Raw genomic sequence first — 103,043 nt, forward strand, 5'->3', positions numbered from 1 at the left:
CGGTGGGACGCCGGGGTCAGCGCCCCGAAGTCCACGGCCATCCGCTGGAGGTTGCGGGTGGCGCGCAGCACCTCCAGCGCGGCCTTGAGCGGATCGTCGATGTTGCCCGCCCGGGCGTGCGCGAGGTCGTCGCCCACCACCCGGCGCAGCGCCTGCTCGAATGCGGCCGGGCTCTCGAACGCCCGCCCCCGGAAGGGGTCCGCGTGGTCGCGGAGGTCGAGAAGGGCGTGCCCGGCGAGCCCCGCCTCCGCCAGCGCCGCCGGGACCACCTTTCCGGGGTCCTCCGCCGCCGGTGCGGCCCCGCGTATGTGCGCGAGGAACGCCCGGGCCCGTTCGGGTCCGTGTTCCGTGCCGAGCAGTGTGTGGAAGTAGGCGACGTTCACCTCGGCGTCGATCCAGGGCTGTACGTCCTTCGCGAAGTCGCATCTGCCGCGGCTGCGCAGGCTCCGTATCCGGTCCTCGGTGAACAGCACCGGGTCGTAGGTGCGTACCCCGAGCCGCTGGTGCACCCCGCGCACCCGGATGGGGACGCCGGTACGCGACCCCGCCACGATGCGGCGGGGCTCTGCCCCACTCGCCCGGTACCGCAGTACGCCGCCCGGATCCCGGACGAAACTGCCCCCGCGTCCGAGCGTCAGCGAGGCGAGGACGTCGTAGAACGACAGCCCCATCCCGAGCACGCCGACCGTGCTCGCCGCGGCGATGCCGCCGAAGTCCAGCTCCGCGGCCGGTCTCGGGCGCAGGAACGGGAAGTCCGCACGTATCGGCGTTCCCCCGTCGAGCGGGCCGAGGGGAGCGCCGTCCTCCTGGTCGGGGTGTCCCGTGGCGAAGACGACACGGTCGGCGGTGTACTCCCCGCCGGCCCGCAGGGCGAGAACGTAGCCGCCGTGCGCATCCTCCGTGACCGCCTGGACCTCGTCGCGCACCGGAACCACCGTCACGGTGTCCGGGGCGTTGCGCAGGACCGCGGCGAACACATACCTGAGGTACTCACCGTAGGCGCGGCGCGGTGCGTACACGGCGTCCCCGACGGGCACCCCCGCGGTGTGGCCCGAGGCCCGGTACCACTCCGCGAAGGCCGGCCCGTGGCCCGGCCGGACGGGACCGCCGTCGGCCGGACCGGAGAACATGGTGAGTTCATCGGTGGAGTTGTCCATCAGCAGGATGTCCGGCTGGTCGGTGCGCCATGTGCGTCCGCAGCCCACCTCGACACCGTCGATGGCGTACACCGTCACCGGAGCGGAGTAACGCCGCTCGACGATCCTGGTCACGAGTCGTTCGATGACCGACACCCCGCGGGGCCCGGTTCCGACAACCGCCACCGTGAACCCGTTCGACATCTCTTCGCCTTCCCTACCTCTGCGTTGTGGGGACCGGGTGTCCGGTGCGCAGCACGCGTGCCAGCGAGAAGCTCAGCAGCAGACAGCCGAGCAGCGCAGCGGTCAGGCACGCCTCCGCGATGCCGAAGGCGGTGCCGTAGGCGCGGGCCCCGGTGCCGTCGCCGAGCGCGGCGAACAGCACGGGGCCGAATCCGGCCACTCCCAGGGCCGATCCGATCTGCATCGCGGAGATCACCAGGCTGGAGATCTGGCCGGCCCGGTGGGTCTCGACGCCCATCATGAGCACACGGGTCAGCGACGACAGGACGAGCCCGTGCCCGATGCCGGCCACCACCAGCCCGGCGATCAGGGCCGGGCCCGGCCGGGCCGTCGTCAGCAGTGCCGCCACCTGGAGCGCGAAGCCCGCCGAGATCACCGCGAAGCCGATCGGCACGGTGCGTTCACCCGCCAGTACGACGAGCCTCGGCACGATCAGCGGGCCGATGATGAAGCCCGCGGAGAACGGCAGGAACAGCAGCGCGGCGGCCGACGCACTCAGCCCCAGACCGTCCTGCGTGTAGATCCCGAAGCCCATGAAGAACAGGCTGTCGGTGTAGAACCAGAACGCCAGCAGCAGCCCGCGCCAGACCGCCGGACGACGGATCAGGTCGATGTCGACCAGCGGCCGGACCGTGGTGCGTCGGCGTTGGAAGCGTACGAACCACCACGCCAGCACCGCAGCGGCGACCAGAGAGGCGAACGCCCACGGCGGCCAGTGCAGCGAGCGCCCCACGGACAGCGGGACGAGCACCAACGCGATGAGCACGCACAGGACGGCCGCGCCGGCGACATCGAGGGCGCCGGTGCGGTCGCCGGCGTTCTCCCGCATCCATGCCCGTGCGCCCACCAGCGCGAGCAGCCCGACCGGCACGTTGATCCAGAAGATCGCCCGCCACCCGAGCCCGAACACATCGGCCTGGAGCAGCAGTCCGCCGCCCACCTGCCCGATGATCGCGCCCAGGCCGAACACGAAGCCGTAGGCCGCGATCACGGGCGTCTGGCGCCGCTGCGGGAGCACGGCCCGGAAGGTCGCCAGGACCTGCGGCGAGAGCATCGACGCGGCGAGGCCCTGGAGGAACCGCCCCGCGATGAGGAAGGGGATGCTCCCCGCCAGGCCGCACAGGGCCGAAGCGACCACGAAGCCCGTCAGCCCCGTCAGGAACAGGCGTTTGCGGCCGAACCGGTCGCCCAGCCGTCCGCCGGGGATCAGCCCGACGGCGTACGCGGTGGCGTAGGCGGAGATGACGAACGGGAGCTGTCCGCCGCCCGCCGACAGGTCCGCCCGGATGTCGGGCAGCGCCAGATTGACGACGAAGTAGTCGATCGGGGCGAGGATCGCCCCCGTCAGCAGCGGCCCGACCGCGAGGACGTCCCGGCGGCTGTCCGCCTCGGAAGACCGGCCGGTGGTGAGGGAGTCAAGCACGCGTGTGTTCCGTCCAGTGTGCGGTGAGGTACGCCTCGCACTCGCCCCGGGACGCCGGGCCGAACACGTTCTCCCAGCCCTCCGGCACCTCGAACGCGGCGGGCCAGAGCGAGTGTTGGCGTCGGTCGTTGCGCACAACGGTGAACCGGGCGGAAGCGTCGTCGAACGGGTTCGCCACGAGAAGACCTCCTACTCCGTGGGGTGCGCTACGAGGTGAGCGTGCATGATCTCGGCGAGGGCAGCGGCGGATTCCGGCCGCAGCATCTCGTGGTGGGCGGAGTCCAGATGCGCGGTGGCCGGCGCCACCCCCGTGAGCCGGTGCCATGCCCGGGCGTCCGCGCCCGGGTCGGCGGTCTCCCGGGAGGAGACGTAGGTGACGGCCAGGGGGGCCGGAAGAGGACGGTAACGCTCGGCCATGACCTCGTGGATACGGGCCATCGGCTCCGGCGCGGGCTCCGCGACGGCGTCACCCGCCGCGTCGAGCGCCTCGTACAGCCCCGGCGGCCACGCCGGTACGTCACCGTCGAAGGGAGCGATGTCGAGCACGGTGAGGGACTGCACCCGTCGCCCGCTCCCGGTCAGCAGCCGGGCGGTCTCGTAGGCCACCAATCCGCCGAAGGACCAGCCCACCAGGTGGTACGGCCCCTCGGGCCGACGGGACAGGATCTCGCGGACGTGTCCGGTGGCGATGTCCTCCACGCTCCCGGGCGTCCGGTCGCCCGACAGCAACGGCGATTGGAAGGCGAAGACCGCGCCCTCCTCACCCAGGGCGTCGGCCAGATTGGCGTAGTGCCAGCCCATGCCCTCCTTCGGGTAGAAGCACAGCACCGGGCACGGGGCTCCGGGACGGAACTCCAGCACGCGGTCCGGCACCTGCGAAGACCCGGCCGCGCCGCTGCGGTCCGCGATGCCGGCGAGCATGCCCCGGACCGTGCGTCCCGCGAAGACGTCGGCCGGGGTGCACGCGTAGCCGTGCCGCCCCGCCAGCGCGCACAGGCGCACCGCCGAGATGCTGTTCCCGCCGGCGGCGAAGAAGTCGTCGGTCACCCCGATCCCGGCGCCGCCGAGCACCTCGGACACCAGGCCGGTCAGCACCGCCTCGTCCGTGGTGACGGGCAGATCGCGCCCGGCGCCGGCGACCCTGGCGAGTGGCAGGGCCGCCCGGTCCACCTTGCCGCTGGGGGTGAGGGGGAGCCGGTCCAGGAACACCACCGCGGCCGGCACCAGGTATTCCGGCAGCGTCGCCCGCAGCGACGTCCTGAGTGCGGACTCCGTCAACCGTTCGTCAGCGGGCACGACGTAGGCCACCAGGGCCCGGTCACCGGCCGAGGCCACCTTGACCGCGACCTCGGCGGCCTCGACCCCGTCGTGGGCGACCAGGCGCGCCCGGACCTCGCCCAACTCGATGCGGTGGCCCCGCAGTTTCACCTGGTCGTCGTTGCGGCCGAGGAAGCACAGGCTGCCCCCGGGGGTCCACTTCACCAGGTCACCGGTGCGGTACAGTCGCTCCCCGGGAGCGCCGTGGGGGTTGGCGACGAAGCGCGACGCGGTCAGGTCCGGCCGGTTGCGGTATCCCCGGGCCAGCCCCGCGCCGGCGAGGTACAGCTCCCCGGCCGTCCCGGGCGGGACCGGACGGAGGCGCTGGTCCAGCACATGAAGCTGCGTACCGGGGACCGGACGGCCGAGCTCCACCGCCCCCTCGGGGCTCAGGCGGTGCGCCGTGGACCACACGGTGTCCTCGGTCGGCCCGTAGACGTTCCACGCGGTCTCACCGATCCCGGCCAGGTGAACCGCGAGGTCCTCCGGGAGAGCCTCGCCGCCGCACAGCACCGTCGTGCCCGCCGGCAGGACGCACCCGTACTCGCGCAGCAGCTGCCACATGGTCGGAGTGCCCTGGACGAAGGTGGGACGCCACCGCTCGATCTCCGCGCCGAGCACGTCCGGGGTACCGGCCACACCGGAGGGCAGCATCACCACCCGCGCGCCGTGCAGCAGCGGCAGCAGGATTTCCAGCCCGGAGATGTCGAAGGCGGACGACGTGGTCGCGAGGAAGCTGTCGTCCTCCCCGATCCCCAGCAGCCCGCCCATACCGGACAGAAACTGCGCCAGCGACCGGTGCGTGATCTCCACGCCCTTGGGCGCCCCCGTCGACCCCGAGGTGTGGATCACATACGCCAAGGAGTCCGGGCCGGGGCCGTCCGGCACGCCGCCGTCCGGACCGGGCCCGTCCGCCGCACCGCGGGGGACCGCCGGCCGCGCGACGGACTCCGGAAGCCCGTCGTGCCCGGTGTCGGCCAGGACCAGCACGGGTTCCGCAAGGCCCACGAGGTGCGCGATCCGGCCCGGCGGGTGGGCGGGGTCGAGCGGCAGGTACGCCGCGCCCACCGACATCACGCCGAGCATGCTCGCGACCAGGTCGGACGACCGCTCCAGCAGCAGCCCCACCAGGTCACCCGGCCGGACCCCGGAGCCCACGAGGCCGGCGCCGACCGCGGACGCCCGCTCCAGCAGCTGTCCGTACGTCACCGACTCGGCGCCCGTGGCGACGGCGGTCCGCTCCGGCGCCGCGAGCGCTTGGCGACGGAACGTCTCGTACACCGTCTCCCGCACGTCCTCGGCCGGGGCGGAGCTGCCGAGCGCGCGGTAGGTCTCCCTCTCACCCGGCAGCAGGACGTCGCAGTCGAACACCCCCCTCCCGGGAGCGCCCAGCAGCGCTTCCAGCACGAGAAGGAACCGGTCACCCACGCTCCGCACGGTGTCCGCATCGAACAGCGCGACCGGGTACTCGACGCTGGCGGTGATCTCCTCGCCGTCCTCCCCGCGCCCCGGCGTGAAGTCGAAGGCCAGGTCGAACCGGGCCCCGCCGGAGCCCACCGGTACCCAGGCGGCCTCCGCCCCCGGCAGCGCCAGCCGTTCCGCCTCGACGTCCTGAAAGGTGGACAGCACCTGGTACACGGGGTGATGGCTCAGCGAACGATCCGGGTTCAGCGCGTTGACCACCGCATCGAACGGGAGGTCCTGGTGCTGGTACGCCCGCAGGCTCAGGTCGGTCACCCGCGCGAGCAGCTCCGTGAACGTCGGGTTGCCTCCCAGGTCCATACGGAGCACGACGGTGTTCGCGAAACTGCCGATCGCCTGCTGAAGGGCGGGATCGTCACGCCCGGAGACGGCGGTCCCGATGGGCACGTCGGTGACGCCGCTCAACCGTGACAACAGCACACCGAGTGCGGTCTGCACGACCATGAACACGGTGCAGTTCTGCTCCCGGGCCACGCGCCGGATGCGCCGCACCACCGACTTGCCGATCGTGAAGCGGTGCCGGGCGCCGCGTCCGTCGAACACCGGCGGGCGGGGCCGGTCGGTGGGCAGCGGCAGCAGCGGTGCCAGCCCGGACAGCTGCTCGCGCCAGTACCGCGTCTGCTCCGTGCGCAGCGCCGTCGGCCGCTCCTCGGACCCCAAGAGCTCGTCCTGCCAGCGCAGATAGTCGGCGAACCGCGGTCCCGAGGCCGGGGCGGAGGCGCAGGCCGGGTCGGCGTAGCATTCCGCGAGCCGGTCGAGGAACGGCCTGATCGACCACCCGTCCACGGCGATGTGGTGGAACACCAGCAGCACGCGGACGCGGTCACCGCCGTGCCGGAGCACCACGAGACGTGCCGGACACTCGCGGTCCAGCCGGAACGGCCGGGCAGCGAGTCGCGCGGTGACGTCCGGCTCTCCGGGAGGTACCACGACCTCCTCCACGGCGTCGCCGGCCACCTCCGCGGACAGCACCTCCTGGGCCGGCGTCCCGTCCTCCTCGCAGACGAATCGGCTGCGCAGCACCGACACCTCGGACACCACACGGTTGAACGCCCGCGCCAGCCGACCGGTGTCCACCTCGCCCACGAGGTCGAAGCAGACCGGGACGTTGTACGCCGACGAGGGGCCCATGACGCGCTCGTTGAACCACAGGTCCCGCTGTGCGGCGGACAACCGGTGGCGCGCCGGTCCGGCGCCGGGCTCCGCCGTCGGGACGAGACGCGGCCTGGCCCGCGGCGCAGCACGCAGCAGCCGTGCCACCTCCGCTATCGGACGCGGTTCGATCAGGGACCTGACGGAGACGTCCACGTCGAGTTCTGCCCGCAGCCGGTTGACCACCCGCGCGGCCGACAGGGAATCGCCGCCCGCGTCAAGAAACGTTTCCCCGGCCGATACGCCCGGGAGACCGAGAACCTCGGCGATGATGCCCACCAGCGCCGCCTCGTCCCCGCTCGAAGCCGGTCCGCCCGCCCCGCCCGGGGCACGGTGCCGCTCGGCCAGGGCACGCTTGTCCAGCTTCCCGTTCGCCGTCAGCGGGAAGTCGTCGACGACCACCACCGACGACGGCACCATGTGGGCGGGGAGCCGCCGGCGGAGCCAGCTGCGGACGGCACCGCCGTACCGGCGCCGGGCCGGCCCCGACCGCATGGGCTCGCCGGCCAGGCGCTCCCCGCCGGCCGCAGCAGGTCCGTCGCTCCCGCGCCACTTCCGGCCGGGCGGGCACAGCACGAGATCGAACCGGTCCGGCTCCGCGCCCCACGTCGCGGTCGCCTCGTAGCCGCAGAGCGCCCCCGCCGCGCACAGCTCGGCCGGGTCGAACCCGGCACCGGGCCCGGTGTGCGCCGGAGGCCAGGTGGGCGCGTCGCCGTCCAGGGCGGACAGCCAGGAGACGCTGCGCGAGGTGCGCGGATTCGGCACCCCCAGCACACGCACCACGCCGCGCGGCGTGTCCTCGAGCAGTGTCCGCAGCTCCGCGGCGTCCCGGCAGTCGGTACCCCAGCGGACAACGGTGCCGGTGTCCTCGAAGCGGGTGCCGGGCCCGTTGCGGTGCATCACGACGTCGTAGCGGTACCTGCTCAACTCGTTCGCGCTGCTCTCGGCCTTCAGCCGGACCTCGACCGCCGCGACGTCGTGCGCGGAACCCGTCAGCCGCGTGAAGAAGCGCGGGTCCACCAGGAGTTCGCTGTCCCGGTCCATCTCGTCGGCGATCAGCTCCCGCGCCTCGCCCGGGGACAGCGTGTTCTCGCCGTGGCGCAGGCCGATGGTTTCCGCCGCGAAGTGGCGGTGCAGCGCCAGGTTCCGCACGTCACCGACGAACAGGCGCCCGCCGGGCACCAGCCTCCGCAGCGCTCCCGCCAGCACCCGTTCCAAGTAGCCGGCGCTCGGGAAGTACTGCACGACGGAGTTGATGACGACGACGTCGAACGCGTTCTCCGGCAGGCCGGAGAAGTCGTGCGCCGGCCGGCACAGCAGCCGCGTCGCGGCACCCGGCTCCCCGCCCTCCGCGGAGAACCGTTCCCGGAGGTGCGCGACGGACGACTCCGAAAGGTCCGTACCCCAGTACTCGGTGCACTTCGGGGCGATCTCGGTGAGGAGCAGGCCGCTCCCCACACCGATCTCCAGTACCCGCTCCGGGTCGAGGGCCAGGACGCGGGCGACGGTGTTCGCCTGCCACTCGCGCATCTCCTCGATCGGAATGGGCTGCTGGTCCCAGCTCCGGTTCCACCCCGTGAAGGAGGCGGACGTGTCCGACGCATCGAGGGCGGCGTACGTTTCCTGGTACACGCTCCGCCACTCGGCGACCCGCTCGGCCTCGTCCACCAGGGGCGCCGTCCCGTCCGAGGGGCCCGGGGCGGGTTCGGCGAGCGACACATAGGCGACCAGCGACGCGGTGCCGCCGGAGAGGTCCTGCCGTACCACCGCGGCCCGGTCCACGCCCGGATGGCCGGCCAACGCCTTCTCGATCTCACCGGGTTCGATCCGGAACCCGCGAACCTTGATCTGGTCGTCGGACCGGCCGACGTACGCCAGCTCCCCGTCCGGCAGCAGCCGCGCCAGGTCGCCCGAGCGGTACATGCGCTCCCCGCTGCGGAAGGGACAGGCGACGAAACGGGCGGCAGTCAGCGCGGGCTTGTTCAGGTACCCGAGAGCCACGCCCTCGCCGGAGACGTACATCTCACCGACCTCACCGGGACCGACGGGGGTGAGCGTCTCGTCCAGCAGGTGCACGGTCAGATGCGGCAGCCCCGATCCGATGACGCTGCCCGGCGCCGCGTCGATCTCCTCGTCCAGGACCCGGCGCAGCGTGGTGTGCACGGTGGTCTCGGTGATCCCGTACATGTTGACGAACTCCGGCGCGGAGCCGACGCCGTCCCGCCAGGTCCGCAGCCGCCCGAAGTCCAGCGGCTCACCGCCGAAGATGACATACCGCAGCGCCATGCCCTCCGCGGCTGACGGCTGTGCCGCCGCTGTCTCGCTGAGCAGGTAGAACGCCGACGGCGTCTGGTTGAGCACGGTGACGCGCTCGCGGCGCAGCAGGTGCAGGAAGTCGGCCGGGGCGCTGCCGATGGCGTAGGGCACCACGACGACTCGCCCGCCGGTCAGCAACGGCCCCCAGATCTCCCAGACCGAGAAGTCGAAACACTGCGAATGGAAGAACGTCCACACGTCGTCCGGCCCGAAACCGAAGGCGTCGTTCGTGCTGCCCACCAGCGCGGTGACGCTGGAGTGAGCCACCGCCACGCCCTTGGGCTCCCCCGTCGAGCCGGAGGTGTAGATGACATAGGCCGCCTCGTCGGTGGTGAACCCGCTCTCGTCCGGCACGGATCCCTGGGCGCCGGCGACGAGTTCGCCGTACGGCACGGTGGACGGTGCGCCGTCCAGGAGGGGCGGCGGGTCGTCCTGGACCACGACACATACGGGACGCGCGTCGTCGAGGAAGTACCGCAGGCGCTCCTCGGGGTAGGCCGTGTCCATCGGCAGATAGGTGGCACCGCTCCTCAGCACCCCCAGCATGCAGACGATCAGGTCGGCGCTTTTCCGCAGTGCCAGCCCCACGACGTGGCCTCGGCCCACTCCGCGGTAGCGCAGAGCACGTGCGACGGCATCGGCCCGGCCGGCTAACTCGCCGTAGGTGAGCCTTCTCCGGCCGTCGATGACCGCTAGGGATTCTGGTTGCGCCTCGGCGACTTCCGCGAACAGCTCGTCGATCCTTTTCCGGAATTTCGACATGCGACATCACCGCTTTCCGCTCTTGAGCCCGTATTCAGCCGGCAGCCGTGTACGGCCCGGGGGAGTTACTGGTCGTTCGCCGTCGTGGCGAAGGCGCGCTCGCATCGTTCGCGGGAAACCACAGGTGTGCAGTGACTTTCGGGAGAGGTCACGGGGAGGGGCGTGGCAGGGGCAGGGGCGCCGGTGAGGGGAAATCCGGTCACCGGTAACGGTGCTGCTCCGGATTCACCATGGTAACGATAAGCGCCCCGCGTAACGGGCTGCCGGCGTCCGCTATGTCGCGAATCCCGTGGGTTTTTCATAGGGGTGACGTGGGCTAATTTCCTTCGCTCCGGGCGCCGCGGTGCTCTGTACGGAGCGGCCGTTTCCTGTGCGGCAAAATGGCGATTTAGGTAGTTTCACTTTCGGCTGCCGGGCGGAATCAGGCCACGGCCCGGCGGTGACGCGACTGCGGGATGCGGCCCGGCTCGGCCAATTCCTGATGGATCTGATGGAGAGGAGGCATGGTCTGCCCCCGTGCCCGTCCGAGGGTTCCCGTGCGCCGTCGGGGGCGCCGAGACGAGGGAGAGGGGCTCGACGGCGTGACGGCAGGGGCGCCGCAGGGACGGCGACCACGCCCAGGCGTCCTCCAGCACCCCATGCAAGCAGGGGTGTTGCCGGCAGCAGCGGGGTCATGACGCCGTCAACAACGTCCCGACCCGACCCGCACCATCTGGCGGTCACTCTCCGATGAAGCTCACTGTCTCTGCCATGTCCGCCCGCCCGGTACGCAGAGGGGGAACACCCTCCTTCTCGAATCCGACGGCGACACCGCAGAACAGTGTGCGTCCGTCACCGGCTCCGACTGTCTGCGCGACAGTCTCGCGATACATCGTCCACATCATCTGCGGGCAGCTGTGCAGCCCTTCCGCCCGTAGCAGCAGCATGACCGTCTGCAGGTACATCCCTGCGTCTCCCCACTGCGCGGGGCCCATCGCACGGTCGAGGTAGCAGAACAGGACGACTGGTGCCCCGAACGCCTCCGAGTTCAAGGCGGCGATCTTTCTGGGCCTCTCAGGATCGTCGCGCGCGATTCCCAGCGCCGTGTAACGCTGGGCGGCCGCGGCGGAGAAACGGTCCAGATACGGCGAGGCCAATTCGGCTGGGTACATCGGGTACTCCCGCTCGTCACCCGGATCTCCAGCCAGTGCCCTTGCCCCGGCACGCTTCTTCAATTCGGCCAAGGGCTCGCCGGTGACGACGTACACATGCCACGGCTGGAGGTTCCCGCTGGACGGAGCTCGTGTCGCTGCGGCCAGCACGCGTTCGAGTATCTCCCTGGGTACGGACTCATCGCTGAACGCCCGCACAGCCCGGCGAGTATCCACGGCCTCATACACATCCACGTCTTCTCGCCCTCCCGCTCAAGGCCCACTTTTCGGGGATCATTCCGCGAGCCTGCCTCCAACCCGTCAAGAACCCGCGCTATGTGGCTGGTTCTCCTCGGGCCGCGGCACGGAGAACAGGCGCAGTTCCGGTGTGGCCGTCGCCGCTGCCACCACGGCGCCGATACACAGAAGACTGCCGGTGACGAGAGCTGCCGCGCCCGATGCTGCCTGGGCCGCGAGCTCTCCTGCGTAGTTCTGAGGGAAGCGGTATCGGCTGAGGGGACGTTAGTCCTGGTCAGCGGGGTGGTGCAAGGGGGCGGGGAGTGGTGGGTGGTGCTGCATGACCGGTCCGGCGTTCATGAGCCTTCCGCCCGTCGACGCCGCCCGTGACCATCTGGTGAGGCGCGCTCCGGGACAGTGGCGGGTGGTTGGACGTCGCCTCCTTTGGGGCTACGGGCTGTTGCCCTGAGCATGACGAGTCTTGCTGAGCAGATGGTGCCCGAAGAGTGGTGGGAGCTGTTCCGGCGGGTGGTGCCGGAGAAGGTGCTCAGACGCCCGCAGGGCGGCGGGCGTCGGCGAACTGGGGACCGCGAGTGCTTGGTGGCCGCGATCATCTCCGTCGCCACCTCGGGCTGCTCCTGGCAGCAGTTGCAGGAGCGGCAGCGAGGAGCACGGCGGCACCAACATCCGGGAGGCGACGCAGCATGTTCCAGAGGAGGGGCGGTCGGTGCCGCTATGTGTTGCTCCATCCGGCTGTGCGGGAGTACGCGTCGAGCAGGTCCACCACGAAGACGAGGGTTGAGCCTGCTGGGATCAATGGTGAGGGTGACTGTTTGCCGTAGCCGAGGCGTGGGGGGACGATGATCTCGCGTCGGCCGCCGACCTTCATGCCTCTCATTCCCCGGTCCATGCCCTTGATGGCCTTGCCGCCGCCCAGGGTGAACTTGAACGGTTCGTCCCGGTTCCAGGAGGCGTCGAACTCCTTCCCGGACTCGTATGTCACTCCGACGTAGTGAGCCCTGACCGCCATGCCCGGTTTCACCTCGGCCCCGTCCCCGACGATCAGGTCCTGGATGGTCAGTTCGGTGGGGGCGTCGCCCTCCGGAACGTTGACCTCGGGCTTCGTCGGTTCACTCACTGCAGCCTCGTCACTCTCCGTCGGAAGCCCTCGCACGGGCCGACCGGACACATGGACCTTCCAGGCTACCGAGAATGCCGATTCCCGGGACGCCTCCGTTCGAGCGGAGGCGTCCCGCGAGCAACGGATGGGGTCTGTGGCGGATGGTTCCCGCCTACGGGGCCTTGGACGTCGCCGGCGCAAAGCACATGCTGGGACACAGGGCGCGACACGACGCGGAACACGGGGACACAGCGGATCGGCGAGGCCGGCCGTGGCCACGAGGGCGGTCGACGAGATCGACGGCATCCCTGGCACGAAGCTCCCCGATGGAACCCCGCCCAAAGCCACCGCCGGGCGTCGCTGTGGCCCGGGCCCTCTGGCGAAGGCGCAGCGCCATGACCAAGAGGCACCAGGGGCGGTCACCGCAGCGCGGAGTCGAAGCCCACGCAAACGTGTCCTCCCAGGGCGTGCAGGTCAGCCTCCCGCCCATTGCCGGCACCTGTGCCGGATCCGGTGATCCGCCGGTCACTGATCGATCGTCGGCGCGCCGCTCACCCGGTGGGCCGGCCTGAGCGCACGCCGTCCGCACCGGGTCCGAAGCCGTGGGCGTGGGCCCAGGCGACGGCCTCCGCGCGGTTGTGGATCCGGAGCTTGGCGAACAGGTGGTTGACGTGGGTCTTGACGGTGGCCTCGCCCACCAGCAGGCGTCGGCCGATCGCGCGGTTCGACAACCCTTGGGCGAGCAGCCGCAGTACGTCGGACTCGCGCGGGGTCAGCAGGTCGTGCGACGGTTCGGCCTGCCGCTGTTCGGTCGTGTGGTCGGCGCCGCGCAGGGCGGCGGCCAGCAGCCGTTCCTGGACGATCGGGTCCAAGGTGGTGTGCCGGGCGAGTGCGGCCTCGATCGCGCGGACGATCTCGGTCTTGCCAGAGTCCTTGGTCAGGTAGGCGCGGGCGCCGGCCTGCAGGGCGTCCAGAATCAGCTGATCGTCCGCTATGGTCGTCAGCACCACGACGGCCACGTCCGGGTGCGCCGCCACGATCCGGCGGGTGGCCTCCACGCCGCCCATCCCCGGCATGCTCAGGTCCATCAGCACCGCGTCCGGGTGCGTTTCGGCGACCTTGGAGATGGCCTCCTCGCCGTTCGCGCCCCCGGCGACGACGTCGATGCCGGGCATCATGTCCAGCAGGGTCATCAAGCCTTCGCGGATCACCGCCTGGTCGTCGACGACCACCACCCGGGTACTCATGCGGGCACCTCTGCTTGCACGCGCCACCCCTCCGGGGTGGGGCCGGCCGTCAGGTCGCCACCGATCAGCAGCAGCCGCTCACGCATGCCGGCCAGACCGTAGCCGCCGTCCATCCCCGCCACTCGGGGCCGTGGGGCGGCCTCGCCGACTCCGGAGCCGGCGGGCCCGGACAGCACGGTGAGCCTCACCTGGTCCTGTTCGTATTCCAAAGTGACGGTCAACTCCCGTCCGTGGGCGTGCTTGGCGGCGTTCGCCAGGGACTCCTGGGCGACTCTCAACAACGCCAGCCCGACCTCTGGTTCGAGCGTGCGCGGGGTGCCGACCGGTGTGAAGATCGCGGGCGCGCCGGAGGCGGTGCGGTGGTCGTGGACCAGCGCGGTGAGAGCCTCCGGCAGGGGCGGGGTGTCCGCACGCAGGACCGCGATCGCGCGGCGGGTTTCGGTCAGTCCGTCGACGGCGATCCGGCGGGCGTTGTGGACCCGCTCGACCGCCTCTCCGGTGCGCGGCGGATCCGCGGTGAGCAGCGAGTCGGTCACGTCCAGCTGGACCGCCAGGGCGCCCAGCGACTGCGCCAGGACGTCGTGGATCTCCCGGGCGATCCGGGTCCGCTCGGCCAGCGCCGCGGCCCGCTGCTTCTCCTCTTGCGCGCGCCGGGTCTGCCGCAACAGTTCCTCGGCCTGCGCGTGCTGAGTCCCGATGCTGCGCCGGGTCGCGCCGGCGAGCTGACAAGCCAGCAGGGCGGCGATCCAGGCGGCGACCTCCGCCCATGCCTGGCCGGGGAAACCGGCCACGATCCCGCCGATCGCCAGCGCCAGGACACCAGCCGCCAGCACGGCCGCGCCGGCCAGCGTGGGCAGGACCGCCCCGGACGACACCATCGCCATCCCGACGATCGCCGTGGCCAGCATCGCCTTGGGTTCGAGGGTGATCAGGAGATTTCCGCTGATCATGGTGGCGCCCAGGATCGACGCTGCCCATGCCTCGGGCACCGGAGATCCCGCCCGGAGGCCGGCCACGCACCACAGCGCCCAGGCGCCGCTCATCAGCGCCACCAGCACGCAGGTGGTGGCGGACCAGACGAGCCCGTCCGAGAACGGCAGGCCGACCAGCACCAGAACCAGCCCGAGCACCCGGGGGAGCAGGTGCTGCCAGAGGTCGGGACGCAGCAGGATCGGTCGCGGTGGCACGGGGGGTGCCGACGGCGGCTTGCCTTCTGTGATCACAGCCATGATTTCAGCTTGGCACACACCTTTTCCCCGCAGTTCGGATCGGGGTCCGCCGGAGGGTGGAGCAGGGTGGAGGAGGGTGGAGGTATCCGCGCTCCACCCTCCTGGGCTCCTCGGCCGACGCCCGGGCCGTGGCACAGGTCTGACGCTGTGTGGACACGAATCCCCTTCACCTACGGGCGGAAGCCATGTCCACTTTGCAGAGCGCTCTCCTCATCAACGTCGTCGTGCTGCTCACGACCCTCCACGCCGACCTCGGCACCAAGGCGGTGAGCCGCGGACGCCTGCTCCGCCCGCTGATCGTCGCGGTGATCATCGTCCCCGTGTTCGTCCACACCTTCTTCGACACCGGGATCGGCCTGGCCGTCGAAATCTGCGGCCTCGCGGCCGGCGTGCTGTTCGGGCTGCTCGCGGTCAGCCAGGTCCAGGTCTTCCGGGAGCAGGACGGCCGGGTCGTCGCCCGGGCCGGCCGCAGCTACGCGGCGCTGTGGATCGGCCTGGTTGTCGTCCGCTCGGTGTTTTCCATCGGCGCCACCTATTGGTACAGCTCCGAGCTGGGCCGCTTCTTCTTCCGGCACGGTGCCCTGCCCCAGGACATCGCCTCGATCGTCACCAACGGGCTGGTGCTCATGGCGATCGCCGCGCTGCTCACCCGCTCGGGAGCGCTGATGGTGCGCGCCTCCGGGCAGCGCCGCGCCTCGGCCTGAACCGGGGCGCGGAGGGCGCAGCATGACTCGCGCGGCCTGCAGCCCTCCGTTCGACCCCCCCCGCCCGCCGCCGGTACCGCACCGCGGCCGGCGCGGCGTCATCCGGACAGGCATCCGCACGGTAGGCGCTTCCGGCCGGCGCTACGGCCACGGCCGGACCTGCCCCGTGGGCAGCGGCTGCCTCGTGCTCGAACTCGTAGCCGTTTACCCAACAGCCCTTGTACAGACAGAGGTTGTAGTCCGCCCCGGCCGTGGGAGCGGCCACCTCCGGCAGACCCCGGCCCGATGGGTCGGACAGAAGAAAGGTGCAACACGCATGAGTGCTGGCAACGCCGTTGACGAAACCGAAGCGGGAAAATGCGACCCGGCTCCGCCGCCGCTTCCCGCGCGGGGCAGGAGCGAAGGGGGCCTCTCGGGGGAACGGTTGGTGTTGTTCACCGACGCGGTGACCGCGATCTCGATCACTCTGCTGGTCCTGCCGCTGGTCGATCTCGTCCCGGAGGCCGCGTCCGCCCACGAGCGCGCCAGCGAGGTGATCACCGGTCACCTCGACCAGATATGGAGCTTCCTGCTCAGCTTCGCGGTCATCGCGAACGTCTGGCGGGAGCACCACCGGGCCTTCTCATCGGTCGTGAGGGCCACCCGCTCCTTGATGGTGTGGAACATGGGGTGGCTGCTCTCCGTTGTCGTGCTGCCTCTCCCGACGGAGATGATCGGCGCCTTCGGCCGTGACCGGTTCGTGGCGGCGTTCTACTACACCACCCTCCTGGCCGGCATGGTGTGCCGGGTGGCGATGCTGAGGATCCTGAAGACCACCCCGGGGTTGCTCGACGAGGACGATCAGGAACCGGGCGAGCTCCAGGAGTCCTACACCGAGAGCTGTCTCAACGTCCTCTCTCTGGTCCTGGCCCTCGCCCTCGCCCTCGCCGTACCCGTGCTGCAGTACTACAGCCTGCTACTGCTCTTCCTGCCCGCGCTGCTTCGGCGCCGGCGTGCCCGCTGACCCGCAGTCAAGGGGGCGATTCGGGCCTGTTCCCGTGCCGATCCGGCTGGAGCCGGGCGCCGCCTCGCGGCAGGACGTGCCCCATCGGATCCACCCATCGGATCCACAAGGACGACGGCGAACCTGCACACAGAAGCGAGGGCCGAGCGCGTCGCGCGCCTTCGGCGGCGGTGGGCGGACGAGACGTTGACGGTTGTGCAGATCGCAGCGGGGGTGGGCTCCTGGGTGGCCCCCTAGGTGGGCAGGGGAACGGATTCCCTAGGGGACGTGTGGGCCCCCTGCGGGGCCACAACGCGACCGGCCGGACGGATATTCCCGGGCACTCGATCCCGCACTCGAGCTGACCCGATACCGTACCCCGACCCGCACCCGGGCCCACCTCACTCCCCCCCCCACAAGCTCCATCAACCACCCGCCCCAGCTTGGGTGTTCGGCACACAAAGCTGATCCCATGTGACGCGCCCCGGGATGCCGTCTGCGTCCTTGCCGTGGAAGCCGAGTTTGCGTTGCCAGGAGGCGTAGGACTTGCGGTGGGCCTCGTTCCAGTCCGGGCCGGGGCCGCGTCGGTAGTGGCCGCAGCCCTCGGCCACCAGGCGTTCGCCCATCGCCGCGATCACCGGGCCGCCGGCCCCGGGACGGAAGAACTCGCCGCCGGGGAAGGGCTCGTAGGGCGGATGGCGGGGCATCGGCGGCACCGGCGACGGATAGCCGTCACCGCCCTCGTCAGCCCCGCCGGGCCCACCGCCCGCCGGACCGGCGCCCCCACCCGCGCCTTCGCCCGCGCTCGGCGCCTCCGGGGCCGCATCCAGGCGGGTCTTGATCCGGTCCCGGAGTGTGTCCATGGAGAAGCCGCGCGGGTCGATCTTCTCCCGCTGCCACTCCTTGTGGCCGATCACCGACCGTGCGCCCCAGCCGTGCGCCCGGCAGAGCGCCGCCGCGGCCTTCTCCGCCGCCAGCAACTGGGCTTCGGGCCACGGGTCTTCGCCGTCGCCGAGGTTGATGCACTCGAAGCCGTAGAAGTGGCGGTTGCCGTCGGTGTCGGAGAGGTGGGCCTTGGGGAGCTGCTCCTCCTCGATGACGGCCTGGAGGACGTTGCGGTCGCCGAGGCCGGCGTGGTTGGCGCGCCCGTTGCCGACGAGGTGGACCTCACCGGCCTTGTCGATGACCCCGTGGCACAGCGGGCCGGGCAGGTCCGGGCGCCCGTCGTAACAGAGGCTCACCGAGGCGTCGGTGGCCTCGGTGGCGGTGTGGTGGACGACCACCCCGTTCACCGGGCCCCAGCCGCCCTTGGTGTTGCGGTGGTGCCGGCGCCAGTCGCGCACCTCGTGGACGACCAGGCCCTCCGCCCGTAGCGCGGCCAGGAGCTGGGTGCCGGTCAGGGGAGTGGCCATCAGTCCGCCACCCCCGTCTCGTCCACCTGGGCCTCGGCCTCCGCCGTCGTCTGTGAGCGGGGGCGCGCCGGAGCCGCGCCGGTCGACGGTGTGCCGATGTCGTCGGCGCCGCCGGTGTCCTGATCCGGTGTCCCGTACGGTTCCTCCGGGCCGCCCACCGGGGCCGCTGCCGCGTCGTCCGCCGCCTGGACGGGGGTCGCCAGCGGCCGGAACGTGTACCGCAGGTCGGGAACGGCCTCCTCGCCGTGCACCCAGGCCAGCGGCGCGTAGTGGACGACGACGCCCAGGGGGTGCTGGAGCAGCGGGCGGCGCGCCGGGTCGGTGGGCCATTCGACGCCGCCGGTCGCGGTGCGGGCCGGGATCAGCCAGAAGTCGCCGGTGCGGTAGCTGCCGCCGGTCTCGAAGTACACCTCGACGCCGTCCTCCAACGGCAGCCAGTCGCCCTCCTCGACCGGCACCGCACCGTGCCGGAGCCGGCCGGCCCCCTCACCGCGGCGGACCGTGCGGTGGTGGCCGGGCTCCTGGTGGTCCCACCGGCGCAGGAACGGATGGAGCTCGGGCCGCCGTCCCACGCCCGGCGCCGGCTCGTCGGAGAGCCGCACCCGGCGGCCGGGCAGGTCGACCTCCTCCACCCGCAGCAGCGGCGCCGCCTCACCCCGGCTGCTGTACGCGGTGTCCACGAACTCGACCCGGTCCCCGACGTGGAGGGAGAGTTTGTCGTCGCCCCCCAGGGAGGCCAGTTCCACCCAGGTGCCGTCGAGTGCGTCGACGGGGAAGGTGGGGGAGGCGTTCTCCCGGGACCACTTGAAGGTGGCGTCCTCGGCGGTGCCGCCCTCGTGGACCTCGACGCGGTAGAGCTGGTTCTCCGGGCCGCGGTAGCGGGCCTCCGGGGCGACCAGGCAGGGGTCGTCGTCGCCGTGATCGGGGCGCCTGCTGCGGGCCGCCAGCCGGCAGGCCGGGGCGGCGGCCTTGCGCGCCCAGTCGGCGAAGGCGGCGTGGATCTCCTCGGCCGGCGGGTTGTCACCGTCCAGCCGCAGCTCGGACGCGGGCAGCGGCAGCACCTGCCACACCACCTTGGTGCGGGCCGCGGTGTCCGGCAGCGCGGCGCCCAGCGCCACCTCGCGCAGCGCCGGGTCCTCCGCCGCGGTGACCAGCCGCTCCCACACCTTGAGGTAGACCAGGTACGGGAAGTGGGAGGGGAGGCGGTCACCGGGGCGTTCGGGGTCGCGGAAGCCGTCGGGCTGGTTCCAGTACGTCCAGGTCTCGTCCGCGGCGGGAGCGACCGGCTCCGCCGGGTCGGCGTCGCCCTCCTTGGCAGGCGTCGTCGGCACCGGTGTGCCGGGCCGGGGGCGGGTCGCGTCGCACAGGATGCCGTCGACGTAGTAGCGGCCGCCGCCGATGACCAGGTCGTCCAATTCGTGCGGGCCGCCGCGCAGTTCGACATGGAAGCCGGTGGCGCCCTGCGGGCCGCCGTGCGGGCCGATCAGGTCGGCGGCCAGAGTGCGGGACCGGAACAGCTGGATCGCGGTCTGCTCGTTGGCGTCGGCGTCCAGCTGGACCCGGCCCTGCTGCGCCACCACCGCGGAGTAGTGGCGCTCCGGCCGGTAGGTGATGCGGGAGAGGTCAGCGTGCATGGAAGGGGTCCCCCTCGTACGGAAGCTCTGACGGTCGGTGGTGGTGGGCGGTCGCGCGCGGCGGGTGCCCGGCGGGCGGACGGTGGGGCGACGGCGGGCGGACGGGGTGCGGGGTCATGTCACGAACACGATCCCCGCCTCGGTGCCCGCCGGGGTGTACTCCGCGAGCCGGGCCCGCAGGCTGTCCGTACGCTGCGGGAGGTAGAGATCGTGGTACGCGCCCAGCTCGGCGCCGTCCTCCGCGCCGCGGACGATCTCCTCGGGGCTGCTCGCCGCCGACTGCCCGTACCACGGTGTGCCGTAGCGCTCGCCGCGCAGCAGCGGCCGGACCGGGCCGGCTTCCCCGCCGGGGCCCGCCGGGTCCGGCGGGCAGCGGTAGCGCCGCGGGGTGCGTGAGCCCGGCGGGACGTAGCTGAAGCGGACGCAGCCCACCTGGCGCCGGGCCACCCGCACCACGCCGGTGAAGAGGCTGTTCTCGGCGATCCGCACCGCGTGCACATGGACCTCGCCCAGGACCGTGGCCCGGTGCGCCGACAGCTCCGCGTGAGCGTGCCGGCAGTCCGGCGCGGACAGCGCGGCGCGGTCGGTGCCGGTGGCGTCCAGGATGCTGTCGCGCAGATGGATGGGGAGCGGGTCGGTGCCGACCTCGTCGCCGATCACCTCGATGGTGCCGAGGATCGTCCGGTCGATCTCCACACAGGCCGTGGTCCGGTCCAGGACCAGGCTCGGCTCCTCCGGGGAGACGGGGTGGCACTCCGGCTCCAGCGACCAGCCGGGTACCAGGGTGCAGTGCCGCAGCACCAGCGAGCCCAGCGGGCCGGTGACATTCAGGCCGCGGCCGGTCACCAGCAGCCCGTCCAGCACCATCCGCGGACGCTCGCCCGGCGCGCCCCCATCCGCCACGGCCCGGACGTTGAGCGCGTCCGGCCGGTTGCTGTACCAGTCCAGCAGCCGGATCACCGGGCGGGTGCCCTCCGCCGCGCGCAGCTGGAGCCGGTCGCCCGGCTCCAGATCGAAGTCCAACTGCTCCTGGTAGGCACCGCTGTGGACGATCTCGATGACACCGTCGGGACCGCACCGGCCGGAGCGCCGGTCGTGCTGCCAGGCCGCGTAGGCGTCCATGATCCGGTGGAACGGCGCGTCGGGGCCGACCCGGTAGACGGCGGCGTCCGGCGGGGTCACGGGGTCCCGGTGGTACTCCCCGCCGCCCAGGTCGTCCCCGAAACCGTAGTGGTAGTCCACCCAGATGCCCTGCCGCGGCGCCGAACGGGCCCCGAACGCGATCCGCCCCAGCTCCGGGTCGATGGCGACCTGCCCGCGCCTGGGCCGGTAGCGCCAGCCGGTGAGGTCCGCGACGACGATGTCGGCCAACGGGACCGGATGGTCCTCGTCGTCCCGCCGGATCACGAAGCTCTTGCCCGGCCCGTAGTGGTCCGCGAGCCGGTCGTGCAGTTGGCGGCGGGTGATCAGCGCCGGGACGTTGTCGACGGTGGCGAGGTGGGTCGCCGACGGCTCCGGCTCCGGGCGGGTCACCAGCGGGGTGTCGTTGCCGAGGATCGAGAAGGTGTAGAGGTTACGGGCCCGGTCCAGGCAGTACGCCGGGGCGCGGGTCACCGGGTACGGCTTCAGCCGCCAGACGAACAGGCCGACCCCGGTGGGCGAGTAACCCCCTTGGGAACGGGCGGAGTTGGCGCGCCGCACGTCCACCGAGCGGGGGAGCGTGGCGAACGGCCCGCCGGCCAGGTCCAGCGCCGCGCCGTCGCGGACGTCCACCAGCCGGCCGCGCCCGCTCCGCACCGCGTCGGCCGCCCCGTAGAGCCGCACCGGCTGCTGGTGCGCCACCAGCCGGGAGAGCTCCACCGCCCGCGCCGGCCAGCCCGCCACCCCCTCGGACAGCTCCTCCAGCAGCGCCAGGGTGCCCTTGCGCCGCCGGTTGGCGACCGTGGCGGCCACATCGCGGCGCGGCGCCAGCGCCTCCGCCAGCCGCCGCCGCGAGGAGTCCGGCAACCCGCCGTCCCGCAGCCCGGTGGCCAGCACCCGCTCGTAGCCGGGCAGCGGACGGTAGCCCACCAGATCGCCCAGGTAGGGCAGCACCCACTCGGCGGCGGTCTCCACGAACCAGTCGTCGTACTGCTGGGCGACGCCGTCCCGGACCCGGTCCACCTGCTCGGCGATCACCGCCAGCAGGGCCCGCAGCGGCTCACCCTGCTCGGCGTCGCGCAGCCGGTGCCACTGCGGGAGCAGCTCCGCGAGCCCGTCCGGCTCCCTGTTGGTGGTCATCGGGTCTCCTCGGTAAGGATCAACGTGTCCGCGACCTGCGGGGCGAACAGCGCGAGCTGCGCCGGCCGGACGCCGCGGAAGACGCAGACCGCGCGGCCCCTGGGCAGCGGGCGGGTGTCGGTGAGGTCGGGGTTGAGGCCCAGCAGCGCGGCCAGCGGGATGCCGTACGCGGCGGCGACGGAGGTCAGCGTCTGCCCGCCCTCCGCCGTGACCTCGTGGATCCGCTCGTCGAAGCGGGCGAGCCGGGCCGGGACGGACGCCTGCGGAGGGCCCGCCAACGTGTCGGACAGGGCGGCGAGTCCGGCCGCGGTGACGGACGCCGGGACGCCGGTGAAGGCGTCCACGTCCACGTAATCCACCCCGGGCACCGCCTGCGCGGCGGCCAGCACCTCCGACAGGCGGGCCGGCTGCCCCAGCTCCCGGCCGTCGTAGCCGAGCCGCGCCAGCAGCGCCGCCCGGACCCGCGGCTCGACCAGCGACCAGGCGTGGTCCGGGGCGACCTTGATCTTCGCCGCGCACAGCAGCAGCACCGGCTCCCGCACGTCGACCCGGACCGGCAGCCGCCCGTCGCCGTACTCCGCCAACGAGGCCCGCAGCGCCCGCAGCACCTCCGCGTCCGGCGCGATCGGGATGTCGTCCACCCCGGCCACCGTCACGTGCAGCACCTGCCGCCGCCCGTCGAACACCTCACGGGCCGACGCCCGGCCGATGCCCGCCCGGGAGCGTGCGAAGTCCTCGTAGTCGGCCAGCGACACCAGCCGGTCCAGCGCGGAGACCGCCAGCGGGACGGTGCGCCGGGTCAGCGCCGGGCCGTCCGCGTCCGCGCCGCCGGTGGCCGGCTGCGGATTGGTGACGGCGGTGACGCCCAGCGGGCGGGTGACGGCCTGGGTGATCCGGTCCGCCGCGACGTTGGCGCCCCGGCCGGTGCCGAAGCGGTAGCGGGCCCGCACGTTGTCGTGGCCGGTCGGCACCCGGGCACCGTGCACCCCGTCCCCGAACGTCACCGTCGTCCTGCCGTCCCCCGTCGTGCCGGTGACGTACACCCGCTCCTCGGGGCCGCGCCCGGCCAGGCTGTCCACCGGATGCCAGCGCAGCCCGTCCACCCGGATCTCCAACTGCGGGACGGCCCCCAGCGGGTTGTCGGCCGGCCGCCAGGTCAGCGGGGACTGCCACAGCTCGAAGGTCTGGTTGGCGCGCGCGGCGTCACCGCTGCCGATCGCCTCGTCACGGCTCTCACCGTGCGACGCCGGGACCACGTTGCCCTGGACGTGAACCGTCTCCCGCCGGTAGCGGTGGGCGAGGTTCCGGGTGAGGGTGAGCGCGGTGTGCACCCGGTCGCCGGGCAGCTCCGGGTCGAGGGTCTGCGCCACCTCCGCGATCACCGCCAGCTCGGTGCCGCGCACCCCGCTCACGCCGGGGATGTCGGTCCGCTCACCCGAGACGAGCAGCCGGCGGCCCGGCCGCAGGCCGTCGTACAACTCGGCCAGCTCCAGCCGGTCGCCGTGGACGTCCTCGCCCACCGGCTCGTCCGCCTGCGTCAGCTCCTGGCCCGCGGCGTGCACGGTCGTGTCCCGGATCGCGTCCAGCGTCACATCGTGCTCGTCCAGCCACGGGTCGCCCAGTGTCAGCAGGGTGCCCCGGCCGGTGATCCCGTACTGGGCGTGCACCGCGGTGCGGACCGCGGTGACCCGGGTGGTGACGAACGCCAGCTTCTTGTCGCCGGGGATGCCGTCCGGGCCGTCGGCGCCCTTGCGGGGCCGCTCGACGGCGACCCAGCTGCCGACCGTGATCCCGTCGTACACCGCGTCCAGCGCCAGCGCGTGCCGGTCGGCCGGGGTGGGCACCGTCGCGACCCCGATCTCCACGCCCGGCGGCTCACCACCGGCCGCCACCCGCACCCGCACCTCGAACGCGCCGTCCGTGACCTGCTGGTGCTCGCCGGGCGCCAGCTGCCAGGACCGCGCCGTCCCGCCCTCGACCGCGACGTGCACCCGGCCGTCCTCACCGGGCCGGGAGACGGACAGCGTCCGCTCCGGCAGTCCGGCCAGCAGTTGCGCCGTCACCCCGGCCTCCGGGGCGTCCGCGGAGCGCCGGCCCAGCCAGCTCACCTCGTGCTCGGGGCCCGTCCGGGAGTGCAACTCGACGTGTCCCGGTCCCAGTTCGAAGCTGATGTCGGCGGGCAGGTTCTCCGCCCGCTGCACCGAGTTCCCGGCCTCCACATGCTGGAGTTCGGCCCGGACCAGGGCCTTCCCCGCGGTGTCGAACACCATCCGCACCGTCGTCAGCGCCGCCCCGGTCAGCGGCCAGTCCGCGGTCCGCACGACCCGGCCGCGGTCGTCCTGGACGGGCTTGAGCGGAGCCGTCGCACCGAACGGGGCGGCGGTGACCCGCATGGCCAGCAGGGCACGCAGCAGCGGCTGGGCCGCGGGCGCCGCGGCGGCCGCCCGGGCCGGTGGAGCGGCGCCCCGCCACGCCGGATAGAGGCCGTCGGCGATCCGCGGGTCCAGCGCGGAGAGCAGCCGTGCGCCCAGATCGGCGCCGGCGCCGAACGCCCGACCGGGATCGCCGGCCGCGTCCTGGGCCGCGGACGGCGGGCGGACGACCCTGGTGCGCAGCGCGGGCAGCACGGTCGCGAGCGCGGCGAGTGCCGCCGGAAGCGGGGGAGCGGCGGCCGGACCCGGCCCGGCCGCCGCCGGCGCTCCGGCCGCCGGCTCCTCGGCCCCGGGCGCGGGATCCGCGACCGGCTCCCCGGCCAACTGGTCGGCCCGGGCCGCCAGTTCGCCGACGACCGCCTGCAGCTCCTCGAACCACGCCACGGCCTCCGGATACCCGGCCGCCACCGCCTGCGCCTCCGCCAGCCGCTCATGCGGACCGGCCAGCCGCGCCACGAACGCCTCCGGAGTGGCGAGCGCGTCCAGGTCCTTCCGCAGCGGCGCCAGCACCTGCGCGTCGAAGTCGGCGACGAAATGGCTGACCGGCCGAGGATTGGGAGCCTGCGGCGAGGGCGGCGCCGGATGGTCCGGATCGTCCGGGTCCACCGACAGCGGCGGCTCGGTGATCCACGCCCGCAGCTCGGCAACCAGCTCCGGCAGCGACGCCGGCGCCGCCTTCGGCAGCCCCAGCCCGGTCACGTCCTCCGTGCGGTCCACCCGCACCGACGCCACCGGCAGCAGCACCCGCTGCGCCCCGAAGTCGAACAGCAGCCGGTCCCCGACGGTCAGCCCCGTGGATGTCCCCGCGACCAGCAGCTCAGGTCGGGACGTGAGGTCCTCCGCGGTCAGCAGCGCGGGCCGCCGCTGCCGCACCTTGAGCGTGTTCCACGCCCAGCGCGCCGTGAGGTCCTCGTCGGTCTCGAAGGTCTGCGACTCCTCGTCCGACCCGGCCGGCACGCTGTGGCTGCGCGCCCCGCGCGGGACGACCACCGGCAGGTCCCCGGCCCGCGGATCGCGGTCCAGGGTGTAGGCGAGATGGGTGTCGGCGGCGACCCCGGGCCGCGGCCGGTGCCCCACCAGCCGGCCCAGCAGCGCCAGCGAACGGTGCTCGTTCGCGGTCCGCAGATACCCCTCGTCGGCGATCCGCTCACTGTGGAACGTCAGCAGGTCGCCGAGGACGGCCCAGGCGTCCAGCAGCCCGATGGACGGGTCGTCGGGGGTGCGGACGGTCAGCCCGCGCAGCGCCGGATAGGCCGGCGACGCCAACCGGTCCCGCATCGCCGCCAGGAACGAACCATGGTCCCCGACGCGGTAGTTCAGGGCGGTGCGCCCCGGCGGGTTGTAGAGCCCGGGGTCGGCGCGCCGCTCGTCGTGCCCGCCGCCCCCGTCGCAGCCACAGCCACAGCTCTCGTGCTCCGTCATCGCCCACCCCCGAACTCGATGACCAGCCGGCCGTTCTCCGGCCGGTCCGGGTCGTTGTCACAGCGGGCGATCTCCAGCGGCCCCAGCCGCAGCACCCCCGCCTCCCGTTCCCCCCGGTCCTCGTGGAACATCCGCCGCAGCCGGGTCACCACCACGCTCCGCACGCCCGGCACCGCCGCGGCCACCGCGACCAGCCGGCTCAGCCGGACCGGCTCCCCGAACGTCAGCGCGTCCGGATGGAAGAAGCCCGTCCGCCCGCCGGGCAGCGCCCGGCCGCTCAGCACCCGGTACAGCTCGGCCAGGATCTGCCCGTGCTGGTGCCCCGGCTCCGCACACACCGTCAGCGCCACATCCAGCGGCACCCACCGCGCCGGCCGCACCACCAGGTCGTGCCCGATCCTGCGGTAGCTCTCCAGCGCCTGCCCGACGGCGTCCAGCAGGGCCGGTGAGGGCTCCTCGGTCCCGTACGCGTCCACCGCGACATGCGCCTCCTGGACGCTGCCGGTCCACCGGATCTCGGCCGCCGCCCGCTGGACGCCCGGCAGCTCACCGGCGAGCGCCGCGTAGTCCCCTGCGGTCACCGCCCGCAGCCGGGTCCGCCGCAGATCCAGCGGCGCCAACTGCCGCACCTGTTCCAGCGGTTCCGGCTCCGTGCCGCCCACCGCGGGCAGCGGATTGCGGACCCCGGCCACCGAGGGGGGTACCTCCCGCGCGAGCGAAGCCGAGCGTGGGGGAGGCTCGGCGGCCTCGGACTCCTCCGGGTCGCGCCGCAGCACCAGATGGCCGATCGCCTCGGCGCCGACGTTGCCGGCCGTGCCGCCGCCGAGCCGGTAGTGGGCGACGAGCCGGCTGCCGGGCTCCGGCCGGGCCCCGTAGCGCCCGTCGCCGAACCGCAGCGCCAACCGCCCGTCGTCCCTCAACTCCCCGACGACATGCCGATCGCGGGGCCCGCTGCCGAGCAGGTCACGGCGGGGGAACCACGCGACGCACGCCGCCTCGTCGCCCTCGCCCGGCCGCTCTTCCCGGAGGCGGAGCGCCGGCAGGGCCTCCCGCGGGTCCTGGAGGACGGCGGCGGCCGGACCGTGCAGCACCGGCTCGTCCGGATGCAGCCCGGCGGCGTACGGGGCACCCCAGGTGTGCGCGATCTCCCACGCGGTCCGCCCGTCCAGCACCGTCCCGGCCCGCGCCCGCGCCGCCAGCACCGCCAACCGGCGCAGCTTGCCGCCCAGCAGCTGCGGGCTGCGGTGCAGCAGCTCCCGCAGCGCCCGCGCCGGATGCCGGGACAGCTCCAGGGCCTCCAGCAGTTCCAGGCCGAACAGCACGGTCAGCTCGGCGACCTCCGCCCCGTCCAGCCCGTCCCGGTCCCGGGCGCTGCGCCACAGCTCCACCAGCCGCTCCCGCACCCGCTCCGGGATCGCCGCCAGGTGCTCCGCCTGCCCGGCCGCGACATCCCGCGGCTGCGGGAACGGCACCGCCCGGACGACCGGCGCGCGCCCCAGCACCGGGCGGAACCGCGGCCCGATCCCCGGATACACCGACTGCGCCAGCAGCGTGCGCACCGCCGCGGCCTGCGCGTACGCCGTCCCCGGCACCACCCGCTCGGTACGCAGCCCGGCCGACTCCAGCCCGATCCCGGCCCGTTCCGCGGCCTCCTCACCGACCGCCGTGAACAGCCGCCGGACGTCGTCGGGCGTCAGCTCCCGCCCGCCCTCGGCCCGCTCGATGAGACCGCCGAGCAGCTGCGCGACCTCGTTGCCGCCGTGCCCGCCGTCCCGGCAGCCGAACGCCGGCGGCCCGCAGGACGGCAGGACCGCGGGGACCGGCGGCACGGTGAGGACCTCGGGAACGTGCCCCTCACCCCCTTCCAGCGACCGCCCGTGATCCACCAGCACCACATTGCCGCGCGCCACGCTCACGTCCTCGACGGGCGCGCAGTCCCGTCCGCCGAGGGCGGACAGCCGCAGCGGGAACGCCAGCGCGTCCGCCGCGGCCCAGGTGACCTCCAGCACCGGCTGCCCGACGAGGTGGTCGACGGCCGGGGTGACCGAGGTCAGCCGCACCACCTGCCGGTGCGTCGGGTCCTGATCGCCGGGCGTCCCGGTCCGCGGCCCCCGCACCTCCTCGAAGAGCAGCAGATCGCCGGGGGCGAACGCCAACTCCCGTGCGCCGCCCTCCTCATCGGCCCACCCGTCGGTGAGAGTGGCGGCGGTCGCCCCCCTGGGCAGCCCGCACACCTCCCCGCCCCAGGTCCACAGCCGGACCTCGTTGTGCCGGGGCAGCAGCGTCAGCGGCGCGTCCCGCACCACCGGCTCGAACACCTCCAGCGACCCGCGCTCGGCCAGCACCGCCAGCTCCCGGTCGTCGATCACCGAACCGAGCCGCGGCCGGTCCTGCGGCCCGTCCGCGCGGTGGTCGACGGCGGCGAAGCGGAACGAGCCCGGCAGCAGCGTCAGCGGCGCCACCACCTCCACCGTCACGAACGCCCGCGCCGTACACCCGTCGTGCATCGGATAGTCGATCAGCCGGACGTGCCGCCGCACCGACGTCCGCAGCCGCGCGGTGTCCAGATACGCCTCGGTCGCCACCGCGTCCTGCTGGTAGCTGATCCGGTCCGCGGTGTACGCGAGCAGCTCGACCAGCGTCGTGCCGAGGTCGGCGGGATTGCGCTCCTGCCACTCCGGGGAGGTCAGCCGCAGCCGGTCCAGGACGACCTGGCGGAGGGTGTCGTAGTCCCGGGCGGTGTAGTCGATGACGGGCGCGGGCTGCCGGAAGGCGCCCGGCAGCCCGCCCGCGCCCTCGTCGCCGCCCCCGTCCGCGCAGTCGAACGGCGTCGGGCAGTTCGGCCGGAACGAGAACTCCGCCGAGAAGTACCGCTGGTCGAACCCGGGGAACGGCTCGCCGCCCGGCCGCCCGTACGGGTCGGTCTCCACCACCGACAGCCGGTAGACGGAGAAGTCGCCGGTCCGGTCCACCGTCACCACCAGCCGGTCGTCGAGCTCGGGGTCCTCCTCCCGCTCGACGGTGATCTCCAGCGCCTCGATACCGGTGATCCGCCGCCCGCCGTCGATCCGGACGTTCTCCGGACGCAGCCCGTGCGGGGCCTTGCCGAGGAAGGTGACGGTCAGCGTCCGCCCGTCCTCGGAGACCTCCACCGCGTCCACGCCGTTGCGCCGCGCCTGCCGGATCCGCTCCCGGCGCCCGGTGTACGTGCCGGTGGCCGTCATGCCGCCCCCCGCCCCTCGAACACCTCGTCGCGACGGGCGGCGGTGGCGCGCACCACGTACCGGAGGTACACCCGCACCACGTTCTCCTCGCTCACCACGTCCAGCGACTCCACCTCGATCAGCTCGCCCAGCCAGCGCTGGAGCGACGCCTGCACGGACAGTTCGAGCGCGGAGGCCAGCTCCGGACTGTTCGGCGTGAAGACCAGGTCCAGCAGCCCGCACCCGAAGTCCGGCCGCATCACCCGCTCGCCCGGGCTGGTGAACAGCAACTGCTCGACCAGATCCCGCACATGGGCGTCATAGCGCGCCTGCGCGGTGCGCCCCCGCCGGTCCACGCGGTACGGAAACGCCAGGTCCGCCCGGCGTACGTACTGTGCTGCCGCCCTCATCGGCACATCACCCCCTCGGAACCGCCCGGCCATCCCTGACCGGCCGACGCGATCACCGGCGGCCCCTGCGGCACCAGCCCGGCGCTGAAACACATCCCCGCCGCCGTCTCCAGCAGCACCGGCACCCCGTCGACGCACACCTGCCCGTCACCGCCGCCGTCCGGCAGGAACCGCACGCCGGTACAGGGCTGCGGACGCCCCGCCACCACATGCGGGCACCCGCGGACGGTGAACGAGTCCCTGGCGGTCGCCACCGCCGCCCCGTCGATCAACACCGCGTCCGCACCCGCGCCCGGGACCGGCACCACCAGCCCTCCGTGCGGACACCCCATGACGACACCGCCATGGAGAACGTTTCCGCATCCCATCCGCCCCGCCTCCCCGTCGCCTTCAGCGCTTCCGCGGCACGGTCAACCGGCCGTCGTTCAGCTCGACCTGCTCGCCGACCACGGAGATCGATGCCCCGTGCCCGTTGTTGATGTGGACGCCCGTGGCGTCGATCCGCACATACGCGCCGCCCGGCGCCTCCAGCAGAATCCCCTCGGTCGGCACGTCCGACATCACGATCTTGTGCTTCCCGGGCGTCTGGATCACCACCGGATGAGAAATCGCCGGATCCTTCTGTGCGTCCTCCGGCAACTCCTCCCGCCGCCCGTACCAACACCCCACCCACACCGGGAAACTGGGGTCACCCTGCTCGAACTCCACCCACACCCCGGCCCCGACCGACGGCACCACCACCTGCCCCGCCTGCGGCCCCGTGAACGGGAAACACGGCAGGGCCCAGGTCGACACCTCATCGCCCAATACGTCCGGGACCTGGACCTTCAACCGCCCGACTCCCATCGGGTCGTCGTTCGCCGCCACCCGGCCCCGGAATTTGCCGAGAAAGCGATTGTTCGGTGCAGCAGCCATGCGTGGCTTCTCTCCTTACGGTCCCCACGTCACACGGGAAACGGGTGTACCGGTGCGCCTTCGGCGAAACGGAATCGGAACCGCTACGGCCGAGCGATCCGCTACGGACGGACGGTGCCACTGCGGGCGATCAGCCCCTCCCTCGACAACGTGAAATTCTGGAGGTACGAGCCGAGCCGCAGATTGTGCGTCACGGTCTTCACGTAGTAATCCCCGTCATAGGTGACCCCGGCGCCCCGCACCCCCACCAACTCCCGCGGCCGGAGCACATATCCGTGCCGCGTCACATCCAGCGACCCGGACCCCGAAATCGCGTCCGCGCTGGTCGCGGCACGCCCCAGCGCCTCCGCCTTCGCCAGCCCCTCATCCATCTTCGCCGTCCCGCTCAACGTCTTCCGCTTGAGCGCCGGCGACCCGCGCAGCCCCAACGGCGGCCGCAGCGGACTGATATCCGGCTGTGCCAGCAACGGCGCCTGCCGCGTCACCGGATCCTGCACCCGCGCCTGCGGCTCCTCCCGCGCCGTCCCGTCATACGCGAACGTCAACTGGTCCACGGTCGAATTCGCATCCATATTCACGTTCAGCGCATGCTGTCGCTGCCCCAGTCGCTGCTCCGGCCCCCAGAATGCCGTCGACCGCCCCGGCACCGGCCCCGGCTCCAGATAGAACGTGTAACCGTTCGCCCGCGCCAACTCGTTCACATACTGCAGATCCGTCCCCGTCTGGTAATCGACCCGCATCTGCTCCCGCGGCGGCTGCGGAATCTGCTCCCGAATGATCCGCGCATCGATCCCGTAATCGGCGTACTTCCCCAGAATCCGCTCGACCCGCTGCGACGGCGCGAGATTCGGATACCGATCCGTCCGCTCCTCCAAATCCATCAACAGCGTCAGGTCTTCACCGGTGAGGGTCAGCGTGCTCTGCCCGGGATGGTTACTGCTCCCCACCTCCTGCCGCACGATCACCCCGTCCAGCAGCACGGTCGGCGTCCCCTTCACGGCGACGGTCAGAATCACCCTGGTCTTCGGATCGAAGAACCCCTCCGGCAGCAACCGCTCGACGAGCGCCCCCTTCTTCGTCAGGTCGAACGCCAGCTGAAAACCGCTCCGTTCCCCCGCCGTACTGGTGATCTGCGCCGACAACAGCGCCTCCACCACCTCCTGAGGCACCGGCCGCGCCAGCTTCGGCCCCATGAACAGCGAGATATGAATGGGCCCCCGCCCGACCGGCTCGTCCCCCTCAGCCATGCCCGCCCCCCGGCCCGCCGAGCCCGCCGCCGAACCCACCGGGCAACGGCACGGCAATCTCCACGCCGGGCTCGGACGTCAACTCCTGCGGTTCCAGCACCGGATTGGCGTCCGCAATCCGCCACCACTGCCCCGGATCCCCGAAATACCGCTGCCCCAACTGATCCGGCCGCTCCCCACTCCTCACGACATGCGGTACGGCCTCCTCATCCACCTCCGCGAGCGGCGGCAACAACCGCCGCTTCGCATACCGCACTTCCGTCCCATCCGGCATCACATGCACCCCGATACCGATCCCCGCATACCGACTGCTCCGCGGATACGGATGCGCCCCGGGCACGTCGTCCAACGCACTCTCATACGGCTCGATGCCCACGTCTCAGATCCCCCTCCCCAGCCCCAACTGCGCCAACGTTCCGCCCCGCGCCCGCCGCGCCAACTGCTCCTTCTGCGCCAGATGCGCGAGATACAACGCCGCCCCGGGATGCCCGGCCGGCAAATCACTCACCGTCAACACCTTCAATCCGATGCTGAGCGATGCCCGAATCGGATTGAGATCCACATCAAACGCCGACTCATTGACCGACAACTCCGTGAGCCGCACCGGCATCACCCGCTTGCTCCCCCACGTGAACAGCGTCAACGGCATCTCGATGGGACTGATCTCGATCGTCCCCTTCTTGGTCAACTTCGAAGCCGCCAGCAGCTGCGCGGTCGTCGGCTGCACCAACATCTCCAACACCGCGAGCTCCGGATGAATCCCGTCCGGCGCCGCCACGTCGAGCTGATCGGTGGCATCGATCTCCGCGGTGAACTTCCACGTCTCCTGGGCCGGCCCTTTGAGGCGGAGCGCTTCGTTGCGATCCCCTCCACTCCCGCCTCCACCACCCCCGGCATCCCCTTCCCCACCGGCCGCCTGCGGCGCCACCTGCCGCTCCAAGGTGTCCGGGTTGAACTGCAGCACGATGATGCGCTGCGGGATGTTGAGATCGGGATCGACGACGACGATTCCGGAGCGGATGGGTTTGGGGATGTCGGGGTAGCGGGTCATGGAGCCCCCTCCTTGAAGTAGGCCGCTCATCAGGTGGCGAGTCGTGTGCGAATTCTGTGATCTAGGTGGTGGATGAGTCCTGGAACCTGTCGCGGACGATGGTCAGCGCTTCACGGGCGTCGGCGCGGACAGCCTCATCCGGATCGTGCCGGCTGACATACTCCAGCAGTGGATCGAGTTTCTTCCACGGCATGATGGAGGATGCAAGGACGGCGACGCGACGCACCACTGGTTCCGGGTCGTTCAGCGCCCAACGAACAACTGCAAAAATTTCTGGATCGAAACCTTCGGAGCTCTGCATCGCGAGCATCCGCAGTGAGTCCATGACGGTAAGTGTGTCCCGCTCGCCGGTTGCGAGGTCGGCCAGGGAAGCGGAGGTGTGTACCTCTACGTGATTCCGGATTTCGGAAATGACTTGCGCGCTGGATTCACCCTCGATGGCGATGTAGTGAACCCGGAATACGTCATCCTCGATCCAGTGGATGGCAGTGCGGTAATCTCCGAGCGCCCAGACTTCCTCATGGAGTTGAGCGTTGCTCGAGGGCTCCAGATCTACCGGTACCCAGTTCAGCTGCTCGGCCAGATTGCGCATCCGTTCCCGGTCGAACGGCTTCTTGGGGATGATTTTCGTGAGTTGCGTCAACGAACTTCCTTCGATGTGATGTCGCGCACCTGATATGCGTACTTTTCGTCAGGGGGTCACGGACCGGACCCGGATGCCCCTGGGGTTATTATCCTTCCGCCTGGTGCCAGGTAATGTGCGGTGTCCCGCAAGAGCCATCTTTCGAATTCCGCGATAAGTTGCTCGTCGCTGAGGTAGTAATTGTCGGCCTTGAGTTGAGCAAAGGCTCTTATCAGGAGATTTGCCTCCCGTTCTCTCATCAACGGGGTAGTAGTGTTGATTTTCTCCCCGGGTTTGGTCAGCCCGGTCCCTCTCTTCTTTCCATAAGCTGCTTGGAGTCCTTCTGGGTCATGCATGAATGGCGCTGCTGACACCGCGTTCAGTGGTGACATGTAGTTCGTGTTGACCACGACGTCCCGCAACGTCCCTCCTGGGAACGTGGCGAGGCGCCAGGACAGGAGGTTGGCCACTGATGCAGGGTGGTGTCGTCCACCCTCGACGACACCCATGAGTCGTGCGATGGAGGCCATGCTGGCAAGGGCCTTCGGGTCCCTGTGGAAGAACTCGTCCGTGGGCATCCTGCGCCGCAGAAGCTGTAGATATGCCTGCTGTATGCGACTTCGAGTGATCAGGGAAGTTTCTGTGGCATTGAGGTTTGTATGCCCCATGTTGATTGCCATGCGGCCTTGGAGTGCTTCCAGCGTTTCGGCCGCGGCGGGCATCGGATCTGCTCCTTTCTTGCCCGGCTTGGCGGTGTAGTGCCCGGTGCCCAATCCGCTCCGCACGATATTGTTCCCCGGGTTCGGCCTTCCTCGTTCGGCCACGATCGCTGATTCTTGGGACTGGGAGGCCATGTCGATGTTCTCTTCGCCTGCCGGGCGTCCGGTCCGCATTGCTGCGGACTCGACAATGGGTGCAGCGGCAGGGCGCACTACAGACTTGGCAGCGTTCGCCTCCTCGGTCGCGGAACCCTTCTTGTTTCGCACCTGTCGCTTGGCTTCTTCGCGCGATGCTTGGTGTTCGTCCTGGGCTGCGTTGACACGCTCGGCCAGCGGGCCTACTCGTGGATCTTGATGGGCCTTGCCGGCTACCCTCGTGAGTATTTCATGCAGTCTGGGTTGATTCTGCTCAACTATCCTCCGTCCCTCCTCCATGCCCTGTAGAGGGTCCCGTTCGGGATTCAGGACCGCGGTGATTTTGTCCCGATTACCTTCAGAGAGCTTGCTGAGGGAGGTGAGGCGGTACCAAGTCTTCAACCCTCCCAGGAGTGCGCGGAGTGGGGCGCCCGCGATACCCCGCCGGACCACCCTTTCGAGTAGCGGGTGAAGCTTGGCGACGATCTTGTCGAGCTTGCTCTGCTTGGACTCCTTGGAGTTCTCCTTCTTCTGGTCCTTCTTCTTCTGCTTCTTCTGCTCGGCGCGGTGCTTCTTGTGGTGGCGCAGGTGGTCGCGCTTCCTCTTGAAGAAGTCGCGGGCCTTCTTGGCGCCGTTCTTGAGGGCCTTGCCGAGTTTGGACTTGCGGAGCTTCTTACCCAGGGCCTTGCCGGCGTTGCGGACCTTTTTGAGGGCGGACTTGACCTTGCCCTTTACCTTTTTGAGGGCGCGCCCCAGAGCGGATGTGGGTTTGCGAGGCTTGGTGCGCTTGGGTGCCTCGGTTTCTTTCTTCTTCTTGGGGGTTTCGGGCCCCTTCTCCGGCTTGCGCTCCGGAGACTTCTCCTCGTGCCTCTTGTTGGGTGTCTTGTTGCCGGGTTCCTCATTCGTGGGCTTCTTCCGGTCCGGCTGCTTCTTCGGATCCTCGGCGTCCCGCTCCCGTTTGGCGGCGTCTTCCTCGCGGCGGCGGTCGCGTTCCCTGTTCGGGGTGCGGCTGTTGGGGCGGTCGGGGGAGGTGGCGGGGCCCTTGGAGTGGGGGTGGGCGGTGGGGTGGTGTTCGGTGGAGGCGCCGGGGCGGGACGGGACCTTGGGGCCCTTCGGCTTGGTGGGGCCGGTGGGTTTGCGGAGGGCCTGGGCGGCCTTGCGGACGGCGCCGCGGGCGCGGTTGACGGCGCCGCCAGCGGCCTTGCGGGCGCCCTTGCCGGCCTTCTTCAGGCCCTTCATGATCTTCTGGGCGATGCCCTTGAGGCGGTTGCCGACCCCCTTGGCGGCGCGGCCGAGGCGGGCCAGGAGAAGGTTGGTGATGAGTTCCAGCAGGGCGACGACGCCGGCGGCGACGGCCACCGCGAAGAGGCAGGCTGCCGGGCCGGACCTCACCGCCTTGAGGAAGGCGAAGAACTTGCCGAAGGCGGAGAGGATCGCACTGACGGACTGCCAGGCGGCCATCAGCCCCTGAACGATGGTGAGGATCGCGCCCGCCGCCGGGATGATCATCGAGACGACCTTCTCGATGACGAGCTGGGCGATCATCATGGGAAGGGCGGCGACCACCGCGTTCCACGCCATCTTGCCGATCTGCTTCAAGGACATGCAGCCCTTGATCAGAATGTTGATGACGGCCTTGCCGAGGCCGAGGATGCCCTCGACCTTGGTGTTGAACCACTGGCTGACGGCAGTCTTGATCGCCCCCCAGAGGTGTTCCTGGACGCCGGTCTTCGCGGCGCTGCCGGCCTTGGCGAGCCAGCCGCCGGGGTCCGGGGCGATGTCCGCGACGAGGGCGGCGAATTGACCGAGAGCCTGGATCGCCGCCTGGGCGAACTTGAGGGCGCCGACGATCGCGTCGCGGAAGATCTTGATGGCGGCCTTGAGGCCCGCCTCCAGGACCTTGAGGAGGGCGTTGAGGCCGGCGGCGAGGGCGTCGAGGAGGGCGCTGACGGCCTTCTTGAGGCCCTCGGCGAGCTTGTTGACCGTGGCGATGGCCTTGTCGCGCAGGTCGTTGATGGCCTTGCGGAACTTGTCGCGGAGCTCGGGGAACGCGGCCAGCAGGACGTCGCCGATGGCGATGAGCGCGTCCGCCACCGCGTTGATGGCCTTGACGGCGAAGTCGCGGACCGCGTCGATCGCCTTGTTCGCCCAGTCCTTGAAGGTGTCGATGATGCCGTTGATGGCCTTACGGGCCTCATCGAAGATCTTCGTGACGGCGTCGAGAAGATCCTTGAAGAAGTCCGCGACGGCATGGACGATCTTGCCGAAGAGGCTGTCGGAGCCCTTCTTCTTCTCTTCCTTCTTCTTCTTGGCGTCCTTGTCCGCCTGATCGGCCTTGCCGTCGATGTCCTTGTTGTCGTTGTTCTTTCGGTCCTCCACCTCCTTGTCCTTGGTGTCGCGCTGCTTGGTGATCTTGTCGTTGCCGTCCTTGTGCTCCTTGTCGGTGTCCTTGTCGGCCTGCCCGATCTTCTTGTCCTGCTCGTCGCGCCAGTTCTGACGCTCCGTCCTGGCCTGATCCGCGACCTGGCCGCGCTGCGCCGTCTGCTGCTCGGTGTTGCGCGCGACCTCGTTGTCGATCTGCTGCTGCTTCTCCTGCTTGGACTTCTGCTCGCCCTGCTGCTGTTCCTTCTCCTTGGCGGCCACCTGGGTGCCGGCCTGGCCGGTGGCGCTCTTGATCTCGCCGCCACGCTCCTGTTTGGCCACCGCCCCGGCGCCCGGCTTCGGCGTACCGCCGGCCACCGCGCCGCCACCGCCCCCGCCTCCGGCCCGGCCGCCCTGCGCCTTCCCCCGTAGCTCCTCCTTGGGCGCATCGGGGTAGATCTTGTCCTCGCCCAGCGACTTGGACGCGTCCGCCCGTCCGGTGTCCTGGATCGTGCCCTGCTTCTCCTTGAGCTTCGCCGCCTGCTTGTCCGTGCGCTGCGGGTCGCTCTCCCCCTCCAGCTTGATCTTGGGAGCCGGGCCGACGGTCTTGTTGTGCAGCTCGGGGTCGCTGGTGGGGACCTGGTCGGCCGCCGCCGCCACGTTCTGGGCGTCCTTCTCCGTCAGCTTGCCGTCCTTCGAGGGCGGCACCTGCGGCGTCGGGACGTTGTCGGTCGGCTTCGCTCCCTGGGCCTTCTCACTGCCCTTGGCCCGCTGCTTCTCGCCCTGGCTCTCCGGGCCGACCTTCTCCAGCTGCCCCGTCACCGGGGTCTCCGGAGCCTCCTCTTCCGGCTTCCCGTGCAGGGTCTGCGGCGCCCCCGACGGGCGTTCGCGCTTGGGCGGATCGGCGACGAGCCGCCGCTGTTCGTCACCGACCTTCTTGTCCGCCGCGCCGTCCAACCCCGGCAGCGCCTCCTGCGCCTGGTCGGGCGCGAGCTGACCGACGGTGTTCAGCGCCGACCGGGGATCCTGTGCCGAGACGTCCGGCGGCTTCTCCTTCTTCTCCTCGACGGCCTTCTGGCCGCCGCCCCCGCCACAGCCGGCGCCGCCGCCCTCGTCCTTCTCGGCGGCCGGGGCCGGCGGGGCGCACCCGCCGCCGCCCTTCTCCAACGAGGCGTCCGGCTGCGCCTTCGCCCCCTCGGGCGCCGGAGCGCCCATCTTCCCCGGACTGTCGGCCTGCTGGGCCGCCGGACCGACCGCGGCCTGGGCGACGGAGGGCGCCCCTCCGGGACCGGCGGCGGCCGACGGCGCGTTGCCCGGCTCGGAACCGCCCACCGCCCCGCCGGGCGCCGCACCCGGCCCGGACTCCTTCGGCACCGCGCTCTTCGCTTCCGGTGCGTCCCGCTCGGCCCGCACGGGCTCGGCACCCCGGCGCGCGGCGGGGGAGGGACGCCGGTCCTCGGCCGGGGTGCGGTCGGTGTGCGCACCGGCCGGCGGGGCCGCGGAGGAGCCCGACGCCGCGGCGGAATCCTCGCCCGCGCCCGCCCCGCCGCCCGACGGCACCCCGGCCGGCTTACCGGCCGCCGCGCCCTCCGGCTGTCCCTGCGCCTGGCGCTTCTCCTCCTGGGCGTCCCGTTCCTTCTTCTCCGTCTGCTCGTCCTGGGCCTCCTTGGCGTCCGGCGCCTCCTCGCCGGTGCCGCCCTCCGCGTCGCGGTCCGCGTCCTTGTCGTCGGCGTCCTGCTTGGCCCGGCGGGTGCCGTCCTCGTCCTTGTCCTGGGCCTGTTCCGGATCGTGTTTCTGCTCGGCCTCCGGCTCCTGGGCCTGCCGGTCCTCGGCCTCCGGATCCGGACCGACCTCCTGCTCGACCGGCATCGACGGCTGGAGGTCCTTCTCGGTACGGTCCCCGGCCTCGGCGGCCGGCCCGTGCTCCGGCTGCGGCGCCTCGCCCTCGACCGGCCCCAGCTCCGCACCCGGCGGCTTGGTCTCCGCCTCCGGCTCGTCCTCGTGCTCCTCGTCGTCCGCCGCGTTCTCGCGCTCCTGCTGGACCTGCTCGGCCTTGGTGGGCGGGGGAGCGGGGAACGTCGGCAGCGCGGCATCGGGGTGCTCGGCGGTCGGTACGGACGAGACGTCCAGGTCGGCGCCCGGGAGGAAGTCCTCCGGCTGCAGCGCCGCCTCACCCGGGCCCGCGTCGCCCTTGGCCGCGGCCTCGGTGTCCCCGCCCACGCCGATGTCCTTCTCGGCGCCCGCCTCCAGCCCGATCGGCTGCTCCTCCTCGCGCGGCGGGCCGTCCTCCTCGTCCTGCGCGTTCAACCCGTGCTCGGACAGCGCGCTGTCCCGCTGGTCGGCCCGTTCGTCGACCTTCTCCGGACGGACCGGTCCGGGCTGCTCCCGCTTCTTCTTCTCCAGCTCCTCCTGTTTCGAGCCGTCCGCGGGCTTCTTCGCGTCGTCGTTGCGGCGGCGCTTGTCGGCGCCGGGCCGGTTCGCCTGCTGCGGGTCGGCCTCCTCGCGCTCCCGCTGCGCCTTGCGCTCCTCCTTGGTGCGCTCGGTGCCGTCCTGGGCCCGGTCGGCCTTGGCGGCGTCGGCCTGGTCGGCCTCCTGACGCTCCTGCCCCTGCTCCTCCTCGGCCTGCTGCTGCTCCTGCTCGGCGTCCGCGCCCTCGGCGGCGCGTTCGTCCTCGTGCGCCGTGCGGTCACCGGCCTCCTGCCGCTCCGCCGCCGCGTCGCGCTGCGCCCGGCTCTCCTCCTCGCCCTGCGCCTCCGCCTGCCCCTTGGCGTCCTTCTTCTCCCCGCGCGCGTCCTCGGCCCGCTGCTTCTCCCCGCGCGCGACGCCCTCGGCGTGCTGCTCCTGGGCCGCCCGCTCGTCGTGCACCTGATCGACGGCGTCGGGCACCGGCTCGGGCGTCAGCGACGGCTGGAAACCGACCGGCAGCACCTCGGACTCCGCCACCAGGTCCAGCAGCCGGTCGAAGTCGGAGCTGAGCAGCCGCACCTCCAGCCGGTCCAGTACGGATTCCTGCAACTCCGGCGCCAGCCGCGCGAGTTCGAGGCGCACCCGCCCCGACCGGTCCTCCGGATCCCCCCGCAACGACCGCAGCACCCCGCCCGCCAGCCGGTCCACCAGGGTTGCCGGGTCGACGAGTTCCTGGCGGCGGCGGTCGGCGTCGACGGTGGCGTAGCGGAGCCAGCCGGGAGTGGCGTGGCCGGGCTCGATCTGGGGGGTGGGGTCGTCCTCGCGGGTGGCGCCGAGCATCGCGGCGCGGACGGACTCCTGGGCCGCGGACTCCGCCTCCCGTTCGACCGCCTCCTGCGGGAGGCTGACCGCGCCCAGGTCGCGGCCGGCCCGCAGGGCGCCCAGGCCGTGCGGGTTCTGGACGGTGTGCAGGAGCTCGTGGGCGAGGAGGCGCCGGCCGTCGGCGGTGCCCGGGCGGTAGGTGCCCTCGCGGAAGAAGACGTCCTGGCCGACGGCGAACGCGTCGGCGCCCATCAACTCGGCGAGCTGCCCCGCGTCGCGGCCGGTGTGCAGGCGGACCTGGCTGAAGTCGTGGCCGAGCTGTTCCTCCAGCTCGCGGCGGACGCTCAGGTCGAGGGGTTGCCCGGCGCCGCTGACGATGTTCTTCGGCTCGGGCGCGGCGGACTTGGCGGAGCGCTCCTTGCGCTTGCGGCGCTGTTCGTCGCGGGCGGACCGGGCATTCCGGTCCGCGGGCCGGGTCGCGTTGCTCATCGCGCCTCCCCCCGTCCCGCCAGGCCTGCGTGCACCGCGCGGGCCAGCGCCTCGCCCAGCCGTACGGGGTGGGTGGTGGCCGGCAGTGGCGGCAGGCCGCCCAGCCCGTCGAGCGTGACACCCGCGCCGTCGGCGTCCGCGGCCAGCGGGACGCCGCGCTCCCGCACCAGGCGGGTCAACTCGGCCTGGAACGCGGCCGACACCCGGTCCGGGTCGACGGTGCGGGCGACGAAGCCGTCCAGGACCAGTTCGCCGATGTCGATGCGGAACGTTCCGGTGGGGGAGGGCGTCTGTGGGATGTCGGGTGCCGGTGCCGCCGGGCGCGCGGCCGAGGCCCGTACCGACTCGTGGCCGACCTCGTGTGTCAGACCCATCCGTGGACCTCCGACGGTGTCAGAGAGCGTTCCAGCTTCAGGTACTCGGTGCGGGCCGCGGCCAGCATGTGCCGCATCTGGAGGCGGTCGCCCTCCTCCGCGGCGAGGAAGGCGCCGGAGAGCGCGATGTTGCGGATCGAGCCGCCGGCGACGGTGAGCTGGGCGAGCAGGGCCGGCTCGATGCCCTTGGTCGGTGCCTGCGCGGGCAGCACCCGGCGCCAGATCTCGGCCCGCTCCCGTTCGGTGGGGAAGGGGAAGTCGACGACGAAGCGGATGCGGCGCAGGAAGGCCGAGTCCAGGGCCTTCTTCATGTTGGTGGTGAGGACGGCCAGGCCGCGGTACGCCTCCATGCGCATCAGCAGATAGCTGACCTCCAGGTTGGCGTAGCGGTCGTGGCTGTCCTTGACCTCGCTGCGCTTGCCGAACAGCGCGTCCGCCTCGTCGAAGAGGAGCAGCGCCCCGCCGCGCTCCGCGGCGTCGAAGACCCGGCTGAGGTTCTTCTCGGTCTCGCCGATGTACTTGCTGACGACCTGGGAGAGGTCGATGAGGAAGAGGTCCAGGCCCAGTTCCTTGGCCATCACCTCGGCGGCCAGCGTCTTGCCGGTGCCGGATCCGCCGGCGAAGAGGGCGGTGACGCCGAGGCCGTTGCGCAGCGCCTTCGCGAAGCCCCAGTCCTGGTAGACGGTGGCGCGCCGGCGCACATGCGCGACGATCTCCTGGAGGATGCGCGACTGCCGGTCGGCGAGGACCAGGTCGTCCCAGCCGGCCCGCGGCTCGATGCGGCGCCCCAGCTCGTCCAGCCCCATCCGGGCCTCGGTGAGGCCGGCCTGCCAGGCGAGTGCGGCGGCGTCGGGTCCGTCGGACACCGGCAGGTCGCGCCGTACGGAGGCGGCGGCGGAACGGACGACGTGCGGCGGCAGCTGGAACTGGGCGACGAGGGCGGTGAGATGCCGCTCGGTGATCTCGGGGATGTCGGTGAACGCGTCCGCCCACAGGTCCAGTTGCTCCTCGTCGGAGAGTTTGGGGACGGTGACGCGTGCGCCGCGCGGCTGGCCGGTCTGCCGCGGTTCCTGACCGGAGACGACCAGCGGGACGGCGGCGCCCGCGATGAAGGCGTCCGCCGCCGCGTGCTGCTCGCGGTCCAGCTCACCGACCTCGACCAGCAGCGCGGCCGGCAGCAGGATCGCCTCCCGCTGCCAGAGCCGGGAGAGCCGGTCCCGTTCGGCGGGGTCGGTCGGGATGTCCTCGGCAGCCATCGCGTACAGGCCGAGCCCGCTGTGGCGCGCCGCGGCCGCCGCGATGTCGGCACGGCTGCGCAGCTCGCCGCCGACCAGTTCGACGCGGAGCGGGGCGTCCGGCCCCGCGCCCGTCCAGCCCGCCGCCACCCGGCCGGCCGCCGTCTCGTACGCGGGCGGCAGGGTCTGCGGCGGGACGGTGCGGCGCAGTTGGCCGTGGAGCCGGGCGTCCAGGTACGGGGCGCCGGCGAGGAAGTGCAGGATGCGTTCGTCCAGGCGCAGCCGGCTGGTGGTCAGCCGGGTCTCGTCCGCCAGCTCGACCAGCCGCCAGCGGCGCAACGGGGCGACCGGGGTCAGGGCACTCCAATGGGGTGCGTCGAGCGCCGCCAGGGCGAGCGAGAAGGTGGGGTGCGCGCGCTCCGGATCACCGCAGGCGGCTGCGCAGCGGGCACCGGTGGTCGGGTCCAGCTCGACGGCCGCGGCGAGCAGGACGACCTCCCGCTCGAAGGCGGTCAGCCCGAAGCAGGCGGTGAGGTCGTCCAGGGCCCGGGGGGAGGGGACGGGCGGGTGATCGATGCCGCTGCGCGGGCCGTCCCCGTCCGCGGCCTCGTCCCCTGCGCCGTCGCCGTTCCCGCTTCTGCGGGTGCGCGCGGCATGTGCGTCCAGGCGGGCGAGCACGGCCCGGACGGCGGCGGACAGCGCCGCGCCCTCCGCCTCGTCGTCCGCCGCCTCGAGGCCCGTACCGCCGCTGCCCGCCATGTCGTTCTCCGCCCCCGTCCCCCGCACCGCGCCTCAGCTCTCCCCGCCGTCGTCGGTACGGCTCGTGTCGTCGGCGTCGGTGGCGCGGTCCGTTGCCCCCGGCTCACCGCCGGAAGCGTTGCGGGTCCGGCCGCGGGGACGGCCCCCCGACCGCCCGCCGCTCGAACTCTCCCGCCCCGCAGCCAACTTACGTGGTGCGGCCCGCCGGCCGGTCGTCTTCTTCGCGGCCTTCCTCGCGGTCTTCTCGGCGGGGGCCGTACCGGTGTCCGCAGCGCCCCCGGGCAGGTCGGACGCGTCCGGCCCGGACCCCGCCGCCCCGGAGGCGCCCTGCGCGGCCCCCGCATCCGCCGCCGGCCCAGGCGGTGCGTCCGCCAGCGGCGCCTCCGGAGGCACCTCCGGCACCACCGTCACCTCCGGCCGCCGCACCGGACGGGCCGGTGCCGGCTTCTGATGGCCGTCCAGCAGCACCAACGACGCCTGGTAGGCCACCGACAGGGAGTACGGCGTGTTGTTGAACATCCCCCAGAGCTTGGAGGTCTCGTCGACGTCCATCTGGGTCGGCGTGAAACGGACCTTCTGCGGCGACTCGGCCAGATCGCTCCCGACCAGATAGGGGCGTTCGGCCGCCTCCTCGATCAACTCCCGTGGCAGCACCGGGATTTCGTGCAGCGTCCGCACCACGCTCCCGATCAGCCGCTGGCCGACCAGCTCCTGCTCCTCCCCGTACGCGCTGATCAGGAAGTGCAGATCGATCGCCGCGGCGGGGCGCTTGAGCAGGGTGCCGTCGGAGGCGCGGGTGACCAGGTCGCTGTTGCGCATCGAGGGGTTGTGGGAGACCTGGTAGAGGAAGACGGTGATCGTCGGGTCGGTCGGCGGGTCGGACGGCGGTTTACGGGTCTCCACCGAGACGGCCATGTCGATCTCGGGGTGCAGGTTGTGCTCGATCAGCAGCGCAAGGGCCTGGGTGACCGTCGCGAGGGCGAGTGCGTTGCTCAATGGGACCGTCCCCCTGAAGTCCGTTGCTGGGAAGCGAGATAGTCCGCGAGGCTCACCTCGGGCGCGCGCCGCTCCGGCCGTGCCGGGCGGCCGCCCGCCGCGGGGCGTTCGGTGCCTACGGCGCCGACCTCCAGCCGGCCGATCTGGACGTGCACCACCCGCTCGGCGGGGCCGCGCGCGCCACGTCGGCCGGCCGCGGCCGCGCTGCGGGACGGTGCGGGGCGGCGGGGTGCCACCGGGGCGTCGGCGCGCGGCCGCAGCGCGCCGGACGGTGCCGGGCCGGTCCCGTCCGCATCCCACGGCGCCGCCTCCCGGCCCGCCGCCGTCCCTTCCGTATCCGTCGCCCCCGACCGGCCCCGCGGCCGCACGCCCTCGCCGGCGGCGGCCCGGGGCGCGGGCGCGGCCGTCGCCGTGGGGCGGAGGAGAGGGGCGGGGCCCGGCCTCCGGTCGGTCGGCCCGCGGTCGGCTTCCGGTGCCGTCTCGGTGCGGATCACCGTCTCCCGTTCGGCCCGGGTGTGGATCTCCGACCGGTGCTCGGTGCGCGGCGGTTGCCCGGTGTACGGGGCCGGGGCGGGCCACCGCGGCGGGGATGGCGGTCCGTCGTCGGCCACGTCGCCGTCGGCCGGGCCGCGCACCGCCTCCACCCGCTCGAACGGGCCGGGCAGCCGCGGCCGGACGAGTGCCCGCCGGTCCGGCCCCTCGGCGCCTCCGGGCGGGCCGAAGGGATCGGCGGGCGGCGCCGGTGCCGCGGGGGCGTACCGGGCCAGCAGCCGGCCGAGGTAGTCGCCGGACGCGGTGGGCGTCCGCTCGGGCATCTCAGGCATCCGCGCACAGCTCCAGGTAGTAGCGGCGCCGCAGCGGGCTGAGCGCCAGGATCTCGGGCTCGCTCCAGCCGTAGGCCGAGGCGAGCAGATGGACGTCCAGAAGCAGGTCCCGAGCCCAGGCGTCGAGTTCGGTCCACAGGTACGCGGCGATGTCCAGCTCCGCGGCGCTGGGTGCGCCGCACTCCGCGCAGGCGACCTGAAGCGTCAACTCCGCCCCGGGGTCGGCCTCTTCGGCGGCCTCGGCGAAGCGCTTGAGCACCGGTTCGGGCAGCTGGGTGAGGTCCTCGGCGGTGGCCTGGCGGTCGGCCCGGTGGGCGGTGAGGGTGCAGCGGGCCGCGAGCAGTCGCCCGGCGTGCAGCTCGTCCGGCGGACGGGCGGCGGCCACGGCGGCCAGGTCGGCGGGCCCGGGAAGCCGGAACCGCACGGTCCACCCGCCCTCCGTCACCCGCAGCCCGCCCTCCGGCGTCCCCGGGCGGGCGGCGGCCAGCTCCCCGGCGTCCAGCTCGAACTCCAGCGCCGTGCCGCACCCGGCCGCCGCGCAGTCGAGCGTGACCTCCATCCGGTCGCCGAACAGCGCCCGGCGCAGCGCGAAGAGGTCGGCCGTCCGCTCCCCGAGCGGCGCCGACAGCAGGACGTCGGCCGGTTCGCCGGGACGGGCCGCACGGTGCAGCAACAGGGCCCGCCCGGCGCTCTGTTCGGCCAGCCCGGCCTCCCAGGTGGCCAGCAGTTCCGCCGGCCCGGTGACCGCCATCCCTCACCTCGCCCCCATTCGTCGCTTCCCGCTCAGGCCGGGTGGGTGAACGAGGGCTCCTGCGGCTCGGGGACCTCGTAGTCGCGCTCCCAGCCCTCGCATTCCAGCTTCAGGCTCTGGATGGCCACCGCGTTGGCATTGGCGTCCATCTCGCCCAGGACCTGGTACTCGCTCGGCCAGGAGCGGTAGATCTTGTGCGAGACGGCGACCTGGCCGGCCTCGTTGAGGACCTGGATGACGATGTCCTTGCGGAAGTCGGCGAGCGACACCTCCGAGCCCAGGCCCGCGCCGACCTGCCAGACCTTGTTGGCCCAGCGGTCGAACTCCGGATCGTGGGTGACCCCGCGTTCCAGGGTGATGCCCTCGAACTCCGAGCGGCCCGGGGACTTCCGCGGGGAGCTGGGGTCGCCGCCGTTGCGGTGCTTGACGACCTCGGTGGTGCGCTTGAGCGGACTGATCTTGCTGACCCCCGCGACCGTACGACCGTCCCACAGCACCAGGAACTTGAAGTTCTTGTACGGGTCGAAGCGATGGGCGTTGATCTTGAACTCAGCCATCGGATTCCTTCACGTCGGATTCCTTCAGATCGGCGTCGTGGGGCGCACGGGGTCCGGCCCGCCGGCCGGACCCGGTGCCCCGCGCCCTACAGGTCGAACTGGCCGGCCAGCTGCTGGATCTTGACGATCACGAACTCCGCCGGTTTGACGGGCGCGATGCCGACCACGACGTTCACGATCCCGTTCTCGATGTCCGCCTCGGTGGTGGTGTCCTTGTCGCACTTGACGAAGTACGCCTGCCGCGGGGTGCCGCCCTTGAAGGCGCCCTTCTCGAAGAGGGAGTGCAGATACGCCGAGGCGTTGAGCCGGATCTGCTGCCACAGCTGCTCGTTGTTGGGCTCGAAGACCACCCACTGCAGACCGCGCAGCAGACTCTCCTCGACGTGCAGGGCCAGCCGCCGCACCGGGACGTACTTCCACTCGCTGTCCAGGGCGTCCGAGCCCTCCAGGGTGCGGGCGCCCCACACCAGCGGGCCGACCATCGGGAAGGTCCGCAGGCAGTTGATGCCGAGCGGGTTGAGCAGGCCGTTCTCGCGGTCGGTGAGCTTGACGGTCAGCCCGTGCACACCGGCCAGCCGCGCCTCGGTGCCCGCCGGGGCCTTCCACACCCCGCGCTCGCCGTCGGTACGGGCGATCACACCGGCCAGCGCACCGGACGGCGGGAAGGAGCGCAGCCGGCCGGTGAGCGGGTCGGTGAGCTGGAGATGCGGGAAGTACAGGGCGGCGTGGTTGCCGCGCACCGCGTCGAACGCGCCGATCCCGGCCCGGGCGGCGTCCACGCTGCCCCAGGTGGCGGGCGCGTCGACCAGCAGGAACATCCGCCGCTCCTGGCACAGGCGCTGGGCCGCCGAGATCACCGTGAGCATGTCGTCGGTGGACTCGTACGACGCCAGCTCGGGCAGCGCGAGCAGATTGACGTCGGGCAGATCGCGCAGTGCCTGGAGGCCGCTCTTGCGCGCCTCGCTGCCGATCAGGTCGCGCGGTCCCGGCGGATCGCCGTCCGCACCGCCGCACAGCGCGAAGACCGGCGGATTGACCGATGCCTCCAGACCGAGGTCGTTGGCGCACTCGCCGACGAAGCGGACCACGTCGCAGGGGTCGGTGGAGCCGGCCACGACCTGGAGACGGCGGCCGAAGGCGATCACCCGGGTGCCGGCGAAGGTGTGCTTGCCCGGGGCGTCCGGCAGCGACCGCAGCTTGTGCTCCAGCAGCAGCGCCAGCTCGGTGACGTCGCACGGCGGTTCGCCGTCGCACTCCGCGTCGTAGAGCGTGAACTCCCGCTCCACCTCGCCGATCTTCACCGTCAACTCGACGTCGAGATCGGGGAGGTGGTGGTGGAACGGTTTGGAGACGGTGCCGGACGGGTCCGGGCGCCCCTCGCCCACCGCGGTCACCCGGATCAGCGCCGAGCCGGAGTTGACGGCCGTCTCCACGAACCGGCCGCTGCCGGGGTCCATGGACAGGCCGGTGAAGGACTCCCGGGCCACGCCGTGCGCGTCGAAGACCTGGAGGTTGAAGGTCTCGTCCGGCTCCGAGGGGTGGCGCGAAGCGCCTCCTGCCGGGCGATGGGCGGGCGTGTCGTGGTCCACCGCCACCCGCAGGCCGTCGCCCCAGACGCCGGGCTCCTTGGCGTGCACCTCCAGGACCGGGCACTGGCTGCGGCCCTCGGTGGACTCCAGGGTGACGTGGGCCTCCTCACCGCTGCCGGCCTTGGCGACCCGGACGATCACCGCGATGGCGCCGCCGTTGCCGAAGAACTGGTGGACGGCGTGGGAGACCGGGCTGCGGGAGGTCAGGCCGCCGAAGCGGCGCTCGAAATCGGCGAAGCTGGTGATCCGGACCGGCTGGTTGAGCGGCCCGCGCCGGGTGTGGCCGACGAAGGCGGTCACGGACGTCGTCACGGTGGTGATGCTGCGGATGCTGCTGGGAAGCTCTTCGACATAGACGCCGGGATAGGTCGTATGTGTCGGCATTCCCCCTCCAATCCCTTCAGGCACCGAGTGTGAGGACACCAAGAAATCGAGCCGGGCGGGCGGCGGGAAGAAGGGGGAGGGGCGGCGGGTGCGGAAGAGTCCACGACCGCGCCCCGCGTCGACCGTGGTCGTACATCCCCCCACTACCCATCAAGTTCCCCCGTCTGCATCCGGTGCGAAGGCGACCCGTGATCCGTGGCCCGACCTGCACGGGACCAGGCCCGAGGCGTGTGATCCGGACCTGTGACTCCTGATGCGAAAGTGCTCAACGAAGTGTCTTTCAGGGGGAGTTGACGGGTCAAGGACCTTTCAGGTCACCGCGTGCGGAGGTCGTGTGCCAGCGCCTCGCGCTTCCTTCCCGAAGGGTTTTCCGCTTCGCCGCAACCGGAACCGGGAGGGTCGGATCCGTTCGAGTGCGTCGCCGCATCGGCCCCGGCGCCGCCGGCGGCCGAACGGCGCATGGATCAGCTGACGCCGGAAGCAGTACGGCGCCGGGCTGGGAATCAGCGACAGCTGAACAGAACCGGCTCAGCACACCACCGAGTGGCCGGCCCGCCGCCTACCCCTAACTTTCCCGTCCCGCTCCGTGATCGCCCGCATCGCTGAGTACATTCAGGGCGTCCCAAGTCCTTTGGAAAGGTCCGTTCATGAGTCGATTCCTGATGCGACGAGCGCTGGTCGCGTTCACCGCGGCGGGCGCGCTGTGTGCCTCGTCCACAGTTGCCGCCCCGGCAGCTCAGGCCGCCACACTCCCCGTCGGCATCAACGCGCCCTACCTGTACCTCGGTTGGGGGCACCCGCAGAACCCCGTCGGTGTCATGAAGGCCACGGGTATCAAGCAGTTCACCCTGTCGTTCATCACCTCCGGCGGGACATGCAACCCGAAGTGGGACGGCTCCCGCCCGCTGCGGGGAGGGGCGGAGGAGAAGGCCGTCAAGAACATCCGCGCGGCGGGCGGCGATGTCGTCGCCTCCTTCGGCGGGTGGAGCGGTAACAAGCTCGGCATCTCCTGCACCACGCCCACCGCACTGGCCCGCGCCTACCAGAAGGTGATCAGCGCCTACCGGCTCAAGGCGATCGACATCAACATCGAGCACACGGAGGACGACAACCCCGTCGTCCGCCAGCGCATCGTCGACGCGCTGAAGAAGGTCAAGGCGACCAACCCCTCCCTGAAGATCTACATCACCTTCAGCGGCAGGTCCGACGGGCCCGTCCACACCATCCGCGACCTCATCAAGCGGGCCGGGGCGGCGCGCCTCCCGGTGACCGGATGGAACATCATGGCCTTCAACTTCGCCACGCCCCACACCATGGGCACCACCACCATGAAGTCCGCCGACGGCCTGAAGAACGCCGTCGCCGCCGCGTACGGCATGAAGTCCGACGCCGCCTACCGCCACATCGGCATCTCGACGATGAACGGCAAGACGGACATGAAGGGGCAGCGCATCAGCGTCCGCAACTTCCGTACGATGCTCCGCTACGCCCAGCGGCACCACCTCGCACGGTTCACCTTCTGGTCGGTCAACCGCGACCGCTCCTGCACCCGCGGCGCCGACGCGGACTCGTGCAGCGGGGTCAAGCAGGCACCGTACGACTACACCAAGGTGGTGGCGCGCTACCACGGCTGACCTGCAGGGGTTTGCCCGGCACGCCGCCATCGGCAGGCCCGGAACTCGGTTCCGGGCCTGCTGTGTTCCGGGTATTGGCAGTACCTCTGCGCGAAAAACCATGTACCGAGCAACGTCCGTCACGTCCCCTGAGGGTTGTCCCGTAACTGCTGGTCAATGAGGCGTGAGAGCCGAGGGTGTCGTGGACGCTTTGGGCTGCCCGTGGCTGCTGCACGAGTGTCGCGGCAGACTCGTGGTCATGGTGCACCTGCGGGTTCTCACGACGAGCGACTGGCCGTTGTGGCGGGAGGTTCGCCTAGCTGCACTGAGCGAGGCGCCTCACGCCTTCAAGGCCGGGCTCGCGGAATGGCGCAACGGTGGGGAGGAGCGGTGGCGCGAGCGCTTGGCGATGCCCGCCGCTTACAGCATCGTTGCGTTGCTGGACGGCCGAACCGTAGGGATGGCCGCCGGCCTTCCCGGAGATCGCGGCGCGTGCGAGCTGAGGTCGGTGTGGGTGAGCCCCCAGGCGCGGGGCCGCAGCGTCGGAGACCAGTTGATAGCGGCAGTCGAAGGGTGGGCCCGGCAGAGGGGCGCTAAGGCTCTGAAGCTTGCGGTCATACCGGGCAACGAGCCCGCTGTCGCGCTGTATCAGCGTAACGGTTTCGTCGATACGGGAGGACTCGGAGAGCTGTTGTCCGACGGGGTGACCAGGGAACGTCTGATGGTGAAGGTGCTTCGCTGAGAGGGCGGTGTGCGAGCAGGACGGATCACCACACGTCGAGCACGCCTTCGCCCGCATGAAGACCTGGAAGGTCCTCCGCGACTGCCACCCGCCCATCGCACCCGGCCGGCTACTGCTCGGCCGCGTGGGGGAGAGCTGCCTCCGCGGGGTTTGCCATGTCGAGGAGCAGCATGGCGTCGTGGTCGGGGGTGCCGGGTGGTGCCTGGTAGGTGACGAGGCGTTGGCCGTCTGTGCGGGAGATGGTCAGGATCTCGAAGCTGAGGCGTATCGGGCCGACCTCGGGGTGTCGGAAGTGTTTGTGGCCGCCGCTGCGTGCCTGTACGTCGTACCGTTCCCACAGTCGGGCGAACTCCGGGCTTTTCCGCATCAGTTCGCCGACGAGGTGGGCGAGCTGCGGGATGTCCGGGTCGGCGCCCGCCATTGCGCGCAGGTGGGCTGCGCTGTGTGCCGCCAGCTGCTCCCAGTCGCGGTACAGGCTGCGTCCCATGGGGTGGAGGAACATGTAGCGGGTGATGTTGCGGCGCTCTTGTGGCCAGTCCGTGAGGCCGGGGAACAGGCGGAGGCCGGGCCGGTTGGCGGCCAGCAGGTCGTTGGTGCGGGTGACGACGTAGGCCGGCGCGGGGCGCAGCGTCTCCAGCAGGGTGCGGATCGACTCCCGCACGGTGCGGGCCGGGCCCGGGGGCGGCGCCGGAGCCTGGCCCGCGGCGAGTGCCACCAGTTCGTGGAGGCGCTGGAGAGCCTCGGGGGAGAGGTGGAGTGTCTGGCCGAGTGCGGCGACGACGGCCGGGGAGGGCCGGGTCTCGCGGCCGCGTTCCAGGCGTGTGTAGTAGTCGACGCTGACCCCGGCCAGCGTGGCCAACTCCTCGCGGCGCAGCCCCGGGGTGCGGCGGCGGCCCGTGCCGGTCGGCAGGCCCACGTCCTGCGGGCGGATCCGCTCCCGTCGGGCCCGGAGGAAGCGGCCCAGTTCTGAACCTTCGCTCATCGGGCCATTGTCGCCGCACATGGCGCGCGGAGAGGGGCTCTGTCAGGGCGAGGATCGGTGCTCCCTCGTACGTCTCGGTCTGTCTGCGGCTGCCTCCGCCGAGCACGCTGCGTATTCGAAGGAAACGGCCCGCCGACAGGGGGATGGCGCGATGCGGAGCGGTGCACGGTGAGCGCGACGCGCTCGGGGGCGGATGTGGGAGCAGTGGTGAGGGCGGACGCTCGGGGTGAGCGGGGGCGGTCGGGATCTGCCGGTGCTGCGCTGGTCGCCGCCGTCCTGGGCTTCTTCGTGATCACCCTCGATGTCTCCGGTGTCAACGTCGCACTGCCCGCCGTGGGTGATGACCTCGGCGGATCGATGTCCGGGCTCCAGTGGGTCGCTGACAGCTACACGTTGATGTTCGCTGCGCTGATGCTCTCCGCCGGTGCGCTCTCGGACGTGGTGGGCGCGCGGCGCGCGTACGGCTGGGGGCTGGGTGTCTTCGTCCTCGCCTCGCTGGTCTGCGGGGCGGCGCCGACACTCGGGGTGCTGATCGCGGCGCGAGTGGTGCAGGGCTGTGCGGCCTCCGTGATGGTGCCGGCCTCGCTCGCGCTGATCCGTCAGGCGTTTCCCGAACCGGCGGCGCGGGCGCGGGGCGTCGCTCTGTGGACGGTCGGCGGCGCGGTGGCCGTCGCCGCGGGGCCCGTCCTGGGCGGACTGCTCACCACGGAGTGGAGCTGGCGCGGTGTGTTTTTCCTCAACGTGCCTGCTGGGGTGGCCGGTTTCGTGGTTTTGTTGCGGGCCGCGCGTTCGCCGCGCCACCGTGCCGCGTTCGATCTGCCGGGGCAGGTGACGGCGGTACTGGCACTGGCGGGGCTGACCGTCGCCGTGATCGAGGGCGGGCACGGCGGGTTCACCGGAACCGTCCTCGCCGCGGCCGGGATCGCGGTGGTGGCCGGGGCCGGTTTCGTGACCATCGAGGCACGGCGGCGCACGCCGATGCTGCCGCTGGCGCTGTTCCGGCAGCGCGGTGTCAGCGTGCCGGTGGTGACGGGCTTCGCCTGCAACGCGGCCTTCTACGGCGGGGTGTTCGTCCTGAGCCTCTTCTTCCAGGAGCAGCAGGGGCGGTCGCCGCTCTCGGCCGGGCTGATGTTCGTGCCGATGGCGGTGGTCACCGCCCCCTTCAACTACTTCTCGCCACGGGCGGTCTCCCGCTTCGGCGCACCGGCGGTGATCGTCGTGGGGCTGCTGACCGTCGCGCTGGGCTGCGGTGTGCTCCTCGCCGTCGGCATCGGCACGCCCCCGTGGGTGACGGCCCTGCTGATGATCCCCCTGGGCGTCGGCGGCGCCCTCGCCATGCCGGCGCTGACCACCCTCATGCTCGAAAGTGTCGCCGCCGAGCGGGCCGGTACGGCGGGGGCGCTGCTCAACACCGGCCGTCAGATGGGCGGAGCGCTCAGCATCGCCGTCTTCGGCGCGCTGCTCGCGGGCGACTTCGCGTCCGGATGCGGGAGAGTCTGCTGCTCGCCGCGGGCCTCACCGTGGTCATGGCGCTGGGCTCGGCGGCGCTGCTGCCGCGAGGTTGAGGACGGCGGGCGGCGACCGCGGTTGGTCCGCGCTCCCGCCCGTCGGGGGGAACGGGCCGCTGCCTGGTCGCAGCGGCCCTTCCGCCCCGGCTCGATACCGGCTCTCACCCGAGGTCGAACGTATTGGGCAACCCCAGCCGATACCGTGCCGCGTCGATGCGCTTGAGGGGTTCCAGCTCCGGGGGACGGTACAGCTCCCAGATGTGGCAGCGGTCGGCGGGGGAGTGGTCGGCGTCCAGGAGGGCGTTGACGGCGCGGCGGGCGGATTCGTTGGCGCCTTCCATGGTGGCCAGGTCCACATCCGTGCGGACGTAGTCGCCGGCGAGGAAGAAGTTCGGGACCGCTGTCTTCGCCGACGGGCGGTGGTAGAGGGTTTCGGTGGGGTGGGTGAGGAGCTGTTCGCGGTTCTGCGGATGGGGGCCGCCGAGGCCCGTCACCGCCGGGTCCATGAACCAGCCGAGCCGGTCCTCGTCGCGGAGGGTGGTCTTGCCGGAGTCGTTGAGGCCGTCCTTCAGCTGGGCCCACAGCTCGGCGACGATCTCGTCCTTGGTGCACTCACGGGCGGTCTTGCCGTAGAGGATGCCGGGCTTGTCCCATTCGGAGATGATCGTGGACAGGCATTCACGGGCCCGGCCGTCGCCGTAGTCGCGTGCGAAGTCCCGGCCGTCCCAGAACTGCGCCTGGCCGATTCCGGTGACCGCCCAGGGGGAGTCGAGGCAGTTGATGTGGCCGTGCACGACAGGGGTGGGGGTGCGCAGGTAGAACATCACGCCGGTCATCCAGTCCGACTTGAGCGCATCGCACCGGCCGAGCTGCGGGTCGGCGGCGCGCAGGGCCGGGCCCCAGGTGGGGCGGGCGTGCTCGACGGGGAGGGCGGAGACGTAGTGGTCGGCGGTGATGGTGCGTGGTCGGCTGCCGTCGCGTGCCGCGACCCGTACGCCGGTCACCCGGCCGCCGTCGTACAGCACCTCGTGGACCTCGGTGCCGAGGACGAACTCGACGCCCCGGTCGCGCAGATGTGTCTCCCAGGGGTCGATCCATGCCTCGCTGGTCGGGGCGTTCAGCACCCGGTCGATGTCCGCGTCGCCGTCCATGCCGCGGCCGAGCAGGCCCCACAGGAGGAGGGCCTCGATGATGACGCGGCCGACGGTGCGGGTGGAGGCGATCTCGGCGCGGGTGGCGACGAGGTTACGGGTCTGGCCGATGCCGAGGAGCACCTGGTACTCGCGGCTCATCTCGCCGGCCCGGATGAAGTCCCACCAGGTGACCTTCTCCCACTGGCCCTCGCGGCGGGCGTCGCAGCTGGTGAGGTGGACCAGGAGGCGGTCCGCGAAGTAGGCGGCCTCGTGTGCGGGCAGATGGGTGGCGAGGTCCAGCACCGACAGGATCTGGTCGCGGAGCCAGGACGGGGTGAGGTCGTCGAGGGCGGGCGGGGTGGTGACCCGGCGGAGCGGGAAGTGCAGGTCCGGGCGGCCCGAGCCGCGGGCGAACAGCGCCTCCGTACTGTTGCGGAGGTTGCCGTGGACGCCGTTCGCGTTGCCGGGGAAGGGGATGCGGCGCATGGTGTCCGGCAGGTTCCGGTAGAAGCCGGGGAAGAAGCGGAAGCCGTGTTCGCCGGGGAGCGGTTTGCGGCCGCCCGCCGCGGTCCCGGGGACGTCCATCGAGCGGGCCTTGCCGCCGAGGATGTCGTAGTACTCGTAAACCGTGACCGCGTAGCCGCGTTCGGCGAGTTCATGGGCGGCGCTGAGGCCGGACACCCCGCCGCCGAGGACGGCGACGCGCGTGCGGGCGGGGGGCGCGGCCGCGGCGCCGGTGGCCCCCGGGATGCCGAGCGCCGCCCCGCCGACGACTCCTGCGACCGCTCCGCCGGTCGCTGTCAGGAAGCGCCTGCGGCTGTGTCCGTCGCGCCCCTCGGGCTGCTGGGCGTGTTCCGTTGTCATGAGAACGGCAGGGTAGAGAGGGGCTCAGGCAGCCGGAAGTACATTTCTTGTCACGCACGGTGTTCTCGCCTGTACGAGGGGAGGTCGGCGGTGAGAATCCGCGTGCAAGTCCCGTCCCTAGATGGGGAGTTGCTGCCTGTGTCCTGGGTGCGACGCGGGGCCGCGTGAGGTGTTACCCGTTCGGTGTCACCGCAGGGAGCAGGTGTTGACGAGGTCGGTGTGGGGTGCGCGGGGGACGGTGTGGTTCGCGGGCGGCGGGGTGCCGTGGTCGAGCCAGGCGATGAGCGCGTCGAAGGAGCTGCGGTAGCAGGGCAGCATCGGGCGCAGGCGGTGCGGGAAGGTGTCGTAGAGCCCGTCGACATGGGTGCCGTCGGCGACGGCGTAGTAGCGGTGCAGGTCGGCGCGGCCGGAGCGGGCCACCATGCGCTGGTAGACGTCGGAGTCGGTGCTCTTGGGCAGCAGCGTGTCCAGCGTGCCGTGCAGGGTGATCAGAGGGCGGGCCAGGGCGCCGGTCAGGGCGATCCGGGAGACCGCGTCGTGCACCGCCGCGGGGCGGGCGGCGTAGTCGTAACGGGCGTCGGACGGGCAGGGCGCGAGGATCTCCTCCGGGGTCGATCCGGCGCTCGCGCCGGGGCACCGCGGGTCGTAGCCGGGGTCGACGGAGGCCCGGTACGCCTTCTGGGTCAGCCCCCAGTAGGTGCTGCGGTGGTACGGCCACAGGAACGCGGAGCCGCGGGCGAACCCCGCCCGGTACATGTCGTTCTCGGTGGCCGTGCCCGTGCTCCAGGCGACGGCGGTCGGCAGCGAGGTCAGAGGGTTCGGGCCCCGGGAGGTCCACAGGGTGCCCTCCCAGTCGACGCCTCCGTCGTACAGCTCGGGGTGGTGTTCGAGCTGCCAGCGGGTGAGGTAGCCGCCGTTGGAGATCCCGGTCACGACGGTGCGGCGGACGGGCCGTCCGTAGTAGCGGCCGGCCGTGGTGCGGGCGGCGCGGGTGAGTTGGGTGGTGCGCCGGTTCCACTCGGCGACGGCGTCGGCCGGGCGGTGGCCGTCGCGGTAGAAGTCGGGGCCGGTGTTGCCCTTGTCGGTGGCGGCGTAGGCGTAACCGGCGGCCAGTACGTGGTCCGAGATGAGGGCGTCGGTGGCGTACTGGGTGCGGTTGCCGGGCGCTCCGGTGACGACGAGGCCACCGTTCCAGTGGGCGGGCAGCCGCAGGACGAACTGCGCGTCGTGGTGCCACCCGTGCTCGGCGTTGGTGCGGGAGGTGTCGGGGAAGTAGCCGTCGATCTGGACGCCGGGCACGCCGGTGGGGTTACGCGTCCCCTTGGCGGCGAGACCGGCCTGGTCCGCGGTGTCGGTGTACGGGGTGCCCGCGAGCGCCGCGGTGGTCAGGTCCGGCAGACAGGCAGGGCGCTGATGGGCGGCGCCCGGCACCGCCGCCCGCGCGATTCGGGCACAGGCGGGGGCGTCGGCGGTGCGGGCGTGGGCGGGGGTGAGGCCGGTGGTGCAGGCGGCGAGGGCGAAGGCCACGAGGGTGAACCGGCGCAGAGCAGGGCGCATCGGTGGGCTCCTGGAAACGGTCACGACGGGCGGAGGCGGGCGGGTGCCATCGGACGGCGCCGTCCGATGCGGTCGGGAGCGACGGCCGCTCCCCGGGCGGCACCGTGGCGTGGTGCCGCCCGCGGGCCGGGTGCGGCCGACGGCTCCCAAAGGCGTCAAGTAAAACTCCCGGCCTCCGGGTGTTCCATGGGTCGGAACACCACCTTCCGGGGGCCACTTGTGGTTCCGGCAGCCATGGGCCGGCACCGCGGCCGCTCCTACGGTGAACGGCATGGTTCTCCCACACGAAGCGACCCGGGCCTGTGGCGTGCCCGCGACCGGCCCCGAACCGGGCGCCGCCCCCGGCTCGTTGCACGGAAGGACGGCCCTGGTCACGGGCGCGGCGAGCGGTATCGGCAGGGCGTGCGCGCTCGCGCTGGCCGCGTCGGGCGCCCGCGTCCGGGTCGTCGACGTCGACGGGGAGGCCGCCGCGCGGACCGCGGCGCAGATCGACGGCACCGTCCACGTGGTGGACCTGGCCGACCCGGCGGCGGTGGCGGAGCTGCCCGCCGACGCCGACATCGTGGTCAACAACGCGGGTCTGCAACACGTCGCCCCGATCACCGAGTTCGACCCCGATCGCTTCGCCCGGATGCAGCGGATCATGGTGGAGGCGCCGTTCCGGATCCTGCACCGCACCCTGCCGGGCATGTACGCGCGGGGATGGGGCCGGGTGGTCAACATCTCCTCCGTGCACGGACTGCGCGCCAGCCCGTACAAGAGCGCCTACGTCACGGCCAAGCACGCACTCCAGGGACTGAGCAAGGTGACCGCCCTGGAGGGCGCCGGGCACGGTGTCACCAGCAACTGCGTCAATCCCGGCTATGTGCGCACCCCGCTGGTCGAGCGGCAGATCAGCCAGCAGGCCGCGGCCCACGGCATCCCCGAGGAGGACGTCATGAACGGGGTCCTCCTCGAACGCAGCGCCGTCAAGCGGCTGATCGAACCCGACGAGGTCGCCCGGGCGGTGCTGTGGCTGTGCACCCCGCACGCCGCCTCCATCACCGGAACCGACCTGGTCATGGACGGCGGCTGGACCGCCCGCTGACCCGCCGGCCCCGGCCGGCCGTGCCTCGGCACCTTCCGCACATCCGTACTTCCCCGCCATCCCGCAAAGGTGACGACCGTGAACGGAAAGATCCCCAGACCCCCGCGCCTCGGCCGCGTGGTGGCGGCCAGCCTGGTCGGCACCACCGTGGAGTGGTACGACTACTTCCTCTACGGCTCCGCGGCCGCGCTCGTGTTCGGCAAGGTGTTCTTCCCCGACTCCGACCCGCTGACCGGCACCCTGCTCTCCTTCCTCACCTACGCCATCGGCTTCGTGGCCCGTCCCGTCGGCGCCCTCGTCTTCGGACACTTCGGCGACCGGATCGGACGCAAGAAGCTCCTCGTCACCAGCCTGCTGATGATGGGCGGCGCCACCGTCCTGATCGGCTGTGTGCCGAGCTACCACACCATCGGGGCGGCGGCACCGGTGCTGCTGACCCTGCTGCGTCTGCTCCAGGGCTTCGCCCTCGGCGGCGAATGGGGCGGAGCGGTCCTGCTCGTGTCCGAACACGGCAGCCCCCGGCACCGCGGCTTCTGGGCCTCGTGGCCGCAGGGCGGCGCCCCCGCCGGCAACCTCCTCGCCGTCGGCGTCCTGGCCCTGCTCACCGGCACCACCAGCTCCCACGCGTTCGAGACCTGGGGCTGGCGGGTGGCCTTCCTCGCCTCCGGCGTCCTCGTCCTGGTCGGCATGTGGGTACGCCTGAGCGTGGACGAGTCGCCGCTGTTCAAGGAGGCGCTGGCCCGGGCCGAGGAACGCCGCTCGGCAGGCGCCGAAGAACGGGCGCCGATGGTCGACGTGGTGCGCCACCACTGGCGGGACATCCTGGTCGCGATGGGCGCCCGGATCGCGGAGAACATCTCCTACTACATCCTCACCGCGTTCATCCTGGCCTACTGCGTCGGCCATCTGAAGCTGCCGGAACAGACCGCGCTCAACGCCGTACTCATCGGCTCGGCCGTGCAGTTCTGCCTGATCCCGCTGTTCGGCGCCCTCTCCGACCGCATCGGCCGCCGCCCCGTCTACCTGGTCGGCGCCGTCGGCACCGGCGTCTGGGTGTGGGCCTTCTTCGCGCTCGCCGATACGGGGTCCTTCGCCGCACTGACCCTCGCCGTCGTCGTCGGACTGGCCTTCCACAGCGCCATGTACGCACCCCAGGCGGCCTTCTTCGCGGAGCTCTTCGCCACCCGGGTCCGCTACTCCGGCGCGTCCATCGGCGCCCAGCTCTCCTCCGTCGCCGCGGGCGCCTCCGCCCCGCTGGTCGCGACGGCGCTCCTGGGCGCGTACGACGGCCCCGGGCCGATCGCGCTGTATGTGACGGTCGCCGCGGTCATCACGGTGGTGGCCGTGGCCCTTGCGCGCGAGACGCGCGGCAGCGACCTCGCCGCCGTCGGCGACACCGGCGAGGAGACACCGCCGGTCGCGGACGCCGCTGTTCCCGCCGCCCGCCCCAACGCGCCCACCGCGTAGGCGCCATGGGTGCCTCGTGACACCACGAGGCACCCGTGCCACCGGGCACGGCTGTCTATAGTTGCCGCTGTCCTCCGCGCCCGTCCGGTCCGCCAACCACAGGTGTCCCCATGCACGAGCCGCCCCGCGCCGCCCCGTATCTGCGTGCGCTGCTGGAACTGCTGGAGAGCGGCGCCCCGGCGGAGGAGCTGAGCGGCCAGACGGAGCGCGCCCGCGCCGAGGGCGTGCCCGCCGCGGAGCTGCGGGAGGTGGAGCAGGCAGCCGGGACGGCGCTGCGCATCCGCCGCACCCTCCGCCAGCACCGGCGCCGCGAACAGGAACTCACCGCACTCTTCGACACCGTCGGCGATCTGGCCGCCGCCACCGGCCTGGACACCGTGCTGCGCGCCATCGTCCACCGCGTCCGCAGCCTGCTGGGCACCGACACCGCCTATCTGACGCTGCCGGACGAGGCGGCCGGCGACACCTACATGCGGGTCACCGACGGCTCCGTCTCCCCGGCGTTCCAGCGGCTGCGCCTCAGCCTGGGCGACGGCCTCGGCGGGCTCGTCGCCCAGACCGCCCGGCCCTACGCCACCCCCGACTACCGCATCGACCCGCGCTTCCACCACACCGGCAGCATCGACGCGGGCGTCCTGGACGAGGGGCTGGTCTCCATCCTCGGGGTGCCCCTGCTCCTGGGGTCGCGCACCGACTCCTCCCACAAGGTCGTCGGGGTGCTGTTCGCCGCGGACCGTGCGGCCCGGTCCTTCAGCCAGGACGAGATCGCCCTGCTGCAGTCCCTGGCCACCCACGCCGCCGTCGCCATCGACACGGCCAGCAGCATCGCCGAGACCCGGCAGGCGCTGGACGAACTCGCCGCCGCCAACGAGATCGTCCGCCGCCAGACCGAGGCGCTGCACCGTGCCGAGGAGGCCCACGACCGCCTCACCGACCTGGTGCTGCGCGGCGGCGACATACCCCAGGTCACGGCCGCGCTCGCCCGCCTGCTGCACGGGCCCATCTCCCTGCACGACCCGGAGGGCGTCCCCCTCGCGGCGACGGACGAGCACGGCGCGGCCTTCCCGCTCGACGACACCGTGGCCGACTGGCTGACGACGGCGTCGGAGGACTCCCGGGCGGTGGCGCGCGCCGTGCACCGGGCGGGCCGCTGGGTGTGCGCGGTGCTGGCCGGGCCGGAGATCCTGGCCACGCTCGTCCTGCACGACCACCGGGCGCTGGAGGACACCGACCGGCGCCTGTTCGAACGGGCCTCCGTCGTCACCGGTCTGCTCGTGATGTTGCGCCGCCGGGCCGCCGAGGCCGAGAACCGGCTGCGCGGCAACCTCATCGCCGACCTGCTCGACGCACCAGGCCAGGACCCCGGCGCCCTGATCGAGCGGGGCCGCCGGCTCGGGATCGACCTGCGCCGCCCGCACCTCGTCCTCGTCGCCCACACCGCTCAGGGCGCCCGGGAACGGCTCAACCTCGCCAGCCTGTCCCACCTCACCCACCACCCCGGCACCGTCAGCGCCGAGCACCACGGCTCCCTCGTCCTGCTCTGGTCGCTCGCCCGGAAGGACGGCGCGATCGGTCCGGACGGCCCCGCCGCGGAACCGGGCCGACTCGCCCGCGACCTCGCCCGGCAGTGGGGCCGCGCGGTCGGCGCCCCGGTCACGGTGGCGGCTGCCGGCCCCGCGTCCGGCCTCACCGAGGTGGTGGCGGCGCACGCCGAGGCCACCCGCTGCCTGCGCGCCTTGCGGGCACTCGGCCGCACCGGAGACGGGGCCGACATCGGCGAACTCGGCTTCCTCGGCGTCGTCCTGGGCGAGAGCCGGGACACGCGCACCTTCGTGGACGCCACCCTCGGCCCCCTGCTCGCCTACGACGCCGAGCGCGGCACCGAACTCGTCCGCACCCTTGAGGCGTACTTCGCCACCGGCCAGAGCCTCACCCGGGCCAAGGACCTGCTCCACGTCCACGTCAACACCGTCGTCCAGCGCCTCGCCCGGGTGCAGAATCTGCTCGGCACCGGCTGGAACAGCCCCGAACGCGCCCTCGAACTCCACCTCGCCCTGCGTCTGCACGCGGTCGCCGCCCCGCACGGCTGAGCGGGGTCACCGGCCGCCCCGGGGGGAGCTACTGACGGTCGAGGCCCCAGAACGCGGCGGTGTAGGAGGAGGAGCAGATCGTGTCGAGGAAGTAGGCGCCGGTGGCACCGCACTGGGCATCGCCGCTACCGGGATCGACGGCCAGCCCGTGCCCCATACCGGCGACGGAGAACAGCGCCACATCGGGCTGGTCGGCGTCGGTGCCGTACGTGGTCTCGGTGGTGTTGCCGGGCAGTTGGCGGGTGGCCGTGGGCTGATTGCTCACGCCCCGGACATCGGTCCACTGGTCCCGCAGCTCGGTGCCGTTGACGGGAGCGACCGTGTAGTCGGCGCTGCCCTGCCAGATGGCCACCCGCGGCCGGCTGCCCTGGTATCCGGGGGCCGCGGCGCGGACCTTGTCGCCCCACTGCTTCGGCGACAGATGCTGATCGGCGAGCTGGCAGCTGCCGGCGCCCAGGATGCTGGTGGCGCACTGCGCGGGCAGCCCGGAGTTGACGGCACCACCGGCGAAGACGTCCGGATAGTCGGCCAGGAGATTCGCCGTCATTCCGCCGCCGGCCGAGAGCCCCGTGGCGAACACCCGCGTGGTGTCGGAGCCGTACGTGGCGACCGCCTTGTCCACCATCTGCTTGACCGAGGCGGCCTCGCCCTTGTCCCGCAGGCTCTTGTTCGCATCGAACCACTGGAAGCAGGACTGCAGATTGTTGGCCGTGGTGGTCTGCGGGAAGACGACCGCGAAGCCGTACCGGTCGGCCAACTGCGGCCAACCGGAGTGGCTGTAGTAGTCGTTGGCGCTCTGCGTACAGCCGTGCAGGGCGACCACCACCGGCGCGCCCTTCGGCAGCGACGCCGGGGCGTAGGTGTACATCTGCAGGTTGCCCGGGTTGGACCCGAAGCCGGTGACCTGCTGGAACGAGCCGCTGACCGGCTGCGCCGCGGTCGGCTGCGCCACGGCGGGCCCGACCGGGAGGCTGAGCGCCACCAGCGCGGATGCGGCAAGAGCGGCACCCGTCGCGAGGCGCCGAGGGCGTGCGGAGAACATGACCGGCTCCCTTGTGTGGGGGAATCTGCCACCGACCGGGAACCGCCCGTACCCACGGCCCGGCCGGCCCTGGGAGTTGTCGAACCTAGGCGAGCCGGGCCGCGGAGAAATATGTGCGGGGGAGCCATACCGGGGGCGTCAACTGTGGTACGCGGAGCCGTTGTTCGCCGAGAAGGGCGGATCGTTGCCGGGTGCGTCCGGGCCGGTGCGCCATCCGGTTCGGAGCCGGTGCCCCTGCCCGGACACCGGCTCCGTCACCGTGCGCCGGGAGCGGATTTCCTCGTGGGGCCCGCTCCACGCCCGGTCCGGCCCGTCAGGCGAGCGAGAGGAACAGCTTCTCCAGCCTGGTGCGCATCTCCTCGGGGTTCTCGCCGGAGCGGTTGCCGTTCTCCATGTCGGTCAGGCACTGCTGGAGGCCGGTGGCGATGATGGCGAATCCGGCCCGGTCCAGGGCCCGGGAGGCGGCGGCCAGCTGGGTGACGACGTCCTCGCAGTCCCGGCCTTCCTCGATCATCCGGATCACCCCGGAGATCTGCCCCTGCGCCCGCCGCAGCCGGTTCAGCACCGCCTTCAGCTCTGCCGCCGCCAGATCAAGTTCCATCACGACTCCTCACTCGATACCCCCAGGGGTAACGCGCCGCCCCTCCGGGCCATTCCCGGAGGGGCGGCGCGTTCCGCGTCCCCGCTCCCGTCCTCGTAGCTGTCAGCTCTTGGCCGAGAAGCTGTCGTGCCAGGCGGCCCTCGCCCCCGAGTCGCCGATCCGGTAGACCTGCACGCCCGCGCCGACCCCGACGACCAGGGACAACACCACGGCGGCGACCCGCAGCGGCAGGGCCACCGTGCCGGTGGAGCCCGCCGGAGCGCGGTGGTCGGCGCGGCGGTGGAACCACCACACCGCCGCCGCCACCACGAAGAGCGCGAGGGCCCAGGGGAGCAGCTCGTCGCCGAGTGCGGTGTGCGCGCGGACCAGCGGGTCGCTCTCCACATGCCGCTCCAGCCACTCGCCGGCGTTGGTCGTCAGCGGCACGCTGATCAGCGAGACGAGCGCGAGGACCGGCAGGGCGAGCCCGAACCGGCGCATGACCGAGGGGAGGGCGGCGCACAGGATCAGCGCGAGGGCGGTCAGGGGCACCAGGACCACGACGAAATGCACGAGCAGAACGTGCGCGGGGAGGCCGTTGATCAGGTCGAGTCCCACGAGGGCTCCTTAGGGTCGGTGTTCGGGCCGGTCGGGAGGCGGGCGGAGTGCTGCGGCGCCTGCGGTGGTGCAGTGGTGACCGCGGGCAGGAGTCCGATGTGTACCGCACGAGCCGTGAGGGGCGGGCTTCTCCCGGCGGACGTGTTCCGGCGATGGGCGGCCCAGCCTCACAGCCTCCCCTCTGTGAAGCCTCTGAAAAAGCAGCGCCGGCCGGTTCCGGCGCCGGTTCAGAGGAAACTCAGAGGAAGCCCTCACCCCGCCGTGACCGGCGCCGAGGCATGCTGAAGGGACCATGAACGAGCCGCACACCGCACCGCCCCTGCACCGCCCCGACGGAGACCCCGTGCGGGTCCTCGTCGTCGACGACGAGCCCGATGTCACCGAGGTCCTGGCCGGGGCGATGACCGGCGAGGGCTGGGAGGTCCGCACCGCCGCGGACGGCGCGGGCGCGCTCGCCGCCGCCCGCGACTTCCGCCCCGACGCCGTCGTCCTGGACCGGATGCTGCCCGATCTGAACGGACTGGAGGTCCTGCGGGCGCTGCGCCGCGCGGAACCGGGCATCTGCGTGCTCTTCCTGACCGCCCGCGACGCGGTCGAGGACCGTATCGCCGGGATCACCGCAGGCGGCGACGATTACGTCACCAAGCCGTACAGCCTGGAGGAGGTCCTGGCCCGGCTGCGCGGACTCCTCCGGCGGGCCGGGATGACCGCCGAGCCGGGCACCGACCGGCTCACCGTCGGGGAGCTGACCATGGACGAGGAGGCCCGGGAGGTCCGGCGTGGTGAGGCCACCATCGATCTCTCCCGCACCGAGTTCGAACTGCTGCGTTTCCTGATGCGCAACCCCCGCCGGGTGCTCTCCAAGGCCCAGATCCTCGACCGCGTCTGGGCCTACGACTTCGGTGGCCGCGCCCACATCGTCGAGCTCTACATCAGCTATCTGCGCAAGAAGATCGACGCCGGACGCGCCCCGATGATCCACACGGTCCGCGGTGTCGGTTACGTCCTCAAGCCGGAAGCACCGTGAGGCGGCTGCTGCCCCGCACCCTGCGCGGTCAGCTCACCGCCGGGCTCGTCACCCTGCTCGCCCTCGCCTGCCTCGCCGTCGGCGCCATCACCACCCTCGCCCTGCGCGACTTCCTCCTGGGACGCCTGGACGAGCAGCTCACCGCGTCCGGCGGCCGGTTCGCCGCCAGCCTGGAACACGAGGTCAGGCCCGACGCCGACAACCGCCCCGACACCCGCGGCCAGGCCGACGCCACCTTCGGCGCCCGCCTGCTGAACGGCACCGTCACCCAGGCCGCCGTCGTCCGCGACGCCACCGACCGCGCCCTCACCCTCACCGCCGGCGACCGCCGCGCCCTGGCGAACGTCCCCGCCGACGGACACGGCCACAGCATCCGCCTCTCCGCGCTGGGCTCCTACCGCGTCACCGCCGTCCGGGGCGACGACCGGGACGTACTCCTCACCGGCCTGCCCCTGCACCCGGTGGAGGAGACCGTGGAACGCCTCGAAGCGGTCGAGGCCACCCTCTTCGCCATCGCCCTCGTGGCCACCGGCACCGCCGGGGCCCAGTGGGTACGGATCTCCCTGCGCCCGCTGCGGAACGTCACCACCCGCGCGGCGGAGGTGGCCGGACTGCCGCTCGCCAGCGGGGAGATCACCATGCCCAGGCCGCTTCCCGACACCGACCCCCGTACCGAGGTCGGCCAGGTCAGCACGGCCCTCAACCACATGCTCGGCCATGTCGAGGACGCGCTCACCCGCCGCCAGGCGAGCGAGGAGCGGCTGCGGCACTTCGCCGCCGACGCCAGCCACGAACTGCGCACCCCCGTCGCCAACATCCGAGGCCACGCGGAACTCGCCCTGCGCCACCGCGGTCCCGTGCCCGCCGAGGTACGGCACGCGCTGGAACGTATCGACGGCGAGTCGCAGCGGATGACCCGACTCGTCGACGATCTGCTGCTCCTCGCCCGGCTGGACGCCGGGCGCCCCCTCGAACACGAGCCGGTCGATCTGACCCTGCTGATCCTGAACGCGACGGACGACGCCCGCGCCGCGGGCCCCGGCCACCACTGGTTCCTCGACCTCCCCGAGGAACCCGTCACCGTGACCGGCGACGCTCACCGCCTCCAGCAGGCCATCGGCAACCTCCTCGCCAACGCCCGCACCCACACCCCGCCCGGCACCGAGGTGACCGTCGCCCTCGCCACCGGGCCGAGCGGCGTCTCCGTCGCGGTGAGCGACACCGGCCCGGGCATCCCCGACGAGGCCCAGCCCGAGGTCTTCGGCCGCTTCGTCCGCGCCGACCACGCCCGCTCCCGCGCCACCGGCAGCACGGGGCTGGGCCTCGCCATCGTCCACGCCGTCGCCACCGCCCACGGCGGTACCGCCACCGTCACCAGCCGCCCCGGACACACCACCTTCCGCCTCACGCTCCCCGGCTGACGCCACCGGGCCCGCCCGTGCACCGCAAGCGTGATCCGTGGGTGACGCCGCCCCGGGCAGGGTGTCTTTCCGGCGGTGGTGGGAAGGGACCCGCACGATTCCCGAACCCGTTCAGGAGCGGTATGGACATCGGTGTGTTCCTCCCCATCGGCAACAACGGCTGGCTCATCTCGAAGAGCGCCCCGCAGTACCTGCCGACCTTTGAACTCAACAAGGCGGTGGTGCAGAAGTCCGAGGAGTACGGCCTCGACTTCGCGCTGTCGATGATCAAGCTCAAGGGCTTCGGCGGCGAGACGGAGTTCTGGGACCACTGCCTCGAATCGTTCACGCTGATGGCCGGGCTCGCCGCCGTCACGGAGCGGATCAAGCTGTACGCCTCGACGCCGATCCTCGCCCTGCCGCCGGCGATGGTGGCCCGGATGGCGGTCACGGTCGACGCCATCGCGCCCGGGCGGTTCGGCGTCAACATCGTCACCGGCTGGGCGCCCGGTGAGTACGCGCAGATGGGCCTGTGGCCCGGCGACGCGCACTTCGGCAACCGCTACGCACGGGCCGCCGAGTACGTCACCGTGCTGAAGCAGCTGTGGCGCGAGGGCCGCAGCGATTTCCGGGGCGAGTTCCACACGATGGACGGCTGTGTGCTGTCCCCGCGGCCGGCCGATGGCCACATCGATATCGTTGCCGCAGGCCAGAGCAGCAGCGGCAGGCGGTTCGCCGCCGAACACGCCGACTACAACTTCGTCCTGGGAAGCGGCGTCAACACCCCGCTCGCCCTCGCGGACACCACCGCGGCGCTCATGGCCGAGGCGCGGCGGACCGGCCGCGACGTCGGCGCGCTGTCACTGTTCATGATCATCGCGGACGGGACCGACGCGGCCGCCCACGCGAAGTGGCAGGACTACCACGACCACGCCGACCACGCCGCGCTGGCGTACATGTCGGGGGAGACCGACGCCGACGCGACGGACGACACCTCCGCCACCGCCCGGACCATCGCGGCGCCCGAGGGCGCCGTCAACTTCAACATGGGCACCCTCGTCGGCTCCTTCGAGACCGTCGCCGGGATGCTGGACGAGATCGCCGAGGTGCCCGGCACCAAGGGGATCATGCTGGTCTTCGACGACTTCCTCGAAGGCATCGAGAACTTCGGGACGCGCATCCAACCGCTGATGCGGTGCCGCGCGGGGCGTACGGCGCAGACACCCTGACGAACGGGGCGCCGCCGGGACGTCACCGCCCCGCGGTCAACAGCTCCCCGAGCCACGGCACCTGACGCCGGTCCGGCACGTCCAGCGCCAGCCACGACCCGTCGGCGAAGGCCAGATCCACCCGGCCCCGGTGGCGCTGCGGGTGCGGCTCCCGGCGCAGGCCGTAGCTGCCGTGCGGGACCGCACCGAGCAGCTGTGCCGCCTCCCGCTCCGGCAGCGTCGGCTCGGTCAGCAGCAACAGCCGCCGGTCGGTGACGGCCAGTGCCAGCCGCGTGTTGCCGTACCCGGCGACCTCCGCCGTACCGGTACGGGCATCGACGACGAAACGGCCCGCGGCGCTCTCCCAGCCGCCGGCCCACACCTGTCCCCGGAAGATCCGGCGGAAGCCGCGCCAGGTGCGGCGGGCACCGACCTCCAGCAGCCCGGCGGGCAGCGAGACCAGCCACATCACGAACGTCACCGGCAGGAAGATCCGCTGCCACCCGGTGAACCGCGCCTTCTGCTCGGCCGCGAGCTTGGGCCTGCGGTGGGCCTTCGGGACGGTGTCCGGGGCGAGCGGGTCGAGCCGGACGGGCAGCGCCCCGCGCAGCGTCTCGCCGGGTCCGAGGAACGGCGCGGAGTGCGCCACGAGCCAGCCGTCCCGCTCCGGTACCAGGGGGGTGGGGTGCATGTCCCTCTCTTCGGTCTGCTGCGACGGTCTCGTCGCGTCACGGGAGCCGGCCCCGCCCGTCGGCCCGGGCGGTCAGCCGAAGGTGTCCTCGATACTGCGCTTGGGCACGTGGTACGGCGCGGGCTCCGTGGGCCCCTCGTCGTCCAGCGCCTCCCCGCCGAAGTGCTTGATCGCATCCTCCGCCGGGGTCTTGAAGTCGCCGGTGAGACCGGTGGCCCCGTTGAGCAGAGGCTTCGATCCGTACTCGGCGATCTTCCCGCTCACCACGTGGTGGGCCCACCAGTCCTTGCTGCGGAAGGCCCCCTTGCCCATCGGGCCGCCCAACTTACGCAGCGTACCCGCGGCCTTGCGCGCCTCGTTGAAGGACTTGGCGCCGCTCTTGAACTCCTTGACCGCCTTCATCAGCTCACGCAGCGTCTTGGCCAGCTCCGCCGAGACCTTCTCCACCCGGGCGAGGAAGACCGCCACCTCGGCCTCGGCCACCAGCCCGTCGACGACCGTGGCCAGACCCAGCGTGAGGATGTCGGTGACCACCATCGCGGCCAGCGTCATCGCCGCCCACTCGATCGCCTCACGGATGATGGCGACGATGGAGTCCTCGGCGAACTTGCTCTCCTTGGCGGCCTGGCTGAGGATCTGGGCGGTCTTGCCCATGTCCTTGCCGGTGTCGTCCAGCGCGTCGATGATCTTGCCCATGGAGTGGCCGAAACCCTCGGAGGCGTCGCCCTCCCACTGCTCGGGCAGCCGCCGCGCCCCCGACCGCAGCTCCGCCGACACCCGGTGTAGCGCCTCGCCCTGCGCCTTCCACTCCTGCGCCGCCTGGGTCAGCTGCGTCGGCATGCCGGTGACCTGTTCGAGCTTGTCCATCAGCCCGACCTTGTCCAGGAACCACCGGATGGCGTCGTCGAGACCGGCGTCGAGGCCGTGCTCCTCGCTGTTGTGGATCTGCTCGATGTCGGGGAGCTTCTCGATCTCCTTGTTGACCCACGCGTAGGCGTCGGTGCCGGTCATCCGGCCGCACCCCCGCCGTGCCCGCCGAAGGTCTGCTGCTGCGCGTACTCGGTCTGGACGTAACCGCCCGCCGTCGCCCGCAGCCCCTCGGCCACACCCTGCAACAGATCGGCGAGGTCGTGGATGTTCTGCTGCGCCGCGGTGGCGTGTTCGTTGTACGAGGAGTGCAGCTCGTCGGATTCCGGCAGCTTGCCGAAGGCGCCCGACGGGATCTCCACGTGCTCCAGCGCCCGTCCGATGCGGGGCACCTCTTCCTTCTGCTGTTCGGTGTGGGTTGCGTAGTGGAACAGCGTGTCGGGATCGGTGCGGAATCCCTCGCCCATGGTGTGAGCCCCCCCACTCGGTTCGTACGTGGTCCGCTGTCACCATAGGGAGGCCGGGGAAGGGTCTTTTCAAGACAGGGTCAAGCAACCCTCACGCCACGCTCAAAACTTGCTGAAGCCTTCCGGACGTGGTCATTCACCGTGCTGGACGGGTGCGGCGGAGGAGAGACCGCAACGGATCAAGAGCGCCAATTCGCCCTCCCCGAAACCCTGGTGACGTCGTGGATCCCGTACCAACCGGGTAGAAGCCGGACGGAGATGCGGCACCGGCGCTTGGGGGAGGGCTTGGCTGTGGAGGGTGGGGACGAGAAGAACGGCGATTCCCGAGATCGCGAAGCTCACCGTGTACGCGTCACCGAGGGGGCGTCAGGCAATCCACCGGCCCATGCGGCGGGAGAGTGCGATGCCGCCGATGCCTTCACCCGTCTCGTCGCCCGCTACGAGAACGCAACGCCCGCCGCACGGGCGGTGCTCGAAGTCGCCGTGGACGCCGTCCGTCTGGGGTGCGGCCCCCATCTGCCGCGCGCTTTTCTGGAGCGGGCTGCCACCGGGTACCTCGCCGAGAACACCTGTGACGCCGTCGGGGACGGCTGGTTCGATGAGGCTCTGGCGTACGCGGCTCGGCCGGTCCACGGAAATGTCCCCCCGTTGTGCCGGGTGCGCCGACGCGGGGCCGCGCCGTCCACGGAAGAGAACGGCGAAGAACCCTGCTACCGGCTGGCCGCCCCTCTTCAGCGGTACGGCAGTGAGCAGCGGCGTCATCGCTGCCCGCCCGACTCCTTCTGGAACGCCGGTCTGTACTCCCTGACCCGGATCGGGGATCTCCGGGCGCTGGCGAGCGCGGCCGAGAGGCGATGGCGGTTGCGGTACGCGCATCTGCTGGGCGCCGCGGCGGAGGCGCTTCACCGTGAGGCCGTGGTGGATTCCGGCGGGCCGGAGGAGTCCGTACCGGAGTCGCAGTACTTCTGCCCGGACGATCCCGAGTGGCCCGCTGATCACTTCATGTGCCGGGCGCTGGCCGACATGGCGCTGCACCGCGCGGACGACCGCGAATGGGAGGAAGCCACCGCGCTCGCCTTCCAGGCGGCGGACTGCTGCCGGCCGGATGCGCTCGCCGCCCTCGCGCTGAAGCGGGAGAGTGCCGGGCACCCCACCGATGCCGCCTACCTGGCACACCATGCGGCGCGCCGCGGTGATCCGTGGTGCCTGGCCGAGATCGCTCTCTCACGTGAGGAGGGAGGGCGGCACGGGGAGGCGGAGCACTACGCCGGGGAAGCCGCGCGGTACGGGTTTCCGGAGATGCTCGCCACATTGGCCCGGGCGCGGGAAGCCGCCGGTGAGCCGGAGTCCGCCGAACGGCTCTGGAGTCGGGCGGCCGAGTGCGAGCACCCCGAAGCGCATGCCCATATCGCTCGGCTACGGATGCAGGACGGCGACCGCCGCGGGGCCGAATCCGTGGCGCGGGAGGCCGCGGACCGCGGGCTGGCGGTGCGGTGGCTGCGCGGTGTCGCGCCGCTGTGGGCCCTCTGGTGGCCGGACGGTATCGAGCCGGACGGCTCGCCCTCGGAGCCCTGGCGGGGGAGCTGACCGGACCCCGCCGGGCAGACGGGCCGCCGGGGCCCGGTCGGACGGCTGCGCGGCCCGGGCCTGGCCGACGGGCGGGCTGTCCGGTGCGGCCGTTCGCTTACCCTGGCTGTGGCGGACGGCCCTGGTCAGGGTCGTATCGGAAACCCGGGTGTGGCGCCGTGCCGCGCCGGGTCGGGAGTCGGCGGTGCCCCGGTGGGGCGGGCCGGTGGTGAGGGCGGTGTGGCGTGGAGAAGGTGGTGCTCGCGGCCGCCGGTCTGTACGTCATCGTCCTGCTGCGGGCCGGCGGGACCTTCGCCGTCGGGTGGCTGGCCGCCGCCGGGGCGCGGCGCAGCCGGTTCGCGGAGCGGCTGGCCTCGGCCAGGTTCGTACGGGCGGAGCGGGCGATCCAGCGGTGGGGCGCGCCGGTGGTGGCGGTCTCGTTCCTGACCGTCGGTTTCCAGACCGCCGCCAATTTTCTCGCCGGGACCATGCGGATGCCCCTGCCGCGCTATCTGCCCGCGCTGTTCGTGGGCGGGGCGTGCTGGGCGCTGCTCTACGCGACGGTCGGGATCGGCGTCCTGGAAGTGGTGACCCGGCTGTTCGCCGAGCGGACGGCGCTCGGGGTGGCGGTGGTCGCCGCCCTGCTCGCCGCGGTGTGCGGGGTGGTGGTGTACCGCCGCCGACGTGCCTCGCCGGCCGCGCAGGACGGCGCCGCGGCCGACGAAGCCTGAGGGACGGGCGCCCTACGGCACCAGGATCAGCCGGATCGGGTCGCCCTCCTTGCTCTCCAGGCGGCGTACCGCCTCCGCGGCGTCGGCCAGCGGGAGGTGGTCGGTGATCGACGGGGCCAGATCGAGGCGGCCCGTCGAGGCCAGCCGGATCAGCTCGTCGACATGGACCGGCGAGGAGCCGTAGTGGCCGCGGATCTCGTTGCGGTTCCAGCTGAAGCGGGTGCCGTCGGTGACGGTGAGCGGGTGCGGGGTGAGCCCGGCCAGGACCATGACGCCGCCGCGGCGCAGGACGGTCGCCGCCTGTTCGCGGACGGCCGGGACCCCGGCGAAGTCGAACGCGGTGTCCAGCCCGCGGCCGCCGGTGGCGCTCCGTACGGCCGCGGCGAAGTCCGGGTCGGCCGGGTCCAGGGCGAGGTCGGCGCCGAAGGTGAGGGCACGGTCGCGGGCGCCGGGCAGCGGGTCGACGGCGAGGACCGGTGCCGCCCCGGCGAGCCGGGCGAGGCGGATGCCGTGGGCGCCCAGACCGCCCGCGCCCCAGATGCCCACGGCCTGCGCGGGGCGGACCGCACCGGTCTCCACGACGGCGGCGTACGGGGTGGAGACGGCGTCGGGGATGATCGCCGCCTGGTCGAAGGGGAGGTGGTCGGGGATCGGGCAGAGGGTGTCCTCGCGGGCGAGGGCGTAGGCCGCCCAGCCGCCGTCGTAGTCGACACCGCGGGTGTGCGGGCTCAGGCACGGGGTGCGGCGCAGGGCGCAGTTCCGGCACCGGCCGCAGCTCTGGCCCGCCTGGAGCGCCACCCGCGTCCCCGGGGCCCAGTCGCCGAGGAGGCCGGGGCCCGGGGTGTGGATCACCCCGGCGACCTCGTGGCCGAGGGTGACCGCGTCGGCGGGGACGAACGGCTTCAGGCTGCCGTCGATGAGGTGGACGTCGGACAGGCACACCCCGGCGGCCTTGACCTCGATCAGGACCTCACCGGGTCCCGGTTCGGGCACCGGTACCTCTTCGACGCGGAAGGTGGTGTCGGCGAGGTGCAGCCGTCCGGCGAGCATGGTGTTCATGGGAGGAACCTCCGGGTTTCGAGGGTGGCAGGAGCGGCTCAGGAGGCCGCGTAGACGTCTTCGACGTACCGGCCGTCGGCGATCAGTGTGTCGAGCCAGGCGGCGGCGTCGGCGTCGTCCGCGCCGGGGTGGTGGGCGAGATGGAGGGCACGGAAGGCGTCGCGGACGCCCGGGGCCATCCGGGCGCCGTCGCCGCAGACGTAGACCCGGGCCCCGGCGTCGAGCAGCTGCCACACCTCGGCGGACTCGGCGGCGATGCGGTGCTGGACGAAGCGTCGGCCGTCGACGGGCGCGGCGCTGAAGGCCGGGCGCATCCGGACCGCCCCGGCCAGTTCGGCGGCGCGCAGCTCCCGGGAGTGCAGATAGTCGGCGTCCGGGGCGTCGCAGCCGAAGTAGCAGAGCGCGGGGGCGAGTTCGACGCCGTCCGCGGCGAGGGCGAGCCGGTCGGCGACGGCGCCGCGGAACGGGGCCAGGCCGGTGCCGGCCGCGACCATGATCAGCGGGGTGTCCGCGGAGTGCCGGATCCGGAAGACCTCCCGGCACGGCTGGATGCGGGCGTGGACGGTGTCGCCGGGGCGCACGGCGTGCAGATACCCCGAGCCGGTGCCGCGGTAGGTGCCCCGGCCCGAGCGGGCGGGCGCCTGGAGCAGCGAGACCATCAGGTCGACGTGGTGCGGGTCGCCGGTGGGCGAGGACGAGACGGAGTAGTGGCGCGGCCGGATCGGCGTCAGCAGCTCCAGCAGCACCGGCCAGGTCAGCTCCGCGGCCAGCGCCGGGTGGTCCTCGATGACGTCCAGCAGTCCGCGGTGGTCCGCGGCGCGCGCTGCCTCGTCCGCCGCCAGCGCCGCCAGGGCCTTCCGCTCGGGCGGGCAGGGGTTGAGCGAGGCGAGGAGCGTCAGCTGTCCGGCGGTCGGCCGGTCCTGCAACTCGACGTGGCGGGTGAGGAGGTGGCGTGCGGTGACCGGCCGGTCGAGCGCGAGGCCGTCGCGGCGCGAGCGGTGGGCGGCGATGTGCAAGGCGGCGTCCGGGTCCACCCGCAGGATCCGGACGGCCCGCTCCACCAGCTCCGGGGCGTTGGCAGGGAGGACCGTCAGATGGTCGCCGGTGCGGTACGTCTGCCCGTCGGGCAGCGCGAGGCGGACGTACCGCTTGGCGCGCGGGTGGTCGGGGTGGGTGAGGCTGCCGGTCTCGGTGACCGTCATCGCGGTCATGCCGTGCCGGGCGGCGAGTGCGTCCAGCGGCCCGCCGGTGATCTCGGTGACGGCGTAGGCGGGGCCCTCCGGCGCGGCGGCGGGGGCGGCGCCGACGCTTTCCGGGTCGCCGTAACCGGTGAGCAGGGCGGTGCGCAGGGCGCCGGTGAACGCGGTGACCGCGCCGTTCAGATCGCCCGAGGCGTCCGCCGCCGCGCGCTCCAGCAGCCGGGTGCCGCCGAGGGCGGCCAGCTTGTCGTCGATGAGGGTGGGGACGCGCTGGTAGGTGGCGGACCAGTTGCGGTCGCCGACGCCGAGGACCGCGTAGGTCACCCCGTCCGCGGCGCCGGGCCCGGCGGTCTCCAGCCAGCGGACGAACTCGGCCGCGTCGTCGGTGGGGCGGCCGTTGTACGAGGCGGCGGCGATGACGACGGGCCGGTCGGTGGGGAGGGCCCCGGTGTGGGCGTCGAGCGGGGCGAGGGCCGTGGCGCAGCCGGTCTCCGCGGCGGCGTCGGCCAGCCGGGCGGCGATGTCGCGGCAGGTCCCGTAGTTGGAGCCGTGCAGCAGCAGGACCCCGGTGTCCGGCCGCACCCGGGTGGGCAGGGCGGCGCCGGCCGGGTTCTCCGCCTCGTGCGCGGTGCCGGCGGGCGGCGCGGTGCGGTGCGTGGCCCGGTCGGCGGGGGTGCGCGGGGCGAGGCCGAGGGTGAAGCCGTCCGGCTTGATGGTGAGCGCCTGCTTGAGGTCCAACGTGTAGTCGGCGTGGTCGAGCAGCCGGTAGCGGTGGACCAGCATGGCGAGCATCATGGTCGCCTCGTGCAGCGCGAACTGCCGCCCGATGCAGGCGCGTTCACCGGTGCCGAACGGTTTGAAGGCGTGCGGGGAGCGGGCCGCCTCCGCCTCGGGGGAGAAGCGCGCGGGGTCGAACAGCTCCGGGTTGTCGCCCCAGACCGGGTCCCGGTGCAGCATCGGCGTCAGCACCGTCGCCCACTGTCCGGCCCGCAGCGGCAGACCGCCCAGCTCGGTGTCGACGAGCGCCCGGCGGGAGAAGGCGGGGGCCGGCGGGAACAGCCGCAGCGTCTCGTTGAGCGCCCGGCGGGTGTGGTGCAGCCGTCCGATGTCCTCGAACGTCGGCTCCGGGTCGGGGGCGTCGCCCCACAGCTCGTCCACCTCACGCTGCACCCGCCGGAGCGCGGAGGGGTGCTTGAGCAGGTTGTGGAGGGCGAAGGAGAGGGTGCCCGAGGTGGTTTCGTGCCCGGCGATGAGGAAGGTGATGACCTGGTCGCGGATGTTGGCCGGATCGAGGGTGGTGCCGTCCGCGGGGTGGGCGGCGCCGAGCATCAGCCCCAGCAGATCGTCGCCGCCGGGCGCCGGTGCGTCCGGTGCGGTGCGTGCCGCGATGACCTCGTCCACCACCGCGGCCAGATGGGCGGCGTCGGCGCGGAACGCCGCGTCGGTCTCCGTGTGGTCCAGCTCCGGGTCGCGGCTGAGTTCCGTCATCGCCCAGTGCAGACAGCGCACCAGCGAGCCGACGAACGGGTGTGGCTCGTCCCGTTCGAAGGACCCGAAGTCGAAGCCGAACCCGGCCAGGCCGATGGTGTCCAGGGTCATCCGGGTCATGTCGTCGGATACGTCGACGGGGGTGCCGTCCGCGCACCGGCGGTCCCAGGAGTCGATCAGCCGGCGGGCGACCCGCAGCATCACCGGGTGGTAGGTGCGCATCGAGCCGAGCGCGAAGGCGGGCATCAGGATGTCGTGCGCCTTGGTCCAGTTGGGCTCGTCGTCGTACGCGGTGAACAGCCCGTCGTGGGCGAACTCCCGGACGTTCTCCAGCGCCGGTCCGATCGCCTTGCCGAAGCGCCGTTCGTCGGACAGCTCGGTGACCAGGTCCAGGCTGCTGACGAACAGCGTGTCCCGGCCGTGCTGCCGCTGGACGAAGGCCGGACCGTGCCGCCGGGCCAGGGCCATGGTCCGCAGCAGCGGGGTGCGGGCCGGGGTGTGGGAGATGTCGACGACCGGGAGGCCGTCGGGGTGCGGGGGGAGCACCGTCGCGGACATCGAGGCGAACCGCCTTCCGTGAGCAGGGGAGACCGGAACGACCCGTGGGATCGGTTCCAGCGGTCCTCTCCAGCCTGTCCGTTGCGCGGACGACGGGTCGCCACCGCGGTGCACGATCGTGTAGTGCCGGAATCCGTACGGGGGTTGCGGAAATTTCCGGGGTGTGCCAAAGGGGCGGACCGGGGGAGCGGCGGGCGTCCGCGACGGCGGAACGGGGCGATCGGATCCCGTCGGTGACGAGGTGCGAGAAAGGTCACCTTTGGGCGGCTCATGACAGCTCAGGATCATTTCGCCGCGGAGGCAATGAAAGGATAGAAGGGGAAGAGGAGGGAATCCGCACCATTTGTGCGCTCCCTTCCGCGCTCCGCTCCCGTCCCCGCCGTACCGCACAACCGATGGGCCCCGTCCTGCCATGCCTCTCGCCTTTCTGAACCGCCTGCGCGACCGAATGCCGCACAGCTCCCCCTCGCCGCTCCCCGGCGGGGCGGGCGCGCTGGACCTGCGGGTGGACGACCCCGTCGGACTGCCGATGGCGGGGGTGGCGGTCTCGGTCCGTAACCTCGGCGGCCAGGAGGTGACGCAGGGGCGGACCGACCCCAACGGGCGGCTGACGGTGACGCTGCGGCCCGGTACGTACCGGCTCGTGGTGACGTCCGACGGGTTCCGGCCGGAGCGGTGCGAGGTCGAGGTGGTGGCGGGGGAGCGGACCGCGCCGCGCCCGATCGCCCTGGAGCCCGCCCCGGCGCTGCCGCTGCCCGCCGCCGGACAGTGGCGGATCGACCCCGACCACAGCGCCATCCGCTTCACCGCCCGCCACATCGGCCTGGCCGAGATCCACGGCCGGTTCAACCGCTTCGAGGGCGGACTGTGGATCGGCGAACGGATGGCGGATTCGCGGGTCGAGGTGGCCATCGAGGCGGCGAGCATCGACACCGGCGTACGGATGCGGGACGAGCATCTGCGGTCGGCGGAGTTCCTGGACGTGACACGCTTCCCGTATCTGCAGTTCGCCGGGGAGCGGTTCGTGCACAAGGGCGGCAGCCGCTGGGCGGTGCAGGGGGTGCTGCAGCTGCACGGCGTCAGCCGCACCGTGCAGCTCGACACCCGCTACCTCGGGATCGGCACCGGTATCGCGGGCGAGACCCGCACCGCCTGCCAGGCCGTCACCGAGCTGCACCGCGAGGACTTCACCCTGGACTGGCGCACGATGCTGGCCAAGGGCATCGCCGCGATCGGCGCGACGATCCGGGTGGAGCTGGACATCCAGGCGATCCGGCCCGAGTAGCGGCCTGTCGGCGCAAGGGCGGCGGCGCACGGTTCCCACCGTGCACCGCCGCCCTTTTCGCGTTCCCGCGCCCGGTGTCCTGCTTCACTCCGGGGCCCGTGGCGTCGGGATTCGTACATGTCATCGTACGATGACATCAGCCGCTGACATGGCGGCGCCGCTGAACAGGAGGAGCCGGCGTGGAAGCCGCCCCAACGAGGTCCCCATGGAAGGACCGGGCCCTGGTGCCCGTACTGGTGTCGGTCGGGATGCTGGTGGCGATCATCAGCAGCCTGGGCGCACCGCTGATCCCGACCATCGCCCGGGTCGATCATGTCCCGCTGGAGGTGGCCCAGTGGTCCCTGACGGTGACGATGCTGGTCGGCGCGGTCGTCACTCCGCTGATGGGGCGGCTGGGGGACGGGCCGCACCGGCGCCGGGTGATCCTCGGCGGGCTGGCGCTGGCGCTCGCCGGCAGCCTGCTGGCCGCGCTGCCGACCGGCTTCTCCGGACTGCTCGTGGGGCGGGCGCTCCAGGGCGTCGGCATCGCGCTCACCCCGCTGACCATGGCCACCGCCCGTGACGCGCTGCCGCCCGAGAAGGCCCGGCACACCGTGGCGACCCTCTCGCTGACCGCCGCCGCAGGGGTGGGCCTCGGCTACCCGCTCACCGGCGTCCTCGCCCGGTACCTGGGCCTGCACGCCGGATTCTGGTTCGCCACCCTCGCCTCCGCGCTGGCGCTGGTGGCGCTCGCCGTGATCCTGCCGCCGTCGCCGTCCCGGCCGAAGCATCCGCTGGACCTCACCGGGGCGCTGCTGCTCGCCGTGGGCATGGCCGGGCTGCTGCTCACCACCACCGCGGGCGGCCGCTGGGGCTGGACCTCGCCGAAGCTGATCGCGCTGGCCGGGGTCTCCGTGGCGCTGCTCGCCTGGTGGGTGGTGCACGAACTGCGCACCCCGCACCCGCTCGTCGACGTCCGTCTGGTCCGCGACCGGCCGGTGCTCGCCGCCGACCTCACCGCGGTCCTCTCCGGTGTCGGTATGTACGTGATGCTGTCGATGGTGCCGCAGTACGTGCAGACGCCGCGCTCGTCGGGGTACGGGTTCGGCGCCTCGGTGGTGATCGCCGGGCTGATCCTCACCCCGTTCTCGGTGGCCAGCATGGTCTCCGGGCGGCTGGTGCGGCTGGCGTCGCGCTCCATGTCGCCGGGCCGGATGCTGCCGCTGGGCTGTCTGATCTGCCTGGGGGGCACGGCGCTGTTCACCTGGGTGCGCGGCGGACTGTGGGAGGCGTTCGTCGCGATGGGGATCATCGGGCTGGGCGCCGGGGTGACCGTGTCCGTGATGCCCGCGCTGATCGTGGGCGCGGTCCCGGCGCACGAGACGAGCAGTGCGCTCAGCTTCAACCAGGTGGTGAAGTACATCGGTTACTCCTCCGGCAGCGCGTTCACCGCGGCGGTGCTCGCCGCCCACCCCGGGACCGGCGGACTGCCCGCCGAGAACGGCTACCGGGTGGCCGGGATGGCCGGCTGCGGCGTCTGGGTGGTCACCGCCCTCGTCGGATATCTGCTGGTCCGCGGCGGGTCCGGGCGGACGACACCCGGCTCCCCGGGGGCGGTGCCGGTCGCCTCGGCACATAGGGTGGTAGCGGTCGAGGGTGAGCCCGCGGGGCGGGAGGATGTGGAGGCACGGCGGTGACCGGCACTCAGGAGGCGCGCCGCAGGGATTCCGCGCGCAGCCGCGAGGCGCTGCTGCGCGCGGCGAGCGAACTCTTCTCGGAACGCGGCTTCGACCGCACCACCACCCGTGACATCGGCCGCCGCGCGGGCGTGGACCCGGCGCTGATCGCCCGCTACTTCGGCGGCAAGACACAGCTCTACCTCGCCGCCGTCGAGGCCGAACGGGGCGACGCGCCGGTCAGCGACCTCCTCGCCCCGGACCGGTTGCAGCAGGTCCTCGAAGGCGCCGCCCGCCGCGGTTTCGTCCCGATCCTCCAGGTCGGCGTCCAGCCGCTGAGCGATCCGGCGGCGGACGAGGCGGCCCGCGCCGCGCTGCACGACCGGCTGGTGGCGCCGCTGCACCGCCGGTTCGCGGCGGAGGGCCGGGCGCAGCCCCGGTTGCGCGCCGAGATCGTGGTCGCCGCGGTCATCGGCATCGTGCTGGGCCGCCGCTCCGGCGCGTTCGAGGAGTTGGGCGAGGTGGCGTCGGACGAGCTGGCGGCGCTGCTCCGGGAGACGCTGGGCGGCGGCGAGTAGCAGCGCGCACGCCCCGGACGCGCCGCGGCCCCGGTTTCCGCCCGTGGGGGCGGGCGCCGGGGCCGCGGCGTGCGGGGGAGCGGGTCAGCGGGTGACGCGGATCCGGTGGAGCTGGTCCTCGCCCTGCGGGCCGGCGCCCGACTTGTCGACGACGTAGGCGGTGCCGCGGGCGATCTCGATGTGGTTCGGGTGGGCGCCGGTGGTCACGGTCCGGACGACGGTGCCCTTGCGGGGGTTGAGGAGGGAGACGGTGGCCGCGGTGCGGTTGGCGACCGCGACGGTGCCGGTGCACGGGTCGCTCGCGACGGCGAGGGTGCCCTCGCCGGTCGGCACGGTCCGGACGACGGAGCCCTTGCGCAGATCGACGACGGAGACCGTACCGGCCTTCTGGTCGGCGGTGTAGGCGGTGCGGCCGTCGCGGGAGAGGGCGAGCGAGAGGGGGCCCTCGCCGGTGGGGATCAGCCGGGGCTTCTTCGCGCCGGGCGCCGCCTCGATGATCCGGCTGCCGTTCAGATCGGTCGCGTAGGCGGTGCCGGTGCGCTCGTTGACGGCGAGTCCGGTGGGACCGGCGCCCTCGACGGTGACGCGCTTCTTCTCCTGGTAGGTGCGGGTGTCGAACGCGACGAGCGTGCCGTCGCCGAAGCCGCTGGCCCATGCGGTGTGGTGGCGTTCGTCGACGACGACCTCGCGGGCGTGGTTGACGCCGGGCAGGGTGGCGAGGTGCTTGCCGGTGCGCTGGCTGTAGACGGCGACGGAGTTGTCGCGGGTGTTGGTGGTCCAGACGGTGTTGTGCCGGTCGTCCACGTCGATCCCGTAGACCGCTTCGACGGCGCCGGTGGCCCGGTCGGTGACGGGCGGGGTGTAGGAGGCGCGGACCGTCATCGTGCGCGGGTCCACCTTCACCAGCTGGGACTGGGTCACCGGCGGGCGGCCCACCGCGGCGGTCGCCCACAGGACGTGGTTCCGCTCGGAGTACGCGGACTGGTAGAGGCCCTTGACCAGCGGCGCCGCCGCGGCGGGCGCCGCTTTGGCCGCGGCCACCGGGTGGGCGGGCGCCGCGGGGGTGGCGTGGGCGGCGCCGGTGAGGGTGAGGGTGGAGCCCGCGGCGAGGGCCACGGCGGTGGCGGCGAGCCGGCGGATGCGGAGGGGCAGTGCGGACATGCGGCGTCAGTCTCCTTGGCGGGGATGCCTTTTGGGGGTGTTCGCGGAGAAGCGAGCTGCCAATAAATTAGCTTAGGCTTACCTAAGTTTGAGTCGGAAATGGTGTGGCTCGCGTCACAGACGAGGTCCGGGTGACCCCCCTCGGGTGCGCCGCGGCGGCGAAGGTAAGGTGACCCTAAGTTTCTGGGGTGTCCGAGCGGCGCCCCGGAAGTCCGCCCGGGCGCACGGCCGTACGGCCGCCCGCCCCCGTCACCGGAGTCCGCCGCATGCTCGCGTCCGCGCCACCCGAGGGCACCGCCCACCACCCGCCCCGTGTGGCCCGCCCGCAGCCGCTGCCGAGGATCGCCACCGGCCCCGTCCTGCCCGCACCGGACCGCGTCGCGGAGTTCTGGGCCGAGGTGGCACGCACCGGCACCCCGCTCGTCGGGCCCGACCCGCAGGGCGACCCGGACCACGCCGCCGTCACCTTCCTGTGGCGCGGCACCCCCGCCACCCGCGCCGTCCAGGTGCTGCCCAACAAACTCGTCGACCCCCGCGCCCCCGACGCCAACTTCATGGCGCACCTGCCCGGCACCGACGTCTGGCACTGGACGCTCCGGCTGCGCCGCGACTGGTACGGCACCTACGAGTTCTGCGTCGACGAGGGCGACGGCCCCGCACCGGACGGCGACGGCTACCACCCCTGGCTCCGCACCCGTCGCCACCCCGACCCGCTCAACCCCCGTACGCTGCCCGGCCGTTGGGGCGGTCCGGGAGTCTCCTGCGCACGGCTGCCCGACGCACCGCGCGACGCCGAGTGGGAACCGCGGCCCGGCGTCCCCCGGGGAACCGTCACCACGCATGACGTGCCGAGCAGCCACCTCGGCGGCGCCCGCCGGGTCCGGCTCTACCGGCCGCCGCACACCGCACCGGGCGCCGCGCTGCCGGTCCTCGTACTGCTCGACGGCGAACACTGGCAGCCCCGGCTCGGCCTCGCGCACCTCCTCGACAACCTCGTCGCCGACGGCCGTATCCCGCCCGTCGCCGCCCTCCTCCCGGAATCCGTCGACGCCGCCACCCGCTGGCAGGAGCTGACCTGCCGCCCGGAGTTCGTCGCCTTCCTCGATGAGGAACTGCTCCCGTGGGCCGCCGGGCACCTCCCGCTCACCGCCGATCCGGCCCGTACGGTGATCGCCGGCCAGAGCCTGGGCGGACTGACCGCGGCATACGCGGCGCTGACCGCACCGCACCGGTTCGGCAACGTCCTCTCCCAGTCCGGCTCGTTCTGGTGGCCGGTCGGCCCGGACGCGGAATGGCTCACCGCCCGCCTCGCCGCCGCACCCCGGCAGCCGGTCCGCTTCCGGCTCTCCTCCGGCACCCAGGAGTGGGTGGCACTGCCCGCCGCCCGGCGGCTGCGCGACGCGCTCGCCGCCGCCGGGTACGACGACGCCACCTACCACGAGTTCAACGGCGGCCACGACTACCTCTGCTGGCGCAGCGAACTCGCCGACGGGATCGTGGAACTGTTCGGCGAGGGGCGCGAGGGAAACGAGGGCGCGGACGGGGCGCGCCCGTAGGGTTGTCGCCGCCGCGGCCGGAGCGTACGGCGTGCCGAGCCGCGGCGGGACACCGTCCGCGTACGACAGGAAAGAGGCCCCCGTGCCGGAAGACCGTCCGCCCTACCCGCCGTTCACGCAGGAGACCGCCCTGCGGAAGGTGCAGGCCGCCGAGGACGCGTGGAACACCCGCGATCCCCACCGGGTGGCGCTCGCCTACACACCGGACTCGGTGTGGCGCAACCGCGACACCTTCCTCAGCGGGCGCGAGGAGATCGTCGCCTTTCTGACCCGGAAATGGGAGCGCGAACTCGACTACGCGCTCCGCAAAAGCCTCTGGTCGTTCCAGGAGAACCGCATCGCCGTCCGCTTCCAGTACGAGTGCCGCGACACGCAGGGCCGATGGTGGCGCAGTTACGGCAACGAACTGTGGGAATTCGACGCGCACGGCCTCATGCGACGGCGCGAGGCGAGCATCAACGACGTCGCCATCACCGAGGCCGACCGGCGCATCCACGGCCCCCGGACCGAGGCCGAACGCGGGGCCGACCTCCCGGTCCGGTAGCGCCACGCCGTCAAGACGTGGCCGCGCCGGGGCCCCGTACCGCGCAGGCCGCCGCCCAGCCGCCGGGGACGGGTACGTCGGTGAGCGTCCAGCCGGGGACCGGCTCCGGGCGGGGGCCGCAGCCCAGGTGGCGGTCGTGCAGGGCGGTGCCGGCCAGGCCCTCGCCGGTCGCCTTGAGGTAAGCCTCCTTACGGCTCCAGCACCGGGCGAAGGCGGCCGGCCGGGCGTCCTCCGGGAGGCGCGCCAGCTCCGCCCGTTCGGCCGGGTGCAGCGCGGCGGACGCGTCCGCCGCCAGCTGAGCCGTGGGGACGCGTTCCACATCGACGCCGATCGGGGTGGCGGCCAGGCCCAGCAGCGCCAGGCCGTCGCCGTGGGCGAGCGAGAAGTGCACCGCCCCGCCCGCCACCGCCGGACGCCCGTGCGGGCCGCCGCACCCCGGGCACGCCAGCCGGACCAGCTCCACCGCGTCCGGCGCCGTCCCCAGCAGACCGCCCAGCACCCGGCGCAGCTCCGCATGGACGGCGATGTAGAGCGCGCGGTCGGCCGGACGGCGCAGCGCCGCCGCCCGGCGCCGCTCCCGGGCGTCCAGCAGCGCCGTGTCGTTCTCGCCCTGCGTCTCCGCGGTGACGAGACGTAGCCACGGGCCCCGCGCCAACTCCGCGGCGCGGGGGCCCGGGCCGCCCGCCCGGGCGAGGTCCGGCGCGGGGCCCGCGGGCGTCATCCGGCGGTGCCCGTCAGGTGCGGGGCGAGCGCGGCGGCGATGGCGTCCAGCTGTGTCTCCCGCATCAACTGCGGATGGGTGCAGTCCAGATCGTGGTTGACGATCCGGCCGGAGACGTGCGGGCGCCAGGCGGTGCGGGTCAGCCAGTCCTCCGGGCGCGGCGCCGCCGCGGTGAAGAACAGGACGTCGCCCTCGAACCGGCGGTGGCGGTGGGCGCGCATCATCCGGGCGTGGTGCGGCACGATGTCGACGATCCGGGAGAGCGTGTGGTCGCCGAGACCGGCGAGCGGGCTGCCCGCCCTGCGGAGCGTCGCCAGCACGTCCGCGCGGCTGCGCTCGTCCGTCCGGTCGAAACCGGCCATCCGCAGCACGGCGGTGAGCGCATCGCCCTCCTCCGGCGCGGGCCGCTCCCGCCACTGCTCGGCCGGGAACGCGTCGAGCAGCGCCAGCAGTTCCACCTCCTCGCCCGCCTCCTGGAGCAGCACCGCCACGGTGTGCGCCAGGATCCCGCCGACCGACCAGCCCAGCAGCCGGTACGGGCCGTGCGGCCGCACCGCCCGCAGCCGGCGGACGTACCCGGCGGCCTGGGTCTCCAGGTCCGGCGGGAGCGGCCCGTCGTCGAGCAGTCCGCGCGCCTGGATGCCGTAGAGCGGCTGGTCGGGGCCGAGCCGGGCGGACAGGCCCGCGTAGCACCAGGACAGGCCGCCCGCCGGGTGGAAGGCGAACAGCGGGGGACGGTCGCCCTCGGTGCGCAGCGGCAGGACGACATCGAGCGCGTCCCCCGCGGCGGGCGCCGTCGCCGTCAGCCGGGCGGCGAGGGCCGCCGGGGTCGGCGCCTCGAAGAGCGAGCCGATGGTCAGCTCCGTGCCGCACTCCTCGCGGAGCCGCGTCACCAGCCGCACCGCGAGCAGCGAGGTGCCGCCGAGATCGAAGAAGGCGTCGTCGGGACCGGCGTCCGCCACGCCCAGGACCTCGGCGAACAGCCGGGTCACCGTCGCCTCCCGGGCGCTGGCCGGGCGGCGGGCCGCGCCGCTGCCGCCGAACACCGGCGCGGGCAGCGCCGCCCGGTCCAGCTTGCCGTTCGGGGTCAGCGGGAACGCGTCGAGCGCGACGACCGCCGCCGGGACCATGTGCTCGGGCAGCGCCGTGGCCAGCTCCGCCCGGACGGCGGCCGGGTCCGCGGTGCCGGTCACATAGCCGATCAGCCGCTGCTCGCCTGCGCCGTCCTCGCGGACCAGCGCACAGGCGCCGTCCACGCCGGTCCTGGCGGTGAGCGCCGCCTCGATCTCGCCCAGCTCGATGCGCTGACCGCGGAGTTTGACCTGGTGGTCGGTGCGGCCGAGGTAGGCGACCTCGCCCTCCGCGGTCCAGCGCGCCAGATCGCCGGTGCGGTACATCCGGTCGCCGGGCGCCCCGAACGGATCGGCGACGAAGCGCTCCGCGGTCAGCTCCGGGCGATTCAGATAGCCGTCGGCCAACTGCCGCCCGGCCAGGAAGAGTTCACCGGGAACGCCGGGCGGGCACGTCTGCCGCGCCGCGTCCAGGACGTACAGCCGGGTGTTCCACACCGGCCGCCCGATCGGCACCGGACCGTCGCCGTCCGCCGCGCACGCGTGGTACGACACGTCGACGGCGGCCTCCGTCGGACCGTAGAGGTTGTGGAGCGCGGCGCCCGGCAGTGTGCGGGCGCAGAGCGTCGCCGTCTCGCGGGGCAGCGCCTCGCCGCTGGCGAAGATCTGCCGCAGCGCGGCGCAGCCGGCCGCCTGCGGGGCCGCCAGGAAGACCTGGAGCATCGACGGGACGAAATGGCAGGTGGTGACCGCCCGTTCGGTGATCAGGCGGGCCAGCCGGACCGGGTCCTTGTGCACCCCGGGCTCCGCGACGACCAGCGCCGCTCCTTCCCGCAGCGGCCAGAAGAACTCCCATACGGAGACGTCGAAGGACGACGGGGTCTTCTGGAGGACGCGGTCCCGCCCGTCCAGCGGATAGGCGTGCTGCATCCACCGCAACCGGTTGTCGATCGCCCGGTGGGAGACCACCACGCCCTTGGGGCGGCCGGTGGAGCCGGAGGTGTAGATGACGTACGCCGGGTGCGACGGGGTGAGCGCCCGCGCCGGGTTGACCGGCAGCTGCCCGGACACATCGAGCGTGTCCAGCGCGATCAGCGGCGTTCCGGCGTCGGACGGCAGCCGCCCGGCGTGGTCGGTGAGTGCACAGACCGGCGCCGCGTCCTGGAGCATGTACGCCAGCCGCTGCGCCGGATAGTCCGGGTCGAGCGGCAGATAGGCGGCGCCCGACTTGAGGACCGCGAGCAGCGCGACCACCAGCTCCACCGAGCGCGGTACGCAGACCGCGACCAGCTTTCCGGGCCCGGCGCCGAGCCCTTGGAGGTGCCGGGCGAGCCGGTTGGCGCGGGCGTTGAGCTGCCGGTACGTCAGCGTGGTGGCACCGAAGACGAGCGCGGTGGCGTCCGGCGTGCGGGCCGCCCGCGATTCGATCGGGCCGATCAGGGTGGTCGGCGGCACCTCGCGCGCGGTGTCGTTGAACTCGTCGATCACCAGGGCGTGTTCGGCGGGCGTGGCGATGGTGTGGCCGGCGAGCGGTTGCTGCGGGTCGGTGGCGGCGAGCCGCTCCAGAAGGTTCAGGAACCTTTCCTGATGACGGGCGAGCGTCTCGGCGTCGTACAGCGCCGGGTTGCCGTCGTGGTCGATGCGCAGACCGCGGCCGTCGGCGCGGTCGTAGATGTTGACGGTCAGATCGTCGACGGGACCGGCGGAGAGGTTCCGGGCCCGCGCCGGGGCGCCCGCGAACTCGGCGCCGTAGTCGAACGGCATGACGTTGACCAGCGGCCCGACCAGTCCGCGCGCCTCGCCCAGCAGGCCCAGGTCGCGGCGGATGTCCTCGTAGCGGTAGCGCTGGTGGCGGCGGGCCTCGCGGAGGGCGAGGATCACCTGCCGCACCAGCTGCGCGAAGGTCGCCTCGGGGGTGACGGTGAGCCGCAGCGGCAGCACGTTCATCACCATCCCCGGCACCCGCAGCGCCACCGAGCCCAGGCGGCCCATCATCGGCAGGCCGAGGACCACGTCCGCACGGTCGCAGGCGCGGGAGGTGTAGAGCGCCTGCGCGGCGATCAGCACGTCCGGCCAGGTTGCCCGGAGCGCGGTGGCCAGCTCCCGCAGCCGTTCGGTCGCCTCGGGGGAGAGGTGCGCGGTGGTGCGCAGGAAGGTGCGCGAGGGGAGCGCACCGCGCCCGGCGAGCCGCGGCGCCTCCGGGCGGTCGGCGAACGCGGTCCGCCAGTGGTCGCGGTCGGCGGTGTACGCCGCCGAGGCGCGGTACTCCGCGTCCTGGGCGACGAGATCGGCGAGCGCCCCGAAGGCGCGCGGGCCCGGCTCCTCGCCGCGGACCAGCGCGGAGTACACCTCGGCGGTGCGGCGCACCAGCAGCGAGTAGCCGTAGCCGTCCATGACGAGATGGTGGATGCGCTGGTACCACAGCCACCGCTCGTCACCGGTGCGGAAGAGGGCGTGCCGGAACGGCGGTCCGGCGGCCAGGTCGCACGGTTCGGCCAGGTCGGCGCGCATCCACGCCTCGGCCGCCGCGTCGGCGTCGGCCGCGTTGCGCAGATCGTGGACGGACAGCGGCAGCGCGACCTCCGGCAGCAGGTGCTGGCGCGGCCCGTGAGGGGTGTCGGTGACGCGGACGCGCAGCGCGTCGGCCTCGGCGGTGACGCGGCGCAGCGCGGCGGCGAACACCTCCGGGTCGAGCGGCCCGGCGATCTCCAGGCACTCCGCGGTGTTCTGCGCCGGGCTGAGCGGGTCGAGGGCCTGCGCGTACCACATGCCCGACTGGGCGGCGGTCAGCGGCAGTCCGGCCCCGGAGTCCTGTGCGAAGGAGGCGGGGGCGGCTTCGGTGGTCATCCGACCCCCAGCAGCGGGGCCCATGCCTCGATGGCGGGGGCTTCGGCGAGATCGGCGAAGCTCGCGTCAACGCCGTGGTCGCGGCGCCAGCGCTCCAGCAGCGCCATGATGCGGACCGAGTCCAGGCCGTAATCGAGGAGGTTCTCGTCGACGGGGAGGTCCGCCGGGTCCTCGCCGAGGGCGTCGGCGATGTCGGCGCGGAGCGTTTCCAGGGTGAGTGCCATGCTCAGATCTCCTCCAGGACGGCGTCGGTGCAGGTCACGACCGCGCAGCGGCCGGCGGCCCACTTCAGGGCCATGTCGTGGTCGGCGCGGGAGAAGTCCGCGACGGCGTCGGCGACGACGAACGCCTGGATGTCGCGCATCCATGCGTCGCACGCCGTCATCAGGACGCCGATGTGTGCGTACACCCCGACGATCACCAGCTGGTCGCGCCCGGCCTCGCGCATCCGCCGCTCCAGGTCGGTGCGGACGAAGGCGCTGTACTTCCACTTGGTCACGGCGGTGTCGTCCGGGCCCGGCGCGACCTGGTCGGGGACGGCGAGCTTCGCCGGGTCGTCGGCGACGCCCGGCCCCCAGAAGTCCAGCTGGAGACCGCGCTCCTCGGGCGTCTGCCCGCCGCGCTGGGCCGAGTAGACGACGGGCACGCCGCGCTCGCGGGCGGCGGACAGCAGCCGCGCGGTGTTGCCGAGCATCCCGGTCAGCGGCTGCTCACCGGCCGGGTACGTGCCGAGGAAGTGCTGCTGGAGGTCGTGGACGAGGACCACGGCGCGCGCCGGGTCGATCTTCCAGGCGACCCGGTTGTCGGGCAGCTCCTGCGGGGACGGGAGCGGATAGGGGGCGATGGCGGGAAGTGCCATGGTGGGTGGGCCTTTCAGTGCTGCTCGGTGGGGGCTGCGGCGGAGCGCAGGCCGTTCTTGCTGACCTTGCCGACCCCGGTCTGCGGGAAGGCGTCCACGAACTCCACGAGATCGGGGACCTTGTAGTCGGCGACGCCCGCCTGCCGGACGTGCCGCTTGATCGCGACCGGCTTCAGCGGCTCGGCGCCCGCGCGCAGGATCACGTACGCCAGCGTCCGCTCGCCGAGATAGGCGTCGGCGACGGCGACGACGGAGACGTCGTGGACGGCCGGGTGGCCCAGGACGATGTTCTCGATCTCCTCCGGCGCGACCTTCTCGCCACCCCGGTTGATCTGGTCCTTCGCCCGGCCCTCGACGACGAGATGACCGGTCGGGGTGCGGCGCACGATGTCGCCGGTGCGGTAGAAACCGTCCGCGGTGAAGGCCCGCGCGTTGTGCTGCGGGGCGCGCCAGTAGCCGCGGATGGTGTACGGGCCGCGGGTCAGCAGATGGCCGAACGCGCCGTCGGGGACGGGCTCGTCGGCGTCGTCCACCACCCGGATCTCGTCGTCGGGGGAGATCGGCAGGCCCTGCGTGGTGACGACGGTCTCCGGGTCGTCGTCCAGCCGGGTGTAGTTGACCAGCCCCTCGGCCATGCCGAAGACCTGCATCAGACGGCAGCCCAGCGCCGGTTCCAGGCGCCGTGCCGCGGCCACCGAGAACTTCGCGCCGCCGACCAGCAGCAGCTCCAGGCTGGAGAGATCGTGCTCCGAGCCCGGGCCCGCCTCGGTCCACACCAGCGCCAGCGGCGGCACCAGACCCGTCATCGTGATGCGTTCCTCTGCGATGAGCGGGAACGCGGTCGCCGGATCGGGCCGCGGACAGAGCACCACCGTGCCGCCCGCGTACAGCACGCCCAGCCAACCGGGCGAGGACATCGGGAAGTTGTGTGCTGCGGGCAGGGCGACGAGGAAGCGGGTGTGCTCGTCCACGCCGCAGATCTCGTTGGAGCCCCACAGCGAGTAGCCGTAGTCGTCGTGGGTGCGGGGGATCAGCTTGGGAACGCCGGTGGTGCCGCCGGACAGCTGGAGGAAGGCCAGCTCGTGCGGCTCGGGCCCGTCGAGCGGACCGGTCGGCTCGCACGGCACCTCGGCGAGCGCGGTGTGCTCGCCCGGCTCCCCGGCGACGAAGACGTGCCGCAGCGCCGGCGCCTCCTCCTTGACCCGCGAGGCGAGCGCCCGGTGGTCGTAGCCCGCGTGCCGGTCGGGGATGACGTACGCGACCGCCTCCGCGAAGGTGCAGAAGTAGGTGATCTCGGTGTCGCGGTGCGCCGGGAGTGCGTAGACCGGCAGGGCGCCGATGCGGAACAGCGCGAAGACGACGACGAGGAACTCCCCGACGTTCGGGAGCTGGACGACGACCCGGTCGCCCTTGGCGATGCCGCGGGCGGCGAACCCGGCGGCCATCCGGTCGGCCGCCTCGTCCAGCTCGCGGTAGGTCCAGGTGCGGCGCTCCGGCGCCGGGTCGATGAGCGCGGTGCGGTCGGGGTGGGCGGCGGCGCGTTCGCGGAGCACGGCGCCGAAGGTCTCCCCGCGCCAGTAGCCGGCCGCGCGGTAGCGGGCGGCGAACTCCTCCGGCCAGGTGGGCGCGTCGAGGCCCGGGGTGGTGGCGAGCGGCGTGGTCACAGGGCGGCTCCCACGGCGCTCAGGAAGGTACGGAACTTCGCGCCGGTCTCGGCGGTCTCCGCCTCCGGCGAGGAGTCGGCGACGACCCCGGCGCCCGCGAAGAGCCGCAGCGCCCGGCCCTCGGCCTCGGCGCAGCGGATGGTGACGACCCATTCGCCGTCGCCGTCCGCGTTCTGCCAGCCGACCATGCCGGTGTACGGGCCCCGGTCGAACGGCTCGGACGCGGCGATCACCTCGCGGGCCAGCGGGGTCGGGGTGCCGCAGACCGCGGGCGTCGGGTGGAGCGCGGACGCCAGCTCCAGCGCGCACACGTCGGGGTCGGCGAGTTCGCCGGTGACGGTCGTCGACAGGTGCCACATCGCCGCGGTCCGCACCAGGGTGGGCCGCTCGGGGACCTCCAGACGGGTGCAGAACGGCGCCAGCGCGGCGCGGACCGCGTCCACCACGACGGCGTGTTCGTGCAGGTCCTTGGGGGATTCCAGCAGCGCGGCGGCGCGCCGTACGTCCTCGGCGAGATCGGCGCTGCGGGGCGCGGAGCCGGCCAGCGGGTTGGCGGTCAGCCGGCCGCCGGTGCGGGCGAGAAGAAGCTCGGGGCTGGCGCCGACGAGGGTGCGGCCGGGGCGGCTGGGGACGGCGAAGGTGTAGCCGGACGGGTCGCGGCGGGCCAGCCGCTGGACCATCGGGGGCAGGTCCAGATCGTGACGGGACGTCAGCTCAAGGGTGCGGGCCAGGACGACCTTGTCGAACTCCCCGGCCCGCATCCGCGCCACGGCGGCGGCGACGGCCGCACCGAACTCCGCCGGCTCCGGCACCTCCCGTATCTCCCAGTCGGCGGCCCGCTCCGCGTCAGGCGCGGGCAGCGCGATCAGCGGGTCCTCGCGCAGCGGCGGCGCCCAGGCCACGGAGGCGGGCACGGCCAGCGCGGCCGGGCCGTCCGGGGCGAACGGCAGCGCGCCGAGAACGACCGGCGACGGGGTTCCCGCGCCGCGCCGCTCCCGCAGCGTCTCGCGGACGCGCAGATACACCGGTCTGGAGTCGTGCGGGACGTCGGCGAGGGTGCCGCGCCCCAGCAGGGTGTGGCGGGGCGTGCCGAGGAAGCGGTCCGTGCCGGCGCGGTAGGCGTCGAGCAGGGCGGTGGCCTCGCCCGGGGTGACCACGGGCGCGGTGCGGGGTTCGCTCAGGGAAGCGGGCATGGCGGTCTCCAGGAAGGGGGAGCGGAAGAAGCGCGTGGGGAAGCGGTGCGCGGGCGCGGGCCGGGGCGGCGGCCCCGGCCCGGCCGGTCAGGCGCGGAGCGTGGCGCCGCCGTCGACGTACAGGTCGTGCAGCGTGATGTGGCGGGCGCGGTCGGACACCAGGAAGGCGACGGCCTCGGCGATGTCGGACGGGTCGGCGATCCGGCCGAGCGGGATGCCGGTGCGGTGCGCGGCGAGGTCGCCCTCGATGATGCGGCGGGCGGCACTCTCCTCGTCCTGGCCGGACGCGGTCCACATGGCGCGCTGCATGTCGGTGCGGGTCGAGCCGGGGGAGACGGTGTTGCAGCGCACGCCGTGCGCGGCGACCTCCAGGCCCAGGCACTTGGTGAACATCACCGCGGCCGCCTTGGACGCGGCGTACGCGGCCATCCCGGCGCGCGGGATGCCCGCCGCGTTGGAGGCGACGGTGACGATCGAGCCGTGGCCGCGGGCGGTCATCCGGCGGGCGGCGGCCCGTGAGACGTGCATGACGCCGTCGGTGTTGACGGCGAACGTCGCCGCCCAGTCCGCGTCGGTCAGCTCGGTGACCGGCGAGGTGCGCAGCACGCCCGCGACGTTGACGGCGATGTCGAGCGGGCCTTCGGTCTCCTCGACCTCCGCGACGAGCGCGTCCACGGCGGCGGCGTCGGTGACGTCCAGCGCGCGGGTGGTGATCCGGTCCGCGTACGGCCGGGCCTCCTCGGGGAGTACGCCGGGGGCCAGGTCGGTGGCGACGACGTGGGCGCCGCGGGCGGCGAGCGCCGCGGTGGTGGCGGCGCCGATGCCCCGCCCGGCGCCCGTCACGAGGGCGAGGCGGCCGTCGAGTTCGGGTGCGGCGTTCACTTCACCATCGCCTTGCGGATGTCGTCGAGGACGGAGACGGCGGCCTGCGGCCCGCCCAGGCTGGTCCACTTGGAGCCGTCGATGACGGTGGCGTGGTGGTCGCGGACCGCGTTCAGCTGGCGGTAGGCGGGCTTCCCGGTCAACTCCTTGAGCAGCGACGACTCCGAGCTGCCCGGGTCGAGGGTGCCGATGAAGAGCCAGTCGGCGTCGATCTCCTTGAGGTTCTCCTCGCTGAGCGGCGTGGAGTGGCCCTTGCCCGGCTGTGCCTGGATGCCCGGCCGCTTGAAGCCGAGGTCGTTCAGGACGTCGCCGATGAAGACGCCCTGCTGCATGACGGCGGTGCCCTTGGCGGAGTAGCGGGCCACCGAGACGGAGGCGCCGGCGCGGGAGCCGAGGTCCTTCTTGAGGGCGGCGACCTTGCCGTCGTAGTCGTCGAGGAACTTCTCGGCGCTGTTGGTGCGGCCGAGGGCCTTGCCGGTCAGCTCCAGGGAGGTGCGCCAGTTCTTGTCGGCGCCGATGGTCACGACGGTCGGGGCGATGGTGCGCAGCTGCTTGAGCACCTGCTTGTCGGCGAGTTGACCGGCGAGGATGAGGTCCGGCTTCGCCTGGACGACCTTCTCGATGTCGGGCCCGGTCACGGCGCCGACGACGGGTATCCCCTCGGCCTTGCCGGCGAGGTAGGCGGGGGCGCCCTTCTGGCCGCGGCCCGCGGTCAGGCCGACCGGCCGGGCGCCGAGGGCGAGCGCGGAGTCCAGGTCCATCTCGCTGAGCGCCACCACGCGCTGGGGTTCGGCGGGGACGGAGACGGCGGTGCCGGTCGCGTCGGTCACCTTGGTGGTGCCCTTCTCGGCGCCGGACTTGGTGTCCGAGGAGCCGCAGGCGGTCAGCGTGAGCGCGCAGGCGGCGAGCGTCGCGACGGCGGCGGTGGTGCGGAAGGGTCTGAGAGCGGGGGTGGACGCCATGGCCTGGGTTCTCCGTTGGGGTGGGTCGGTGGCGGAAAAGGTACGTGTCCGAGCGGTATGCGGCGTATGGGTACGCCAAGTTCGTCCGCTTTCGGGCATGCGGGGGAGCGCTCCACGGAAATCCCGGAGCGATCGATTTAGGTTAGGCTAACCTCATGTTGATTGCGCAAGAGGGGCGGCCGGACGGCACCGGGAACCGCCCCGGCGAACCCCTCATGCCGGGCCACCGCCCCCTTCGCCGGGCCGCGCTCGCGCTCACCGTCGTCCTGCCGGTCCTGGCCGCGCTCTCCCTGGTCATCGGCACCGGCCACAGCTCCGCCGCCGACGCCTGGCACTTCCTCACCGGAGACCCGGCCGCCCGCGCCGATGCCCAACTGCGCCTGGCCGTGCTGGACGTACGGCTGCCGCGGACCCTCGCCGCCCTCTTCGTCGGCGTCTGCCTCGGCGTCTCCGGCTGCCTCCTCCAGGCCGTGACCCGCAATCCGCTGGCCGAAACCGGACTGCTCGGCGTCAACTCCGGCGCCGCCTTCGCCGTCGTCCTCGGCCTCACCTTCTTCGGCGCCACCTCGCCCACCGCCCTGATGGGCTGGGCGCTGGCCGGCGGGCTGGCCGCCAGCGCCGTGGTCCTGCTGCTCGCCGCGTCCGGCCGCACCGCCGGATCCCCGCTCCGCCTGGTCCTCACCGGCACCGCCATCGGCGCCACCTTCCACGGCCTGACCTCGTACGTCCTGCTCGGCACCCAGTCGACGTTCGACACCTACCGCTACTGGACGATCGGCTCGCTCGCCGGCGTCGAAACCGCCGACCTGCTGCCGCTCACCGCCCCGGCGGCCGTCGGGCTGCTCGTCGCGTTCGGCTGCGCCCGCCCGCTGTCGGCGCTCGGCCTCGGCGACGACAGCGCCCGCTCCCTCGGCCACCACCCGGGCCGCATCCGCCTCGCGGTGGCCGCCGCCGTCTCCCTCCTCGTCGGCTGCGCGGTCGCCGTCGCCGGGCCGATCGCCTTCCTCGGCCTGCTCGCGCCGTACGCCGCGCGCGCCGTCGCCGGGCCCCGCCTCACCGCCCAACTCGCCCTCTCCGCACTGGTCGCCGCCGCCGTGCTGCTGCTCGCCGACATCCTGGCCCGCGTCGTCATCCGCCCCTGGGAGACCCCGGTCAGCGTGCTGCTCGCCTTCGTCGGCGGACCGCTGCTCGTCTGGATCGCCCGCTCCTCGCGCCTCTCCACCGCCGGAGCGTCCGCATGAGCGCACCGCACCCCACCCGGGCCCCGCGCACCGGGATCGAGCTGCCGGACACCACCGTCCTGCGCACCGGCACCTTCTCCTGGCTCTTCCCGCACCGCGGCGCCCTGGCGGCGGCGCTCCTCGTCCCGCTGCTCACCGTGCTCATCGCCCTGTCCGTGACGGCGAGTTCGACGGGGATGGGCCTGTCGCAGACGCTCGGCGGACTCCTGGGCACCGGCGACGCCGGGACGGTCATGGTCGTCCGGGACTTCCGGCTGCCGCGCGTCCTGGTGGGCCTCATGGTCGGCGCCGCGCTCGGCATCTCCGGCTGCCTCACCCAGACCCTCGCCGGCAACCGCCTCGCCACCCCCGACCTGATCGGCGTCAACGAGGGCGCCACCGCCGCGGTCGTCGCCGCCGCGGCCGGATCGGCCACCGGCATGGTCGGCGACTGGTGGCTCGGACCGGTCGGCGCGGTCGCCGCCGCGGCCCTCGTCGTGCTCTGCGCGGGCGGCGCGGGCACCGCCGGATACCGCGTCCTGGTCGTCGGCATCGGCGTCTCCACCACCATCGGCGCCGTCAGCGACCTGCTGATGTCCCGCGAGAACGACAACACCGCCGGCGGCGTCTTCCTCTGGGCGGTCGGCAGCCTCAGCGGCCGCGACTGGAGCGCCGGCACACCGCTGCTGATCGCCCTGGCCGTCCTCGTCCCGCTCGCCCTCGCCGCCGGACACCGGCTGCAACTCCTCCGCTTCGACGACGACATGGCCGCCGCCCTCGGCGTCGAACTGCGCCGGGTACGGGCCGCGGCGCTGGCGCTCGCCGTGGCGCTGGCCGGGGTCGCGGTCGGCGTCGGCGGGCCCATCGCCTTCGTCGGCCTCGCCGCCCCCGTCCTCGCCCAGCGGATGGCCGGACCCACCCGCGTCCCGGTGGTCTGCTCGGCGCTGACCGGCGCCGCCCTCGTGGTCGCCGCCGATGCGCTCGGCCGCGTCATCGCCCCCGTCGAACTGCCCGTCGGCGTCGTCACCAGCGTCCTCGGCGGCCCCTTCCTGCTCTGGGTCCTCTTCCGTGCGGACCGCCCCGCCCGAAAGGACCGATCATGACCGATCAGCCGATCCGCACCCCCGGTCTGGAGATACGCGAGCTGCACGCGGGCTATCCCGGCCGCCCCGTCGTCCGGGACGTCTCCCTGGCGGTGCCCGCCGGGCAGGTCGCCGCGATCGTGGGCCCCAACGGCTGCGGCAAGTCCACGCTGTTGCGCGCCGCCGCCCGGCTGCACACCCCGGACTCCGGCACCGTGCACGCCGACGGCGCCGACATCTGGGCCCTCGGCCGCCGCCGCGCCGCCCACCGCATCGCCCTGCTCCCGCAGTCGCCCCGCGCCCCCGAGGCGGTCACCGTCGCCGGACTCGTCCGCTACGGCCGCCACCCCCACCAGGGGCTGCTGCGCCAGTGGTCACGGGAGGACGAGGCGGCCGTCCGGGAGGCGCTGGACGCCACCGGCACCACGGAACTCGCCGCCGAACGCCTCGACCGGCTCTCCGGCGGCCAGCGCCAGCGCTGCTGGCTGGCGATGGTCCTCGCCCAGCACACCCCGGTCGTCCTGCTCGACGAACCCACCAGCGCCCTCGACCTCGGCCACGCCGTCGAAGTCCTCACGCTCGTCCGCGAGGTGGCCGCGGCCGGCCGCACCGTCGTGATGGTCCTGCACGACCTGGCCGCAGCCGCCCGCTACGCCGACACCGTCGTCGCCATGAAGGACGGCCGCGTCGTCGCCCAGGGCGCTGCGTCCGAGGTCGTCGACGCGGCGCTGGTCAAGGAGGTCTACGGGCTGGACGCCGACATCCTGCGGGCCCCGGGCGACGGGGCACCGGTCGTCGTCCCCCGCGCGCAGGCGCCGCACCCGGCGTCCGCCCCCGTCGGCTGAGGGCGCGCGCCGTGCGGTGCGGGGCGGCGGGCACACCGCCACCCCGCACCCCCGCCGGAGCGCGCCCGGCCAGGTCGCGTCCCGCGGTTCGGGGCCGGGCCCGGCCGCGCTCCGGCCGGACACCGGGTCAGCGGGGACCGGCCAGGACCTCCGCCGCGGCGACACCGGAGGCGGCCGTCGCCCCGTGGGTGAACAGCCGGACCGCCCCGGGCACGTCCGCCCCGGGCAGCCCCATCTCCACCACGACCGCATCCGGCCGCGCCGCGACGAGCGCGGCGAGCGCCTCGGCCATCCAGCCGTGCCGGGCGGCGTCGCGCACCACCACGACCAGCGGCCGTCCGGTGGCCGGGGCCAGCGCCTGCTCCGCCAGCGCGCCCGGGCGGTCGGTCAGCTCCTGACGGGGGATCCGTACGGAGGTGGTGCCGGGCAGCCGCTCGCGCAGCGGCGCACCGACGCCCCACGGCGTCTCGTTGCCGATCGCGAGGTTGGTGGACGGCACCAGCTCCACGACGTGGGCCGGTGCGGACAGCGGCAGTACGCCGTCGCCCGCGCCGCTGATCCGCAGGGCGCGCCGCGCGGCGACGAAGCCGATGTCGCGGCTGACCGGGTCGGCGGGCACCGAGCGGCGCAGCCCGGCCGACCAGCGGGCGAACTCGCCGACCCGGTCGGCCGCCTCGGCCAGCCGCTCCGCCGGCAGCCTGCCCGAGGAGGCGGCCGCGACCAACGCGCCGACCAGCAGCTCCGCGGTGTCCTCCCCGGCGTTCTCGCCGCCCACGCAGAGCGCGTCGGCGCCCGCGGCGACGGCCCGTACCGCGGCGCCGTCGATCCCGTAGAGGCCGGTGACCGCGCCCATCTCGATGGCGTCGGTGACGATCAGCCCGTCGAAGCCCAGCTCGCCGCGGAGCAGGTCGACGAGGATGCGGCGGCTGAGCGTGGCGGGCACCTCCGGGTCGTAGGCGGGGACCAGGAGATGGGCGCTCATGATCGCGCGGACGCCCGCGTCCAGGGCGGCGCGGAACGGCGGCAGCGCCTGCGCCGCGATCTCCTCGGCGGTGGCGTCGTAACTGGGCAGCCCGTGGTGGGAGTCGATGGCGACGTCACCGTGGCCGGGGAAGTGCTTGGCGCACGCGGCGACCCCGGCGGACTGGAGCCCGCGCACCCAGGAGGAGGCGTGCCGGGAGACCACCTTGGCGTCCACGCCGAACGACCGGACGCCGATGATGGGGTTGTCCGGGTTGGAGTTGACGTCGACGCTGGGTGCGTAGTCCAGGCTCACCCCGGCGGCGTGCAGCTGACGGCCCAGGTCCCGGGCGACGGCCTCGGTCAGCTCGGTGTCGTCGACGGCGCCGAGCGCGAAGTTGCCCGGCCGGGTGGCGCCGGTCGCCGCCTCCAGGCGGGTGACGTCACCGGCCTCCTCGTCGATGGCGATGATCAACTCGGGATTCTCCGCGCGTAGTTGCGCCGCGAGCTGCGCCACCTGCTCCGCGCTGCTGATGTTCCGGGTGAACAGCACCACGGAGGAGAGTCCCTCACCGATGGCGCGCAGGATCCACGGGGGCGCCACGGTGCCGGCGAACCCGGGCTGGAGGACGGAGAGGGCGAGCCGCCGCAGTTCCTTGCTGTGCATGTTGGAGGACATCGACCGGCCTTCCGGGTAGTGCCGACACATCGCCACGGTGTTCATCGGTGCGGACGTTCATTGGTACAGGCCAATGGATATTGGCCTGTACCAATTGCCGATGTCAAGGATGCCCGCTGCCGTATCCGGTGACTACCGCCGTGCCGCCCCGTATCCGCTCCCGCGCCCCGGCGGTCCCCGGCGCCCCTTCGGGGCGAGGTCTCAACTGCCGTTCACCTGCTCTTCGTTGACGCCACGTCGAATACCGGGCAAGTGTTGACATGCCGCCGTGGTCTAGTCCAGTTTGGTGGAACGCGAGTGAAGCAAGGGGCGGGTGTGACTGGCCCCGGGCAGCGCGGCAGACCGCCGCCGCTGCCGGGGAGAGGCCCGCCCGCCTCCCGGTACGGAGCACCGCGCGGCGCTCCGCACCGGCACTTGACCCGCCTTCGGCGACCCCACGCCCTCCGGCGACGGGCGGCGCCCCCTTCGGAACCGACCACCGCATCCCTCACCACCCCGCACCGACTCCTTCCGCACGCGCATCCCTCCCGACCGACGGCCGTCCGTGCCGCCGCGCCCCGCGCGGCCCCCCACCGCCACCGACGCGCCCGTCCGGGACCTCCCGCACCCGCCGCCGCCCCACCGGGCCCTCCGCGGCGACCCCGGGAAACGGCCCCGGCCACCGGACCTTCGAGCTTTGGAGTGCACACATGCCGGCCCCCGGCCACCTGTACCGCGCAGCCAGCGACGTCCCCTACTTCAGCGAGGACGCCGACACCTACCTGGCCCGCACCCCGCTGCGCGACCTCACCAAGACCCGCCCGCTGCGGGTGCTGTCCGAGGCGGACTTCACCCACTGGCAGACCTACGGCTACGTCGTCGTCGAACAGGCCATCCCCGCCGCATCGGCGGCCCGGCTCCTCGACTTCGCCTGGGAATTCCAGGGCCTCGACCCCACCCGCCCCGACACCTGGTACGAGGACCGCCCCTACCGCTCGGACCTCGACCGCGAACTCCACATCTACGGCTTCGTCGAGGCATACCACCACCAGCTCATCTGGGACAGCCGCCAGACACAGCGGGTCTACGACGCGTTCGTCGACGTCTGGGACGCCGAGGAACTGTGGGTGACGCTGGACCGCCTCAACCTCAACCCGCCCAACGTCAAGAACCGCGACCGCGCGCTGATTCCCGGCACCGACCGCGGATTCGACATCAATCTCCACTGGGACATCGACACCACCCTCGGCGTCCTGCCCCAGCGCGTCCAGGGAATCATCGCCCTCAACGACACCGACCCCGCATCCGGCGGATTCCGCTGCGCCCCGGAACTCTTCCGCGACTTCGACCGCTGGAAAGCCCTCCAGCCACCGGGCCGCGACCCGATCCGGCCGCACATCGACCCGGCCGAAATTCCCGTCGTCCGCCCCGCATTGCGCGCCGGGGACCTGCTGATCTGGAATGGCGCACTCGCCCACGGCGTCGCGCCCAACACCTCCGCCGACGGCGTCCGTGCCGTGCAGTACCTCTCGATGATGCCCGCCCTCGAATCCCACGAGGAACTGCGCCGCTCCCGTATCGAATCCTGGCGACGGCTGCGGACCCCGGAATGGAACGCGACACTGCTCGGCGACGCCGTACGCCATGAATCGCTCCGCTACGGCCGGGCCACGCTCAATCCGCTCGGCGCCGCACTGCTGGGCCTCGAATCCTGGAACGGAAATCCCACCGCACAGCCGACCGGAGACGGGGCATGGACCGCATCTGTCTGACCCTTCCCACCAACCGGGAATGCACCGCCACCCTCACCGCCCTGGGCGAGGAGGCGGCCTACGCGGCCGAACACTTCGGCGTCGAGGTCGATCTGCTGATCCTCGACTCCGCCGACGCCCCGGACCGCGCCCGCCACGCCCGCGCGGCGCACGCCGCCGCCGGGGAGCACGTCACCGTCCACCACCTCGACGAAGCCGCCCAACGCACCTTTCTGCGCCGCGTCATCGACCGGGCCGGGCTGCCCAAACCCGAGCTGATGCTCGCCCTGATGCTCCCGGACCGGCTCTCCTACGGCGCCTGCACCAACCGCGCCTTCCTCCTCGCCGCCGCCCTCGGCTGCCGCTCCGTCCACCGGCGCGACTCCGACAGCCGCTACCAGACCCACCGCGGCGAACCGGTTCATCCGATCCACCACGAACTGCTCGCCCTCGGCAGACGCGCCCGCGACGTGGCCGCCGCCGTCACCGAGAATTCCCTGGACGACCGGCACGCCGGGAAATCCGTCGTCCTGGCCGGCGCCTCCTTCGTCGGCGAACTCTCCGTCGACATCGGCGAGATACGCGCCACCGACCCCGGAATCTACCGGGACATCGTCGGACTGTGGGCCCCCGAGAACTGGTCCGCGGAAGAGAAAAGGGAATTGGCGGACGCCTCCTTTCTCGGCGCCGGAACCGACCCTTTCACCGGCGACCATTCCACGCTGGCCCTCGTCGACCCCATGCACGTCGACATGTGCAACATCGGATTCCACGGCATTCAGGAAGACGTCCCGCTGCCCCCGGCCACCGACACCATCGGCAGCGACTATTTCCTCTTCCATCTCGCCCGCAGCGCCACCCTCCCGGGGGTGCTGCACAACCGCCATATCGTCAACTACTACACCGGGGAACGCCGCACCGACGCCGGATTCCTGGCGTATCAGCTGCGGTTCGTGAAATTCCTCCTCTCCATGCAGTACCTCCACCACGTCTACGACCGGATGGCCCACGCCGGGCCCGCCCTCCTCGACGCGGACGACCGGGTACGCGCCGGTGACATCGCCCTCTTCGCCCGGGAGAGCGCCCACCTCGACCCGGCGGAGAACCTGCGGCGGCTCACCGTCCTCGACCGCTCCTACCGCCGCCTCGGCGGCCGGTACGCGGACTTCGCCGACCACCTCGCCACCCACCGCGCCCGCCTGCTCGACGAAGCCCGCCGCGACATGGAGGACTTCGCCCTGCTCACCGAGGTCTGGCGGAGCCTCGTCACGGCGAGCGCGGCGACCGGCCCGCCCTCCGGCGGCAGCCGCCCGGACCGAGGACAGCGATGACCGGCCCCGGCCCCCGGCTGCGCACCGCCCTCGCCGCCGCCGACGACGACCGCCTCCTCCTCGACCTCACCGGCATCGCGGAGAGCTACGACGCGCTGCTGCGCGAACTCCCCGGCGTCCACGTCAGGTTCGCCATGAAGGCGTGCCCCGCCGACGAGGTGCTCGCCCACCTCGCCCGGCGCGGCGCGGGCATCGACGCCGCCGGGCCCCGCGAGATCGGCCAGGCCCTCGCCGCCGGGGTGCCGCCCGCCCGGATCCACTACGGCAACACCGTCAAGTCCGACCGGGACATCGCCCACGCCCACCGGCTGGGCATCACCGACTTCGCCACCGACAGCACCGAGGACGTCGCCGCCCTCGCCGTGCACGCCCCGGGCGCCCGCGTCTTCTGCCGTCTGGCCACCGACGGCGACGGCGCCCTGTGGGGCCTGACCGGCAAGAACGGCTGCTCCGCCGAGGACGCCGTACGCGTCCTGGAGACCGCCCGGGACGCCGGACTGACCCCCGCCGGACTCTCCGTCCACGTCGGCTCGCAGCAGATGACCGCCGACGCCTGGCACACCGCGCTCGACCGCCTCGGCGCCGTCCTCGCCGCCCTGCGCGGGCGCGGCATCACCCTCGACCACCTCAACCTCGGCGGCGGACTGCCCGCCCTCGGCTACCGCGACCGGCACGGCCGCGACCTCGACCCCCCGCTCGACAAGATCTTCGCGGTCCTCCGCGAGGGCATGCGGCGCCTGGCCGACGAGGCGGGCCACCCGCTGGACTTCCGCATCGAACCGGGCCGCCACCTCGTCGCCGACCACGGCGCCATCCGCGCCTACGTCAGCCGCCTCGCCACCCGCCGCGCCGCCGACGGCACCCCCCGCCACTGGCTCTACCTCAGCTGCGGCAAGTTCAACGGCCTCTACGAGATGGACGCCGTCCAGTACCGCCTGGTCTTCCCCACCCGACCGGGCAGCCCCACCGTGCCCGCCGTCGTCGCCGGGCCCACCTGCGACAGCGACGACGCCTTCTCACCCGGCCACCTCGTGCCCGTCCCCGCGGACGCCGCCTCCGGCGACCCCGTCTGGATCCTCTCCAGCGGCGCCTACGCCCTCAGCTACATGACCCGCGAGTTCAACGGCTTCGCCCCGCTCCCGTACCGCTGCGTCACCGACGGCGCCGCCTCCGAAAGGCATCCGGCAGATGAGTCCTGACCTGCGGATACGGCATCTCGCCGAGGGTGACTGGGACGCCGTGACCGCCCTGGAGGCGGCCACCTACACCCCGCTCGGCCTCTCCGAGGACCGCGCCGCCCTCACGTCCCGGGCCGACGCCTCCCCGGCGACCTGCTTCGTCGCCGAGCGCGGCGACCGGCTCGCCGGCTATCTGCTGGCCCTGCCCTACCCGCCCCACACCCACCCGCACCTCACCCGCGCCGAGGAGCGCCCCTTCGCCTCCCGCAACCTCCACCTCCACGACCTGGTCATCGCCCCGCCGCAGCGCCGCCGCGGCCTGGCCCAACTGCTGCTGCACCGCCTCACGGCCGCCGCCACCGCCCGCGGCTACGAGCAGCTCTCCCTGATCGCCGTCGGCGGCAGCCACCCCTTCTGGGCGGCCCGCGGCTTCACCGTCGACCACCGGGCCGCCGCCCCCGGCCCCGACTACGGGCCGGACGCGGTCTGCATGGTCCGCCCCCTGCCCCCGCGCGCCGGCCACCCCGGAGTGCGGCGCCCCGCACGCCACCGCCCCGCCGCGCCCCACGAAGTGAGCTGATCGCGTGTTCCGACTCGACGACCCGTTCCGCCGCGCCCTGTGCGCCATCGCCGCGCTCTTCTGCTGCCTCGGCTTCCAGTACGCCACCTGGACGGCGCGGCTGCCGCAGCTCAAGCACGACCTCGGGCTGGACGCCGCCGAGGTCGGGCTGCTGCTGATGGCCGCCGGAGTGGGCGCCGCGGTGTCGTTCCCGCTGGTCGCGGCGTTGATGCGGCGCCTGGGCTCCCACCGCCTGGCACCCCTCGCGGCCCTCGGCCTGGCGGCGGCGCTGCTCGCCCTGGCCGCCGCGCCGAACTACCCGGCGGCCCTGGCGGTGATGTGTGTGGACGGCGTCCTGGTGGGCTGTCTGAACGTCGCGATGAACGCCCAGGGCGCGGCGCTGGAGGCCGCACACGAGCGCACCGCCATGGCCCGGCTGCACGCCGTCTTCAGCGGCGGCTCCCTGGCCGCGGCGCTGCTGGCCTCCGCCACCCACGCGCTCACCCCGTCCGTGGCCGCGCACTTCACCGTCGCCGCCGCCCTGCTGCTGGCCCTGGTCGCGTTCGCGGCGCCGCGGCTTTTGCGGGAGGAGGCGAAGCCCGAGGCGACGCCGAAGGCGGAGCGGGTACGCGGCGCCCGGCGGCTGCCGACGGCGATGACGCTGTGGATGTGCTGCGCGATGGTGTTCGGCACCATCACCGAGGGCGCGATGAACGACTGGTCCGCGCTCTACATGACGGACGTGACGCACGCCTCCGCGGAGATCGCCCCGCTGGGCATCGCCGTCGTCTCCGGAATGATGGTGGTGGCGCGGCTCTTCGCCGACGGCTGGCGCAGCCGCTTCGGCGACGGCCGGGTCGTCCGCGTCGGCTCCACCGTCGCGGGCATCGGGCTCGCCCTCGCCCTGCTGAGCGGCGGCGTCCTCCCGGCGCTGCTCGGCTTCGCCTGCGTCGGCCTGGGCGTCGCCGCGGTCACCCCGTGCGTCTACGTCGCCGCGGCCCGGCAGGGCTCCGACGCCCTCACCCTCGTGGCCGCCATGGGGACCACCGGACTGCTCGCCGGGCCGCCGCTCATCGGCTTCCTGGCGGGCGCCGCCGGACTGGTCTGGGGGATGTCGGCCGTCGCCGCCTCGGCGCTGGTGGTCGCGGTGTGCGCCACCCGCATCCGCTGGCAGCGGACGGCCTAGGGGGTGTCTTTCCGATCTTCGTGGGGTCGTGGCGCCTGGCACCGCACCTCGCCGCGTTGTCGCCCCACCCACGGACACCCAGTCCGCGGGAGGGCCTCCGCCTTGCGATGCACGGCACCAGACGCCACGCCCTGATCCACGAAGACCGGAAAGACACCCCCTAGCCGAGCGGTCGCGTCGCCGGGGGGGGGGGTCCCGTCAAGTGAGCAGGATTAGAACCTCGGCTTTCCGGATTTTTTTCTT

General features: G+C 72.9%; 74 protein-coding genes and 2 pseudogenes (1 of these 76 running past the window's edge). 27 read left to right on the top strand and 49 right to left on the bottom strand.

Annotated features, from left to right (window positions below; all coding sequences use genetic code 11):
* From ACZ4U4_RS23715 to ACZ4U4_RS23735, 5 genes are all read right to left on the bottom strand, one after another.
* A protein-coding gene (locus tag ACZ4U4_RS23715) for an FAD/NAD(P)-binding protein (RefSeq protein WP_467877754.1) crosses the window boundary here: on the bottom strand, positions 1-1,340 show its 5' portion. Its footprint begins 529 nt before the window's first position; 1,340 of the gene's 1,869 nt are visible here — the first part of the coding sequence; the start codon lies at positions 1,338-1,340; its stop codon lies off the left edge, out of view.
* 13 nt (positions 1,341-1,353) lie between these two features.
* Positions 1,354-2,802, bottom strand: coding sequence for an MFS transporter (locus ACZ4U4_RS23720; RefSeq protein ID WP_467877756.1), 1,449 nt, complete (start codon positions 2,800-2,802; stop codon positions 1,354-1,356).
* Positions 2,795-2,980, bottom strand: a complete 186-nt coding sequence (locus tag ACZ4U4_RS23725; RefSeq protein ID WP_467877758.1) for an MbtH family protein — start codon at positions 2,978-2,980, stop codon at positions 2,795-2,797. Before ACZ4U4_RS23725 ends, ACZ4U4_RS23720 begins: the two co-directional genes overlap by 8 nt.
* 11 nt (positions 2,981-2,991) lie before the next feature.
* On the bottom strand, positions 2,992-9,831 hold the full coding sequence (locus ACZ4U4_RS23730; protein WP_467877761.1) for an amino acid adenylation domain-containing protein: 6,840 nt from the start codon (positions 9,829-9,831) through the stop codon (positions 2,992-2,994).
* 719 nt (positions 9,832-10,550) lie between these two features.
* Entirely contained in the window at positions 10,551-11,216 is a 666-nt protein-coding gene (locus ACZ4U4_RS23735) for a nitroreductase (RefSeq protein WP_467877764.1), read from the bottom strand.
* A 453-nt stretch (positions 11,217-11,669) separates the two neighbouring features.
* Here ACZ4U4_RS23735 and ACZ4U4_RS23740 point away from each other — a divergent pair.
* Positions 11,670-11,849: pseudogene (locus tag ACZ4U4_RS23740) on the top strand (IS5/IS1182 family transposase); the annotation flags it as partial.
* A gap of 82 nt (positions 11,850-11,931) precedes the next feature.
* On the opposite strand, the gene ACZ4U4_RS23745 reads toward ACZ4U4_RS23740, so the two are convergent.
* The 3 genes from ACZ4U4_RS23745 to ACZ4U4_RS23755 all read right to left on the bottom strand — a co-directional run bounded on the left by ACZ4U4_RS23745 (position 11,932) and on the right by ACZ4U4_RS23755 (position 14,794).
* Positions 11,932-12,336: an FKBP-type peptidyl-prolyl cis-trans isomerase gene (locus tag ACZ4U4_RS23745; RefSeq protein ID WP_467877767.1), complete on the bottom strand. Its 405-nt coding sequence runs from the start codon at positions 12,334-12,336 to the stop codon at positions 11,932-11,934.
* A gap of 533 nt (positions 12,337-12,869) precedes the next feature.
* Entirely contained in the window at positions 12,870-13,565 is a 696-nt protein-coding gene (locus tag ACZ4U4_RS23750) for a response regulator (RefSeq protein WP_467877770.1), read from the bottom strand.
* On the bottom strand, positions 13,562-14,794 hold the full coding sequence (locus ACZ4U4_RS23755; RefSeq protein ID WP_467877773.1) for a sensor histidine kinase: 1,233 nt from the start codon (positions 14,792-14,794) through the stop codon (positions 13,562-13,564). Before ACZ4U4_RS23755 ends, ACZ4U4_RS23750 begins: the two co-directional genes overlap by 4 nt.
* 185 nt (positions 14,795-14,979) lie before the next feature.
* Here ACZ4U4_RS23755 and ACZ4U4_RS23760 point away from each other — a divergent pair, with 185 nt between their 5' ends.
* Entirely contained in the window at positions 14,980-15,498 is a 519-nt protein-coding gene (locus ACZ4U4_RS23760) for a hypothetical protein (RefSeq protein WP_467877775.1), read from the top strand.
* Positions 15,499-15,925: 427 nt separating this feature from the next.
* Complete coding sequence (locus ACZ4U4_RS23765) at positions 15,926-16,501, top strand: TMEM175 family protein (RefSeq protein WP_467877778.1); 576 nt, start codon at positions 15,926-15,928, stop codon at positions 16,499-16,501.
* A 404-nt stretch (positions 16,502-16,905) separates the two neighbouring features.
* Here ACZ4U4_RS23765 and ACZ4U4_RS23770 read toward each other — a convergent pair whose 3' ends face one another.
* From ACZ4U4_RS23770 to ACZ4U4_RS23865, 20 genes are all read right to left on the bottom strand, one after another.
* Positions 16,906-17,892 (bottom strand): peptidoglycan-binding protein, encoded by a 987-nt coding sequence (locus ACZ4U4_RS23770; protein WP_467877780.1) that lies wholly within the window; start codon positions 17,890-17,892, stop codon positions 16,906-16,908.
* On the bottom strand, positions 17,892-19,526 hold the full coding sequence (locus ACZ4U4_RS23775; protein WP_467877783.1) for a DUF6519 domain-containing protein: 1,635 nt from the start codon (positions 19,524-19,526) through the stop codon (positions 17,892-17,894). The genes ACZ4U4_RS23770 and ACZ4U4_RS23775 overlap by 1 nt, the downstream gene beginning before the upstream one ends.
* Positions 19,527-19,640: 114 nt before the next feature.
* Positions 19,641-21,806, bottom strand: a complete 2,166-nt coding sequence (locus ACZ4U4_RS23780) for a hypothetical protein (protein WP_467877785.1) — start codon at positions 21,804-21,806, stop codon at positions 19,641-19,643.
* The gene (locus ACZ4U4_RS23785) at positions 21,803-25,660 is read right to left on the bottom strand and encodes a putative baseplate assembly protein (RefSeq protein ID WP_467877787.1); all 3,858 of its coding nucleotides are present in this window, start codon (positions 25,658-25,660) and stop codon (positions 21,803-21,805) included. Before ACZ4U4_RS23785 ends, ACZ4U4_RS23780 begins: the two co-directional genes overlap by 4 nt.
* On the bottom strand, positions 25,657-28,884 hold the full coding sequence (locus ACZ4U4_RS23790) for a putative baseplate assembly protein (RefSeq protein ID WP_467877789.1): 3,228 nt from the start codon (positions 28,882-28,884) through the stop codon (positions 25,657-25,659). The genes ACZ4U4_RS23785 and ACZ4U4_RS23790 overlap by 4 nt, the downstream gene beginning before the upstream one ends.
* A complete protein-coding gene (locus ACZ4U4_RS23795) occupies positions 28,881-29,273 on the bottom strand; it encodes a GPW/gp25 family protein (RefSeq protein ID WP_467877792.1) in 393 nt (130 codons plus the stop codon). Before ACZ4U4_RS23795 ends, ACZ4U4_RS23790 begins: the two co-directional genes overlap by 4 nt.
* A complete protein-coding gene (locus ACZ4U4_RS23800) occupies positions 29,270-29,581 on the bottom strand; it encodes a hypothetical protein (protein WP_467877794.1) in 312 nt (103 codons plus the stop codon). The genes ACZ4U4_RS23795 and ACZ4U4_RS23800 overlap by 4 nt, the downstream gene beginning before the upstream one ends.
* An 82-nt stretch (positions 29,582-29,663) precedes the next feature.
* The gene (locus ACZ4U4_RS23805) at positions 29,664-30,188 is read right to left on the bottom strand and encodes a phage baseplate assembly protein V (RefSeq protein ID WP_467877797.1); all 525 of its coding nucleotides are present in this window, start codon (positions 30,186-30,188) and stop codon (positions 29,664-29,666) included.
* Positions 30,189-30,289: 101 nt separating this feature from the next.
* Positions 30,290-31,435 carry a hypothetical protein gene (locus tag ACZ4U4_RS23810; RefSeq protein ID WP_467877799.1) on the bottom strand — a complete coding sequence of 382 codons (1,146 nt, stop codon included), beginning with the start codon at positions 31,433-31,435 and terminating at the stop codon, positions 30,290-30,292.
* Positions 31,428-31,811 carry a hypothetical protein gene (locus ACZ4U4_RS23815; protein WP_467877801.1) on the bottom strand — a complete coding sequence of 128 codons (384 nt, stop codon included), beginning with the start codon at positions 31,809-31,811 and terminating at the stop codon, positions 31,428-31,430. The genes ACZ4U4_RS23810 and ACZ4U4_RS23815 overlap by 8 nt, the downstream gene beginning before the upstream one ends.
* Before the next feature lie 3 nt (positions 31,812-31,814).
* A complete protein-coding gene (locus tag ACZ4U4_RS23820) occupies positions 31,815-32,486 on the bottom strand; it encodes a hypothetical protein (RefSeq protein ID WP_467877803.1) in 672 nt (223 codons plus the stop codon).
* Positions 32,487-32,547: 61 nt separating this feature from the next.
* Entirely contained in the window at positions 32,548-33,129 is a 582-nt protein-coding gene (locus ACZ4U4_RS23825; RefSeq protein ID WP_467877805.1) for a HEAT repeat domain-containing protein, read from the bottom strand.
* Positions 33,130-33,185: 56 nt separating this feature from the next.
* Positions 33,186-40,040, bottom strand: coding sequence for an eCIS core domain-containing protein (locus tag ACZ4U4_RS23830; RefSeq protein ID WP_467877808.1), 6,855 nt, complete (start codon positions 40,038-40,040; stop codon positions 33,186-33,188).
* On the bottom strand, positions 40,037-40,414 hold the full coding sequence (locus tag ACZ4U4_RS23835) for a hypothetical protein (protein ID WP_467877811.1): 378 nt from the start codon (positions 40,412-40,414) through the stop codon (positions 40,037-40,039). The genes ACZ4U4_RS23830 and ACZ4U4_RS23835 overlap by 4 nt, the downstream gene beginning before the upstream one ends.
* The gene (locus ACZ4U4_RS23840) at positions 40,405-42,408 is read right to left on the bottom strand and encodes an ATP-binding protein (RefSeq protein ID WP_467877814.1); all 2,004 of its coding nucleotides are present in this window, start codon (positions 42,406-42,408) and stop codon (positions 40,405-40,407) included. Before ACZ4U4_RS23840 ends, ACZ4U4_RS23835 begins: the two co-directional genes overlap by 10 nt.
* A gap of 33 nt (positions 42,409-42,441) precedes the next feature.
* Positions 42,442-43,404, bottom strand: a complete 963-nt coding sequence (locus ACZ4U4_RS23845) for a Pvc16 family protein (protein ID WP_467877817.1) — start codon at positions 43,402-43,404, stop codon at positions 42,442-42,444.
* The gene (locus ACZ4U4_RS23850; RefSeq protein WP_467877820.1) at positions 43,401-44,228 is read right to left on the bottom strand and encodes a hypothetical protein; all 828 of its coding nucleotides are present in this window, start codon (positions 44,226-44,228) and stop codon (positions 43,401-43,403) included. The genes ACZ4U4_RS23845 and ACZ4U4_RS23850 overlap by 4 nt, the downstream gene beginning before the upstream one ends.
* On the bottom strand, positions 44,221-44,979 hold the full coding sequence (locus ACZ4U4_RS23855; protein WP_467877823.1) for a hypothetical protein: 759 nt from the start codon (positions 44,977-44,979) through the stop codon (positions 44,221-44,223). The genes ACZ4U4_RS23850 and ACZ4U4_RS23855 overlap by 8 nt, the downstream gene beginning before the upstream one ends.
* Positions 44,980-45,011: 32 nt before the next feature.
* Entirely contained in the window at positions 45,012-45,536 is a 525-nt protein-coding gene (locus ACZ4U4_RS23860) for a phage tail protein (protein ID WP_030279463.1), read from the bottom strand.
* A gap of 86 nt (positions 45,537-45,622) precedes the next feature.
* A complete protein-coding gene (locus tag ACZ4U4_RS23865; RefSeq protein ID WP_467877826.1) occupies positions 45,623-47,509 on the bottom strand; it encodes a phage tail sheath family protein in 1,887 nt (628 codons plus the stop codon).
* A gap of 647 nt (positions 47,510-48,156) precedes the next feature.
* Between ACZ4U4_RS23865 and ACZ4U4_RS23870 the strand changes: the two genes are divergently transcribed.
* Both ACZ4U4_RS23870 and ACZ4U4_RS23875 read left to right on the top strand, forming a co-directional pair.
* Positions 48,157-49,143 (top strand): chitinase, encoded by a 987-nt coding sequence (locus tag ACZ4U4_RS23870; protein ID WP_467877829.1) that lies wholly within the window; start codon positions 48,157-48,159, stop codon positions 49,141-49,143.
* 238 nt (positions 49,144-49,381) lie between these two features.
* Positions 49,382-49,864 (top strand): GNAT family N-acetyltransferase, encoded by a 483-nt coding sequence (locus ACZ4U4_RS23875; protein ID WP_467877832.1) that lies wholly within the window; start codon positions 49,382-49,384, stop codon positions 49,862-49,864.
* A 109-nt stretch (positions 49,865-49,973) separates the two neighbouring features.
* On the opposite strand, the gene ACZ4U4_RS23880 is transcribed toward ACZ4U4_RS23875, so the two are convergent.
* Complete coding sequence (locus tag ACZ4U4_RS23880) at positions 49,974-50,846, bottom strand: helix-turn-helix transcriptional regulator (RefSeq protein WP_467877835.1); 873 nt, start codon at positions 50,844-50,846, stop codon at positions 49,974-49,976.
* 207 nt (positions 50,847-51,053) lie between these two features.
* Between ACZ4U4_RS23880 and ACZ4U4_RS23885 the strand changes: the two genes are divergently transcribed.
* The gene (locus tag ACZ4U4_RS23885; RefSeq protein WP_467877838.1) at positions 51,054-52,577 is read left to right on the top strand and encodes an MFS transporter; all 1,524 of its coding nucleotides are present in this window, start codon (positions 51,054-51,056) and stop codon (positions 52,575-52,577) included.
* Here the strand turns inward: ACZ4U4_RS23885 and ACZ4U4_RS23890 are convergent.
* The gene (locus ACZ4U4_RS23890) at positions 52,516-54,351 is read right to left on the bottom strand and encodes a hydroxysqualene dehydroxylase (protein ID WP_467877841.1); all 1,836 of its coding nucleotides are present in this window, start codon (positions 54,349-54,351) and stop codon (positions 52,516-52,518) included. The genes ACZ4U4_RS23885 and ACZ4U4_RS23890 overlap by 62 nt on opposite strands.
* 186 nt (positions 54,352-54,537) lie before the next feature.
* Positions 54,538-55,908 carry a tannase/feruloyl esterase family alpha/beta hydrolase gene (locus ACZ4U4_RS23895; protein WP_467877843.1) on the bottom strand — a complete coding sequence of 457 codons (1,371 nt, stop codon included), beginning with the start codon at positions 55,906-55,908 and terminating at the stop codon, positions 54,538-54,540.
* A gap of 271 nt (positions 55,909-56,179) precedes the next feature.
* Between ACZ4U4_RS23895 and ACZ4U4_RS23900 the strand changes: the two genes are divergently transcribed.
* The 3 genes from ACZ4U4_RS23900 (at position 56,180) to ACZ4U4_RS23910 (ending at position 60,552) form a co-directional block, all read left to right on the top strand.
* Positions 56,180-56,995 (top strand): 3-hydroxybutyrate dehydrogenase, encoded by an 816-nt coding sequence (locus ACZ4U4_RS23900; protein WP_467877845.1) that lies wholly within the window; start codon positions 56,180-56,182, stop codon positions 56,993-56,995.
* A gap of 69 nt (positions 56,996-57,064) precedes the next feature.
* Positions 57,065-58,462 (top strand): MFS transporter, encoded by a 1,398-nt coding sequence (locus ACZ4U4_RS23905; protein ID WP_467877848.1) that lies wholly within the window; start codon positions 57,065-57,067, stop codon positions 58,460-58,462.
* A gap of 110 nt (positions 58,463-58,572) precedes the next feature.
* Positions 58,573-60,552, top strand: coding sequence for a helix-turn-helix domain-containing protein (locus tag ACZ4U4_RS23910; RefSeq protein WP_467877851.1), 1,980 nt, complete (start codon positions 58,573-58,575; stop codon positions 60,550-60,552).
* Between the two features lie 34 nt (positions 60,553-60,586).
* On the opposite strand, the pseudogene ACZ4U4_RS23915 reads toward ACZ4U4_RS23910, so the two are convergent.
* The 3 genes and pseudogenes from ACZ4U4_RS23915 to ACZ4U4_RS23925 form a co-directional block, all read right to left on the bottom strand.
* A pseudogene (locus tag ACZ4U4_RS23915) lies at positions 60,587-61,594 on the bottom strand (extracellular catalytic domain type 1 short-chain-length polyhydroxyalkanoate depolymerase); the annotation flags it as partial.
* A 313-nt stretch (positions 61,595-61,907) separates the two neighbouring features.
* Positions 61,908-62,195 carry a metal-sensitive transcriptional regulator gene (locus ACZ4U4_RS23920; RefSeq protein WP_467877853.1) on the bottom strand — a complete coding sequence of 96 codons (288 nt, stop codon included), beginning with the start codon at positions 62,193-62,195 and terminating at the stop codon, positions 61,908-61,910.
* A gap of 102 nt (positions 62,196-62,297) precedes the next feature.
* Positions 62,298-62,792, bottom strand: coding sequence for a DUF2231 domain-containing protein (locus tag ACZ4U4_RS23925; protein WP_467877856.1), 495 nt, complete (start codon positions 62,790-62,792; stop codon positions 62,298-62,300).
* A 292-nt stretch (positions 62,793-63,084) separates the two neighbouring features.
* Here ACZ4U4_RS23925 and ACZ4U4_RS23930 point away from each other — a divergent pair, with 292 nt between their 5' ends.
* The 3 genes from ACZ4U4_RS23930 to rutA all read left to right on the top strand — a co-directional run bounded on the left by ACZ4U4_RS23930 (position 63,085) and on the right by rutA (position 66,448).
* On the top strand, positions 63,085-63,819 hold the full coding sequence (locus ACZ4U4_RS23930) for a response regulator transcription factor (RefSeq protein ID WP_467877858.1): 735 nt from the start codon (positions 63,085-63,087) through the stop codon (positions 63,817-63,819).
* Entirely contained in the window at positions 63,816-65,240 is a 1,425-nt protein-coding gene (locus ACZ4U4_RS23935) for a sensor histidine kinase (RefSeq protein ID WP_467877860.1), read from the top strand. The genes ACZ4U4_RS23930 and ACZ4U4_RS23935 overlap by 4 nt, the downstream gene beginning before the upstream one ends.
* Positions 65,241-65,362: 122 nt before the next feature.
* Positions 65,363-66,448 carry a pyrimidine utilization protein A gene (gene rutA, locus ACZ4U4_RS23940; RefSeq protein ID WP_467877863.1) on the top strand — a complete coding sequence of 362 codons (1,086 nt, stop codon included), beginning with the start codon at positions 65,363-65,365 and terminating at the stop codon, positions 66,446-66,448.
* Between the two features lie 22 nt (positions 66,449-66,470).
* Here rutA and ACZ4U4_RS23945 read toward each other — a convergent pair whose 3' ends face one another.
* From ACZ4U4_RS23945 to ACZ4U4_RS23955, 3 genes are all read right to left on the bottom strand, one after another.
* Positions 66,471-67,118: a hypothetical protein gene (locus tag ACZ4U4_RS23945; protein WP_467877866.1), complete on the bottom strand. Its 648-nt coding sequence runs from the start codon at positions 67,116-67,118 to the stop codon at positions 66,471-66,473.
* A 72-nt stretch (positions 67,119-67,190) separates the two neighbouring features.
* Positions 67,191-68,129 (bottom strand): WXG100 family type VII secretion target, encoded by a 939-nt coding sequence (locus ACZ4U4_RS23950; protein WP_467877868.1) that lies wholly within the window; start codon positions 68,127-68,129, stop codon positions 67,191-67,193.
* Entirely contained in the window at positions 68,126-68,452 is a 327-nt protein-coding gene (locus ACZ4U4_RS23955) for a hypothetical protein (protein WP_467877870.1), read from the bottom strand. Before ACZ4U4_RS23955 ends, ACZ4U4_RS23950 begins: the two co-directional genes overlap by 4 nt.
* Positions 68,453-68,737: 285 nt before the next feature.
* Here ACZ4U4_RS23955 and ACZ4U4_RS23960 point away from each other — a divergent pair, with 285 nt between their 5' ends.
* Entirely contained in the window at positions 68,738-70,039 is a 1,302-nt protein-coding gene (locus ACZ4U4_RS23960) for a tetratricopeptide repeat protein (protein WP_467877872.1), read from the top strand.
* Positions 70,040-70,263: 224 nt separating this feature from the next.
* A complete protein-coding gene (locus tag ACZ4U4_RS23965; protein WP_467877875.1) occupies positions 70,264-70,749 on the top strand; it encodes a DedA family protein in 486 nt (161 codons plus the stop codon).
* A gap of 12 nt (positions 70,750-70,761) precedes the next feature.
* Here the strand turns inward: ACZ4U4_RS23965 and ACZ4U4_RS23970 are convergent, their stop codons facing one another.
* Both ACZ4U4_RS23970 and ACZ4U4_RS23975 read right to left on the bottom strand, forming a co-directional pair.
* A complete protein-coding gene (locus tag ACZ4U4_RS23970) occupies positions 70,762-71,808 on the bottom strand; it encodes a zinc-binding dehydrogenase (protein WP_467877878.1) in 1,047 nt (348 codons plus the stop codon).
* A 38-nt stretch (positions 71,809-71,846) separates the two neighbouring features.
* Positions 71,847-75,053 (bottom strand): cytochrome P450, encoded by a 3,207-nt coding sequence (locus tag ACZ4U4_RS23975; protein WP_467877881.1) that lies wholly within the window; start codon positions 75,051-75,053, stop codon positions 71,847-71,849.
* Between the two features lie 412 nt (positions 75,054-75,465).
* On the opposite strand from ACZ4U4_RS23975, the gene ACZ4U4_RS23980 reads away from it, so the two are divergent.
* The 3 genes from ACZ4U4_RS23980 (at position 75,466) to ACZ4U4_RS23990 (ending at position 78,571) form a co-directional block, all read left to right on the top strand.
* Entirely contained in the window at positions 75,466-76,338 is an 873-nt protein-coding gene (locus tag ACZ4U4_RS23980; RefSeq protein WP_467877883.1) for a YceI family protein, read from the top strand.
* 224 nt (positions 76,339-76,562) lie between these two features.
* A complete protein-coding gene (locus ACZ4U4_RS23985; RefSeq protein ID WP_467877885.1) occupies positions 76,563-78,014 on the top strand; it encodes an MFS transporter in 1,452 nt (483 codons plus the stop codon).
* A complete protein-coding gene (locus ACZ4U4_RS23990; protein ID WP_467877888.1) occupies positions 78,011-78,571 on the top strand; it encodes a TetR/AcrR family transcriptional regulator in 561 nt (186 codons plus the stop codon). Before ACZ4U4_RS23985 ends, ACZ4U4_RS23990 begins: the two co-directional genes overlap by 4 nt.
* An 84-nt stretch (positions 78,572-78,655) precedes the next feature.
* Here the strand turns inward: ACZ4U4_RS23990 and ACZ4U4_RS23995 are convergent, their stop codons facing one another.
* Positions 78,656-79,732, bottom strand: a complete 1,077-nt coding sequence (locus ACZ4U4_RS23995; protein WP_467877890.1) for a YncE family protein — start codon at positions 79,730-79,732, stop codon at positions 78,656-78,658.
* 266 nt (positions 79,733-79,998) lie between these two features.
* Between ACZ4U4_RS23995 and fes the strand changes: the two genes are divergently transcribed.
* Together fes and ACZ4U4_RS24005 are read left to right on the top strand one after the other, a co-directional pair.
* Positions 79,999-81,288 carry an enterochelin esterase gene (gene fes / locus ACZ4U4_RS24000; RefSeq protein WP_467877893.1) on the top strand — a complete coding sequence of 430 codons (1,290 nt, stop codon included), beginning with the start codon at positions 79,999-80,001 and terminating at the stop codon, positions 81,286-81,288.
* Between the two features lie 82 nt (positions 81,289-81,370).
* On the top strand, positions 81,371-81,832 hold the full coding sequence (locus ACZ4U4_RS24005) for a nuclear transport factor 2 family protein (protein WP_467877896.1): 462 nt from the start codon (positions 81,371-81,373) through the stop codon (positions 81,830-81,832).
* A 10-nt stretch (positions 81,833-81,842) separates the two neighbouring features.
* Here the strand turns inward: ACZ4U4_RS24005 and ACZ4U4_RS24010 are convergent, their stop codons facing one another.
* From ACZ4U4_RS24010 to ACZ4U4_RS24045, 8 genes are all read right to left on the bottom strand, one after another.
* Positions 81,843-82,553, bottom strand: coding sequence for a 4'-phosphopantetheinyl transferase family protein (locus ACZ4U4_RS24010; protein ID WP_467877898.1), 711 nt, complete (start codon positions 82,551-82,553; stop codon positions 81,843-81,845).
* Entirely contained in the window at positions 82,550-86,470 is a 3,921-nt protein-coding gene (locus ACZ4U4_RS24015) for an amino acid adenylation domain-containing protein (protein ID WP_467877901.1), read from the bottom strand. Before ACZ4U4_RS24015 ends, ACZ4U4_RS24010 begins: the two co-directional genes overlap by 4 nt.
* Positions 86,467-86,694, bottom strand: coding sequence for a phosphopantetheine-binding protein (locus tag ACZ4U4_RS24020; RefSeq protein ID WP_467877903.1), 228 nt, complete (start codon positions 86,692-86,694; stop codon positions 86,467-86,469). Before ACZ4U4_RS24020 ends, ACZ4U4_RS24015 begins: the two co-directional genes overlap by 4 nt.
* A 2-nt stretch (positions 86,695-86,696) precedes the next feature.
* Positions 86,697-87,329, bottom strand: coding sequence for an isochorismatase family protein (locus ACZ4U4_RS24025; RefSeq protein ID WP_467877905.1), 633 nt, complete (start codon positions 87,327-87,329; stop codon positions 86,697-86,699).
* 14 nt (positions 87,330-87,343) lie between these two features.
* Positions 87,344-88,993, bottom strand: a complete 1,650-nt coding sequence (locus ACZ4U4_RS24030; protein ID WP_467877907.1) for a (2,3-dihydroxybenzoyl)adenylate synthase — start codon at positions 88,991-88,993, stop codon at positions 87,344-87,346.
* Positions 88,990-90,186: an isochorismate synthase gene (locus tag ACZ4U4_RS24035; RefSeq protein WP_467877908.1), complete on the bottom strand. Its 1,197-nt coding sequence runs from the start codon at positions 90,184-90,186 to the stop codon at positions 88,990-88,992. Before ACZ4U4_RS24035 ends, ACZ4U4_RS24030 begins: the two co-directional genes overlap by 4 nt.
* An 87-nt stretch (positions 90,187-90,273) precedes the next feature.
* The gene (locus tag ACZ4U4_RS24040) at positions 90,274-91,068 is read right to left on the bottom strand and encodes a 2,3-dihydro-2,3-dihydroxybenzoate dehydrogenase (RefSeq protein WP_467877909.1); all 795 of its coding nucleotides are present in this window, start codon (positions 91,066-91,068) and stop codon (positions 90,274-90,276) included.
* Positions 91,065-92,030 (bottom strand): ABC transporter substrate-binding protein, encoded by a 966-nt coding sequence (locus ACZ4U4_RS24045; protein WP_467877911.1) that lies wholly within the window; start codon positions 92,028-92,030, stop codon positions 91,065-91,067. The genes ACZ4U4_RS24040 and ACZ4U4_RS24045 overlap by 4 nt, the downstream gene beginning before the upstream one ends.
* Positions 92,031-92,245: 215 nt before the next feature.
* On the opposite strand from ACZ4U4_RS24045, the gene ACZ4U4_RS24050 reads away from it, so the two are divergent.
* The 3 genes from ACZ4U4_RS24050 to ACZ4U4_RS24060 are packed head-to-tail and all read left to right on the top strand — an operon-like array spanning position 92,246 to position 95,177.
* Positions 92,246-93,271 carry a FecCD family ABC transporter permease gene (locus tag ACZ4U4_RS24050; protein WP_467877949.1) on the top strand — a complete coding sequence of 342 codons (1,026 nt, stop codon included), beginning with the start codon at positions 92,246-92,248 and terminating at the stop codon, positions 93,269-93,271.
* Positions 93,268-94,353 (top strand): FecCD family ABC transporter permease, encoded by a 1,086-nt coding sequence (locus ACZ4U4_RS24055; RefSeq protein ID WP_467877913.1) that lies wholly within the window; start codon positions 93,268-93,270, stop codon positions 94,351-94,353. Before ACZ4U4_RS24050 ends, ACZ4U4_RS24055 begins: the two co-directional genes overlap by 4 nt.
* Complete coding sequence (locus tag ACZ4U4_RS24060; RefSeq protein WP_467877916.1) at positions 94,350-95,177, top strand: ABC transporter ATP-binding protein; 828 nt, start codon at positions 94,350-94,352, stop codon at positions 95,175-95,177. The genes ACZ4U4_RS24055 and ACZ4U4_RS24060 overlap by 4 nt, the downstream gene beginning before the upstream one ends.
* A 127-nt stretch (positions 95,178-95,304) precedes the next feature.
* Here ACZ4U4_RS24060 and ACZ4U4_RS24065 read toward each other — a convergent pair whose 3' ends face one another.
* Entirely contained in the window at positions 95,305-96,816 is a 1,512-nt protein-coding gene (locus ACZ4U4_RS24065; RefSeq protein WP_467877919.1) for a glycoside hydrolase family 3 protein, read from the bottom strand.
* A 689-nt stretch (positions 96,817-97,505) separates the two neighbouring features.
* Here ACZ4U4_RS24065 and ACZ4U4_RS24070 point away from each other — a divergent pair.
* From ACZ4U4_RS24070 to ACZ4U4_RS24090, 5 genes are read left to right on the top strand one after another with little or no spacing between them, the layout of a single operon-like run.
* Positions 97,506-98,567: a phytanoyl-CoA dioxygenase family protein gene (locus ACZ4U4_RS24070; RefSeq protein ID WP_467877922.1), complete on the top strand. Its 1,062-nt coding sequence runs from the start codon at positions 97,506-97,508 to the stop codon at positions 98,565-98,567.
* On the top strand, positions 98,549-99,877 hold the full coding sequence (locus ACZ4U4_RS24075; protein WP_467877925.1) for a DUF6271 family protein: 1,329 nt from the start codon (positions 98,549-98,551) through the stop codon (positions 99,875-99,877). Before ACZ4U4_RS24070 ends, ACZ4U4_RS24075 begins: the two co-directional genes overlap by 19 nt.
* Entirely contained in the window at positions 99,874-101,076 is a 1,203-nt protein-coding gene (locus ACZ4U4_RS24080) for a type III PLP-dependent enzyme (protein ID WP_467877928.1), read from the top strand. The genes ACZ4U4_RS24075 and ACZ4U4_RS24080 overlap by 4 nt, the downstream gene beginning before the upstream one ends.
* The gene (locus ACZ4U4_RS24085) at positions 101,066-101,635 is read left to right on the top strand and encodes a GNAT family N-acetyltransferase (RefSeq protein ID WP_467877931.1); all 570 of its coding nucleotides are present in this window, start codon (positions 101,066-101,068) and stop codon (positions 101,633-101,635) included. The genes ACZ4U4_RS24080 and ACZ4U4_RS24085 overlap by 11 nt, the downstream gene beginning before the upstream one ends.
* A gap of 4 nt (positions 101,636-101,639) precedes the next feature.
* Entirely contained in the window at positions 101,640-102,800 is a 1,161-nt protein-coding gene (locus ACZ4U4_RS24090; RefSeq protein ID WP_467877933.1) for an MFS transporter, read from the top strand.
* Positions 102,801-103,043 lie beyond the last annotated feature (243 nt).

This window comes from Streptomyces sp. NPDC029159 (genome assembly GCF_055564055.1).

Bases quoted from the DNA above. Each gene is read 5' to 3' on its own strand.
- ACZ4U4_RS23730 (WP_467877761.1), bottom strand. From the start codon at position 9,831: ATGTCGAAATTCCGGAAAAGGATCGACGAGCTGTTCGCGGAAGTCGCC.
- ACZ4U4_RS23750 (WP_467877770.1), bottom strand. From the start codon at position 13,565: ATGAGTACCCGGGTGGTGGTCGTCGACGACCAGGCGGTGATCCGCGAA.
- ACZ4U4_RS23755 (WP_467877773.1), bottom strand. From the start codon at position 14,794: ATGGCTGTGATCACAGAAGGCAAGCCGCCGTCGGCACCCCCCGTGCCA.
- ACZ4U4_RS23760 (WP_467877775.1), top strand. From the start codon at position 14,980: ATGTCCACTTTGCAGAGCGCTCTCCTCATCAACGTCGTCGTGCTGCTC.
- ACZ4U4_RS23770 (WP_467877780.1), bottom strand. From the start codon at position 17,892: ATGGCCACTCCCCTGACCGGCACCCAGCTCCTGGCCGCGCTACGGGCG.
- ACZ4U4_RS23775 (WP_467877783.1), bottom strand. From the start codon at position 19,526: ATGCACGCTGACCTCTCCCGCATCACCTACCGGCCGGAGCGCCACTAC.
- ACZ4U4_RS23780 (WP_467877785.1), bottom strand. From the start codon at position 21,806: ATGACCACCAACAGGGAGCCGGACGGGCTCGCGGAGCTGCTCCCGCAG.
- ACZ4U4_RS23785 (WP_467877787.1), bottom strand. From the start codon at position 25,660: ATGACGGAGCACGAGAGCTGTGGCTGTGGCTGCGACGGGGGCGGCGGG.
- ACZ4U4_RS23790 (WP_467877789.1), bottom strand. From the start codon at position 28,884: ATGACGGCCACCGGCACGTACACCGGGCGCCGGGAGCGGATCCGGCAG.
- ACZ4U4_RS23795 (WP_467877792.1), bottom strand. From the start codon at position 29,273: ATGAGGGCGGCAGCACAGTACGTACGCCGGGCGGACCTGGCGTTTCCG.
- ACZ4U4_RS23805 (WP_467877797.1), bottom strand. From the start codon at position 30,188: ATGGCTGCTGCACCGAACAATCGCTTTCTCGGCAAATTCCGGGGCCGG.
- ACZ4U4_RS23810 (WP_467877799.1), bottom strand. From the start codon at position 31,435: ATGGCTGAGGGGGACGAGCCGGTCGGGCGGGGGCCCATTCATATCTCG.
- ACZ4U4_RS23820 (WP_467877803.1), bottom strand. From the start codon at position 32,486: ATGACCCGCTACCCCGACATCCCCAAACCCATCCGCTCCGGAATCGTC.
- ACZ4U4_RS23830 (WP_467877808.1), bottom strand. From the start codon at position 40,040: ATGAGCAACGCGACCCGGCCCGCGGACCGGAATGCCCGGTCCGCCCGC.
- ACZ4U4_RS23835 (WP_467877811.1), bottom strand. From the start codon at position 40,414: ATGGGTCTGACACACGAGGTCGGCCACGAGTCGGTACGGGCCTCGGCC.
- ACZ4U4_RS23840 (WP_467877814.1), bottom strand. From the start codon at position 42,408: ATGGCGGGCAGCGGCGGTACGGGCCTCGAGGCGGCGGACGACGAGGCG.
- ACZ4U4_RS23850 (WP_467877820.1), bottom strand. From the start codon at position 44,228: ATGCCTGAGATGCCCGAGCGGACGCCCACCGCGTCCGGCGACTACCTC.
- ACZ4U4_RS23855 (WP_467877823.1), bottom strand. From the start codon at position 44,979: ATGGCGGTCACCGGGCCGGCGGAACTGCTGGCCACCTGGGAGGCCGGG.
- ACZ4U4_RS23860 (WP_030279463.1), bottom strand. From the start codon at position 45,536: ATGGCTGAGTTCAAGATCAACGCCCATCGCTTCGACCCGTACAAGAAC.
- ACZ4U4_RS23865 (WP_467877826.1), bottom strand. From the start codon at position 47,509: ATGCCGACACATACGACCTATCCCGGCGTCTATGTCGAAGAGCTTCCC.
- ACZ4U4_RS23870 (WP_467877829.1), top strand. From the start codon at position 48,157: ATGAGTCGATTCCTGATGCGACGAGCGCTGGTCGCGTTCACCGCGGCG.
- ACZ4U4_RS23875 (WP_467877832.1), top strand. From the start codon at position 49,382: ATGGTGCACCTGCGGGTTCTCACGACGAGCGACTGGCCGTTGTGGCGG.
- ACZ4U4_RS23880 (WP_467877835.1), bottom strand. From the start codon at position 50,846: ATGAGCGAAGGTTCAGAACTGGGCCGCTTCCTCCGGGCCCGACGGGAG.
- ACZ4U4_RS23890 (WP_467877841.1), bottom strand. From the start codon at position 54,351: ATGACAACGGAACACGCCCAGCAGCCCGAGGGGCGCGACGGACACAGC.
- ACZ4U4_RS23895 (WP_467877843.1), bottom strand. From the start codon at position 55,908: ATGCGCCCTGCTCTGCGCCGGTTCACCCTCGTGGCCTTCGCCCTCGCC.
- ACZ4U4_RS23900 (WP_467877845.1), top strand. From the start codon at position 56,180: ATGGTTCTCCCACACGAAGCGACCCGGGCCTGTGGCGTGCCCGCGACC.
- ACZ4U4_RS23910 (WP_467877851.1), top strand. From the start codon at position 58,573: ATGCACGAGCCGCCCCGCGCCGCCCCGTATCTGCGTGCGCTGCTGGAA.
- ACZ4U4_RS23920 (WP_467877853.1), bottom strand. From the start codon at position 62,195: ATGGAACTTGATCTGGCGGCGGCAGAGCTGAAGGCGGTGCTGAACCGG.
- ACZ4U4_RS23930 (WP_467877858.1), top strand. From the start codon at position 63,085: ATGAACGAGCCGCACACCGCACCGCCCCTGCACCGCCCCGACGGAGAC.
- rutA (WP_467877863.1), top strand. From the start codon at position 65,363: ATGGACATCGGTGTGTTCCTCCCCATCGGCAACAACGGCTGGCTCATC.
- ACZ4U4_RS23945 (WP_467877866.1), bottom strand. From the start codon at position 67,118: ATGCACCCCACCCCCCTGGTACCGGAGCGGGACGGCTGGCTCGTGGCG.
- ACZ4U4_RS23950 (WP_467877868.1), bottom strand. From the start codon at position 68,129: ATGACCGGCACCGACGCCTACGCGTGGGTCAACAAGGAGATCGAGAAG.
- ACZ4U4_RS23955 (WP_467877870.1), bottom strand. From the start codon at position 68,452: ATGGGCGAGGGATTCCGCACCGATCCCGACACGCTGTTCCACTACGCA.
- ACZ4U4_RS23970 (WP_467877878.1), bottom strand. From the start codon at position 71,808: ATGAACACCATGCTCGCCGGACGGCTGCACCTCGCCGACACCACCTTC.
- ACZ4U4_RS23975 (WP_467877881.1), bottom strand. From the start codon at position 75,053: ATGTCCGCGACGGTGCTCCCCCCGCACCCCGACGGCCTCCCGGTCGTC.
- ACZ4U4_RS23980 (WP_467877883.1), top strand. From the start codon at position 75,466: ATGCCTCTCGCCTTTCTGAACCGCCTGCGCGACCGAATGCCGCACAGC.
- ACZ4U4_RS23995 (WP_467877890.1), bottom strand. From the start codon at position 79,732: ATGTCCGCACTGCCCCTCCGCATCCGCCGGCTCGCCGCCACCGCCGTG.
- fes (WP_467877893.1), top strand. From the start codon at position 79,999: ATGCTCGCGTCCGCGCCACCCGAGGGCACCGCCCACCACCCGCCCCGT.
- ACZ4U4_RS24010 (WP_467877898.1), bottom strand. From the start codon at position 82,553: ATGACGCCCGCGGGCCCCGCGCCGGACCTCGCCCGGGCGGGCGGCCCG.
- ACZ4U4_RS24015 (WP_467877901.1), bottom strand. From the start codon at position 86,470: ATGACCACCGAAGCCGCCCCCGCCTCCTTCGCACAGGACTCCGGGGCC.
- ACZ4U4_RS24020 (WP_467877903.1), bottom strand. From the start codon at position 86,694: ATGGCACTCACCCTGGAAACGCTCCGCGCCGACATCGCCGACGCCCTC.
- ACZ4U4_RS24025 (WP_467877905.1), bottom strand. From the start codon at position 87,329: ATGGCACTTCCCGCCATCGCCCCCTATCCGCTCCCGTCCCCGCAGGAG.
- ACZ4U4_RS24035 (WP_467877908.1), bottom strand. From the start codon at position 90,186: ATGCCCGCTTCCCTGAGCGAACCCCGCACCGCGCCCGTGGTCACCCCG.
- ACZ4U4_RS24045 (WP_467877911.1), bottom strand. From the start codon at position 92,030: ATGGCGTCCACCCCCGCTCTCAGACCCTTCCGCACCACCGCCGCCGTC.
- ACZ4U4_RS24050 (WP_467877949.1), top strand. From the start codon at position 92,246: ATGCCGGGCCACCGCCCCCTTCGCCGGGCCGCGCTCGCGCTCACCGTC.
- ACZ4U4_RS24055 (WP_467877913.1), top strand. From the start codon at position 93,268: ATGAGCGCACCGCACCCCACCCGGGCCCCGCGCACCGGGATCGAGCTG.
- ACZ4U4_RS24060 (WP_467877916.1), top strand. From the start codon at position 94,350: ATGACCGATCAGCCGATCCGCACCCCCGGTCTGGAGATACGCGAGCTG.
- ACZ4U4_RS24065 (WP_467877919.1), bottom strand. From the start codon at position 96,816: ATGTCCTCCAACATGCACAGCAAGGAACTGCGGCGGCTCGCCCTCTCC.
- ACZ4U4_RS24070 (WP_467877922.1), top strand. From the start codon at position 97,506: ATGCCGGCCCCCGGCCACCTGTACCGCGCAGCCAGCGACGTCCCCTAC.
- ACZ4U4_RS24075 (WP_467877925.1), top strand. From the start codon at position 98,549: ATGGACCGCATCTGTCTGACCCTTCCCACCAACCGGGAATGCACCGCC.
- ACZ4U4_RS24080 (WP_467877928.1), top strand. From the start codon at position 99,874: ATGACCGGCCCCGGCCCCCGGCTGCGCACCGCCCTCGCCGCCGCCGAC.
- ACZ4U4_RS24085 (WP_467877931.1), top strand. From the start codon at position 101,066: ATGAGTCCTGACCTGCGGATACGGCATCTCGCCGAGGGTGACTGGGAC.